At 50.8% G+C, this 88464-nt stretch carries 69 protein-coding genes, 1 tRNA gene and 3 pseudogenes (1 of these 73 cut by a window edge); 25 read left to right on the top strand and 48 right to left on the bottom strand.

All coding sequences use genetic code 11. The features are described from left to right. From pyrD to OQV04_RS01740, 8 genes and pseudogenes are all read right to left on the bottom strand, one after another. On the bottom strand, positions 1-787 hold the 5' portion of the coding sequence (pyrD, locus tag OQV04_RS01705) for a quinone-dependent dihydroorotate dehydrogenase (RefSeq protein ID WP_001312721.1). The gene continues 224 nt to the left of window position 1, outside the view; 787 of the gene's 1011 nt are visible here — the first part of the coding sequence; its start codon is at positions 785-787; the stop codon falls past the left edge of the window. A gap of 110 nt (positions 788-897) precedes the next feature. Further along, positions 898-1635, bottom strand: coding sequence for a fimbrial chaperone (locus OQV04_RS01710; protein ID WP_160438344.1), 738 nt, complete (start codon positions 1633-1635; stop codon positions 898-900). Positions 1636-1648: 13 nt separating this feature from the next. Continuing rightward, complete coding sequence (locus OQV04_RS01715) at positions 1649-2116, bottom strand: fimbrial protein (RefSeq protein ID WP_099145295.1); 468 nt, start codon at positions 2114-2116, stop codon at positions 1649-1651. A 7-nt stretch (positions 2117-2123) separates the two neighbouring features. Then, the gene (locus OQV04_RS01720; RefSeq protein ID WP_077757361.1) at positions 2124-2666 is read right to left on the bottom strand and encodes a fimbrial protein; all 543 of its coding nucleotides are present in this window, start codon (positions 2664-2666) and stop codon (positions 2124-2126) included. 11 nt (positions 2667-2677) lie between these two features. Then, complete coding sequence (locus tag OQV04_RS01725; RefSeq protein WP_032280654.1) at positions 2678-3748, bottom strand: fimbrial protein; 1071 nt, start codon at positions 3746-3748, stop codon at positions 2678-2680. Then, positions 3739-6337 (bottom strand): annotated as a pseudogene (locus tag OQV04_RS01730) (fimbrial biogenesis usher protein). Before OQV04_RS01730 ends, OQV04_RS01725 begins: the two are co-directional and overlap by 10 nt. Before the next feature lie 24 nt (positions 6338-6361). Further along, a complete protein-coding gene (locus OQV04_RS01735) occupies positions 6362-7063 on the bottom strand; it encodes a fimbrial biogenesis chaperone (protein WP_000845152.1) in 702 nt (233 codons plus the stop codon). 82 nt (positions 7064-7145) lie between these two features. After that, a complete protein-coding gene (locus tag OQV04_RS01740; protein ID WP_000750296.1) occupies positions 7146-7685 on the bottom strand; it encodes a fimbrial protein in 540 nt (179 codons plus the stop codon). Between the two features lie 355 nt (positions 7686-8040). Between OQV04_RS01740 and ssuE the strand changes: the two genes are divergently transcribed. From ssuE to ssuB, 5 genes are read left to right on the top strand one after another with little or no spacing between them, the layout of a single operon-like run. Then, on the top strand, positions 8041-8616 hold the full coding sequence (ssuE, locus tag OQV04_RS01745) for an NADPH-dependent FMN reductase (protein WP_001263920.1): 576 nt from the start codon (positions 8041-8043) through the stop codon (positions 8614-8616). Beyond that, positions 8609-9568 carry an aliphatic sulfonate ABC transporter substrate-binding protein SsuA gene (gene ssuA / locus OQV04_RS01750; protein WP_332641590.1) on the top strand — a complete coding sequence of 320 codons (960 nt, stop codon included), beginning with the start codon at positions 8609-8611 and terminating at the stop codon, positions 9566-9568. The genes ssuE and ssuA overlap by 8 nt, the downstream gene beginning before the upstream one ends. Next, entirely contained in the window at positions 9565-10710 is a 1146-nt protein-coding gene (gene ssuD, locus OQV04_RS01755; RefSeq protein ID WP_032280651.1) for an FMNH2-dependent alkanesulfonate monooxygenase, read from the top strand. Before ssuA ends, ssuD begins: the two co-directional genes overlap by 4 nt. A gap of 11 nt (positions 10711-10721) precedes the next feature. Then, positions 10722-11513 (top strand): aliphatic sulfonate ABC transporter permease SsuC, encoded by a 792-nt coding sequence (ssuC, locus tag OQV04_RS01760; protein WP_000235189.1) that lies wholly within the window; start codon positions 10722-10724, stop codon positions 11511-11513. Then, positions 11510-12277, top strand: coding sequence for an aliphatic sulfonates ABC transporter ATP-binding protein (gene ssuB, locus OQV04_RS01765; RefSeq protein ID WP_001090506.1), 768 nt, complete (start codon positions 11510-11512; stop codon positions 12275-12277). Before ssuC ends, ssuB begins: the two co-directional genes overlap by 4 nt. A 42-nt stretch (positions 12278-12319) precedes the next feature. On the opposite strand, the gene pepN is transcribed toward ssuB, so the two are convergent. Beyond that, a complete protein-coding gene (gene pepN, locus OQV04_RS01770; RefSeq protein WP_023307830.1) occupies positions 12320-14932 on the bottom strand; it encodes an aminopeptidase N in 2613 nt (870 codons plus the stop codon). 265 nt (positions 14933-15197) lie between these two features. On the opposite strand from pepN, the gene pncB reads away from it, so the two are divergent. The 4 genes from pncB (at position 15198) to aspC (ending at position 21034) form a co-directional block, all read left to right on the top strand. After that, complete coding sequence (gene pncB, locus OQV04_RS01775) at positions 15198-16400, top strand: nicotinate phosphoribosyltransferase (RefSeq protein WP_032280650.1); 1203 nt, start codon at positions 15198-15200, stop codon at positions 16398-16400. Between the two features lie 168 nt (positions 16401-16568). Then, positions 16569-17969, top strand: a complete 1401-nt coding sequence (gene asnS, locus OQV04_RS01780) for an asparagine--tRNA ligase (RefSeq protein WP_000117881.1) — start codon at positions 16569-16571, stop codon at positions 17967-17969. A gap of 601 nt (positions 17970-18570) precedes the next feature. Beyond that, the gene (gene ompF, locus OQV04_RS01785) at positions 18571-19659 is read left to right on the top strand and encodes a porin OmpF (RefSeq protein ID WP_000977914.1); all 1089 of its coding nucleotides are present in this window, start codon (positions 18571-18573) and stop codon (positions 19657-19659) included. Positions 19660-19843: 184 nt separating this feature from the next. Further along, complete coding sequence (gene aspC, locus OQV04_RS01790; protein ID WP_032280649.1) at positions 19844-21034, top strand: aspartate transaminase; 1191 nt, start codon at positions 19844-19846, stop codon at positions 21032-21034. 49 nt (positions 21035-21083) lie between these two features. Here aspC and gloC read toward each other — a convergent pair whose 3' ends face one another. From gloC to cmoM, 7 genes are all read right to left on the bottom strand, one after another. Continuing rightward, the gene (gloC, locus tag OQV04_RS01795; RefSeq protein WP_001109487.1) at positions 21084-21731 is read right to left on the bottom strand and encodes a hydroxyacylglutathione hydrolase GloC; all 648 of its coding nucleotides are present in this window, start codon (positions 21729-21731) and stop codon (positions 21084-21086) included. Positions 21732-21754: 23 nt separating this feature from the next. Beyond that, positions 21755-22306, bottom strand: a complete 552-nt coding sequence (locus OQV04_RS01800; RefSeq protein WP_032280656.1) for a YcbK family protein — start codon at positions 22304-22306, stop codon at positions 21755-21757. Between the two features lie 180 nt (positions 22307-22486). Further along, positions 22487-24334: a L,D-transpeptidase gene (gene ldtD / locus OQV04_RS01805; RefSeq protein WP_032280648.1), complete on the bottom strand. Its 1848-nt coding sequence runs from the start codon at positions 24332-24334 to the stop codon at positions 22487-22489. A 260-nt stretch (positions 24335-24594) separates the two neighbouring features. Further along, positions 24595-29055, bottom strand: a complete 4461-nt coding sequence (gene mukB / locus OQV04_RS01810) for a chromosome partition protein MukB (protein ID WP_247806600.1) — start codon at positions 29053-29055, stop codon at positions 24595-24597. Beyond that, positions 29055-29759: a chromosome partition protein MukE gene (gene mukE, locus OQV04_RS01815; protein ID WP_001295347.1), complete on the bottom strand. Its 705-nt coding sequence runs from the start codon at positions 29757-29759 to the stop codon at positions 29055-29057. Before mukE ends, mukB begins: the two co-directional genes overlap by 1 nt. Next, the gene (gene mukF / locus OQV04_RS01820) at positions 29740-31062 is read right to left on the bottom strand and encodes a chromosome partition protein MukF (RefSeq protein ID WP_001288853.1); all 1323 of its coding nucleotides are present in this window, start codon (positions 31060-31062) and stop codon (positions 29740-29742) included. Before mukF ends, mukE begins: the two co-directional genes overlap by 20 nt. Further along, complete coding sequence (cmoM, locus tag OQV04_RS01825) at positions 31059-31844, bottom strand: tRNA uridine 5-oxyacetic acid(34) methyltransferase CmoM (RefSeq protein WP_032280646.1); 786 nt, start codon at positions 31842-31844, stop codon at positions 31059-31061. Before cmoM ends, mukF begins: the two co-directional genes overlap by 4 nt. A 135-nt stretch (positions 31845-31979) precedes the next feature. Between cmoM and elyC the strand changes: the two genes are divergently transcribed. Then, positions 31980-32759 carry an envelope biogenesis factor ElyC gene (elyC, locus tag OQV04_RS01830; protein WP_000899599.1) on the top strand — a complete coding sequence of 260 codons (780 nt, stop codon included), beginning with the start codon at positions 31980-31982 and terminating at the stop codon, positions 32757-32759. Here the strand turns inward: elyC and OQV04_RS01835 are convergent. The 15 genes from OQV04_RS01835 to OQV04_RS01900 form a co-directional block, all read right to left on the bottom strand. Beyond that, positions 32736-33629, bottom strand: a complete 894-nt coding sequence (locus OQV04_RS01835; RefSeq protein ID WP_032280644.1) for a YcbJ family phosphotransferase — start codon at positions 33627-33629, stop codon at positions 32736-32738. The two genes, elyC and OQV04_RS01835, sit on opposite strands and share 24 nt — an antisense overlap. 153 nt (positions 33630-33782) lie before the next feature. Continuing rightward, the gene (gene kdsB, locus OQV04_RS01840; RefSeq protein WP_032280642.1) at positions 33783-34529 is read right to left on the bottom strand and encodes a 3-deoxy-manno-octulosonate cytidylyltransferase; all 747 of its coding nucleotides are present in this window, start codon (positions 34527-34529) and stop codon (positions 33783-33785) included. Further along, the gene (gene ycaR, locus OQV04_RS01845; RefSeq protein ID WP_000350058.1) at positions 34526-34708 is read right to left on the bottom strand and encodes a protein YcaR; all 183 of its coding nucleotides are present in this window, start codon (positions 34706-34708) and stop codon (positions 34526-34528) included. Before ycaR ends, kdsB begins: the two co-directional genes overlap by 4 nt. 51 nt (positions 34709-34759) lie before the next feature. Next, complete coding sequence (ycaQ, locus tag OQV04_RS01850; RefSeq protein ID WP_000056535.1) at positions 34760-35992, bottom strand: crosslink repair DNA glycosylase YcaQ; 1233 nt, start codon at positions 35990-35992, stop codon at positions 34760-34762. 36 nt (positions 35993-36028) lie between these two features. After that, positions 36029-37015: a tetraacyldisaccharide 4'-kinase gene (lpxK, locus tag OQV04_RS01855; protein WP_000570541.1), complete on the bottom strand. Its 987-nt coding sequence runs from the start codon at positions 37013-37015 to the stop codon at positions 36029-36031. Then, complete coding sequence (msbA, locus tag OQV04_RS01860; RefSeq protein ID WP_000551270.1) at positions 37012-38760, bottom strand: lipid A ABC transporter ATP-binding protein/permease MsbA; 1749 nt, start codon at positions 38758-38760, stop codon at positions 37012-37014. The genes lpxK and msbA overlap by 4 nt, the downstream gene beginning before the upstream one ends. A 36-nt stretch (positions 38761-38796) precedes the next feature. Then, positions 38797-40545: a ComEC family protein gene (locus OQV04_RS01865; RefSeq protein WP_404855056.1), complete on the bottom strand. Its 1749-nt coding sequence runs from the start codon at positions 40543-40545 to the stop codon at positions 38797-38799. Then, on the bottom strand, positions 40433-41047 hold the full coding sequence (locus OQV04_RS24985) for a hypothetical protein (protein WP_375156536.1): 615 nt from the start codon (positions 41045-41047) through the stop codon (positions 40433-40435). Before OQV04_RS24985 ends, OQV04_RS01865 begins: the two co-directional genes overlap by 113 nt. A 206-nt stretch (positions 41048-41253) precedes the next feature. Then, a complete protein-coding gene (gene ihfB, locus OQV04_RS01870) occupies positions 41254-41538 on the bottom strand; it encodes an integration host factor subunit beta (protein WP_000167336.1) in 285 nt (94 codons plus the stop codon). 159 nt (positions 41539-41697) lie between these two features. After that, positions 41698-43371 (bottom strand): 30S ribosomal protein S1, encoded by a 1674-nt coding sequence (rpsA, locus tag OQV04_RS01875; RefSeq protein ID WP_000140327.1) that lies wholly within the window; start codon positions 43369-43371, stop codon positions 41698-41700. 110 nt (positions 43372-43481) lie between these two features. Continuing rightward, the gene (cmk, locus tag OQV04_RS01880) at positions 43482-44165 is read right to left on the bottom strand and encodes a (d)CMP kinase (protein WP_000125016.1); all 684 of its coding nucleotides are present in this window, start codon (positions 44163-44165) and stop codon (positions 43482-43484) included. A gap of 172 nt (positions 44166-44337) precedes the next feature. After that, entirely contained in the window at positions 44338-45102 is a 765-nt protein-coding gene (gene ycaL, locus OQV04_RS01885) for a metallopeptidase YcaL (RefSeq protein WP_001295345.1), read from the bottom strand. A 168-nt stretch (positions 45103-45270) separates the two neighbouring features. Further along, positions 45271-46554, bottom strand: coding sequence for a 3-phosphoshikimate 1-carboxyvinyltransferase (gene aroA / locus OQV04_RS01890; protein ID WP_032280641.1), 1284 nt, complete (start codon positions 46552-46554; stop codon positions 45271-45273). Positions 46555-46624: 70 nt separating this feature from the next. Next, on the bottom strand, positions 46625-47713 hold the full coding sequence (gene serC, locus OQV04_RS01895) for a 3-phosphoserine/phosphohydroxythreonine transaminase (RefSeq protein WP_000057149.1): 1089 nt from the start codon (positions 47711-47713) through the stop codon (positions 46625-46627). Positions 47714-47911: 198 nt separating this feature from the next. Next, positions 47912-48604: a DUF421 domain-containing protein gene (locus tag OQV04_RS01900; RefSeq protein WP_000642852.1), complete on the bottom strand. Its 693-nt coding sequence runs from the start codon at positions 48602-48604 to the stop codon at positions 47912-47914. Between the two features lie 129 nt (positions 48605-48733). Here OQV04_RS01900 and ycaO point away from each other — a divergent pair, with 129 nt between their 5' ends. The 5 genes and pseudogenes from ycaO to OQV04_RS01925 form a co-directional block, all read left to right on the top strand. Next, on the top strand, positions 48734-50494 hold the full coding sequence (gene ycaO, locus OQV04_RS01905) for a 30S ribosomal protein S12 methylthiotransferase accessory factor YcaO (protein ID WP_032280640.1): 1761 nt from the start codon (positions 48734-48736) through the stop codon (positions 50492-50494). A 405-nt stretch (positions 50495-50899) separates the two neighbouring features. Next, positions 50900-51757, top strand: a complete 858-nt coding sequence (gene focA, locus OQV04_RS01910) for a formate transporter FocA (protein WP_000642546.1) — start codon at positions 50900-50902, stop codon at positions 51755-51757. Between the two features lie 54 nt (positions 51758-51811). Continuing rightward, positions 51812-54094, top strand: coding sequence for a formate C-acetyltransferase (gene pflB, locus OQV04_RS01915; RefSeq protein WP_001292812.1), 2283 nt, complete (start codon positions 51812-51814; stop codon positions 54092-54094). A gap of 191 nt (positions 54095-54285) precedes the next feature. After that, a complete protein-coding gene (gene pflA, locus OQV04_RS01920; RefSeq protein WP_000111043.1) occupies positions 54286-55026 on the top strand; it encodes a pyruvate formate lyase 1-activating protein in 741 nt (246 codons plus the stop codon). 98 nt (positions 55027-55124) lie between these two features. Beyond that, positions 55125-55235: pseudogene (locus tag OQV04_RS01925) on the top strand (hypothetical protein); the annotation flags it as partial. On the opposite strand, the gene OQV04_RS01930 reads toward OQV04_RS01925, so the two are convergent. Then, on the bottom strand, positions 55236-56666 hold the full coding sequence (locus OQV04_RS01930) for an APC family permease (RefSeq protein ID WP_000918506.1): 1431 nt from the start codon (positions 56664-56666) through the stop codon (positions 55236-55238). 209 nt (positions 56667-56875) lie between these two features. Then, positions 56876-58024: an MFS transporter gene (locus OQV04_RS01935; RefSeq protein ID WP_032280639.1), complete on the bottom strand. Its 1149-nt coding sequence runs from the start codon at positions 58022-58024 to the stop codon at positions 56876-56878. A 314-nt stretch (positions 58025-58338) separates the two neighbouring features. Between OQV04_RS01935 and ycaC the strand changes: the two genes are divergently transcribed. After that, positions 58339-58965: an isochorismate family cysteine hydrolase YcaC gene (gene ycaC, locus OQV04_RS01940; protein WP_000165876.1), complete on the top strand. Its 627-nt coding sequence runs from the start codon at positions 58339-58341 to the stop codon at positions 58963-58965. A gap of 35 nt (positions 58966-59000) precedes the next feature. Here ycaC and dmsC read toward each other — a convergent pair whose 3' ends face one another. From dmsC to lrp, 8 genes are all read right to left on the bottom strand, one after another. Then, the gene (gene dmsC, locus OQV04_RS01945) at positions 59001-59864 is read right to left on the bottom strand and encodes a dimethyl sulfoxide reductase anchor subunit DmsC (RefSeq protein WP_021574547.1); all 864 of its coding nucleotides are present in this window, start codon (positions 59862-59864) and stop codon (positions 59001-59003) included. A gap of 1 nt (position 59865) precedes the next feature. After that, a complete protein-coding gene (gene dmsB / locus OQV04_RS01950; protein ID WP_000213098.1) occupies positions 59866-60483 on the bottom strand; it encodes a dimethylsulfoxide reductase iron-sulfur subunit DmsB in 618 nt (205 codons plus the stop codon). Between the two features lie 10 nt (positions 60484-60493). Beyond that, positions 60494-62938 (bottom strand): dimethylsulfoxide reductase subunit A, encoded by a 2445-nt coding sequence (gene dmsA / locus OQV04_RS01955; protein WP_000850303.1) that lies wholly within the window; start codon positions 62936-62938, stop codon positions 60494-60496. 238 nt (positions 62939-63176) lie between these two features. Continuing rightward, positions 63177-64469, bottom strand: a complete 1293-nt coding sequence (serS, locus tag OQV04_RS01960; protein WP_000886683.1) for a serine--tRNA ligase — start codon at positions 64467-64469, stop codon at positions 63177-63179. Positions 64470-64559: 90 nt separating this feature from the next. Next, entirely contained in the window at positions 64560-65903 is a 1344-nt protein-coding gene (gene rarA, locus OQV04_RS01965; protein ID WP_000067755.1) for a replication-associated recombination protein RarA, read from the bottom strand. Between the two features lie 10 nt (positions 65904-65913). Next, positions 65914-66525, bottom strand: a complete 612-nt coding sequence (gene lolA / locus OQV04_RS01970; RefSeq protein WP_001295343.1) for an outer membrane lipoprotein chaperone LolA — start codon at positions 66523-66525, stop codon at positions 65914-65916. A 154-nt stretch (positions 66526-66679) separates the two neighbouring features. Next, positions 66680-70786 (bottom strand): DNA translocase FtsK, encoded by a 4107-nt coding sequence (gene ftsK / locus OQV04_RS01975; RefSeq protein WP_332641591.1) that lies wholly within the window; start codon positions 70784-70786, stop codon positions 66680-66682. Positions 70787-70920: 134 nt separating this feature from the next. After that, on the bottom strand, positions 70921-71415 hold the full coding sequence (gene lrp / locus OQV04_RS01980) for a leucine-responsive transcriptional regulator Lrp (protein WP_000228473.1): 495 nt from the start codon (positions 71413-71415) through the stop codon (positions 70921-70923). Positions 71416-71959: 544 nt separating this feature from the next. Between lrp and trxB the strand changes: the two genes are divergently transcribed. The 6 genes from trxB (at position 71960) to OQV04_RS02010 (ending at position 78126) form a co-directional block, all read left to right on the top strand. Next, positions 71960-72925, top strand: a complete 966-nt coding sequence (gene trxB / locus OQV04_RS01985; RefSeq protein WP_032280635.1) for a thioredoxin-disulfide reductase — start codon at positions 71960-71962, stop codon at positions 72923-72925. Between the two features lie 122 nt (positions 72926-73047). After that, on the top strand, positions 73048-74814 hold the full coding sequence (gene cydD / locus OQV04_RS01990) for a heme ABC transporter permease/ATP-binding protein CydD (RefSeq protein ID WP_032280634.1): 1767 nt from the start codon (positions 73048-73050) through the stop codon (positions 74812-74814). Next, positions 74815-76536: a heme ABC transporter ATP-binding protein/permease CydC gene (gene cydC, locus OQV04_RS01995; RefSeq protein ID WP_032280633.1), complete on the top strand. Its 1722-nt coding sequence runs from the start codon at positions 74815-74817 to the stop codon at positions 76534-76536. Between the two features lie 41 nt (positions 76537-76577). Beyond that, positions 76578-77282: a leucyl/phenylalanyl-tRNA--protein transferase gene (gene aat, locus OQV04_RS02000; protein ID WP_032280632.1), complete on the top strand. Its 705-nt coding sequence runs from the start codon at positions 76578-76580 to the stop codon at positions 77280-77282. Between the two features lie 284 nt (positions 77283-77566). After that, positions 77567-77785, top strand: coding sequence for a translation initiation factor IF-1 (gene infA, locus OQV04_RS02005; protein ID WP_001040187.1), 219 nt, complete (start codon positions 77567-77569; stop codon positions 77783-77785). A gap of 253 nt (positions 77786-78038) precedes the next feature. Then, a tRNA-Ser gene (locus OQV04_RS02010) sits at positions 78039-78126 on the top strand. A 343-nt stretch (positions 78127-78469) separates the two neighbouring features. On the opposite strand, the gene clpA is transcribed toward OQV04_RS02010, so the two are convergent. From clpA to yljB, 3 genes are all read right to left on the bottom strand, one after another. Then, positions 78470-80746, bottom strand: coding sequence for an ATP-dependent Clp protease ATP-binding subunit ClpA (gene clpA, locus OQV04_RS02015; protein WP_000934041.1), 2277 nt, complete (start codon positions 80744-80746; stop codon positions 78470-78472). A 30-nt stretch (positions 80747-80776) separates the two neighbouring features. After that, positions 80777-81097 carry an ATP-dependent Clp protease adapter ClpS gene (gene clpS, locus OQV04_RS02020; RefSeq protein WP_000520781.1) on the bottom strand — a complete coding sequence of 107 codons (321 nt, stop codon included), beginning with the start codon at positions 81095-81097 and terminating at the stop codon, positions 80777-80779. Positions 81098-81195: 98 nt separating this feature from the next. Beyond that, positions 81196-81270, bottom strand: a complete 75-nt coding sequence (yljB, locus tag OQV04_RS02025; RefSeq protein WP_001406719.1) for a protein YljB — start codon at positions 81268-81270, stop codon at positions 81196-81198. 149 nt (positions 81271-81419) lie between these two features. On the opposite strand from yljB, the gene cspD reads away from it, so the two are divergent. After that, positions 81420-81644: a cold shock-like protein CspD gene (gene cspD / locus OQV04_RS02030; protein ID WP_000410785.1), complete on the top strand. Its 225-nt coding sequence runs from the start codon at positions 81420-81422 to the stop codon at positions 81642-81644. 72 nt (positions 81645-81716) lie between these two features. Here the strand turns inward: cspD and macB are convergent, their stop codons facing one another. Both macB and macA read right to left on the bottom strand, forming a co-directional pair. Then, positions 81717-83663, bottom strand: a complete 1947-nt coding sequence (gene macB, locus OQV04_RS02035; RefSeq protein ID WP_032280630.1) for a macrolide ABC transporter ATP-binding protein/permease MacB — start codon at positions 83661-83663, stop codon at positions 81717-81719. Further along, positions 83660-84775 carry a macrolide transporter subunit MacA gene (gene macA / locus OQV04_RS02040; protein WP_000746460.1) on the bottom strand — a complete coding sequence of 372 codons (1116 nt, stop codon included), beginning with the start codon at positions 84773-84775 and terminating at the stop codon, positions 83660-83662. The genes macB and macA overlap by 4 nt, the downstream gene beginning before the upstream one ends. 150 nt (positions 84776-84925) lie before the next feature. Between macA and OQV04_RS02045 the strand changes: the two genes are divergently transcribed. Next, complete coding sequence (locus OQV04_RS02045; protein ID WP_001355621.1) at positions 84926-85882, top strand: VirK/YbjX family protein; 957 nt, start codon at positions 84926-84928, stop codon at positions 85880-85882. Here OQV04_RS02045 and OQV04_RS02050 read toward each other — a convergent pair. Beyond that, positions 85879-87537, bottom strand: coding sequence for an ATP-dependent endonuclease (locus OQV04_RS02050; RefSeq protein WP_000599806.1), 1659 nt, complete (start codon positions 87535-87537; stop codon positions 85879-85881). The genes OQV04_RS02045 and OQV04_RS02050 overlap by 4 nt on opposite strands. Positions 87538-87962: 425 nt before the next feature. On the opposite strand from OQV04_RS02050, the pseudogene OQV04_RS02055 reads away from it, so the two are divergent. Further along, positions 87963-88325, top strand: a pseudogene (locus OQV04_RS02055) (aquaporin); the annotation flags it as partial. A gap of 13 nt (positions 88326-88338) precedes the next feature. Here OQV04_RS02055 and OQV04_RS02060 read toward each other — a convergent pair. Beyond that, a partial coding sequence (locus OQV04_RS02060) for an IS1 family transposase (protein WP_005119525.1) occupies positions 88339-88464 on the bottom strand: 126 nt, incomplete at its 5' end.

Raw genomic sequence — 88464 nt, forward strand, 5'->3', positions numbered from 1 at the left:
TTTGATCGCAATTTTTCATTCCCTGAACCAGAGAACGATCGAGTGTGGTATTGGTTGCAATAACGCCATCAATATTATGGCGAACTAAACTATCGGCAACCTGGATCAATTCTTCTTCAGAAAGATCCGGCGCGATCTTCACTGCGATCGGCACATATTTATGGTGCATCGCTTGCAAATCATTTTGCTTATTTTTAATCGCAGTTAAGAGATCATCCAGCGCTTCACCATATTGCAGTGTGCGTAATCCTGGGGTATTCGGCGATGAAATATTGATGGCGATATATCCCGCATAGGCATAGATTTTTTCCATACAAATCAGATAGTCATCTTTGCCATGCTCCACTGGCGTATCTTTATTTTTGCCGATGTTAATACCCAGGACGCCGTCATAATGGGCCTTTTTTACGTTCTCTACGAGATTATCAACGCCAAGATTATTAAAGCCCATACGGTTGATCAAACCTTCGGCATCTACCAGACGAAAGAGACGCGGCTTGTCATTACCTGGCTGTGGACGTGGCGTGACGGTACCGATCTCGATCGATCCAAATCCCATCGCGCCTAACGCATCAATGCACTCCCCGTCTTTGTCAAGACCGGCTGCCAGACCAAGCGGATTTTTAAACGTCAGGCCCATGCAGTTAACAGGTTTTGCAGGCACTTTCTGCCGCACCAGTGCTTCAAACGGTGTTCCGGTAATGCGGCGTAATTGCTGAAAAGTAAACTCATGAGCGCGCTCTGGATCGAGCTGGAAAAGGGCTTTACGAACGAAGGGGTAGTACATGAACTCTCCTGGATTCCCGGTGTGCAAACCGGGGGCGTATTATGTGCGAGTTCGGACCAAAAGGGAATTGACCTGCGGCAAAAAAAACGCAAACGTTTTCCGAACCTGTTTCAGGGCAGATTTTGCTCCTTCTTTGCACTCAACCCGCCGTAATCATTTATCGCCCGCCAGGCAACATGACACGGTGCTATTGCCTGACACCAGCTTGTCTGACGCTGGCTTTTAGGCGGCACAACTCCCACATTACTTAACGCTTTACCATTTACGCTCACCTGAATCAGGTTAATGTAATAAGGCGTTGGGTTAGTGAGTTGTACACCCTGCGACTTCCGTGTCCAGCGTAATTGTTGATAAGCTTCCAGCGGGTCGCCCGGCAAACCTTCGGGTCGCCAGAACAGTTTAAATACCGAGCGCATCGCCACTTTTACGCTCTGATTTTCAACTTTGCCGGATGGCACGCTGGCAATGCTTAACTCAAAGAGCGTTTCGCGATCCACAGGCAAGATGTCGCTTTCCGTTCTCAGCAAGCGCAACGTGCCTGTCGTACCGGGCTTCAGGAGAATAAGTGGCGGAGCGGCCAGTAATGGTGCTGGCACTGTCGACGCTTCACCTCCGGCCCAACGCGTTGGGCGGTTGATTTTACTGTTAATAAGCCAGGATTCCTGACTGGTATTAGTCAGTAAAATAGATATCGATTCTCTGTCTGCCGGAAAGATAAATCGCGTTCCGCCGACCACCACTCCTGCCTGCAATTCACCCGCCACCAGCAGCGATAAAACGGCGAAAATCAAGAGCGACAATCTGTTCCACGTATTAGTCATAATGAAGTACAAATGTCGCGCTGGCATTCACTTTACCAGACTACACATCGCTATTGACAGGTCGCAATTGCGCATAAAAAGTTAATGGCACCTTACCGCTATGTAGGCTGTAGTCTTTACTCGCCTGGTTAAGCGGAATCAATATCTTCGCATCATCCAGAATCGCAATTGCCAGCCCGCTGGCTGCATCCGTACCACTTTCAATGGACAACATTTCGCTCTGCACTCCGTCGGGGGTTCCTGAAAAGGTGACGTCAACCGTGCTGACATCTGTTCCGCAATCCTGCAAATTAATGATGAAAGATTTCTCCGGGCCATAATTCCCATGAGAAAAACGTGTCAGCGAGACATCGCCTAACTGCACATTGATTTGCTTGCTATCCTGTGCCAGCACGCATGTATTATGGCGAAACGATCCGCTAATGTTGACCGTGCCATCATGGGCAAATAGCTCACAGCCCCCCGTTAATCCCAGTAAGAACAGAATCCAGATTATCCGTTTCAACATCACTCCTTCACTGGTAAACCAGATCAAAATAGAGAACCGCCGTCGCATTACCGCCCGTTGCTCCCGCCTTTGTGGACTTATAACGAAGTTGATATTTGAGTGTGTTATCCCCGGCTTTTAAGGGCGTAAGAGGCTGGACCTGATTGAGCGGGATTTCTTGCTGACTTTGCGCATCAAGAATTTGCACGGCAATCCCTGTTGCCATACCACCGCTTCCGCCTGTGTCAGTTAGTTTGAGCAGTGTCGGTGCAAGGGTGTCAGCCTCGCCGCTAAAAAGGACGTCCGCGCCAGTAATACTAGCGGCACAACCGGTGATATCGATATTCAAATCAGCAGCAGTGCTTACGGTATTCGCGGCCTGAAAATCACTGATATTAAAATCGCCAATATGAATATTTTGTAATGCACTTTTGGTGGCGACATCACAGCCCTGATCGACCACATTCTCATAAATATGCATACTAACTTGTTCAGGCCCAGCCATCCCGACATGGATGTTAAGAATGCTAAAGAACAAGATAACGCACTGAAATATCGTTTTTTTCTTCATACGTTCACGCGTTAATCAAAATTTATTCTCACCGTTGCCGTGGCTTCAAATCGTCCGGTTTCTGGTGGTACACCTGTCGTGCTGACTGGATAGACATTCATTCGCGCGATACTGTCTGCATCATCAGGAATAGAGAGCGGTAATGTTCCACCAGCAGGGGAAATAATGTTGTTCTGGCTATCGGTCACCACCACGCCCACGCCTGGACGTGACGTCTTAATCGCCTGGGGATAGCTGGGGTCTGTGGTTGCCGTCAAACTCAGGTTGACGTTAACTAACCCCGCGTTTCCCGTGTTACACCTGACCGGAATTGCAAGTTCTGCCGTTCTGGCCCCAAGAGGCTTATGCCCTACAACACGAAAGTTAGCCGCAAATACGTCGCCCAGATCGACCTCGATTGTTTCTCCGGCATTGACGGAACATGAGCCAAGTGAATTGATAGTACCAGACAGGTAATACACTAAAACCGGTGTACCTGTAGTCGTGCAGGAATCACCTGCGGGTATGTTGTAGCATTCAAATAATCGCGCCAGCGCCATAGGAGGAATGACGACCGAACCAACGAACGGCTGCAATATTTTCAGGGAAAAGCTACCGCTATTACCGCTAGCCCCCTGGCCGCCTAAACGTTGACCGCCGGGGTCACAAATATGCCATCGGGTATCCCCCCCTGTGCCCACGTTTTCGAAAGGAACCGCTGTAGGAGAACTGCCTTTAACCTGCAATAAAACTTTGGCGGCAAGATAGTCATTAATTTTGTACCAGTTGTCGCCTAAATAGACTAACGGTGAATCCGCGGCGAATGCCCATCGGCCACTTCTGACATTGTCTTTATCGCAATCACAGGAAACATAATAATCATTCGATTCGTTCCACTGATAAAATTTGTCTTTTACTACCCCAGTCGTATTTTCTTCTTCCTCCAGGGTTTTAACGCCAAAATTGACGCCAATATACGGATTCCCCTGAGTGGTATGACACTGCCCGCTATAAGCAGCGGTTTGAGCGCACCATAGCAATAAGACGGCGGCAAAAAATAGTCGTAGTAATGACACGCATTTTTCTCCAAAGATTATCTGCATATGGCATCCATTCGCGTAATCGCAGAATTAATTTGTTGTTCGGTAAGCTCGTAACTGATATGACAAATTTGATCGGGAGCTTCGCCCCAGCGTACGGTTATTGTTCCCTTCGCCGGTAAACCCGCCATATAGAGCGAGCCATCATCATCAATTATGCCGCTATTAGCCTGTACGCCGTCCAGCGTCGCTATCGCGCCAAAACGCAGCGGTATACCCTGCTTTGTTGTTTTCATTAATACCCTTGCTCCCGCATGGGCATTGAACTCCGCCAGAACCAACGCCCCTTTGGTGGGAACCACGTTGACTACTGCATTTTCAAGATCCACGTTACGTTTTAACGACGCCGCATCAAGTGCGATTCGATTTTCACGATAAGAAGTGGCATAAGGAACAACGGTATATCCGCGCCAGTCAGTTTTCAGCCCGGTGCTGTTCGCCACACGAGTATTCTCTGCGCCTGGTGCTGCAATCAGCACGTTAGTTTCCCCCAGCGATTGCCCCAGGGTAATGCCCTGTGAATGGGCAACTAAACTGCCTGAAAGAGCGTAGTTCAGTTGTTGTTGACTGCCGTTATCGCTGTAGTTGTAGCCCACTCGGGCATCTGCAAACGCCCCTTTGTAGTCCATGCTGGCGCTACCATTAACCGTTTTCCCCTCGCTGTTATATCCCTGTTGCACGCTGTAGCTCAGGTTGCCATCATCGAGTAGTGTCTCCGTTAAACCCAAGTTTTGTGTAATGTGCCCTTCGTTATCGATACTGGTGTTAGAGGTCATCCAGGCGTAATTTTTTTTCCTGGTATAGCTATCATTACTTCTGGGGAGCAACAGATTGAGCGGCAGGGAAAAATCTAGTGCAAACACCTGATCAGCATCAGGTTGACCACGGGACTTACTGTAGTTCCAGGAGATCCCCAGCGAGAGATCTTTAATTTGCGTGTTATAGCCAAACTGTAATAGCCGATCCTGTTGATCGGTATGCCAGTAAGTTTGCTGGCTACCACTTAAATAAAACGAACCGTACTCGCCTAATTGCTGGGAGATACTGACCTGCAGTTTGCCACGTTTGGTGTAAAACAAATTGTAATAACGCGACCACATCGGCGTATCTTCATCATCACCGTCATTAAATTCGTAGCCATCCATATGTTTATACATAGTGTCGGAAAGGGTGTAGAAACCCGACGTCGAATAGCGATAGCCCATCAATTGAAAATTAGTGCCCAATTGGTTGAGCGTTTTGGCATACAGAAAACGATATGACTGACCTTTATGTTCGCTTTGGTCTGCCAGCGTACTCTTCGCCTGGGTCACATCGAACGAAATTGCTCCGAAATCGCCGAGGTTAAATCCCAGACCAAACATGGCGGCACGGTAATATTCAGCATATTGTCCACCACCATACCAGGTCGTTCCCCACGGTCCGCCCCACTGCAACGTGGCCTGGGCAAATTTGCTCTCCTGCTGTTCATTACTATTGGTTCTGTATTTCGCCAGTGTCACCGCGTATTTGATTCGCCCCTGACGCTGGAGTAATGGCACGCTGGAAAAGGGTACGCTGTAGCTATTGACGCTGCCGTCCGCTTCTTTGATTTCAACTAACAAATCACCGCTCGACGACGTGGAATAGAGATCACTAATTTCAAAAGCACCAGGCGATACATAAGTTTGATAAATGGTGTAACCATTTTGCTTAATCGTTATCTGGGCATTGCTTTTGGCGATACCACGCACCACAGGCGCAAACCCTTTCAGGCTGTCTGGCAGCATGTTGTCATCTGACGCCAGCTGCACACCACGAAAGCTGACACTATCGAAAAAATCGCCTGCAGTATAATCATCACCTACGGTCAGTTCGCCTTTCAGAGGAATAACCGCCCGTTGCAAATAGCTGCTGAGATTCTTCCATTCTGCGGTTTGGCCACTACTACGACTCCATGTTGAATTGTTGCGCAATCTCCATGGGCCTAAATTAACGCCACTGTTTAAATTCAGAAAATAACTGTCGCCAGAATCACTGTCTGCGCTGCTATGAATACTGTTAGCCCCGCTAAATGAATATCCCAGTAATAGCGCGTTGATCCCTTCATCCCAACGTTCAGGGGGGACATAACCACGAGCATTACTTTTGATGGTGGATTTGCCCCTATATTTCCAGACGGAGTTTATTCACATTAAAAGTTACGCTGGCATCCGGAATAATCTCCGCCAATAGCGCACACGCTTGTTTGTCCAGTTGTTTAAAAGCCGGAAATGCATCAGTATTCACGCCCATTGCATCCAGGCTTTCAGTCGTCAAACAGGCGGCAATCCCCTTCTCTGGCGTTATCTCAACAAAATTGACGTTGCGCGTATCTACAATTGTCTGATTCAGAACAATATCGACACGATAAACCCCTGGCGTTATTTTTTGTCCTTTTTCGAAACGAGACAAATCGGCCACCATTGAGGGATCATCTTTGAAAAAGGCTGGATCGAACCAGGTTTCAGCTTGTGCATTGAACGCTGCCGACACAAACACCACCAGCCCACCAATAAACGATGGCACGCCACCAGAGCTTAACAGGCTGTGTTGTCGGTGAGTTCTATACATCTCGCTCTCTTAACTGAAGACGAATTACGATTTACAGTTGAGTTGCGGCGTTTCCGCCCCGTAGTCATTGATGGTTCGATACGTTACGCTGCTATTTTTGGCACCCTTTGGCAGAGAGAATTGGTATTTATCAAAGGGGGAAATCATTTGATTTTTAACTACCTTTCCACCTATTTTCAGGTCTGTCAGGGTAATGAAATAAGGTGTTGGGTTACTGACCGTAACCATGTCAGCTGACGAAGTGCAACGCAGTTTCGCCGGAGCCTCGCCTAAGGGATACGCTAAACCTTTTGGTCGCCAGAAAAGTTTGATGACGCTTTGTGTGGCAATCTTCAGGGTATTGCCTTCTTCCCGCTTCGTTGTTGAAGGGACTGCCCGTACGCTAGTGAAGAAAAGAGTTTCTCTGTCTTTCGCCAACGGCGCACCAATGTACATAATGCGTAACAGATTCTCATTAGCCGGATTCAGCACAAATAGCGGTGGTGTAATAATAAAGTCTGCTGATTTTTTATTATCTGGGGTCATCACCCATGACTGAATCAGATAAGGAACATCCGGACTGGTGTTACGTACACCCAGTGAAATTTGCTCTTCACCTTCTGAATAAACAAGACGTGTTGCTGCAAGTCCAATCCCGCCTTTACCTGCCGCCCATGCGGATGAGCAGCTGAGTAATATTGCCGTTAAACTTACGGTCACAATTCCCTTTGTTATGCAAGTTTTCATAAATAGTCACTCTTAAAAAATATGAATATCCCCTCCAGAACACTGGAGGGGTACTAATTAACAAAACAATTAATGAGTTCTATTAATAATAGTTAATATGGAAATTTGTTACCGCATTCACATTACCTGAAGTCGCTTTCCCCGTAGCGATATAATCAACTTTAAAAGTCAACGTCTGATCTCCATCCTGCAACAAAATGTTCCCGGTTTCTGTGTCTGGCGTGATGGCCGTTGTACCATCATTCATATACATTTGCAGGGCCACGTTTGTAGCAGCATCAGATGAGGCCTGGTTAGCAAACGCTGTAATCTGAGTAGTATCCGCAGTGCCATTAAAGGTGAACGTTGCATTTTTTGTTACGGTAGTATCACAATCTTTTAATTCAATTGGCACATCAGTTTGCACGCCAGAAACCTGACCATTGGTTTGCAACTTCGTGGCACTAACATCTGGCAAAGTCACCACGGAATCTTTCGTCGCAGCGACCAGGGTACAAGCTGGAGCAATAACTTTACCATTAAATGTTACTGAACCATCCGTGATAGCATTATCATCAGCTGCCATAACACTGGACGTTGCACATACCACAGTTATAAACGCCGTCAATACACTTTTTTTCATCGTTATCATCCTGATCTCTTCGTAAATATGATAATGCCTTTAAATGACATTAGACTTAATAATAACAATAATTGTCCGCCATTTAAATCAAGCATACTAAATCCAATAAGTGACAAATCTTTAATTTATAGATTTCATGAATATTTAAATATTACCTGAACGAGTAATTCATTGATTCAACATCTAATGACTATCCAATAAATAAATATGCGTGATATATAAAGCCCTTTCTTTAGTTTATTTTCAGAAAAAGATACACAAAATTTATATTTGGCATTTTCTTGTCTCTCCGACAGACTGAGCGAATTGTTATCAATGTTAACAAAACAAGAACAATTGGTTATAAGGAGAGAGTATGCGTGTCATCACCCTGGCGGGTAGTCCTCGCTTTCCTTCTCGCTCCAGCTCCTTGCTGGAATATGCGCGGGAAAAACTAAATGGCCTGGATGTAGAGGTTTATCACTGGAATCTGCAAAACTTCGCCGCGGAAGATCTGCTTTATGCTCGTTTCGATAGTCCGGCACTCAATACCTTCACCGAACAGTTGCAACAGGCTGACGGGCTGATTGTCGCCACGCCTGTGTATAAAGCCGCCTATTCCGGTGCGCTGAAAACCCTGCTCGACCTGCTGCCAGAACGTGCGTTGCAAGGCAAAGTGGTGCTACCGCTGGCGACGGGCGGTACGGTGGCCCATCTGCTGGCGGTCGATTATGCCCTTAAGCCAGTTTTAAGTGCGCTGAAAGCCCAGGAGATCCTGCACGGCGTGTTTGCCGATGACTCACAAGTAATTGATTACCATCACAAACCCCAGTTCACGCCGAATTTACAAACCCGTCTTGATACCGCGCTAGAAACTTTCTGGCAGGCATTGCACCGCCGCGATGTTCAGGTTCCTGATCTTCATTCTCTGCGAGGTAATGCCCATGCGTAAGATCATTAAACTGGCGCTAGCGGGTTTACTTAGCGTCTCTACACTCGCGGTTGCCGCAGAGTCTTCGCCAGAGGCGTTAAGGATTGGCTATCAGAAAAGCAACATCAGTTCGGTGCTGGCGAAAAATTACCAAATGCTGGAAAAACGCTATCCGCAAACAAAAATCTCGTGGGTGGAGTTCCCCGCTGGCCCGCAAATGCTTGAGGCGTTAAACGTTGGCAGTATTGATCTCGGCAGTACCGGGGATATTCCGCCAATCTTTGCCCAGGCTGCCGGGGCTGATTTGGTATATGTGGGCGTCGAGCCGCCAAAGCCAAAAGCCGAGGTGATTCTGGTGGCAGAAAACAGCCCGATCAAAACCGTAGCCGATCTTAAAGGCCACAAAGTTGCGTTCCAGAAAGGTTCCAGTTCACACAATCTTTTACTGCGCGCACTACGCCAGGCCGGACTTAAGTTTACTGACATCCAGCCTACTTATCTGACGCCAGCTGATGCCCGCGCCGCGTTCCAGCAAGGTAACGTTGACGCCTGGGCTATCTGGGATCCCTACTACTCCGCTGCATTATTACAGGGCGGCGTGCGGGTGTTGAAAGACGGCACCGATCTCAATCAAACCGGAGCGTTTTATCTGGCAGCTCGCCCCTATGCAGAAAAAAACGGCGCTTTTATTCAGTGTGTACTGGCAACCTTTAGTGAGGCCGATGCGTTAACCCGCAGCCAGCGCGAGCAAAGCATCGCTTTACTGGCAAAAACGATGGGCTTACCGGCACCGGTGATTGCCTCTTACTTAGATCATCGCCCACCTACCACCATCAAACCGGTTAACGCCGAGGTTGCCGCCTTACAGCAGCAAACGGCAGATCTGTTTTATGAAAACCGTCTGGTGCCGAAAAAAGTCGATATTCGCCAACGCATCTGGCAGCCCACTCAACTGGAAGGAAAACAATTATGAGTCTGAATATGTTCTGGTTTTTACCGACCCATGGTGACGGGCATTATCTGGGAACGGAAGAAGGTTCACGCCCGGTTGATCACGGTTATCTGCAACAAATTGCGCAAGCGGCGGATCGTCTTGGCTATACCGGTGTGCTGATCCCAACGGGGCGCTCCTGCGAAGATGCGTGGCTGGTTGCCGCATCGATGATCCCGGTGACGCAGAGGCTGAAGTTTCTTGTCGCCCTGCGTCCCAGCGTAACCTCACCTACCGTTGCCGCCCGCCAGGCCGCCACGCTTGACCGTCTCTCAAATGGACGTGCGTTGTTTAACCTGGTCACAGGCAGCGATCCACAAGAACTGGCAGGCGACGGCGTGTTCCTTGATCATAGTGAGCGCTACGAAGCCTCGGCGGAATTTACCCAGGTCTGGCGGCGCTTATTGCTGGGGGAAACCGTCGATTTCAACGGTAAACATATTCATGTGCGGGGAGCCAAACTGCTCTTCCCGCCGATTCAACAGCCGTATCCTCCGCTTTACTTTGGCGGATCGTCAGACGTCGCCCAGGAGCTGGCGGCAGAACAAGTTGATCTCTACCTCACCTGGGGCGAACCGCCAGAACTGGTTAAAGAGAAAATCGAACAAGTGCGGGCGAAAGCTGCCGCGCATGGACGCAAAATTCGTTTCGGCATTCGTCTGCATGTGATTGTTCGTGAAACTAACGACGAAGCGTGGCAGGCCGCCGAGCGGTTAATCTCGCATCTTGATGATGAGACTATCGCCAAAGCACAAGCCGCATTCGCCCGCACGGATTCCGTGGGGCAACAGCGAATGGCAGCGCTACATAACGGCAAGCGCGACAATCTGGAGATCAGCCCCAATTTATGGGCGGGCGTTGGCTTAGTGCGCGGCGGTGCCGGGACGGCGCTGGTGGGCGATGGTCCTACGGTCGCTGCGCGAATCAACGAATATGCCGCGCTTGGCATCGACAGCTTTATGCTTTCGGGCTATCCGCATCTGGAAGAAGCGTATCGGGTCGGCGAGTTGCTGTTCCCACATCTGGATGTCGCCATTCCGGAAATTCCCCAGCCGCAGCCGCTGAATCCGCAAGGCGAAGCGGTGGCGAATGATTTTATCCCTCGCAGAGTCGCGCAAAGCTAAGGAAGAAGATAATGGCAACGCCAGTGAAGAAGTGGTTATTGCGCGTTGCCCCCTGGTTTTTACCGGTGGGCATCGTGGCGGTGTGGCAACTGGCCTCCTCGGTTGGCTGGTTGTCGACGCGTATTTTGCCCTCACCGGAAGGGGTGGTGATGGCGTTCTGGACGCTCTCAGCCAGCGGCGAATTGTGGCAGCATCTGGCGATCAGCTCCTGGCGGGCGCTGATTGGCTTTTCAATTGGCGGATCGCTGGGGTTGATTTTGGGACTGATTAGCGGGCTGTCACGCTGGGGTGAGCGACTGCTGGATACCTCAATTCAGATGTTGCGCAACGTGCCGCATCTGGCGCTGATCCCGCTGGTGATTTTGTGGTTTGGCATTGATGAATCCGCAAAAATCTTTCTGGTGGCGCTCGGTACGCTATTCCCCATTTATATCAACACCTGGCATGGCATCCGTAATATCGATCGCGGGTTGGTGGAAATGGCGCGTAGCTATGGATTATCCGGCATACCGCTGTTTATCCATGTGATCCTGCCTGGTGCCCTGCCCTCAATTATGGTCGGCGTGCGTTTTGCGTTGGGCCTGATGTGGCTGACGCTGATTGTTGCCGAAACCATTTCTGCCAATTCAGGCATTGGTTATCTGGCGATGAATGCGCGGGAGTTTTTGCAAACGGACGTGGTGGTGGTCGCCATTATTCTTTACGCCCTGCTCGGCAAACTGGCTGACGTCAGCGCGCAGCTGTTAGAGCGCCTCTGGTTGCGCTGGAACCCGGCTTATCATTTGAAGGAGGCCACGGTATGAATACTGCTCGTCTGAACCAGGGCACGCCATTGTTGCTCAATGCAGTAAGCAAACATTACGCGGAAAATATCGTCCTGAACCAACTGGATTTACATATTCCGGCAGGTCAGTTTGTGGCGGTGGTGGGCCGCAGCGGTGGTGGCAAAAGTACCCTGCTGCGCCTGCTGGCAGGTCTGGAAACGCCAACCGCTGGCGATGTGTTAGCGGGCACCACACCGCTGGCTGAAATTCAGGAAGACACGCGAATGATGTTTCAGGATGCGCGTCTGCTACCGTGGAAATCGGTGATTGATAACGTTGGGTTAGGCCTTAAAGGCCAGTGGCGCGATGCCGCGCGTCGGGCGTTGGCTGCGGTAGGACTGGAGAATCGCGCCGGGGAATGGCCTGCCGCACTTTCAGGCGGGCAGAAACAGCGAGTGGCGCTGGCAAGAGCGTTGATTCATCGACCGGGTTTATTGTTGCTTGATGAACCGCTCGGGGCGCTGGATGCCTTAACGCGACTCGAGATGCAGGATTTGATTGTGTCACTTTGGCAGGAGCACGGCTTTACCGTACTGTTGGTGACGCATGATGTGAGCGAAGCGGTAGCAATGGCTGACCGGGTGTTATTAATTGAAGAGGGAAAAATTGGTCTGGATTTGACAGTGGATATCCCTCGTCCGCGTCGATTAGGGTCGGTGCGATTAGCGGAGCTGGAAGCGGAAGTGTTGCAACGGGTAATGCAGCGTGGTGAGTCTGAAACTCGCCTGAGAAAACAGGGGTAAAATCCCCGAATGGCGGCGCTATTGCCGCCATTCGGTTATTTATTAAGCCAGTGCTTTGGTGATCTTCTCGTACAGATCGCCAGAGAGATTTTCCAGCCCTTTCAACTGTTCCAGCGCCGCGCGCATTTTCTCCTGACGTTTGGCATCATAACGTTTCAGGCGAATCAGCGGCTCAATCAGGCGCGAAGCTACCTGCGGGTTACGGCTGTTCAGGTCGGTAAGCATTTCCACCAGGAACTGGTAACCGCTCCCATCTTCGGCATGGAACGCTGCCGGGTTGCTGCCCGCAAACGCACCAATCAACGAACGAATACGGTTCGGGTTGCTCATGGTAAATGAGCGATGCTGCAACAGGCCGCGCACCGTCTCCAGCACATTCGCCGCCGGGCTGGTGGCTTGCAGGATAAACCATTTATCCATGACCAGACCATCCTGATGCCACTTGTCGTCGTACTCCTGCATCAGCGCGTCACGGCATGGCAGCTGTGCGGCAACCGCCGCAGAAAGCGCTGCCAGCGCATCGGTCATATTGTTTGCTTCATGGTATTGCTTGCTCACCAGCACGTCAGCCAGATGCGTTTCACCAAAAGCAAGGAAGCGCAGGCAGGCATTACGCAGAGTGCGTTTTGCAATATCTTCATGCTCAACACGGTACTCGCTCTGGTAATTCGCGTTGTAAATAGCCAGCAGCTCATCCGCCAGTTCAGTCGCCAGAGTACGAGTGAGTGCTTCGCGTACTTCGGCAATAGCAATCGGGTCGATGATATCGAACAGTTCAGCCATTTCATTGACAGAAGGCAGCGTCAGGATTTCTGCCGCCAGCGCCGGATCAATCTTCTCATCGAGCAGCACCGCGCGGAAAGCGTCAGCCACATGTACCGGCAGAGACAGCGGCTGCCCTTGCTGATGACGGGCGACGTTCAGCTTGATGTAGGTTGCCAGCAAACTTTGCGCCGCATCCCAACGGGAGAAATCATTACGCGCATGACGCATCAGGAAGGTCAGTTGCTGATCGCTCCACTTATATTCCAGTTTCACTGGCGCAGAGAATTCGCACAGCAGCGCAGGCACCGGCTGGAAGTAGACATTATCAAAAACAAAGGTCTGTTCCGCCTGGGTGACGTTCAGCACGGAATTCACCGGATGACCGCCTTTCTGCAACGGGATCACTTTGCCTTCGTTGTCATACAATTCGATGGCAAACGGAATATGCAGCGGCTGTTTTTCTGCCTGATCCGGCGTGGCTGGCGTGCGCTGGCTGATGGTCAGGGTGTACTGCTCGGTTTCCGGATTGTAGTCGTCTTTGACGGTCACAACCGGCGTACCGGACTGGCTGTACCAACGGCGGAAATGGGAGAGATCGACATTCGACGCATCTTCCATCGCCTGCACAAAATCGTCACAGGTCGCTGCGCTACCATCATGACGCTCGAAATAGAGCTGCATCCCTTTCTGGAAATTTTCTTCGCCAAGCAGGGTGTGGATCATGCGAATCACCTCCGCGCCCTTCTCGTAAACAGTCAGGGTGTAGAAGTTGTTCATCTCAATGACCATGTCCGGGCGGATTGGGTGCGCCATCGGGCTGGCGTCTTCCGCAAACTGCAATCCGCGCATGGTGCGCACATTATTGATACGGTTTACCGCGCGGGAACCGAGGTCAGAGCTGAATTCCTGATCGCGGAAGACGGTTAAACCTTCTTTCAGGCTGAGCTGGAACCAGTCGCGGCAGGTCACTCGGTTACCGGTCCAGTTATGGAAATATTCATGGCCGATAACGCGTTCAATATCGAGGTAATCTTTGTCGGTGGCGGTATCGGTGCGGGCCAGCACATATTTGGAGTTAAAGATATTCAGCCCCTTATTCTCCATTGCGCCCATATTGAAGAAATCCACCGCGACGATCATATAGATGTCGAGGTCATACTCCAGGCCGAAGCGTTCTTCATCCCATTTCATTGAGTTTTTCAGCGAGGTCATCGCCCACGGCGCGCGATCAAGGTTGCCGCGATCGACGTACAGCTCCAGTGCTACTTCGCGACCAGAACGCGTGGTAAAGGTGTCGCGCAGTACATCAAAGTCGCCTGCCACCAGCGCAAACAGGTAGCACGGTTTCGGGAACGGGTCCTGCCACTGTACCCAATGACGTCCGTTTTCCAGTTCGCCTTGCGCAACGCGGTTACCGTTGGAAAGCAGGAAAGGATATTTGGTTTTATCGGCAATAATTTTGGTGGTAAAACGCGCCAGCACGTCCGGGCGGTCGAGATAATACGTAATATGGCGGAAACCTTCGGCTTCACACTGGGTGCAAAGCGCATCGCCTGACTGATAAAGCCCTTCCAGCGCCGTATTCGCCGCCGGGCTTATTTCATTAATGATCTTAAGCGTAAAACGCTCCGGCAAATTACTGATGACCAGTGCGCCCTCTTCTTCTTTCCAGGCGGTCCACGGCTCATCATTAATATGAACAGAAACCAGTTTGAGGTCTTCGCCGTTGAGACGAAGCGGAGCATCTGATGCACCATGACGGACAGCCTGGCTGACCGCGGTAACGACCGTCTTTTGCGCGTCGAGGTCAAAGGTCAAGTCAATATCAGTAATCTGGTAATCCGGCGCACGATAATCGTGACGGTATTTGGCTTGTGGCTGTTGAGTCATAAATAACCTTTAGCATCTTTTATAGAGTCTGGTGTTCAGTCTATTCCTGTTGCGTAAATCGCGCTATGCAGAATCTTCATCTTTTCAGGTACAAACGCCTTTATTGCTACATTTTTATAACATACACCGCGTAATGCCATCGACCAGAAAGGTGGCATATGGTGTGATCGGGGTTCAATAAATTGCGAAACAAGGTATACTCCAGCAGTTCCTGAAGATGTTTATTGTACTAAACGCTCCTGTACGAGGACGCTACTGCGCACCTATGACACAATTCGCTTCTCCTGTTCTGCACTCGTTGCTGGATACAGATGCTTATAAGTTGCATATGCAGCAAGCCGTGTTTCATCACTATTACGATGTGCATGTCGCGGCGGAGTTTCGTTGCCGAGGTGACGATCTGCTGGGTATTTATGCCGATGCTATTCGTGAACAGGTTCAGGCGATGCAGCACCTGCGCCTGCAGGATGATGAATATCAGTGGCTTTCTGCCCTGCCTTTCTTTAAGGCCGACTATCTTAACTGGCTACGCGAGTTCCGCTTTAACCCGGAACAAGTCACCGTGTCCAACGATAATGGCAAGCTGGATATTCGTTTAAGCGGCCCGTGGCGTGAAGTCATCCTCTGGGAAGTTCCTTTGCTGGCGGTTATCAGTGAAATGGTACATCGCTATCGCTCACCGCAGGCCGACGTTGCGCAAGCCCTCGACACGCTGGAAAGCAAATTAGTCGACTTCTCGGCGTTAACCGCCGGTCTTGATATGTCGCGCTTCCATCTGATGGATTTTGGCACCCGTCGCCGTTTTTCTCGCGAAGTACAAGAAGCCATCGTTAAGCGTCTGCAACAGGAATCCTGGTTCGTGGGCACCAGCAACTACGATCTGGCGCGTCGGCTTTCCCTCACGCCGATGGGAACACAGGCACACGAATGGTTCCAGGCACATCAGCAAATCAGCCCGGATCTAGCCAACAGCCAGCGAGCTGCACTTGCTGCTTGGCTGGAAGAGTATCCCGACCAACTTGGCATTGCATTAACCGACTGCATCACTATGGATGCTTTCCTGCGTGATTTCGGTGTCGAGTTCGCAAGTCGGTATCAGGGCCTGCGTCATGACTCTGGCGACCCGGTTGAATGGGGTGAAAAAGCCATTGCACATTATGAAAAGCTGGGAATTGATCCACAGAGTAAAACGCTGGTTTTCTCTGACAATCTGGATTTACGCAAAGCGGTTGAGCTATACCGCCACTTCTCTTCCCGCGTGCAATTAAGTTTTGGTATTGGGACTCGCCTGACCTGCGATATCCCCCAGGTAAAACCCCTGAATATTGTGATTAAGTTGGTAGAGTGTAACGGTAAACCGGTGGCGAAACTTTCTGACAGCCCTGGCAAAACTATCTGCCACGATAAAGCGTTTGTTCGGGCGCTGCGCAAAGCGTTCGACCTTCCGCATATTAAAAAAGCCAGTTAATATCATCAGGGAGCTAATCGGCTCCTTTTTTTACCTTTAATTCCGAAATCTTTCGCTGCATTTGCGAATTCTGCTTGTCTGATTGCAGATGCCAGGTAACATAGGTATCCCCCCCATTTACGGGTGGACAAGTGTTTATTTTTTCCGACTATTAACAGAGAGAATATTATGAGCGTTGTGCCTGTAGCCGACGTACTCCAGGGCCGCGTAGCCGTTGACAGCGAAGTCACCGTACGCGGATGGGTACGTACCCGCCGAGATTCAAAAGCTGGCATCTCCTTCCTCGCCGTTTATGACGGTTCCTGCTTTGATCCTGTACAGGCTGTCATCAATAATTCTCTGCCCAATTACAATGAAGACGTCCTGCGTCTGACCACCGGTTGCTCGGTCATTGTGACGGGTAAAGTCGTGGCGTCGCCGGGCCAGGGGCAACAATTTGAAATTCAGGCCAGCAAGGTTGAAGTTGCTGGTTGGGTTGAAGATCCAGACACTTACCCGATGGCGGCAAAACGCCACAGCATTGAGTATCTGCGTGAAGTCGCTCACCTGCGTCCGCGCACAAACCTGATTGGTGCCGTCGCGCGCGTTCGCCATACGCTGGCGCAGGCGCTGCATCGCTTCTTTAACGAGCAGGGATTCTTCTGGGTTTCAACGCCACTGATTACTGCGTCTGATACCGAAGGTGCTGGCGAAATGTTCCGCGTTTCTACGCTGGATCTGGAAAACCTGCCGCGTAACGATCAGGGTAAAGTGGATTTCGACAAAGACTTCTTTGGTAAAGAGTCTTTCCTGACCGTATCTGGTCAGTTGAACGGTGAAACCTACGCTTGCGCATTGTCCAAAATTTATACCTTCGGCCCGACTTTCCGTGCAGAAAACTCCAACACCAGCCGTCACCTGGCGGAGTTCTGGATGCTGGAGCCGGAAGTGGCGTTTGCTAACCTGAACGATATCGCGGGTCTGGCTGAAGCCATGCTGAAATATGTCTTCAAAGCGGTTCTCGAAGAACGCGCTGACGACATGAAATTCTTCGCTGAACGCGTAGATAAAGATGCCGTTTCACGTCTGGAACGCTTCATTGAGGCCGATTTCGCGCAGGTGGATTACACCGACGCAGTGACCATTCTCGAAAACTGCGGCAGGAAGTTTGAAAACCCGGTTTACTGGGGCGTCGATCTCTCTTCTGAGCATGAGCGTTATCTGGCGGAAGAACACTTTAAAGCACCGGTAGTGGTTAAAAACTATCCGAAAGATATTAAAGCGTTCTATATGCGCCTCAACGAAGACGGTAAAACCGTTGCGGCTATGGACGTTCTGGCTCCGGGCATCGGTGAGATCATTGGTGGCTCCCAGCGTGAAGAACGTCTGGACGTGCTGGACGAGCGTATGCTGGAAATGGGCCTGAATAAAGAAGATTACTGGTGGTATCGCGATCTGCGTCGCTACGGTACTGTTCCGCATTCAGGTTTCGGTCTTGGTTTTGAACGCCTGATTGCTTACGTAACTGGTGTGCAAAACGTGCGTGATGTGATTCCGTTCCCACGTACTCCGCGTAACGCCAGCTTCTAATTTAGCGTCTATAAGAGCCAGCACCCGCTGGCTCTTTTTTATCCTTTCTGTCAAGTTATCTGTTTGTTAAGTCAATCAATCTATTTGCAACCCCGCCATAACGATCATCCTGTTACGGAATATTACATTGCAACATTTACGCACAAAAAATAACCCGCATTCTTATTGCGGATTAGTTTTTTCTTAGCTGATAGCACAATTTTCATACTATTTTTTGGCATTCTGGATGTCTGAAAGAGGATTTTGTGCCAGGTCGATAAAGTTTCCATCAGAAACAAAATTTCCGTTTAGTTAATTTAAATATAAGGAAATCATATAAATAGATAAAAATTGCTGTAAATATCATCACGCCTCTATGGAAATATGACGGTGTTCACAAAGTTCCTTAATTTTTACTTTTAGTTACATATTTTTTCTTTTTGAAACTAAATCTTTATCTTTGTAGCACTTTCACGGTAGCGAAACGTTAGTTTGAATGGAAAGATGCCTGCAGACACATAAAGACACCAAACTCTCATCAATAGTTCCGTAAATTTTTATTGACAGAAATTATTGACGGCAGTGGCAGGTGTCATAAAAAAAACCATGAGGGTAATAAATAATGATGAAGCGCAATATTCTGGCAGTGATCGTCCCTGCTCTGTTAGTAGCAGGTACTGCAAACGCTGCAGAAATCTATAACAAAGATGGCAACAAAGTAGATCTGTACGGTAAAGCTGTCGGTCTGCATTATTTCTCCAAGGGTAACGGTGAAAACAGTTACGGTGGCAATGGCGACATGACCTATGCCCGTCTTGGTTTTAAAGGGGAAACTCAAATCAATTCCGATCTGACCGGTTATGGTCAGTGGGAATATAACTTCCAGGGTAACAACTCTGAAGGCGCTGACGCTCAAACTGGTAACAAAACGCGTCTGGCATTCGCGGGTCTTAAATACGCTGACGTTGGTTCTTTCGATTACGGCCGTAACTACGGTGTGGTTTATGATGCACTGGGTTACACCGATATGCTGCCAGAATTTGGTGGTGATACTGCATACAGCGATGACTTCTTCGTTGGTCGTGTTGGCGGCGTTGCTACCTATCGTAACTCCAACTTCTTTGGTCTGGTTGATGGCCTGAACTTCGCTGTTCAGTACCTGGGTAAAAACGAGCGTGACACTGCACGCCGCTCTAACGGCGACGGTGTTGGCGGTTCTATCAGCTACGAATACGAAGGCTTTGGTATCGTTGGTGCTTATGGTGCAGCTGACCGTACCAACCTGCAAGAAGCTCAACTTCTTGGCAACGGTAAAAAAGCTGAACAGTGGGCTACTGGTCTGAAGTATGACGCGAACAACATCTACCTGGCAGCGAACTACGGTGAAACCCGTAACGCTACGCCGATCACTAATAAATTTACAAACATCAGCGGCTTCGCCAACAAAACGCAAGACGTTCTGTTAGTTGCGCAATACCAGTTCGATTTCGGTCTGCGTCCGTCCATCGCTTACACCAAATCTAAAGCGAAAGACGTAGAAGGTATCGGTGATGTTGATCTGGTGAACTACTTTGAAGTGGGCGCAACCTACTACTTCAACAAAAACATGTCCACCTATGTTGACTACATCATCAACCAGATCGATTCTGACAACAAACTGGGCGTAGGTTCTGACGACACCGTTGCTGTGGGTATCGTTTACCAGTTCTAATAGCACACCTCTTTGTTAAATGCCGAAAAAACAGGACGTTGGTCCTGTTTTTTTTATGCCTTCCAGAGCAATCTCACGTCTTGCAAAAACAGCCTGCGTTTTCATCAGTAATAGTTGGAATTTTGTAAATCTCCCGTTACCCTGATAGCGGACTTCCCTTCTGTAACCATAATGGAACCTCGTCATGTTTGAGAACATTACCGCCGCTCCTGCCGACCCGATTCTGGGCCTGGCCGATCTGTTTCGTGCCGATGAACGTCCCGGCAAAATTAACCTCGGGATTGGTGTCTATAAAGATGAGACGGGCAAAACCCCGGTACTGACCAGCGTGAAAAAGGCTGAACAGTATCTGCTCGAAAATGAAACCACCAAAAATTACCTCGGCATTGACGGCATCCCTGAATTTGGTCGCTGCACTCAGGAACTGCTATTTGGTAAAGGTAGCGCCCTGATCAATGACAAACGTGCTCGCACGGCACAGACTCCGGGGGGCACTGGCGCACTACGCGTAGCTGCCGATTTCCTGGCAAAAAATACCAGCGTTAAGCGTGTGTGGGTGAGCAACCCAAGCTGGCCGAACCATAAGAGCGTCTTTAACTCTGCAGGTCTGGAAGTTCGTGAATACGCTTATTATGACGCGGAAAATCACACCCTTGACTTCGATGCACTGATTAACAGTCTGAACGAAGCTCAGGCTGGCGATGTAGTGCTGTTCCATGGCTGCTGCCATAACCCAACCGGTATCGACCCTACGCTGGAACAATGGCAGACACTGGCACAACTCTCCGTTGAGAAAGGCTGGTTACCGCTGTTTGACTTCGCTTACCAAGGGTTTGCCCGTGGTCTGGAAGAAGATGCTGAAGGACTGCGCGCTTTCGCGGCTATGCATAAAGAGCTGATTGTTGCCAGTTCCTACTCTAAAAACTTTGGCCTGTACAACGAGCGTGTTGGCGCTTGTACTCTGGTTGCTGCCGACAGTGAAACCGTTGATCGCGCATTCAGCCAAATGAAAGCGGCGATTCGCGCTAACTACTCTAACCCACCAGCACACGGCGCTTCTGTTGTTGCCACCATCCTGAGCAACGATGCGTTACGTGCGATTTGGGAACAAGAGCTGACTGATATGCGCCAGCGTATTCAGCGTATGCGTCAGTTGTTCGTCAATACGCTGCAGGAAAAAGGCGCAAACCGCGACTTCAGCTTTATCATCAAACAGAACGGCATGTTCTCCTTCAGTGGCCTGACAAAAGAACAAGTGCTGCGTCTGCGCGGAGAGTTTGGCGTGTATGCTGTTGCTTCTGGTCGCGTAAACGTGGCCGGGATGACACCAGATAATATGGCTCCGCTGTGCGAAGCGATTGTGGCAGTGCTGTAAGCGTTAAAAACAATGAAGCCCGCTGAAAAGCGGGCTTTTTTATGCGCCTTTACCAGACGGGCATTTCGTCTTGCAGGAAGGGATTATGCAGGCGCTCATAACCAAGTGTGGATAATGGTCCGTGACCCGGAATAAATGTCACGTCATCCCCCAGTGGCAGCAACTTATCTTTGATTGAAGAAATCAGTTGATTATGATCGCCACGCGGGAAGTCACTGCGCCCTACTCCGCCTTTGAAAATAACATCGCCAGAAATCAGCAGCTTTGCCCGATCATCAAAAAACACGACATGACCCGGCGTATGCCCAGGGCAATGTAACACCTGTAAAGTCACATTCCCTATGCTGATGGTATCGCCTTCGTTCAGCCAACGATCTGGCGTCAGCGGCTGGCACTCTTCCAGACCAAACATACGACTTTGCGCAGGCAAGCCTTGCAGCCAGAACTCATCTTCTTTTTCCGGACCAAAAACCGGCACGCCGTAATGTTGCGCCAGTTCCGCCGCTGCGCCAACGTGGTCCAGATGACCATGCGTCAGCAGGATCTGCATCAGTGTCAGGCCGCTGTCATCAACTTCCTGTTTGATTTTTTCCGCATCGCCGCCAGGATCGACCAGTGCGGCCAGGCGGGTTTGTTCACACCAGATCAATGAACAGTTCTGGGAGAATGCGGTGACCGGAATAATACGATAGTTCATACTGCCCCTGTTTCGTTAAGCAATTACCACCAGTGCCGTGCTGGCCCGGTATCAATATGCACAAAGTTACTACGTGGGTAATATCCTACACCACCTGCGCGCATAGATAACGCGGCTTTGCGAATATTGCTTAACGCGATACCTTCAATATGGAAATCCATCGCCTGGCCTTTAGTGTGATAGCTTTTCTTCGCTACTCCACGGCTGCGGGCGCGTAGTTCATTGTTGGTATCAATGGAACGATAACCGGAAATGAGTTGCACCGGTTTGCGCGTGCCTAACAACCCTTGCAGGCGATACAACTGGTCGAATAATCCTGGGTCGATGGACTTTATTTTGTTCGCGCGGTAATCGCGGAAAAAATGGTTAAGTTTTGCCAATTCTTCCTGAATATAGCCTCTGCCATCGAAAAACTCCGCTTTGATTGACTCTCCGGTATGAAGATTATTGAGTGTCAAAATGCGCGGGCGTGGGGTAGAGAGTGTTGCAAACGCAGGGGTCGGCAGGATGGCGGCACCGAGTGCAACGCCACCAAGCGCCAGCAATTTGCGGCGATTAGCGTCGAATTTGTCCATGATAATCAAGTCTACAGGTCAATGTTATCGTTTATATGCACTTCTGGCGCACAAGAGGCACCTTAACCGCCCGTAAAGCAGACGTCAAGATGACTCAACCCCAGCAGTGACGGGGGCTGCAGAGAATTGCCCCCAATCATGCTAATTATTACGACAACTGATTTCCCCGAACTACTTCATTTACCTGATTAATTGTTCCGCTTTCGATACGATTTGCGAGCTGGATCGCGCAGGCAGATCATAATTGTAAATATCTGTACGATACTGGGTACGACCATCTGCACCAACAAAGGCCGTCAGGTAGTAGAGATTCACCGGAATCGACTGCCGAATATTGACGTAACGTGTATCACCCTGCTTCAGCGCATCAGAAATACGTTTGTCATTCCAGCCTGCATCCTGCAACAGCATATTCGCCAGATCGGAAGCTTTATTCACTCGTACACAGCCTGAGCTCAATGCGCGTGTATCACGCTTGAACAGATTGTGGTTCGGCGTGTCATGCAAATAAATGGCCTCTGAACTCGGCATATTGAATTTATAGCGCCCCAGCGAGTTCCGTGGGCCTGGAGCCTGCTGGAAGCGAAACGGTAAATTCGAGGCCGTGATTGTAGACCAGTCAACCTGCCATGGGTCAATCGCTTCTCTGCTGTTCCAGCCGCGCATCACCGTATAGCCATGGCTTTCGAGATATCCCGGATCGTTGCGCACTTTCGGCAGAATATCTTTGCGTGCCAGAGTTGATGGTACGTTCCACGGCGGGTTTACCACTACGTTGTTAAGGGCACTGCTCATCATCGGCGTTTTGCGATCGGGGCGACCGACAATGACTCGCGAATCCAGCACCTGATTGCCGTTCTGATAGTAGACCAGCGAATAGGCCGGAATGTTAACCATGATCCCGGTAGAAAGCTCTGTTGGCAGCAAGCGCAATCGCTGGATGTTGAGTGCCAACACGCCAGCACGCTGGGCGGGCGTTACGTTTAACCAGTCCCGCGTTGCCGGGCCAATAGCACCATCTGCCCCCAATCCTTGCCATGCCTGAAAACGTTTAACGGCTTCCACCAGTTCATTATCGTAGGCGGCACGAACGGCAGGCGCAGGTTTACTACGAGACGTCGTTTGCTTGTCCATCGGCTTAGTTTCTGCTGTTTCAACAGTAACAGCGGATGGGCTGACTACCGCGTCAGTTGGCGTGTCATCGCCAGGTAGAGTAATTTTCGGCCCCCCGTCCAACATGCCTGTGCGTTGCAATATTTCACGCAACGCCGGTACGTCGTTACTCCACTGCCCTGGGCGCAACGTTGCTTTGCCGGTCAGTTGGGGCCACGGTTTGGTGTCACTGAGTAAGGCTAGTAACGATTCATGCATCGCCGCATATTGCGGATGCTGCGGTGCCAGTCCTGCAACAAACGTAGGCAATTGACCTTTATCCAGCGCTAGCTGCCATTGGTTAATCACCGAAAGCGGCGGCGTTGCAAGCGCATAAGGTTTACTGCTATATAGCCAGCGAGTGCCTTTGACCGGAATATTTGCAATGAAATGGAGATAGCCCATCATCGCATCAGAGAGCACCACGTCACGTGCCATCCCGTTAACACCAGGATCGGTCAGTAACTCTACCCATTTATTAAACTGCGGCTGGAAACCAGCAATCGCCACCTCTGCCAGCTGTTGCTGGAAGGCTTTAACAGCATCACGGTTTTCCCACATGGGTTGCATATCGCGTGCGGCATACAACAGTTGAAGCTGGTTAAGATAAACCGGCTTGTAACCTGCGGGTAATTGAGATTCGATTTGCGTGCGGGCTTTTTCTGCCGCACCTTCAGGCAATGGCTGGATCCCCGCCATTATTGCCGTGGCTTGCGCCTGCGGCAGTGCCTCGCCCTGTTCACTGACAGCCACCGGGCTGTCGCCAGGGATTACTTCAGGCTCATCGGCCTGCGCATTGAACAGTGGAGCGAATGTTACGGCCAGGCACAAACTGATTGCCGACAGCCGACGACCACACATCATATTAAGCAACATCCCTTGCCCCCTGTTTTTATCATACTCTGAATAGCCAGGCTGTTATTTTACGACTTGCCTGTACAACGCCAATACTCACGAAAGTATGACGAGCAAGCCTGTTACTCATCAGGCTTATCTTCAGTATATAAACGCCGATACGTTTTTACATAACCTAATGTAAAGAAGTTTAAAGAAAAGCGCGCCGTAATGTGCCACTTTTTTAGTGCAGAAACGGAGTTTTCGGAAAAAGAAAAGGCGGCATTGCTGCCGCCTTAATTTTAACTCGCCTGAGAAGGCGCTTCGTCACTTCCTGAAAGCGTTTCAGGGAGTTGCGGCGCAAATCCTCGCAGGCCGACGACGTGAACGTGTTCGGTATTCTGGAAGACTTTACGCACCAGTTTATAGGTGGTGCCTTTCTCCGGGCTGATATTTTCCGGCGCTGCGATGATGAGCTGCATTTGCAAACGTTCACACAATTCAAACAGCGTGGCAATAGAACGAGCATCCAGTCGCGCTGCTTCATCGAGGAACAGCAGGCGGCAAGGAGAGAGATCTTTACCGCGCAGGCGGCGAGATTCATCTTCCCAGCTTTGTACCACCATCACCAGAATCGACATACCGGTACCAATCGCCTCACCGGTCGACAATGCACCAGACTCTGCGCGCAACCAGCCATCGGAACCACGGTTAACCTCAACTTCCATTTCCAGATAGTTGCGGTAATCCAGCAGTTCTTCGCCAATGGTCTGCGGCGTGCGCTGCCCCATATCAATCTGCGGATTAAGACGCTGATACAATTTCGCCAGCGCTTCCGAGAAGGTCAGACGGTTGCTGTTAAACAGATCCTGATGCTGCTCGTGCTGTTCAGAGAGCACATCCAGCAGCATGGCGTGCGTTTCACGCACGTTCACGTTGAGACGCACGCTGTTCACCTGACCAAACGATACGTTCTGCAACCCCTGGTTGAGCATACGGATACGGTTCTGCTCGCGCTGAATGGTTTTACGAATGATGTTCGCCACGCTGCGGGAACTGATCGCCAGTTTCTGTTCACGGGAGGTTAATTCTTCGGTCAGACGGCTAAGTTCGATCTCCATCTGTTCGATAGCTTCCACCGGATCATCGGTACGAATAATATCCTGACGAATACGTTCACGCAGATGCTGATAAACCGCCACGAAGAACTGAATTTTACGCTCCGGACGTTTCGGATCTTCCGACATGCGCAGCACGTCGCGCAGATGTTCGTTATCCGCCACCGCCAGACGCAGCGCACCTAACGCCTTATCCGACATGGAACGCAAATCATCAGCGGAGAGATAAGCCAGCTCACGACGGTGTAAGCGGCGTTCAACGCCGTTATCTTTCACCATGCGCATGACTGCACACCAGCCCGCTTTCGCGGTCACTACCTGCTCGCGCATCTCAAAGTAATCACGCTCCAGCTTGCGCAGTTTGCGGGTCAGGTTGTCCATCTCCGCTTCGCAGAAGGTGAGCGCTTTTTCCAGTTGATTGCGGCGCGAACGGTTATTGCTCAGTTGTGCATGCAGCTCGTCACGGCGAATACGTGCCCGCTCTTCTGCCCCGCTATCAGCACGCACGCCGATATCCTGCAATTCACGTTGCAGATCGTTGAGTAGCTCTTTTTTGGTGTCGTAAGAACTTTTCAGCGAAGCCAGCACCTGGTTGTACTGACTCAACTGCGCTGCGTGACCGCGCAACGCTTCGCGAGCGCGGGTACGCTCCGCTTCCGCCTGTTCCAGACGTTCACGCAGTTTTTCGTTGAGATCGTTGTTACCGCTAAGCATTTCTGTCGAGTCAGAATAGCTAAAGTGCGCACGACGCTGCACCACTTCCGTCAGGGCAAACGCCTGCTGACGGCCATCGCGCTGCATCTGCTGAGAGTACGCGTAATCTTCTTTTAACTGTTCGAACTGTTCCGGGTCGCTCTGCAATACCGAAACGATCGGTTCCAGTTTCGCCAGTTGATTGCCAAACTGCTGAACAAAACGCGCGGCTTCCTGGGCTTCATCCAGACGTTCGCGGATTTCATCGACGCGATCCGCCAGGCTGTCATCAGCCAACAGGTTGAGACGCGGCAGAATGCGGTTCAGCGCCGTAACGCCTTCTTTCGCCTGCTCAAACTGAATACGCTGCTGCTGGTTATCATTTTCATGATTACTCAACGCCCGCTCCAGTTCGACGCGACGGCTGTTCAGTTGACGGATTTCTGCTTCCGGGTCAGACTCAAACGCCACCGCCAGATGACTGCCGATAAAGCGGCTGAACGCCTGATGCAGACGCTGGGTTTTCTGTACATCAAAGGAGAGCGTGGCGAAGCGTTCGGAAAGCACTTCACGCTCGGCATGGAGGCTTTCAATACGGCTTTCACGCGCAGCACGACCAAACAGCGGCACTTCCGGGAAACGTGAATAACGCCACTGACGATCGGCGATTTTCACCACTACCGCTTTTTCCAGCTCATCAACGCTGAACACGCTGTCATCGAATGACTGCGGATCCCCTTCGATCAAATAGAGATCTTCCGGGCAATCGGTCAAGCCCTCCAGGTGTTCAGTTACCTGTGACAGATCTGGCACCACGATGGCGTGGCGTGACGGGCCATACAGCGCTGAGAAGTACGGCGCATCTTCCAGGCTAACGTCATCATAAATTTCTGACAGCAGCACGCCGCCAAAACGCTCCGCCAGCGCATTCAGACGCTGGTCTTCAGAGCCGCCAGGCTGGCTTAAACGTTCGATCTCTTCATCGACAGCGTTTTTGCGCGCGCCCACTTCATCGCGTTCAACAATGGCTTCGCGCTCACGCTCCAGCAGCTGTTGCAGGAATTCGGTGACGTCCTGGCTGGAGGTGAACTCTTCGCCGCACTGTTCGCTCAACTGGTTGAGACTGTTTTGCGCTGCCAGCCAAACCGGCGCACGCTGCATCAAACTCTGAATGCGAGACTGCAGCTGTTCCTGTTCCTGCCGCAGTGCCATCCGCTCTTCACGGGCGTTAGATACGCTATCGGAAAGAGAGGCAATGCGTGCTTCCAGCTCCTGATGCAGAGCTTCCAGTTCATCAATATCAAAATTCTTGCCCTGACGTTTGCAGAAATCTGCCAGCAGACGCTCAGCTTCTTGCTGCTCGCGCAGACGCTGTTCCAGTTCACTTAAGCGCATCCGCAACGGCTGAACCTGCTCTGCCAGGTGACGCTGATCGACCCCTTCGCGCAATAGTTCGCGAGCGACATCCCACGCCTCGTTACGCGCCAGCGGGCCGTTGATTGCCACCACCAGCTGATAAGCCTGCTCAAACTGGCTGTGCGCGGTTTGCGCCATGCTCATTTTCTGCTCAAGAGTGAGCATTTTTTCAGTCGCTTCCAGCTCTTTCGCCTGGAAGGTTTCCAGCCATTCGGCGGCGCTGTCGGCGGTTAAGTCCGGCAGATGACACAATTCTTTGGCGCGATTAAGCGCAGCAATCGCCTGGTTATACTGGATCGCGCGCGTTTGCTGGACGTCCAGCGCCTGCTGGTAGTCAGCAAGCTGGCTTTTCAGCTCGTCCACTTCCAGTTCGGCAGCTTCCGCACGAACCTCGTTCTCTTCCTGGCGTTCGATGGCTTCTGCCACCACTTCGTTTTGCTCTTCCAGACGGATCTGCAGCTCATCGAGATCCGCTTCGTAACGTTCGATCTTCTCCTGCTGACGCAGTGCGGTTTGCACCAGGTTCAGGTGATCGCTGGCCGCCTGATAATCCGCTTCCAGATCGCCTTCGGCACCGTTGTGCTCTGCCAGCTCACGCGCCATATCGACGTGTTTGTACTGCTCAGCCGCCAGTTGCTGACGCGAAGTGTGTAGCTCGCGACGAAACTCCAGGGCTTTGTCGAGATGGACACGGCGCTCGTTGGCGTGACGCATGTAGTCCGCCGCCACGTAGTTGGTGGCTTCGCTAATCAGATGCTTAAACAGGTCGCGGTCCGACTGGGTGACACGAATCGCTTCCAGCGTCATGCGGTTTTCACGCAGCGCCGCTTCCATGTCCTGGAACGCTTTACGCACGCCGCTGTTTTCCGGCAACAGGTAGTCGCGCAGAGAACGGGTAATGGCACTGGAGATCCCGCCATACAGCGAAGCTTCGATCAGACGATAGAATTTGCTACGGTCAGATGCGGAGCGCAGACGACGCGCGATGATGCCCAGATCGAACATCAGCGAGTGGTAATCGGTAATGGAGTTGAACTGTTTAAACTGCACGCCTTCCATTGCCTCGAGCTTGTCTTTCAGCTCGTTAAGCGGCAGCACGCGCGCCTGGCGTTCGTTCAGAGTTTCGGTCACCAGCTGTGTCGGCTGCACCGACATCGGCAGTCCCTGAATGGCAAATGGTTTGATATCCACTTTACGATCGCGTCCGGCAACCTGTTGCAGACGCACACCGACCACCACGCGCTGGTGGCGCGAGTTAATGGTGTCGAGCATCGAATAACAGACACCCGCTTTCAGCTTACCGTGCAGACCTTTATCGCGCGAACCGCTGGTGGCCCCGGCTTCCGTAGTGTTACGGAAATGCAGCAGGGTCAGGTCGGGGATCAGCGCCGTAACGAACGCCGCCATGGTGGTGGATTTACCCGCCCCGTTACCGCCAGAAAGCGTCGTGACCAGCTCGTCAAGGTCAAAAGTTCGGGCAAAAAAGCCGTTCCAGTTAATCAGCGTCAGTGAGCGAAATTTACCGCGTTCAATCATTATTCTTCCTCTCCGCTATCTGGCTGATTCTCTTCGGTTTCATCGTTGAGTTGCAGATGATTTTCAATCGGCATTGCTTCGCCATCACGAATCAGGCGACGCTGTGCTTCACGGGGATCGTCGCCAGCACGCACATCGGCTCCGAAGCGGAACACCGATTCGGTAATGCGAAACTTGCTGCTGTCGTGGCCCATAAACCACACCATGCCTAAACGACGCAGACGGTTGAGCGAAGAACGTACTTTTTCCTGCAACTTCTGACGGTCAACGTCTGAACCGGTTGAACGGTTGTTCACCAGTTTCAGCAGTTTCGCTTCATCGGCCAGGGTGAGCAGTTCGTCGTACAGTTCCTGTTGAGTAAAAATCCCCTCATTCGCCAGCCGTTCCGGGCTGAGATAGAGATAACAGAGGATTTTCCCGACCATCATATCCAGTTCCGACAAGACGGAACGAGGGATCAGCGTGGTGGAACGTGGACGTAAATAGAAGAACCCTTCCGGTGCACGAATAAGCTCAACGTTATAACGCGCGTAAAACTCTTCCAGATATTCCTGAAAATCCATCAGGAATGCATGATTATCCAGTTCGTCGAGGCCAATATGGCGGCCTGAACGTAAGGCGCTGTCCAGCGCCGGAAATAACGGATTCGCCAGCGCCTGCGCCAGCTTAACCGGCATCACTTGTTCAATATTTGTCGATGACATGCGCCTGTACCTTGGCTCCGTAATCATTAATCGGCTGCCATTTCGCTGGCAGTCCGGTGAAATCTGCTTGCGCTACGCCAAGACGTACCGCCTGATCAATAACAATGCGCGCAACGTCAAAGTGACGTGCACGCGGATACTGTGACAGATATTCGCGTACCACCAGACCAAGATCCAGCGGCACTTGTCTGGTTTTGTACACAGCAAGTTGTTCTTCGATGATCGCCGCCAGCTGTTCGCGGATCTCGTTAAACTCTTCGTATTCCAAATCTGGCGGAAGTTCCCCAGTCACTTCTTCATCGCGCAGTGCCATCTCTTCGTCACGCATATCCAGCAGACGATCGGCATTGGCATAAGTTAGCGCCCACGGCTCATCAAAATAGGTTTGTACCGACTGACGTAACCGCTGAGCAAAGACGCGGTTTTTATCCATATCGATCGCGGTACGAATAAATTTGTGTACGTGGCGGTCGTAGCCAATCCACAAGTCGATGGATTGCTGGCCCCAACTGATAATACGGTCGAGTTTGCTCTGCAGATCGAACACCAGACGATCGACAAAATGCAGATCGTCATGAGTCATCGTCGCATCCTGAATGCGCAACAGATTAGCCTGCAATTTGTCGCCTGCCGCTTCCAGTGTATCCTGCAATTCACGCAGCGTTCCGGAAGTTTCCGAAAGCAACAATTCACAGCTGGAAATCGCCGCCCGCCAGTCTTTGTTCAGCAACTGGGCGATATCGTCCTTCACCTGCTGCTGCTGTTCGTCCATCAGACGTTGCGTCAGGTCGATACTGTCGAAAATTTCTGCTACCGAATATTTCAGTGGCGCATAGACATTACGGTGCCAGTGAAATTCATCACCGCCCTCTTCGGCGGCATCTGCTGCGCGTTTGAGCTCACCCGCCACAATCGACAACTGCATAGAAAGGCGCAGCGTAGAAAACTCGCGCTGACGGATGTAATAGTCAGTAATGCCGATGCCGAGCGGCGTCAGACGGTAAATTGCGTTCCCTTCTGCCTGCTCGCTGGTAAAGCGGTTCAGCAGACGTTGACGCACCATGTCGTTGATCGCGTTATTGGCGCGCACGCCGATGGTTTCGCTGGTTTGCTCAAACGCATCACTCACATGGCGGAATGCATCCACCAGCTCGCCTTCACTCATCTCACCATCCAGACGCTCGCCGTTCAGCGTGGCAACCGCCAGCAGAAAAGAGAGTCGGTCTACCGGCAGCGAGATGGAGAAGTCATTTTTTCTGGCCCAGGCAACCAGTTCGGGGACTGTCTGGGAAAATTCACTCATACTTTATCCTTGCTCTGCCGTTTGCGCGCGGTGACATGAATATAACGCCCCAGGGTAATATACGGTTCCTGACGGCAATAACGCGTTTCTAATTCAAGTAATGCTTCATAGCAGTCGCGCTGCTGGTGCTTCTCGCGCAGATAATCATGAAACACGCGAACGCCTGTCTTACCCATAATTTGCCAACCAGCTTCTTCCAGCCACAGATAAACCTGCGCCGGGTCGCGTGGATAATCTGGCGAAAGCGTCCGTTTTTTCTTTTTCGGCATTCCCGCCTGCACGTAATCAAAATTCCCGGCGACCATGTTATGCATCAACAAACCATGCGCATTGTAGAACATTAACGACAACACGCCGCCTGGACGCAACACTGACCACAGGGTCTGCAATACGCTGCGGGGATCAGCCACCCACTCGAGCACCGCATGGAACAATATCAGATCAACGGGCGTTTCCAAATGCGAAGCAACATCCTGAGCGGCGCAATGTATAAATTGCATGTTGTCGCTCACACCTTTTGCTTCTGCCGCCTGTTTTGCGCGGTCGATCATCTGCGCAGAAAGATCGCATAAAATGACCTGATGCCCGCGCTCGGCCATTTTGATTGCGGTCTGCCCTTCTCCACCGCCCGCATCCAGCACACGCAGTTTTTGCGGACCCATTTCCGCCAGCACGCGATCGAGATCCTGCCACAGAATAGCCTGTCGAAGCTGCCCTTTGGTGGTGCCGTAAATGTTACGGGAAAACTTTTCCGCAATATCATCAAAATTGCGATCCTGCATTGCTTTCTCCACCGGTTGGCTAAGACGTTTTCTGATAAAGACGCTATTTTGTCACAGCCACGGCGAGAATGAACCCGTCTGGTGTAATATCGCTGGCGATCCCTTGCTATATGGTTAAAAAAGGAACCAGAAAGGATGCTTTTTACACTGAAAAAAGTGATTGGCAATATGTTGCTGCCACTTCCGCTGATGTTGTTAATTATTGGCGCTGGCCTGGCGCTGCTGTGGTTTAGCCGTTTTCAAAAAACCGGGAAGATTTTTATTAGCATTGGGTGGCTGGCACTCTTGTTATTGAGTTTGCAACCGGTAGCCGACCGCCTGCTGCGTCCCATCGAAAGCACCTATCCGACATGGAATAATTCGCAAAAAGTGGACTATATCGTGGTGCTCGGAGGTGGTTATACCTGGAACCCGCAGTGGGCACCGAGCTCTAATTTAATCAATAACAGTCTGCCACGCCTGAATGAGGGTATCCGTTTATGGCGCGAAAATCCGGGTTCAAAACTGATCTTCACGGGAGGCGTAGCAAAAACCAATACGGTGAGTACAGCGGAAGTAGGTGCCAGAGTTGCGCAATCGCTGGGCGTACCGCGCGAGCAAATTATCACCCTGGATTTGCCAAAAGATACCGAAGAAGAAGCTGCGGCAGTGAAACAGGCGATTGGTGACGCCCCTTTCCTGCTGGTGACCTCCGCATCACATCTGCCGCGGGCGATGATCTTTTTTCAGCAGGAAGGGTTAAATCCGCTACCAGCCCCGGCGAATCAGTTGGCCATCGACTCGCCGCTTAATCCGTGGGAACGGGCAATCCCTTCTCCGGTCTGGCTGATGCATAGCGATCGTGTTGGCTATGAAACGCTTGGCCGCATCTGGCAGTGGCTGAAAGGTCCGTCAGGCGAGCCACGGCAAGAGTGATTTTGATGCCAGATCGAAGTTGCGCCGACTAAATCGTCCGGTATTAACCAGTTGCGCGACTTCATCCCATAACACATACAACCAACGCCGCCAGATGAACGACTCCGCCACTGGCGCGCGTTGCAGGTAACTCCAGAGCAAATCTTCCGCCAGAGAATTATCCATTAGTCGGAACAGTTCGTATTCTCGCGGTGCCCAAAGCATTAGTCCCGGCCCGACCATCGCCAGTAACTGATCGCTGCGCGAATCTTTCAGCATGCTGCGTAAACAGAAGTTACCGTGAATCAGCACACAATTGTCGTTAAAACCTTCAAATAATGCCGGGAGACATTCGCGAGTGCGAAACAGGATCCGCTTATCCTGCATCGTCAGACCGGTGTTATTGAACTGATTGAGCGTGGTCCATAGCACTTCAACATGTTGCCGGTACCATGAGGGCCAGAAATTTTCCTGAGTATTGTCGACCGCGCCGACGCAACCGCGACTGTCCTGACGGTGCCAGGCCAGTAAGGCTTCAACGATTTGGTCTTTGAGCTGTTCCCAGCGTTCTGGTGTTCGGGCTGGTGCCTCCACCGAAACACCACGCATCCGCTCCAGTAGCAGGACATCAGGGCCGGGGTGTTCTTCATACGTCATCACACCATAAATAGTCGGCATACGGACAGTCCCACTTCTTGCCAGCATGGTGGTTTTCCATGCCAGTTGTCGGGCTTTTCCGGGCGTACTAAAGCTTCTTGCCATTAACGGCATTGGGTTTCCCTGGCTGTCATACAAAGCCCACAACGCCGTATCCGCTTTTTCATTGACGCACTCAATACGACTGAGTTTTTCGCCCAGTAAATGGCTTAATTCGGCACGCAGCTGTTCCATTCAGATTACCCTCATAAAAGCTACTGCTTTCATAATGAGCGCCAATATAAAAGATGTCACCTGAATGAGATCAATTGTTGAAAAGAAAAATTGAGGAAAATCGTAACGGTACGACACTCCTCCCAAAATTGGCTGGAGTGTCGTGAAGTGAAATTAGCGCATTTCAGCGCGAACGCGCTCGAGATCTTCAGGGGTATCCACACCTGTGCCAGGAACTTCATGCGCGACAGCAACATGGATTTTTTCGCCGTACCACAGAACACGAAGCTGCTCTAACATTTCGATGTGTTCTAACGGGCTTGGCTGCCAGGTGACGTAACGACGGATAAAGCCTGCACGGTAGCCATAAATACCAAGGTGACGCAGGAAGTTATCGCCAACGGTTTCAAGGCCTTTTGCAAAACGATCACGATCCCACGGAATGGTAGCGCGTGAGAAGTACAGTGCATACCCTTCAGCGTCGAGAACCACTTTCACCGCATTCGGGTTAAACGCTTCTTCCGCATTGTGGATTGGCACCGCCAGAGTCGCCATACCCACCTGACGCTGAGCGAGGTTATCAGCAACCTGACGAATGATTGTCGCAGGGATCATCGGTTCATCACCCTGCACATTAACGATCACCGTGTCGTCGCTGAACGCGGATTTTTCGACAACTTCCGCCAAGCGTTCTGTCCCTGACTGGTGATCGGCGCGCGTCATACATACTTCACCGCCAGCGGCTTCAACGGCGCGGGCGACATCCTCATGATCGGTTGCCACGATGATGCGATCGGCACCTGATTCGCGAGCACGTTCAAGAACATGAACAATCATGGGTTTGCCATTAATATCAACCAATGGTTTACCGGGCAGACGCGTTGACGCGTAGCGCGCGGGAATAATGACCACAAAACTCATGATTTACTCTCATCAGCAGTCAGCACGCGGGCTTCCGTTTCCAGCAACACTGGAATGCCATCACGCAGCGGGAAAGCGAGGTTGTCCAGTTTGCAAATAAGTTCTTGTTTTTCCTGGTTATACCAAAGTTTTCCGTTGCAAACCGGGCAGGCAATGATTTCAAGCAGACGATGATCCATAGTTCCTCCAGATGGATCGGGTTATGAATGCATAAATCTTATCATAATCATTTATGCGACGGGGTCTATTTCCCAGCCGGTGCGGCAATCCGTAAAGAGACCTTGCGGGCAGTGTCCTAATGTCACCCGCGTTGCCTGCTGCCAGTTAGCGAAATCAGTAATCGCCTGACGTAACCCTTTTTGCAGCGTTGTCGTTGGTTTAATACCTTCCTGTAACCACAGAGAGATAACTTCAAGGATGCCTGTCTGGCGATGCATTTTGGCATCCATTCGCCCAACTAATTGCCCACGATGTAATAACGGCAGAACAAAATAGCCATACTGGCGTTTCGGCGCTGGGGTATAGCACTCCAGCCGGTAGCTAAAATCAAAAAGCTGCTCTGCGCGTTTGCGATCCCAGACAACAGGATCAAAAGGCGAAAGTACCGCGCTGTGCGTTGCAGTGAGCTTTCCGGCCAGCGCTCGCTCGAGTAGCGGCAGCAAATCAGCATGCAGCCAAAGATTGCCCAATTTTTCAACATGCACAGCAATGATTTGCTGCTGTTCAGCCCTCGCTTCACGCCACGCCGCCAGTGCCGGACGTTTCAGCCGATAGTAATCTGCCAGCCACTGTTCGCGGAATATTCCCAGGCTACGCGCACTGTTATCCAGCATGATGATTTCTGCTTCTGTTTGCGAAACGAGATCGCGCTCATCATCCCAGTCAGGCATGACACGGTGGGTTAAATCATAAACGCGCTGGAAGTTGCGCCGTTCAATCACCATCACCTTTCCGGCAGTAAATAAACCTTCCAGATGCCGTTTATGCGGCTTCCATTCCCACCAGCCGCTTGCACCTTTACGAGGATGCTCAAAATCGGCTGAACGTACCGGCCCCTTATCATGAATATGCTGAATTAACTGTGCAATTTCCGCCTCATGTTCCTGCATCCAGGCGTCTTTGTATTTCCAGCCCATTTTTTCAGGTGCCAGCATGCGGTGGCGAATAAGACGAAAGTCGCTGCGTGGCATAAAGCAGGCTTCATGCGCCCAGTATTCCATTAATTCGCCACGCGCCAGAGACTCATCCAGCCACTGGGCAGGATAATTTCCCAGACGACTGAAAAGCACCAGATATGGGCTACGGGCAACAATATTGATGGTATCGATTTGCAGCAAGGACATGCGGGAGATCGTTGCCGGAATATCCTCCAACGACGCTCGACGGCGGGGTTTGTTTAACAGGCCTTGTGCGGCAAGGTGAAGATTACGCGCATCAGCAAGGGAGAGGTGCGGCAGCGACATTCATGACTCCATCAATCGAACGCTGCCGCGGCGTAACTAGTTGCCAGAAGCCAGCGAGGTTAGTTGCGCAAGCAGTTTCGCTGGTTCATCACCTGAAAGCTGTGCGTCAACGGGCAAATACCACCAATTTTCTTCTGCAAAGGCCCGGCATTTCACCGCATCTTTTTCAGTCATTACCAGCGTTTGCCCGGTGCTTACCAACGCGCTGACATCCGCATGGTTCAAAGACTGATGATCGGCCAGCGGTACACATTTTTCCGGTTGTACGCCGCACATCTTCAGCGTGGCAAAAAAGCGCGGCGGATGCCCAATCCCTGCCATCGCCACCACATGTTCAAGCTGAGCAACGTCACAACGCGTACCGGTACGTAAATTCACCGCCTGACCCGGCAGCAGATGCATGGGGATTTCACCGCTGCGGGGGACACCGCCGTTGACGATTACCGCATCAACTGACTTTAAGCGCCCCGCTCGCTCACGCATTGGCCCCGCCGGCAACCACCAGCCATTGCCAAAGCGACGCACACCATCAATAACGACAATTTCCACATCACGCGCCAGACGGTAATGCTGTAAACCGTCGTCGGTTACGATGATCTGCACATCAGGGTGTTGCGCCAGAATGGCTTTTACCGCATCAGAACGAACGGGAGAAACCGCAACAGGCGCATCAGTGCGTTGATAAATCAACACAGGTTCATCACCCGCCTGTGCTGTGGTGGTATCTGCCGACAATAACAGCGGATAAGATTCAGCCTTACCACCATATCCCCGCGATACGACCCCCACGCGAATACCGCGCTGTTGCAACTGTTCCACCAGCCAGACAACGACCGGGGTTTTTCCGTTGCCGCCTGCGGTGAGATTACCAACCACGACAACCGGTACGGGGGCACGCCAGGCGCGCTTCAGTTTTAGTTTATAGCAAAGACGGATCGCGCCACTCACCAGGCCATACAACCAGGAGAGTGGCAGCAATAGCCGCCACAAAGGGGATTCACCAGACCAGATTTTTTCGATCATTGGCCAAACTGCATTTTGTGAAGTTGCGCGTAAACGCCGCGGTGCTCAAGCAAATCGTTATGCGTACCGCGTTCCACAATGACACCATCCTCGACGACCACGATTTCGTCTGCCTTTTCAATGGTAGACAAGCGGTGGGCAATCACCAGAGAGGTACGGTTTTTCTGCAACTCATCCAGTGCCGCCTGAATCGCACGTTCGGATTCGGTATCCAGAGCCGAGGTAGCTTCATCCAGAATCAGAATCGGGCTATCACGCAGCAAGGCTCGAGCGATAGCAATACGCTGACGCTGACCGCCAGAGAGCAGCACGCCGTTTTCACCAATCACTGTATCGAGACCGTTATCCATCTTATTGATGAAGTCCATGGCGTAGGCCATACGCGCCGCTTCTTCAATTTGCTCACGGCTGTACTGTTCAGTCCGTGCGTAAGCAATGTTGTTAGCAACCGTATCGTTAAACAGATGGACATTCTGCGACACCAGAGCAACCTGGTTACGTAACGACGCCAAGGTATACTCGCGCAGATCGTGACCATCCATCAGGATTTCGCCTTCATCAATATCGTAAAAACGCGTGATCAGGCTGGCGATGGTTGATTTACCTGAACCAGAGCGTCCAACCAGAGCAACCGTCTTCCCTGCCGGAATTTTCAGGTTGATGTTACGCAAGGCGGGTACGTCACGTCCCGGATAAGTAAAGGTGACATTGCGGAATTCCACGTCGCCAGTCGCACGCTCGATCACGCGCTTACCTTCGTCTTTCTCCTGCTCACTGTCCAGAATGGTAAACAGCGTCTGACAAGCCGCCATACCGCGCTGGAACTGGGCGTTAACGTTAGTCAGCGATTTCAGCGGACGCATCAGTGCAATCATTGAAGAGAAAACAACGGTAATCGTACCGGCAGTCAGGCTATCCATGACACTTGGGAAGCTCGCCGCATACAGAACAAACGCCAGCGCCAAAGAGGCGATCAGCTGAATGATCGGATCAGAGATGGAAGAGGCTGAAACCATTTTCATCCCCTGAAGACGCATTCGGTTGCTGACTTTATCGAAGCGTTTCGTTTCCACTTCCTGACCACCGAAAATCAATACTTCTTTATGGCCTTTCAGCATTTGTTCAGCGCTGGTGGTCACCTGCCCCATGGTGTTCTGCATGTTTTTACTGATGTTGCGAAAACGCTTCGATACTACGCGAATCGCAATCGAAACAATCGGTGCCAGCACAATCAAAATGATCGACAATTGCCAACTGTAATAGAACATCATGATGAACAGGCCGATGATCGACGCACCTTCACGCACAACAGTAATCAGTGCGCCAGAAGAGGAAGAAGCAACCTGTTCGGAATCGTAGGTGATACGTGACAACAGCGTACCCGTTGACTGTTTGTCAAAGAATGAAACCGGCATTCCCATCATGTGACCAAACAGGCGGCGACGCATGGTCATTACCACCTTTCCTGATACCCAGGAGATACAGTAGCTGGAGACATAGCTGGTGATACCACGCAAAATCATCAGCCCGATCACCACCAGCGGCATCCACACCAGCACGGAGCGATCTGTTTTACCAAAGCCATCATCAAGAAGTGGCTTAAGGAGCGATAACATGAAGGTATCGCTGGCTGCGTTGAGGATTAACGCTACGCCCGCCACGATCAGACCCGCTTTAAAAGGCGCAATGGTTGGCCACAGTCGGCGGAATGTCTGCCACGTAGAGAGATCTTTGTCGTTATGCATTCAAAAAACCAGCATTTGTTGAAATAGCCGCATATTCTACCCGTTATCCACTGGCACGCCAAACCACTGATGATACCAACGAGGTAAAATTTGCTCCCTGAGGCTGCTAATCCGCCAGCCTTGCGCTGAAAAATCGACCGTTACTTGCCCCTGATGAGGAGTATCAAGCCACGTATAACCTTGCTGTTGATAGCGATGCTTAACTTTGTTAGAGGGCAGTCGCCATGCGTTATAGCGCGATGCCGATGCGAATGCCACTTTTCCATTCACTCGCTGAATTAATGGCAACGATGATGAGGTATTACTGCCATGGTGAGGTACCTGAAGCAATGTTGCCTGCACTTGCTGCCAGTAACGGCTTAGCATCTTTTGTTCAGCTGGGGCTTCAATATCACCGGTTAGAAGAATGCTATTCGTCCCGTCATCAACCTTAACCACACAGGAATGGTTATTTCCTTTATCGTTGCTACCTTGTAAAGGCCAGTGCGCACTGAAACGCAATCCTTGCCATTGCCACGCTTCGCCACGCACACAGGGCTGATGATGTTCCCAGTTTAACGGACTTCTGATCCATAACATCGGCCATGTGTGCAATATTGAATCCAGCCCTCCCCGGTGATCCAGATGTTCATGGCTCAGAATAACACCTTCCGGTTCAAGATTATGCCAGTGGAGCCAGGGGATAATCAGTTGTTGCCCACTATCCCCTTCGGGCCAGGCCAGTCCCGTGTCATAGAGAATCGCTTTGCCGTTTCTGGCTATCACCATTGCCAGCCCTTGCCCGACATCAAGCATGTACACTTGCCACTCGTCAGGTCGAGGTTTTTGCCACAGCGGCCAGCACATCAGCAAGCCTACAGCCACACACATTGCTGGCAACGTTCGCCAGGCGTTTAATCGCCATACCACCAGTAAGAACCATGGGGAAAATGATAGCCATTGCCAACGTTCAGCAATGTTGATCCACCCTTCTGGCAAACTCTTTAACCCCCAGAAAAGTAAAGCCAAAGACCGGTCGGCAAGAAACCATAACCCTTGCTCCAGGATTAACGGCCCGCTTAAATGCACAACCATCGCGGCGAGGATCAACGGAACCGTGATAAATGTCACCAAGGGAATTGCTAATAGATTTGCAATAAACGAGGTCAGACTAATGCCATGAAATATGACGATTTGCACGGGCATAAGCAGAAGTGTGATTCCCAGTTGCAAATGAATGAGGGAAACAACTGCACGCAATACCGGCGGCAGTTGCCACTCAGGACAGGGAAACCACTGATACCAAAATATCAATGCCGCGACCGCAGCGGCAGAGAGCCATAAACTTTGCGAGAGAATGGCAACAGGATCCATCAGCAAAATTGCCGCCAGACAACATATCCATACATCCCAGCCACTCCACTGTCGCCCACTTAACTTAAGCATTCCCCACGTAGCAAGCGCCACAACGGTACGCAATGCAGGAGGTTGCATTCCCGTCAGCCAGGCATAAAAAGCAGCACAGCAGATTCCGCCAATTAATGGCATTTGCCAGTGGATCCAGCGCCCAGGCAGAAAAATTTGTCCACTGCGAATGAGTCCGGCAGCCAGCAACGCCGCAAAAGCGATGTGCAATCCCGATATCGCCATTAAATGCGCCGTTCCAGTATCACGCATGATATTTTTGATTTCTTTAGGGACGGATAACCGTTCCCCCATACCTAAACCAAGACATATAGGGTTGCAGCGTTGTTTGTAGTGACGCCAGATACTGTGCACGCAGGCTACAATTCGGTTCAATGACACTTGCCCGCAGAAAACGGCCGGTGAGCGGCTGATGCTGGGCAATGGCATAACGCTGGCTATCAAAGCCGCCATCATTAAGTTGACCATGAACGGCACGAACTTTGAGTTTCATTGACCATTGTTGTCCAGCACAAACCGCTTGCGGAAGATATTCGCCATACAGCACGAGGCCTGGCGCAGGGAATATACGTCGACCTTGTAGATGAGTAATTTGACCGTAATGAGTGGTCATACCGTCAGTAGCAGTGATCTCAACAATTGCATCCTGCGTCGCGCCAGTTAAGGTTTCTCCTGCCCACAAAATTTGCTTTGCTGCTAATATGCCCCAAACGAAAAACAGCAACGTCAGCGCGATATAACGGACGGTTTTAAAAGGGATAAATACCAGTACGCAGGCGAAGACGGTCAGAGACGCAAGGGTTAATGTCCCAGGCAATTGGGGCAAAATCAGCAACGGAAAAATTCCGCAAATTATGCATACGCCGACTGTCGTTATTTTCATGCACCCCTCCCTGTTTATGGAAAGTGTGCAACTTTGTTGAGCGGTTGTCTGGTGGGAATTTTGCGTTCCCCGAGGCACATTCAGAAGAATTTAACGAGAGGGTGAAAACTGCTCAAAACTCTGCGAGGCAGCTTCCAGTTCCAGATTAGAGAAATGAAAAAAGCACCCGACAGGTGCTTTTCTCGCGTTCAAGTTTGAGTAAAAACTTAACCGTAAATATTGGCGCGATCGCGCAGTTCTTTACCAGGTTTAAAGTGAGGAACGTATTTTCCTTCCAGTTCTACTTTATCGCCAGTCTTCGGATTACGTCCGGTACGTGGTGCGCGGTAGTGCAAAGAGAAACTGCCGAAACCGCGGATTTCAATACGCTCGCCCTGCGCAAGAGTCGAGGCCATATGCTCCAGCATCTCTTTTACTGCATCTTCAACCGTCTTGGCGGGAATGTGCGATTGCTGGGTGGCAAGTCTTTCTATCAATTCTGACTTGGTCATGATTCCTCCGGTTCCTTAAGGGCAAATTAAGCGGCTGCTGTTGCTGCATTGATTAAGGGCGGCCGTAGCCGCCCTTAGTGCTTGATTACAGGACGAAACCTGCAATCTGTCAAGTAAACTCAACAAACTTCGGAATAAAAATCCCGAAGAGTCAGAGAATTACTCGCCTTTAGCTGCTTTGAAAGCTTCAGCCATTGCGTTGTTGGAGAAGTTTGCATCTTCCTGTTTGTTAACAGTTGCGATTGCATCTTTCTCGTCAGCTTCGTCTTTCGCACGAACAGACAGGCTGATTGCGCGATTTTTACGATCAACGCCGGTGAATTTAGCTTCAACTTCGTCGCCAACGCTCAGAACCAGGGTAGCGTCTTCAACGCGGTCACGGGATGCTTCAGAAGCACGCAGGTAACCTTCAACGCCGTCAGCCAGTTCTACGGTTGCGCCTTTAGCGTCAACTGCAGTTACTTTACCGGTTACGATAGCGCCTTTCTTGTTCAGAGCAACCCAGTTGTTGAACGGATCTTCTGCGAGCTGTTTAACGCCCAGGGAGATACGTTCACGTTCTGCGTCAACCTGCAGAACAACTGCAGCGATTTCGTCACCTTTTTTGTATTCACGAACTGCTTCTTCGCCTGCAACGTTCCAGGAGATGTCAGACAGGTGAACCAGGCCGTCGATGCCACCGTCCAGGCCGATGAAGATACCGAAGTCAGTGATAGACTTGATTTTACCTTCAACACGGTCGCCCTTGTTGTGGGTTTCCGCGAACTGCTGCCACGGGTTAGCTTTGCACTGTTTCAGACCCAGGGAGATACGACGACGTTCTTCGTCGATATCCAGAACCATAACTTCCACTACATCGCCAACGTTAACAACTTTGGACGGGTGGATGTTTTTGTTGGTCCAATCCATTTCGGAAACGTGTACCAGGCCTTCAACGCCTTCTTCGATTTCAACGAAGCAGCCGTAGTCGGTCAGGTTGGTCACGCGACCAGTCAGTTTGGTACCTTCCGGATAACGTTTAGCGATAGCTACCCACGGATCTTCGCCCAGCTGTTTCAGGCCCAGGGATACACGGGTACGTTCGCGGTCGAACTTCAGCACTTTAACAGTGATTTCGTCGCCCACGTTGACGATTTCGCTCGGATGCTTAACGCGTTTCCAGGCCATGTCAGTGATGTGCAGCAGGCCGTCAACGCCGCCCAGATCAACGAATGCACCGTAGTCAGTGAGGTTCTTAACGATACCTTTAACTTCCATGCCTTCCTGCAGGTTTTCCAGCAGCTGATCGCGCTCTGCGCTGTTTTCGGATTCGATAACGGCACGACGAGAAACAACAACGTTGTTGCGCTTCTGATCCAGCTTGATTACTTTAAATTCAAGCTCTTTGCCTTCCAGGTGCAGAGTGTCACGCACCGGACGAACGTCTACCAGAGAACCTGGCAGGAACGCACGAATACCGTTCAGCTCAACAGTGAAGCCGCCCTTAACTTTGCCGTTGATAACACCGGTAACAGTTTCAGCATCTTCGTAAGCTTTTTCCAGCGTGATCCAGGCTTCGTGACGTTTAGCTTTCTCACGGGACAGCAGAGTTTCACCGAAGCCGTCTTCTACTGCGTCCAGAGCAACGTCAACTTCGTCACCTACCTGGATTTCCAGCTCGCCCTGGGCGTTTTTGAACTGCTCAGCCGGGATGGCGGACTCAGATTTCAGACCAGCGTCAACCAGTACTACATCTTTGTCGATAGCAACAACAACGCCACGAACGATAGAACCCGGGCGGGTTTCGATTTCTTTTAAGGACTCTTCAAAGAGTTGAGCAAAAGATTCAGTCATGTTTAATCTTCAGGTTTATATTTAACGTCCACCTGGCTCCATGCCGGATGGGGTTGTTTAACATACCCGCTGTCATTCCATTGCAACGGGGGTACTGCAAATTCGGTCGCTTATGCGAGAGCCAATTTCTGGCGCGCGTATTGTAGCGCTTTTTCAATCACTTGCTCAATGCTTAAGGTGGTGGAATCCAACACTAAAGCATCGGCTGCCGGAACCAGTGGCGCTACCGCTCGGTTACGATCGCGGTCGTCGCGTTCTTTGATCTCGGCCAAAAGGCGCTCAAAGTTAACACTAAAGCCCTTCTCCTGCAACTGTAGCATGCGGCGATGCGCACGTTCTTCCGAGGAGGCGTCAAGGAAAATTTTCACTGGCGCATCAGGGAATACCACCGTTCCCATGTCGCGGCCATCGGCAATCAGGCCTGGTAATTCGCGAAACGCGCGTTGGCGACGCAATAATGCTTCACGAACGCGTGGGAATGCCGCGACTTGTGAAGCAGCATTCGCCACTTCCTGAGTACGAATTTCGCCGCTGACATCTTCCCCTTCGAGGATCACTTCCAGATTGCCATTGGTCGACACAAAACGTACATCCAGATGGGATGCCAGCGGCACCAGCGCATCTTCCGAAGCAACATCAACATGGTGATGTAATGCCGCTAGTGCCAGTACGCGATAAATTGCACCCGAGTCCAGCAGATGCCATTGCAACGCTTCCGCCATAGCCTTACACAAGGTGCCTTTCCCTGCACCGCTTGGGCCATCAATGGTAATAACCGGGGCAATTGCCGTCATCTTTATCTCCTTAAAACAGGCGTACCGTTAACATAACCGCGCGCATTATACGCGCCGACGCCACAAATCGTTAACGTTGTGTGCAAAAACCAGTTTTGTCTGTATTCAGATGGGGATTTATTGCGCAATTATAGCGGGCTGGCAGAAGACCAGCCCGAAAGATGACAATGATTTACTTACCAGAGGCGATACGATCACGGATGTGTTGCGCACGCTCTGTTGATGGTGGGTGAGAGTCAAACATGGACTGGGTGCGACCGCCATCCAGGCTAGCCAGTTTTTCAAAGCTGCCAACCAGCCCCTGGGTGCTGATGCCACGTTTCTTCAACAGATCAAAGGAGAAATCATCTGCTTCGGACTCTTTATCACGGGAGTATTTCGCATTGATAGCGCCTTCTGCGATATCACCTAATTGTGAGCGGGAAAGCTGGGAAGCCACACCGCTGGTAGCTGAAATGGCATCGCGTGCGGCAACGATCGCATAAGAAGCTTTCATTTCAGCCAGCGAGTGACCCAACGCGACGTGGCCCAGTTCATGGCCCAGAACACCTTCAATTTCGTTGTCATTCATCATGTCCATCAGGCCACTGTAGACACGAACACAGCCGTTCGCCATCGCCCATGCGTTGACGTCGCTGGTCATATAAACCTTATAGTTGACCGGCGTGCCATTAATATTGTTACCCAATGCTTTGGCGATTTTTGCCAGACGTTTACCGTACTTGCTGGATTTACTTGCGACTTGATTGCCACTGTCCATTTCGGCACAGCCCTGATTGGCAATCGCTTTTGCATCGGCATCGCTTAACGTTGCTGCTTTATAGGCATTTAAACCGGAGCTGATAGCCATATTGGTATCAATACCGTGGGTATTTTGACACCCTGTCAGTAATGCTGCAGAGGTCGCAATCGCCAGCAGTAATTTAGTATTCTTCATGTGAATCATCCGTTGATTAATCATATATAAATATTATGTATCAACAACTTACATTGACAAGCGACGCTACTATTAATCAAAATGACTCACAAGGTCCGAAAAAAAACGCCGGCAATGTGCCGGCGTTTTGATAAAGAAAGATTTGGCTATTTATTGGACGTTATTCATTCAGGCTGCCTGGCTAATCCGCGCCAGCTGCTCGAAATAATCCGGAAATGTTTTGGCCGTACATTTGGGATCAAGAATCGTCACTGGTGTATCTGACAACGCCACCAGCGAGAAACACATCGCCATCCGGTGATCATTGTATGTCGCGATCTCGGCAAAGTTCAGTTTTTCCGGTGGAGTGATACGAATGTAATCGTGCCCCTCTTCTACTTCCGCACCGACTTTACGCAGTTCTGTTGCCATCGCAAACAGGCGATCGGTTTCTTTAACACGCCAGTTATAGATATTGCGCAGCGTGGTGGTGCCTTTTGCAAATAACGCCGCCGTGGCAATGGTCATCGCCGCATCAGGAATATGGTTCATATCCATATCAATAGCGTTCAGTTCACCACGCGTGCAGGAAATATAATCATCGCCCCAGCAAATGGTCGCGCCCATTTTTTCCAGCACATCAGCAAAGCGAATATCACCCTGCATACTGTTACGTCCAATACCGGTCACTTTTACAGTGCCGCCTTTGATTGCTGCTGCTGCCAGAAAGTAAGAAGCCGAAGATGCATCGCCTTCGACCAAATAAGTACCCGGAGACTGATAAGACTGCCCGCCTTTTACGACAAATTGTTGATAGTGCTGATTTTCAATTTCAACACCAAACGTCTTCATCAGATTGAGTGTGATGTCGATATAAGGTTTAGAAACCAGATCGCCTTTAATACGAATCACCGTATCTTCCGGCGCAAGAGGCGCAGTCATTAACAGTGCGGTGAGGAATTGGCTGGAAACGGAGCCATCAACGTCAACGTTGCCGCCAGTAAAGCCGCCCTGTAAACGCAACGGCGGATAATTTTCTTGTTCCAGGTAAATGATCTTCGCCCCGCCCAGGCGCAGCGCATCCACCAGATGACCAATCGGGCGCTCTTTCATACGCGGCTCACCGGTCAGCACAATATCATTGCTACCCAGACAAAGAGCTGCCGCCAGCGGGCGCATTGCCGTTCCGGCGTTTCCGAGGAACAACTCCAGGGCACCTTCTGCGTGTAATGGACCGCCGTTACCGATAATTTCGCAACGCGTACGATCGGCTGAAAGCGTATAGCTTACCCCTAACGCTGCTAATGCATTCAGCATATGGCGCACGTCATCGCTATCCAGCAGATTGGTTAATACTGTTTTGCCGTGTGCTAATGCCGCCAGCAATAAAGCGCGGTTAGAAACGCTCTTGGAACCGGGCAGATTAATAGTGCCATCGACACGAGCGATGGGTTGTAACGTCAGGGATTCCATGAACTCAACTCTCTACAACAGAAATAAAAACCCCACAGGCTGGCTGTGGGGATTAAGCAAAATTTCGGCATTAGCCGTGACGGCGTTCGAACTCAACCATGAAGTCTGTCAGCGCTTTAACGCCTTCCAGCGGCATGGCGTTATAAATGGACGCGCGCATTCCGCCGACCACACGGTGACCTTTCAGTGCATGAAGGCCTGCAGCAAAAGACTCTTCAAGGAACAATTTGTCAAGCGCACTGTCTGCCAACTGGAATGGTACGTTCATCCGCGAACGGTTAGCTTTCGCCACGTCATTGCGGTAGAAATCGCTGTTATCAATTACCCCATACAGCAGTTCTGCTTTTTGCTGATTGATTTTATCCATTTCAGCTACACCGCCGTTCGCTTTCAGCCATTTAAAGACCAGACCAGACAGATACCAGGCAAATGTCGGCGGCGTGTTAAACATGGAGCCGTTATCGTTGAGGATGGAATAATCCAGAATCGACGGACACGCGATATTCGCTTTGCCCAGCAAATCTTCACGAACGATGACGATTGTCAGGCCTGCCGGGCCGATATTTTTCTGCGCGCCAGCGTAAATCACGCCATAACGGCTAACGTCAATCGGACGGGAAAGAATGGTTGAAGAGAAGTCGGCGGCGACCACCACATCTTTGCCGAAGTCTGGCGTTTCGTCGATGGCGATACCGTCGATGGTTTCATTCGGGCAGTAATGCATATAAGCAGCATTATCAGAGAGTTGCCATTCTCGCATTGGCTTAACCGCGCGCAGACCATCAACAGTCACTTTGGCGTCAAAGACATTAGGCGTGCAGTATTTTTTCGCTTCTTTGATGGCACTTGCCGCCCAGTAACCGGCATCAACATAATCTGCGGTGGTTTTATCACCGAGAATATTCAGCGGAACAGCAGCAAACTGACCGCGACCGCCGCCATGGCAGAACAATACCTTGTAGTTGGAGGGGACATTAAGAAGATCGCGAAAATCCTTCTCGGCTTCCTCTGCAACCTGAATGAACTCTTTGCCACGGTGACTCACTTCCATCACCGACGTACCAAGACCGTTCCAGTCACGCAGTTCCTGTTGAGCCTGTTTAAGCACCTCTGCCGGTAGCATTGCCGGACCAGAACTAAAATTGAAGATTTGAGCCATTTCCCCTCACCACGTTGCGTTGCCATTAACCCCCAGTCAATCGATTGCGACCGCGGGTAATATGTTATTCCTGTGGCTATCGGTTTTATCATTCAGTGACACGCATCGCAATGGGTAAAACCGTTGAGGGCAAAAATGCGGCACGCGTCACACAACAGAATCTCTCGGATTATTACCAAAAAACCGATATTTTTGCTGTCAGGTCACCCGTTTAGCCCGACTTGCCTTCGTCCATTCTGGATTTGCACAGCGCGGACATAATTGTTTTTCCCCCGCGTTCATATGAATGATTTCACTACAACGGATGCAGGCATAGTCCGCCGACTCCGGCACCACTTTGTAACGCTGAGTACAATCACTGGGTAAAATAAGTAAACCCGGTTTCACCTTGTCATCTTCAAAGAAATAGACACTGATTTGCCCGTTGGTTTCGAGAATCGCCAGACGTACTTGCCCCAGCTGCTCTACACCGCGCAATCGTAGCTCCATAAAGAACTCAAATTCCGTCATGTTGGAGTTATTGAGTTTCGACCAGGCCAGCTCGCCATCTTCAATAATGACAACCGGCTTACCTTCCAGAAGATCTTCCAGTTTTTCACTGTGTGCCATCAACCACATTACCAGGCGGTATAACAACGCCAGAGTGATAAAGACGATAAGTACCGGGACCATCGGCACATCATCATAAAACGCCACATCTCCCGCCGCTGACCCCAGCGTCAGAATGATTAACACTTCAAACAGCGACATCTGCCGCACTCCGCGTCTTCCGGTCATTTTGAGGAACAAAAAAACCAGTACAAAGGTATACAGACTACGTAGTGCAACTTCGCCAAGGAAATCAAAAGGCACTTTATCAAATGCCATACGGTGGAGATCGAACGCCTTCATTTTTATGCTCTTAACGTGGTTTATCCGCTAAAAGCATAGTCAACAGTTCATCGGCATGGCGGCGGTGATAGCGCCTTTGAGATAAAACCCGTATTATTGCGCGCTTTCCGTACGACTAAAGTGATTTTCATGACGCAAACATTTATCCCCGGCAAAGATGCCGCTCTGGAAGATTCCATCGCTCGCTTCCAGCAAAAACTTTCAGACCTCGGCTTTCAGATTGAAGAGGCCTCCTGGCTGAATCCCGTGCCTAACGTCTGGTCTGTACATATTCGCGACAAAGAGTGCGCACTGTGTTTTACCAACGGTAAAGGCGCAACCAAGAAAGCGGCGCAGGCTTCTGCACTCGGTGAATATTTCGAGCGTCTCTCAACCAACTACTTTTTTGCTGATTTCTGGCTGGGCGAAACCATCGCCAACGGTCCATTTGTGCATTATCCCAACGAAAAATGGTTCCCACTGACCGAAAATGACGATGTGCCAGAAGGGCTGCTCGATGACCGTCTGCGCGCATTTTACGATCCGGAGAATGAATTGACCGGCAGTATGCTGATTGACCTACAATCCGGTAACGAAGATCGTGGTATTTGCGGTCTGCCGTTTACGCGCCAGTCCGACAATCAGACCGTTTATATTCCGATGAATATCATTGGTAACCTGTACGTTTCTAACGGTATGTCCGCTGGCAATACCCGCAACGAAGCACGCGTTCAGGGGTTGTCCGAAGTTTTCGAACGCTACGTGAAAAACCGCATTATTGCTGAAAGCATCAGCTTGCCGGAAATCCCGGCAGACGTGCTGGCGCGTTACCCAGCGGTGGTTGAAGCGATCGAAACACTGGAAGCGGAAGGTTTCCCGATCTTCGCTTATGACGGTTCGCTTGGCGGCCAGTATCCGGTGATTTGCGTGGTACTGTTTAATCCTGCTAACGGCACCTGCTTTGCCTCTTTCGGTGCGCATCCTGATTTTGGCGTAGCACTGGAACGTACCGTGACCGAGCTGCTGCAAGGTCGTGGCCTGAAAGATTTGGATGTGTTTACTCCGCCAACCTTCGATGATGAAGAAGTCGCTGAACATACCAACCTCGAAACGCACTTTATCGATTCCAGCGGTTTAATCTCCTGGGACCTGTTCAAGCAGGATGCCGATTATCCGTTTGTGGACTGGAATTTCTCCGGCACCACGGAAGAAGAGTTTGCCACGCTGATGGCTATCTTCAACAAAGAAGATAAAGAAGTTTATATTGCCGATTACGAGCATCTGGGCGTTTATGCTTGCCGTATTATCGTGCCTGGCATGTCCGATATTTATCCGGCTGAAGATCTGTGGCTCGCGAATAACAGTATGGGCAGCCATTTACGTGAAACGATTCTTTCGCTACCAGGCAGCGAGTGGGAAAAAGAAGATTACCTGAACCTCATCGAGCAACTGGATGAAGAAGGTTTTGATGACTTTACCCGCGTGCGTGAGCTGTTGGGTCTGGCGACCGGGTCGGATAACGGTTGGTACACCCTGCGTATCGGTGAATTAAAAGCCATGCTGGCGCTGGCTGGTGGCGATCTGGAACAGGCTCTGGTCTGGACCGAATGGACGATGGAGTTTAACTCATCGGTATTCAGCCCGGAACGCGCCAACTATTATCGCTGCCTGCAAACGTTGTTATTACTGGCACAGGAAGAAGATCGCCAGCCGCTGCAATATCTGAATGCGTTTGTTCGCATGTACGGCGCAGATGCCGTGGAAGCCGCCAGTGCGGCAATGAGCGGCGAAGCGGCGTTTTATGGCTTGCAACCAGTAGATAGCGATCTGCACGCGTTTGCTGCACATCAGTCGCTGTTGAAGGCCTACGAAAAGCTGCAGCGCGCCAAAGCAGCATTCTGGGCAAAATAAAATCAAATAGCCTACGCAATGTAGGCTTAATGATTCGTCTGAGTTATATTACGGGGCGTTTTTTTAATGCCCCGCTTTACATATATTTGCATTAATAAAATAATTGTAATTATAAGGTTAAATATCGGTAATTTGTATTTAATAAATACGATCGATATTGTTACTTTATTCGCCTGGTGCTCCCTTTTAATTAACTGTTTTAGCGGAGGATGCGGAAAAAATTCAACTCATTTGTTAATTTTTAAAATTTATTTTTATTTGGATAATCAAATATTTACTCCGTATTTGCATAAAAACCATGCGAGTTACGGGCCTATAAGCCAGGCGAGATATGATCTATATCAATTTCTCATCTATAATGCTTTGTTAGTATCTCGTCGCCGACTTAATAAAGAGAGAGTTAGTGTGAAAGCTGACAACCCTTTTGATCTTTTACTTCCTGCTGCAATGGCCAAAGTGGCCGAAGAGGCGGGTGTCTATAAAGCAACGAAACATCCGCTTAAGACTTTCTATCTGGCGATTACCGCCGGTGTTTTCATCTCAATCGCATTCGTCTTCTATATCACAGCAACTACTGGCACAGGCACAATGCCCTTCGGCATGGCAAAACTGGTTGGCGGCATTTGCTTCTCTCTGGGGCTGATTCTTTGTGTTGTCTGCGGAGCCGATCTCTTTACTTCCACAGTGTTGATTGTTGTTGCTAAGGCGAGTGGGCGCATCACCTGGGGTCAGTTGGCTAAAAACTGGCTAAATGTCTATTTTGGCAACTTGGTCGGCGCACTGCTGTTTGTACTTTTAATGTGGCTTTCCGGCGAGTATATGACCGCAAATGGTCAATGGGGACTAAACGTCCTACAAACCGCCGACCACAAAGTGCACCATACTTTTATTGAGGCCGTCTGCCTTGGTATCCTGGCAAACCTGATGGTATGTCTGGCAGTATGGATGAGTTATTCTGGCCGCAGCCTGATGGACAAAGCGTTTATCATGGTGCTGCCGGTCGCGATGTTTGTTGCCAGCGGTTTTGAGCACAGTATCGCAAACATGTTTATGATCCCGATGGGTATTGTAATCCGCGACTTCGCATCTCCGGAATTCTGGACCGCTGTCGGTTCTGCACCGGAAAATTTTTCTCACCTGACCGTGATGAACTTCATCACTGATAACCTGATTCCGGTTACGATCGGTAATATTATCGGCGGTGGTTTGTTGGTTGGGTTGACATACTGGGTCATTTACCTGCGTGAAAACGATCACCATTAATGGTTGTCGAAGTACGCAGTAAATAAAAAATCCACTTAAGAAGGTAGGTGTTACATGTCCGAGCTTAATGAAAAGTTAGCCACAGCCTGGGAAGGTTTTACCAAAGGTGACTGGCAGAATGAAGTAAACGTCCGTGACTTCATTCAGAAAAACTACACTCCGTACGAGGGTGACGAGTCCTTCCTGGCTGGCGCTACTGAAGCGACCACCACCCTGTGGGACAAAGTAATGGAAGGCGTTAAACTGGAAAACCGCACTCACGCGCCAGTTGACTTTGACACCGCTGTTGCTTCCACCATCACCTCTCACGACGCTGGCTACATCAACAAAGCGTTGGAAAAAGTTGTTGGTCTGCAGACTGAAGCTCCGCTGAAACGTGCTCTTATCCCGTTCGGTGGTATCAAAATGATCGAAGGTTCCTGCAAAGCGTACAACCGCGAACTGGACCCGATGATCAAAAAAATCTTCACTGAATACCGTAAAACTCACAACCAGGGCGTGTTCGACGTTTACACTCCGGACATCCTGCGTTGCCGTAAATCCGGTGTTCTGACCGGTCTGCCAGATGCTTATGGCCGTGGCCGTATCATCGGTGACTACCGTCGCGTTGCGCTGTACGGTATCGACTACCTGATGAAAGACAAATACGCTCAGTTCACCTCTCTGCAGGCTGATCTGGAAAACGGCGTAAACCTGGAACAGACTATCCGTCTGCGCGAAGAAATCGCTGAACAGCACCGCGCTCTGGGTCAGATGAAAGAAATGGCTGCGAAATACGGCTACGACATCTCTGGTCCGGCTACCAACGCTCAGGAAGCTATCCAGTGGACTTACTTCGGCTACCTGGCTGCTGTTAAGTCTCAGAACGGTGCTGCAATGTCCTTCGGTCGTACCTCCACCTTCCTGGATGTGTACATCGAACGTGACCTGAAAGCTGGCAAGATCACCGAACAAGAAGCGCAGGAAATGGTTGACCACCTGGTCATGAAACTGCGTATGGTTCGCTTCCTGCGTACTCCGGAATACGATGAACTGTTCTCTGGCGACCCGATCTGGGCAACCGAATCTATCGGTGGTATGGGCCTCGACGGTCGTACCCTGGTTACCAAAAATAGCTTCCGTTTCCTGAACACCCTGTACACCATGGGTCCGTCTCCGGAACCGAACATGACCATTCTGTGGTCTGAAAAACTGCCGCTGAACTTCAAGAAATTCGCCGCTAAAGTGTCCATCGACACCTCTTCTCTGCAGTATGAGAACGATGACCTGATGCGTCCGGACTTCAACAACGATGACTACGCTATCGCTTGCTGCGTAAGCCCGATGATCGTTGGTAAACAAATGCAGTTCTTCGGTGCGCGTGCAAACCTGGCGAAAACCATGCTGTACGCAATCAACGGCGGCGTTGACGAAAAACTGAAAATGCAGGTTGGTCCGAAGTCTGAACCGATCAAAGGCGATCTCCTGAACTACGATGAAGTGATGGAGCGCATGGATCACTTCATGGACTGGCTGGCTAAACAGTACATCACTGCACTGAACATCATTCACTACATGCACGACAAGTACAGCTACGAAGCCTCTCTGATGGCGCTGCACGACCGTGACGTTATCCGCACCATGGCGTGTGGTATCGCTGGTCTGTCCGTTGCTGCTGACTCCCTGTCTGCAATCAAATATGCGAAAGTTAAACCGATTCGTGACGAAGACGGTCTGGCTATCGACTTCGAAATCGAAGGCGAATACCCGCAGTTTGGTAACAACGATCCGCGTGTAGATGACCTGGCTGTTGACCTGGTAGAACGTTTCATGAAGAAAATTCAGAAACTGCACACCTACCGTGACGCTATCCCGACTCAGTCTGTTCTGACCATCACGTCTAACGTTGTGTATGGTAAGAAAACTGGTAACACCCCAGACGGTCGTCGTGCTGGCGCGCCGTTCGGACCGGGTGCTAACCCGATGCACGGTCGTGACCAGAAAGGTGCTGTAGCGTCTCTGACTTCCGTTGCTAAACTGCCGTTTGCTTACGCTAAAGATGGTATCTCCTACACCTTCTCTATCGTTCCGAACGCACTGGGTAAAGACGACGAAGTTCGTAAGACCAACCTGGCAGGTCTGATGGATGGTTACTTCCACCACGAAGCATCCATCGAAGGTGGTCAGCACCTGAACGTTAACGTGATGAACCGTGAAATGCTGCTTGACGCGATGGAAAACCCGGAAAAATATCCGCAGCTGACCATCCGTGTATCTGGCTACGCAGTACGTTTCAACTCGCTGACTAAAGAACAGCAGCAGGACGTTATTACTCGTACCTTCACTCAATCTATGTAATTAGATTTGACTGAAATCGTACAGTAAAAAGCGTACAATAAAGGCTCCACGAAAGTGGGGCCTTTTTTAGCACGAGAGCCTTTTTTGTCAGCTATCTATACTTTAAGGTGACTGCCAAAACAGACTCGACGTAGCCTTCGAGCTGCGCACCAACACGGCCTCAGATGGGCCACATCTGGAGAAACACCGCAATGTCAGTTATTGGTCGCATTCACTCCTTTGAATCCTGTGGAACCGTAGACGGCCCGGGTATTCGCTTTATCACCTTTTTCCAGGGCTGCCTGATGCGCTGCCTGTATTGTCATAACCGCGACACCTGGGACACGCATGGCGGTAAAGAAGTTACCGTTGAAGATTTGATGAAGGAAGTGGTGACCTATCGCCACTTTATGAACGCTTCCGGCGGCGGCGTTACCGCATCCGGCGGTGAAGCAATCCTGCAAGCTGAGTTTGTTCGTGACTGGTTCCGCGCCTGTAAAAAAGAAGGCATTCATACCTGTCTGGATACCAACGGTTTTGTTCGTCGTTACGATCCGGTGATTGATGAACTGCTGGAAGTAACCGACCTGGTAATGCTCGATCTCAAACAGATGAACGACGAGATCCACCAAAATCTGGTTGGAGTTTCCAACCACCGCACGCTGGAGTTCGCTAAATATCTGGCGAACAAAAATGTGAAGGTGTGGATCCGCTACGTTGTTGTCCCAGGCTGGTCTGACGATGACGATTCAGCGCATCGCCTCGGTGAATTTACCCGTGATATGGGTAACGTTGAGAAAATCGAACTTCTCCCCTACCACGAACTGGGCAAACACAAATGGGTGGCGATGGGTGAAGAATACAAACTCGATGGTGTTAAACCACCGAAGAAAGAAACCATGGAACGCGTGAAAGGCATTCTTGAGCAGTACGGTCATAAGGTAATGTTCTAATTTCCCCGTAAAGCGGCAACTTTATTGAGTTGCCGCTTTTTTATTCCGCGCTGCATAAATAATTCAGAGCTCTATTTCTAACGCCCTTACAGCACAGCTTCCAAATGTATTACCCAAACCGCCAGTATATGTCCTGCGGCTTGCGCGCATTTCTCGATTATGTAAAAACGGGTCAGATCTGCCAGAGTCAGCGTCACCGACCACAATAATTATTTACTATTCGCTTTACGCGCCAGCAGCGGGAATATCAGTCCTAATCCTACCAGCACAAACGGCGTTGCAACATTCAGCGCCAACTGGAAGGTCCACTCTGCAGTGAAGGCTTCCATTTTCGGGAAGATCCCCGTCAAACAGGCAAAGGCGGTAAAGGCAAAACACCAAATCCCGACGGTCATTGCCAGAGGCTTATTACGAATAAAGACATATTCTGGTTTATATTTCTGCGCCAGGCGAACGACTGCAATAAATGCAACAAATACCCATAAATAACGCAGCGGCATCACTACCGAGTTAAGATTCAACAGCCATTTATAGAGATTGTTCATATCACCGATGCCGAGAGTCGGCAGCATAATCAGAATTGCCACCAGCACCAGGGTCAGAAAATAGCCATTAACGGGCGTACCAGAAGCGTTGGTACGACATAAACTGGCTGGAATATATTTGCTGTCAGCATCACCTAATAGCACTTTAAGCGGGGCATCAATCGAGAATACCAGCGCAGCTACTTGTCCCAGGGTATTCGCAATGGCGTAAATCACCATTAAAGTATTACCCATGTTGTAATACTCGCCCAGCTTCTGAAAAGCGTAATATTGACCGTTAGTCATTAAGTCATCCGGGATATTACGCGAGTCAAACATCATCCCCATCGCCAGTGAGCCCAGAATGGCACAAACCGCAACCATCACCGCCAGGCATAGCATCCCTTTTGGAAATTCTTTTCCTGGGTTGCGCGTTTGATTAACGTAAGGAGAAATCTTCTCTGCTCCGCCAACCGCGAAAACCAGCATTGAAATAGTGGTAATGTAGGTAAAGTCGATATGAGGAATGAACGTTTCCCAGGTAATGTTTGTGGTCGCAATATGCACTTCAGTAATCGCAGGCGCGGTTACCGCCATCGCCACATACAGGAGCGACATAACAAACATCGCAATCCCTGCCACAGAACCGACGATTTTCAGCGATTTCATACCGCGTGAAGCAACCCACATAAAGAAGATAAACAGCACCAGCGTTAACCCCTGTAACGCTACGACTGAATATTCTTTGATTAGCGAACCGTCGCCTTTCATCGCCCAACCGAGCGCAATCAGTATTGCCTGGGGTTTTTGTGCCAGATAGGGAATATGCACCACCCAGTAGGTCCACGCGGCGAGGTAAGCCAGTCCGGGTCCCATCGTGTGTTTAATCCAGGTACTGACCCCGCCCTTCCCATCTTTGAAGGTCGAGCCTAACTGTCCAACAATTAGCGCATAAGGTGTGAAATAGAGCGCAAAGATAAACACCCATGAAAAAACAACCACCAGCCCCTGGTTGGCATAGTTATTAACAACGTTGCCAAAACCCCAGACAGTGATAAAAGACATCAGCGCAATGTTGTACCATCGCAGCTGTTTTTCCTGAACATTCCCAGCCATAGACAAATCCTTCGCCAAAATTAAAGGGGCATCTGTAAAACGAGGGATTATGCGCGGCAAATAAGAAGTGCGGAAATAGCGAAATGCAAAATTATAACCTGCTGCACATTTTATTTTTAAACGAATAAAATTTGGAAAAAAGCAAGTCAGATAGAAGAAACAAAAAAGCAGAGTGTGAAACAGTAAGTTCACACTCTGCTTGAATTCATTTACACGTGAGCAACGGGTTTCGGCGTATGACCGGCGTTGCGAAGCAGCATCAGCAAATAGATAAACGATACGCTGGCGATCATGATAAACAATAAATTATCGGAGAAATTCTGCATTAGCATAGCGGTAAATGACGGGCCAAGCAGACTTCCCACGGTATAGCTCAACAGTAAGGCCTGGTTCATCGCCACCAGTTGATGATGTTCAACTTTCTCACAAGCCCAGGCCATCGCCACCGGATATAGCGTAAAGCCAGCGGCACCGAGGATGAATAACGCTGGGGCCATCGCCGCCTGGCTAAGCATCGCGATACTGCCGAGAATGACGACAAAGACCTGAACACGCAACACCAGCAGTCGACCAAACTTATCCGCCAGACGTCCAATCGGCCATTGTCCGAGGATACCCGCACTGACCAGTACCGCCATCCAGAAACCAATGCTGGCATTGCTCACCCCTTTGTGATTGAGGTACAACGGCATCAGGCCATATAGAGATCCCAGAACGATTCCTGAGATAATGCAGCCATTCACGCCAAGCCGCGCCTGACGGAGTTTTAGCATTGACGTAATTGACGTCGAATCATGGTTTTCAGCCTGCTGATTCAGGACACGCGTAAACAACAGCGGTAAGATCCCTGCCAACGTCAAACCTGTAACCCACGGCAATACGCTCATCAGCTCGGTTGAGACTTTGCTGACCAGTAACTGGCCTAAAAACGTTCCCACGTAATAAACCATCATATACGCAGCAAGCAAACGCCCACGGTTACGTGACGTCCCACTGCACATCAGCGCGCTCTCAACGACTACCCAAATCATGGCACAGCCGACGCCCGCGACAAAACGCCACGCCAACCAGCTCCAGAAACCAATCATCAGGCCAAGGCCGGCACAGCCAGCGGCAAAAATGAAGGAGGCCAGATAATAGCTGCGGTTAAAGCCAATGCATTTAATGACATACCCTGTCAGCAATGTACCGACAAGGTTGCCGGTAAAATAGGATGAGCTGACAACGCCTACCTGCCATGTGGACATGTGTTCCTGGGCGAGCCAAAGCGGCACGAGTGTATTTAACACCGCGATCGCCAGAGTCAACAAAAGCAGGCCAGACAGCAAAAGCATGACAGGCCGGGTATACGTGGACATGAATTAAAACCGTGAGGAAGTTCAAATTTCATGCGCATCATGCCACCGCCAAAAACATTGTCAATGGGTGAAAATACGCGCATATCGCAACGGCGGTATTATCGATTTATATTACTCATTCATAACGCTAATACTGAAGAGATGATTAATCTCATCTGATTGTTTTTATTGATCTAACACAAATTTCATACGCTTCGTTCAGTCGAAAAATTTCATGGTCACAGCAAACTCATATTTCCCGTCTAAGCTTTCAGAGCAATGCATCGCGTCTGACCGATTTCAGACGTACCACTGACTCTCGAAAGGAGAAGAGGATGACCAAACCGTATGTTCGTCTTGATAAAAATGATGCTGCCGTTTTGCTTGTTGATCACCAGGCTGGTTTACTTTCCCTTGTACGGGATATCGAACCCGATAAGTTTAAAAATAACGTGCTGGCGCTGGGTGACCTGGCTAAGTATTTCAACTTACCAACTATTCTTACCACCAGTTTTGAAACCGGTCCTAACGGCCCATTAGTTCCAGAACTGAAAGCACAATTCCCCGATGCACCTTACATTGCTCGCCCGGGCAATATTAACGCCTGGGATAACGAAGATTTTGTAAAAGCAGTCAAAGCGACAGGTAAAAAACAGTTAATTATTGCCGGTGTGGTAACCGAAGTTTGCGTGGCATTCCCGGCGCTTTCAGCCATTGAAGAAGGGTTTGATGTCTTTGTTGTGACTGACGCGTCAGGGACCTTTAATGAAATTACCCGGCATTCGGCATGGGATCGCATGTCGCAAGCAGGTGCGCAATTGATGACATGGTTCGGCGTGGCTTGCGAGCTGCACCGTGACTGGCGTAATGATATTGAAGGACTGGCGACGTTGTTCTCTAACCACATTCCTGATTATCGTAATTTGATGACCAGTTATGACACGTTAACGAAGCAGAAATAAAAGAGAACCGGGGCCGAAACCCCGGTTGTTACTGATTAGCTTGCGACGGCCATCCCCACGGTCATATGCAAACCATAGAATACGCCGCGACCGATTAATTCCCCTGCCAGAAGCAGAATGAATGAGACGGATAGTAGCGGAACCGCAGGCTGATAACCTTTTAGCTGTGGTGCAATCCACAAGCACAGGGCAACGGCCAAAAGCACGATCCGCCAGGACATCAGCGCACCATAGTCCGGCACCAGCGCTGCAGCCTGCTGCACAGAACTATGAATAGTCGCCAGCTCTGCGCCCTGCATCACTGACATCACGCCACTCACTACCAGTGCAAGTACAGAAATGGCTGGCAGCAGACGCATCGCCCAGCCATCGACGCCAGCCAGACTCAGCAACAGGTAACCCAGTAACGGGCCGCCCATAAACATTGTCAGGAAGAAGCCCATCGGCGTCCAGATGCTGTACCAGGTCGGAACGGTATCAATGCTGTTATAGACACGCACCATCATCCAGACAAAGACTACGCCAAGAACCATCGTCACTACCAGCCACAGCGTACGCAATGCCGGTGACAGCTTTTTCAGCATTGCCAGCAACCAGCCGATGCCGCCTACAGCAAAAAAGATCGAACCGCTGGCGATTTCGTTACTGAGTGCTGAAGCCCCTACCCGGTTGAGCGAGTTAAAGGCGCGCATCGGTGAACCAAGATGGAGCATAGAGGCGATAAAGCCAATGCCCATCAGCACCCATAAGCCAAACATGCAGGCGATAACACGCTGCTGGGTTTCTGCTCGCAGGTCGCCTTTGAGCAGCGCCAAAGCCAGAACGATAAAACCACCCGCCACACATTGCCCGAAGACCGTGAAGATCATCAGCGGCCATTCATGCCATCCACTTCCCATCTCACACCTCCTTCGGGTTTGCCAGATAGCCAGTGGTATCCCCGGTCGGGCGGCTATTGGCATTGGGTTTGATCACAATATTCGGTTTGGTAAAGTGAGCTCGCGGCAACGGCGCAACGGCCGCCAGATCGCCATGTTTTTTACGCAGCTCGTCGATAGGGCCGAAATCCAGCGCCCGCAGCGGACAAGATTCAACACAGATCGGCTTTTTACCCTCCGCAACACGGTCATAACAACCATCGCATTTGGTCATATGGCCTTTCGTTTCGTTATATTGCGGTGCGCCATACGGGCAAGCCATATGGCAGTAGCGGCAGCCAATGCACACATCTTCATCGACCACAACAAAACCATCTTCACGTTTATGCATCGCACCGCTCGGGCAGACTTTAGTACAAGCCGGATCTTCGCAGTGGTTGCACGAAATCGACAGATAGTAGGCAAACACGTTCTGGTGCCAGACACCGTTATCTTCCTGCCAGTCGCCACCAGCATATTCATAAATGCGGCGGAAGCTGACTTCTGGCGTCAAATCTTTGTAGTCTTTACAAGCCAGCTCGCAGGTTTTGCAACCGGTGCAACGGCTGGAATCAATAAAAAATCCATACTGGGTTGTCATCGGTTACTCCTTACACCTTTTCAACCTGAACAAGGTTTGTATGTGACGGATTCCCCTTAGCGAGAGGAGACGGACGTTGAGTGGTCAGTACGTTAATACAACCACCCTTATCGACACGTTTTGCATCCGGGTCATACCAGGCACCTTCACCCAGTGCGACCACACCCGGCATCATTCGTGGCGTCACTTTCGCCTCAATATGAACCTCACCACGATCGTTAAAGATCCTGACTTTATCGCCGTTGTGGATACCGCGTTTTTGGGCATCAAGCGGGTTGATCCACATTTCCTGACGGCAAGCCGCTTTCAGCACATCAACGTTGCCGTAAGTTGAGTGAACGCGAGATTTATAGTGGAAACCTGTAAGCTGCAGCGGATACTGTTTGTTCAGCGGATCCTGATAACTTTCAAAGCCCGGCGTGTAGATCGGCAGTGGATCGATCACATCGCCTTCTGGCAATTCCCAAGTAGCGGCAATGTCAGCCAGCGCCTGCGAATAAATCTCAATTTTACCCGATGGCGTGGTCAGTGGATTTGCCTGCGGATCTTCACGGAAGGCTTTATAAGCAACGTGATGCCCTTGTGGGTCGCGCTTTTTAAAGATCCCCTGCTTGCGGAACTCTTCAAACGTTGGCAGTTCAGGAATCGCTTCCCGCGACTGGGCATACAGATGCCGCATCCACTCTTCCTGTGTACGACCTTCAGTAAACTGTTGCTCAACGCCAAGACGTTTTGCCAGTTCGCTGGTCATCTCATAGATGGTCTTACATTCAAAGCGCGGTTTAATCACCTGATCGTTGAAAATCACGTAAGACATATTCCCGCAGGATGCATCCAGCGCAAAGTCCATCTGTTCGGAAGCGGTGCAGTCAGGCAGCAGGATGTCAGCATATTTCGCCGATGAAGTCATGTGGCAGTCGATAACCACAATCAGCTCGCACTTCTTATCATCCTGGAGGATTTCATGGGTACGGTTGATTTCAGAATGCTGGTTAATCAGGCAGTTACCGGCATAGTTCCAGATCATTTTGATCGGCACATCCAGCTTATCTTTCCCGCGCACACCATCACGTAGCGCCGTCATTTCCGGGCCACGTTCAATGGCATCGGTCCACATAAACATCGAAATGCTGGTCTGGATCGGGTTTTCCAAGGTCGGCATACGGACAAACGGTAAACTGTATGAACCTTCACGCGCGCCGCTGTTCCCTCCATTAATACCAACGTTACCGGTCAGAATCGCCAGCATCGAGATAGCACGGGTTGCGATTTCACCGTTAGCGTGACGCTGCGGGCCCCATCCCTGGCTGATAAACGCCGGTTTGGTACTGCCGATTTCACGAGCCAGTTTGATGATTTTGTCTGCCGGAACACCGGTGATTTGCGAGGCCCATTCCGGTGTTTTAGCCACGCCATCTGGCCCTTCACCCAGAATATAAGCTTTATAGTGGCCATTTTTCGGCGCACTGGCTGGCAGGGTTTTCTCATCGTAGCCAACGCAATATTTATCGAGGAATGCCTGATCCACCAGGTTTTCAGTGATCATGACGTACGCCAGACCGTTAACCAGTGCGGCATCTGTTCCCGGACGAATAGGGATCCACTCATCTTCGCGCCCGGCACCGGTGTCGGTATAGCGCGGATCGATGATGATCATGCGGGCATTAGATTTCTGGCGTGCCTGTTCAAGATAGTAAGTCACCCCACCGCCACTCATTCGCGTTTCGCCAGGGTTATTACCAAACAGCACTACCAGCTTACTGTTTTCGATATCCGACGGGCTGTTGCCATCTGCCCAGCCGCCGTAGGTATAGTTCAGACCTTCCGCAATTTGCGCGGAGGAGTAGTCGCCGTAATGGTTCAGATAGCCGCCGCAGCAGTTCATCAGCCGCGCGACCAGGGTATTTCCCGGCGGCCAGGAGCGGGTCATGGTGCCACCCAGCGTACCGGTGCCATAGTTCAGATAGATGGATTCGTTGCCGTACTCTTTGATCAGGCGCTGCATATTGGTCGCGATGATGTCGTAGGCTTCTTCCCAGCTAATGCGCTCGAATTTGCCTTCACCGCGCGCCCCGACTCGTTTCATCGGATATTTCAGGCGGTCCGGATTGTAGACACGGCGACGCATGGAACGCCCACGCAGGCAGGCGCGAACCTGGTGCAGGCCGTCGTAATTGTCATCGCCGGTATTGTCCGTTTCGACATATTTGATTTCACCGTCCACGACGTGCATACGTAGCGGGCAGCGACTACCACAGTTAACTGTACAGGCGCTCCAGATAACCTTTTCGTCTGATTTTGTTGGAATGGCGCTATCGACAGCGTGCGCAATCCGACTAAAAGGTAATGTTAATGCGCTGCTGGCCATTGCCAGGCCGCCGATCGCTGTCGTTTTTACCAAACCACGGCGACTCACCTCAGCAGCCAATACCGCATCAGGGATTTTCGTTTTCATAATGGCTCACTCAAGCTTGCTCACGATTGATTCCAGTAACAAACCGTATTGTGTAATTATTTCTATAGCAGTTCGCTATATAGGCTTGTATACATCGAATAATTTGAAAATCAAAGAGATAGGTAGATTTTCACTCGAAAGTAGTATTACGTGTAAGTGAGGAGTAATTATTGTTCGGTATCAAAGGGAGACAAAAAAAGCGCCCGCAGGCGCTTTTTAGATTCAGAAAAATTGGGTATTAGCCAATATATTCCAGTCCGTTCATATACGGACGCAGAACTTCTGGTACTTCAATACGACCATCAGCCTGCTGATAGTTTTCCATAACCGCAACCAGCGTACGACCAACAGCCAGACCAGAACCGTTCAGGGTATGAACCAGACGGGTTTTCTTGTCCGACTTGCTGCGACAACGTGCCTGCATACGACGTGCCTGGAAATCCCAAACGTTGGAGCAGGAAGAGATCTCACGGTAGGTGTTCTGTGCCGGGATCCATACTTCCAGGTCGTAAGTTTTGCAAGCGCCAAAGCCCATGTCGCCAGTGCAAAGGATGATTTTACGGTACGGCAGGCCCAGCAACTGCAGGACTTTTTCTGCATGACCAGTCATCTCTTCCAGCGCCGCCATTGAGTCTTCCGGGCGCACGATCTGCACCATTTCAACTTTGTCGAACTGGTGCATACGGATCAGACCACGGGTGTCACGACCATATGAACCGGCTTCAGAACGGAAGCATGGGGTGTGGGCGGTCATCTTAATTGGCAGATCATCTTCATCGATGATTTCACCGCGCACCAGGTTAGTCAGCGGAACTTCTGCCGTTGGGATCAGCGCATAGTTACTGGTGTCTGCTTCTTCTTCCAGCGGACGAGTATGGAACAGATCGCCAGCAAATTTCGGCAGCTGACCCGTACCGTACAGCGTGTCCTGGTTAACCAGGTACGGAACATAGTTCTCACTGTAGCCATGCTGTTCGGTATGCAGATCCAGCATAAACTGCGACAGTGCGCGGTGCATGCGAGCAATCTGCCCTTTCATTACCACAAAGCGGGAACCAGTCAGCTTAACTGCAGCTGCAAAGTCGAGGCCAGAGTGCATTTCACCCAGCGTCACGTGGTCACGAACTTCAAAGTCAAACTCACGCGGGGTACCCCAGCGGCTGACTTCAACGTTGTCATTTTCGTCTTTACCTACCGGCACTTCATCTGCAGGCAGGTTAGGGATGGTCAGCGCGATATCGCGAATTTCAGCCTGTAAAGCATCCAGCTCGGCTTTTGCTGCATCCAGCTCTTCGCCCAGTTTGTTCACTTCCAGACGTAAAGGCTCGATATCTTCCCCGCGCGCTTTCGCCTGGCCAATGGATTTCGAGCGGGAGTTACGCTCCGCTTGCAGGTTTTCCGTTTTGACCTGCAATACTTTACGACGCTCTTCAAGAGCGCCCAGCTTATCTACATCCAGCTTAAAGCCCCGGCGTGCCAGTTTTTCAGCGACTGCGTCTGGCTCATTACGCAGCAGATTGGGATCGAGCATGCTTATCCTGTGCTTATCGAATTAAATGGGAGATGTGGCCACAGCCTGCGACCACAGGGATACAGTAACAACATTACCGCAACGATAACATTAACGGTAGCGTTTTATGGGGCTATTTTGATCCTGTTCAGCCAGCCAGGCGAGCTTTTCGCCAATCTTGCCTTCAAGGCCCCTGTTTGTCGGGAAATAATAGCGTGTTTGTGCTATTTCCGGCGGGAAGTAAACCTCACCGGCAGCATAAGCGTTTGCTTCATCATGAGCGTAACGATATTCCTGCCCGTAGCCCATTTCCTTCATTAATTTCGTCGGCGCATTACGCAAATGAACCGGCACGTCATAATCCGGGCGTTCGCGAGCATCGGCCAGCGCGGCTTTAAACGCAGTGTAGACAGCGTTGCTTTTTGGCGCGCAGGCCAGGTAAACAATCGCCTGAGCAATGGCGCGTTCACCTTCCGCCGGGCCAACGCGAGTAAAGCAATCCCAGGCCGCAATTGCCACCTGCATCGCCCGTGGATCGGCATTACCGACGTCTTCAGACGCAATCGCCAGACAGCGACGCGCGACATATAACGGATCGCCACCAGCGGTAATAATTCGCGCATACCAGTACAGCGCCGCATCGGGTGCGCTACCACGTACCGACTTATGCAGTGCGGAAATCAGATCGTAAAAGCGATCGCCTTTGTTATCAAAGCGGGCGCTACGTTCACCGGCGATTTCGGTCAGTAATTCAGGCTTCAGGACCCGCTTACCGCTATCATCGACTTCGGCCATATCCGCCATCATTTCCAGCGTATTTAACGCCCGGCGCGCGTCGCCATTCACCAGTTCTGCAATGGCACGTCGTGTTTCATCTGGCAGAACAATATCCTGACCACCATAGCCACGGGTTTTGTCTTCCATCGCCTGAGTTAGTACTTGCTCAATATCCTCTGTACTCAGGGATTTCAACAGATAAACACGGGCACGGGAAAGCAGTGCCGAATTAAGCTCAAACGACGGGTTTTCAGTGGTTGCGCCAATAAAAGTGATGGTGCCGTCTTCAATATGTGGCAGAAATGCATCCTGCTGGCTTTTGTTGAAACGGTGAACTTCGTCAACAAAAAGAATAGTGCGGCGACCTGCATTGCGGTTTTGCCGGGCGCGCTCGATCGCCTCGCGAATCTCTTTCACGCCAGAGGTGACGGCAGAAATACGTTCCACATCAGCGTTCGCATAGCGGGCAATCACTTCAGCGAGGGTTGTTTTGCCGGTACCCGGTGGCCCCCAGAGGATCATAGAATGTAAATGCCCGGCTTCGATAGCGCGCGGCAACGGCTTCCCCGCAGCCAGCAAATGTTGCTGACCGATATACTGTGCTAAATTTTCTGGCCGCATACGCGCGGCCAGAGGTTGAAAAGTATTATCCGAAAAATCGAGCGACAGATTGCTCACTCAGGTGCCTCTACTTACGTTGATCATCTACCGTGACGCCTTGCGGCGGGGTGAAGGTAAATTTCGCTGCATCCACAGCCCCATTTTGCTGGGATTTCAGTTGATAACTGCTGCGCTGATCGTCCTGCTCCACCGCGCTAAACTGATGGATTGTGCCATCACGTCCCACGTTAATGGTGAACTGCTTCAGATTGCCATTGCTGGCTTTCGGCGTCAGGACAAAGTCATCGCCATTCTGTTTGATATTGTACTGCTGCCAGTCGCTGGACTGGTTGCGGGCAATCAGCATAAACGGCGTATTACCGGTGGCATCTTTCAGCCAGGTTGCCGTAGCTTGCTCAACGAACGGGTTATAGAACCACAGTGTTTTACCGTCAGAAACCAGAATGCTTTCATCAGGTTGTGTCATATGCCAGTTGAATAAGTTTGGACGTTTCACCCACAGATCGCCCTGACCTTCCTGCACCGCCGCGCCGCTACCGTCAGTCACTTTTTGTGTGAAGCTGGCGTGGAAGCTGCTGACTTTATCCAGGCGGCTTTTCAGATCGCTTGCGGCATCAGCCCAAACGCTGCTTGCTACTAAGCTTGAGAGTAATGCACAGGTGATGGCAATTTTTTTCATCATTATTCCTCAAATTACGTCACTCCCGATCGGGAGTTCCCTCTACTCTCTATTCCAGGCTAATAATCAGCTTGAGGAAAGAAGAAAATACTGAATTTTCAGTTGATAGAGTGCCGGATGCGACGCTACCGCGCCTTATCCGGCAATGCATTAATTAGTCAAACGGCGGTGGGGCCAGCACTTCACGATTACCGTTGTGCCCCTGTTCGCTGACAATTCCCTGCGCTTCCATCTGTTCGATAATACGCGCTGCACGGTTATAACCAATGCGGAACTGACGCTGTACGCCAGAAATTGACGCTTTGCGTTTTTCAGTGACAAACTGCACCGCCTGATCGAACAACGGATCCAGTTCTTCAGCGCCATCGAAACCACCCGCACCACCTTCGCTTTCGCTGTCGGAGGTGATGCCATCAACATACTGTGGGCGACCACGCGCTTTCCAGTCCTGCACCACGGCATGAACTTCCTGATCGCGAACAAAAGCACCATGGACACGTACCGGCAACGTGGAGTTCGGCCCAGAGTAGAGCATATCCCCCATACCCAGCAGTGATTCCGCGCCAGCCTGATCAAGAATGGTACGTGAGTCAATCTTACTGGATACGGTAAAGGCGATACGGGTCGGAATATTCGCTTTAATCAGACCAGTAATAACATCAACCGATGGACGCTGAGTTGCCAGTACGAGGTGGATACCCGCGGCACGGGCTTTTTGCGCCAGACGTGCTATCAGCTCTTCCACTTTTTTACCTACCGTCATCATCAGGTCGGCAAATTCGTCAACCAACACCACAATGTATGGTTCTTTTTTCAGCACCGGATGCTGGGCATCCATACTGTCACCCGGCTTCCAGTACGGGTCTGGAATCGGACGCATCATGCGATCGGCTTCAGCAATTTTTTCGTTATAACCCGCCAGATTACGCACACCCAGCGCAGACATCAGTTTATACCGACGCTCCATCTCGTTAACACACCAGCGCAGCGCGTTGGCGGCATCTTTCATATCAGTAACGACTTCCGTTAACAGGTGCGGAATGCCTTCATACACCGAAAGCTCCAGCATTTTCGGGTCGATCATGATGAAACGCACATCTTCTGGCTGTGCTTTATAAAGCATGCTCAGGATCATCGCGTTCACACCGACAGATTTACCGGAACCGGTAGTCCCCGCAACCAACAAGTGCGGCATTTTCGCCAGATCGGCAACCACCGGCTCACCGGCGATATCTTTACCCAGCACCACGGTTAATGGCGATGGATTATCGCGGAATTTGGCGTTATCCAATACTTCGCGCAGATAAACGGTTTGTCGTTTTTTATTCGGTAACTCCAGACCTACATAGGGTTTGCCAGGAATAACTTCAACGACACGCACCGCCACCGTCGAAAGTGAACGGGCAAGGTCCCGTGACAAGTTAGAAATGCGCGCCGCTTTTACGCCCGGTGCCAGGTTAAGTTCAAAGCGAGTGATAACCGGCCCCGGAGAGTAATTGACGACATCGGCTTTAATACGGAAATCAGCCAGACGCGCTTCCACCAGGCGAGCCATTTGTTCAAGCGCAAAGGTATCTACCGGCTCCACTTCGCTCGGCGGCGGTGTCAGCAAATCCAGAGAAGGCAGCGGCGTCGTCGGTTTATGCAACGGACGGCTGTCGCCATTACGCATCAACAGCGGATGAAGCAGAGTATCCTGCGGCTGTGGCGCAACTGGCTGTTGCGGCTGCTGATATTGCTGCTGTGGTGCAGCCGATTGTTGTGGCTGCTGATACTGCGGCTGCGGCGCAACTGGCTGTTGCGGCTGCTGATATTGCGGCTGCGGTGCAACCGGTTGTTGCGGCTGCTGATATTGCTGCTGCGGTGCAACCGGTTGTTGCGGCTGCTGATATTGCTGCTGTGGCGCAACCGGCTGTTGTGGCTGCTGATACTGCTGCTGCGGTGCAACCGGTTGTTGCGGCTGCTGTACAGGTTCAACAATTGGCGTAAACAACGGTTCGTGTGGACCATCATCCAGCAACGCTTTCATTGGCGAAAATTCAAAATCATCCAGCGAGAACGGATTCGCCCCAGCCGGTTGTTCGCCGGAATAACGTTGTTGTTGAGTTTGCGCAAACTGACGAGCCAGTTCAGCCTCTGCCGCAGCATCTGCATCTTCTGCGTTTACGGGCACATCATGTTGATACTGTTCGCCATAGCGTTGCTGCTGTGTCTGGGCGAACTGACGTGCCAGTTCATCCTGCTGCATCGCATCGATTTCATCATCGTTGTACTGATCGCCAGAATCGTACTGATTGCGCTGGGCTTCACGGGCTTTTTCTTCCGCCGCACGCTGTGAGGGCAGTTTAATACCGTAAGACGCCAATTCACGACGAGTTGGCACGCGGATACGTTTCGGTCGTGGCAACTGCGGGCCAATCCCCTCTTTGACCTGCGGACGCGGTCCACCGCTATTTGCCAGACTGAAGACTGGCGCGGCAACGGTTGCGGCAGCCCCCGTCGCCAGTGTCGCTTTTTTCACGCCAGATGCCAGCGGAGAAACAGCGGCAGCGGCTTCTACTGGAGGTACTGCTGCAACAGAAGGTGCTTTCAGCGAAGATTTGATCGGTTCTGGTTCTTTAACCGGTTCTGGAATCGGTTGATACCAGGCCGCAAGTTGTTCACGTTCACGGGCTCGCTTCTCTTCCACTTCTTCAAAGTAGTAAAGCGGCGGACGCGCGGGTTTTGTCTCTTCTACAACGGGTTCAGGCTCCACAACAGGCTGCTGTTCAACAGGTTGCGGCTGTTGGTACAACGGCTCCTGAGCGGCTGGCTGCTGATAAGTTTGCTCAGTCTGGTATGTAGACTGTGGAGCAAAAGTGGATTGCTGCTCTTCGGCTTGCCAGGCGTTACCTGCCACCGGTTGTTCTGGCGCAGGGGCATAATACGGCTGTTGCGCAGGCTGTTCCGGCGCAGTTGCGTAATACGGTTGCTGAACAGGTTGTTCCGCCGCAGGAGCGTAGTAAGGTTGTTGCGCAGGTTGTTCAGCTGCAGGTGCATAATACGGCTGCTGCGGCTGTACTGGTTGTTGCAGCGGCTCATTATATTGCACTGCAGGCTGCGCATATTGTGACTGCTGTGGGTAACCTTCCGGTGCAGGAGCAATAACCGGCTCTCCCGTTTGTGGACCCGGTACAGGCTGCCAGGCTACTGTAGGTTGCGCAGGTGGAACATCAACAGAGGCAACAGGTGGCGTCTGAGTCACAGGTTCAACCGGTGCAGCCCAGCTTTGCGTCGCCGTGGTAGCAGCAGCTGCTACAGCGACAGGTTCGGTAATTGGCGCACCGTTTAATAATGGATCGTATTCGTCATATTCTGGCTGCGTTGCACGATTGCCCGAAAATAGGACGTCGTCCGGGTCGGCAGCCATACCGCGTGCAGTGTAGGTAATCTCTTCGTCATCATCCATCCGCTTACCGGAGAACAACGCAGCGTCTGTTTGCCGCCCCATCGGATTAATGAATTTTTCCGCCAACCGTTTACGACGCGCTAGCGCGCCGCGAAGAATACGGGCACGGCGTGATTCATGCTGTTTGCCGTGATTTTCATCTTCATACTCTTCGTCGTCTTCATACTCATCTTCATCGACCCAGGTATCATCGCGACGGGTACGATTACTGGCGAAGGTGAGAATGTTTAAAATCCAGCCGCCGAGTTTTTCAGCAATGGTCACCCATGACCAACCGGTGAACAACGTCAGGCCCGCTGCCCAAACGCAGAGCAGCGCAATAGTTCCCCCGCTACTGTGTAGCAGTGGTTGTAGCGTAGTGCTTAGTAAGCTGCCAATGACGCCACCGGAGGCAAAATACCAGATATCGTCAGCGTTGATTGCCGCCAGACCACAGGAGGTAAGGATGAGCGCCAAAACGCCAATGATGCGTAGCGAAACGGCAAAATAATCAATGTATTCGTCGCTGGACTGATGACGCCAGGCAAACCAACAACCGCCGACAATAATGACGGGAATGGTGTAAGCCATCACGCCAAAAATAAAGAACAGCGTATCTGCCAACCACGCACCGGGCATCCCACCTAAATTATGGATAGGTTCATGCCAGGCCGTTTGCGACCAGCTGGGGTCCGAAGGGTTAAAGCTTAGTAAGGCAGCCATCAACCAGACGGCAAACAGGACAATAAGGATCAGCAACGCCTCCAGAAGGCGGCGGCCGCTACTTAACTTTGTCAATGTGACTTCTTTGTCTTCAGTGTATTCCTGGCTCAAGAAAGGCTCTCCAGGTTACAGGCTTTTCCTGCCCGATGCTAAAACGGACAACAGTACCAGGTTACCCCAGTACTGTTGCTGTATGGATTAACAGGAGTGTAATCAAAATACGCCGATTTTGCACCTGTTCCGTGTTAGCGCGTCTTAATAACCAGACGATTACTCTGCTTGACTTCTTCCATAACAACGTATGTCCGTGTGTCATTGACGCCAGGCAGACGCAGCAGGGTTTCCCCCAGCAACTTACGGTAAGCTGACATATCCGGCACGCGTGTTTTCAACAGGTAGTCGAAATCACCGGATACTAAATGACACTCCTGAATTTCTTCAAGTTTTTGTACAGCGGTATTGAATTGTTCAAACACATCCGGTGCGCCACGATTCAGAGTAATCTCAACGAATACCAGAAGTGATGCATCCAGATAATGGGGGTTCAGCAGCGCCGTATAGCCCTGAATAAACCCTTGTCTTTCCAGCCGACGCACACGCTCAAGGCACGGCGTTGGGGAAAGTCCCACACGTTTAGAAAGCTCGACGTTAGAAATACGCCCATCCTTTTGCAACTCATTAAGAATGTTACGATCGATACGGTCGAGATCTTTGCCAGGGCGCTTCTTGCTATCTACCATTATTATTGTCTCTCTGTATTCCTTCCCTACTCCTGTCTGACCCTGAAACATCACTGTTCAGAGTCGCTACCCGTCACGATAGACCGAAATCATGAAGATTCACGGCGCGCAATGCCTGGGTCTACGGTGAGAAGACCGTTGCCTTGTGGCAGCTATCGACATCACGAATGGCGTCTGTCCACGCCATACGTAGATTTCACTAGCACGGTAAACATGGTATTTACATGCATGGTTATGCGCATATAAGAATACTGTTTTTTTTCTTCCTCGAATGTTTTCGCAAAACACCAGGGGATTGTCAAAGCAAAACATCGATTTTTAGTACAACATGCCAGATATTCATTACCAGGGGCGTTTATTCATCATTTAATCGGCTTATAAAGCGGGAAATTTAAGTAGCAGAGGTGATAATGACGGGAGAATTTGACCTGCTTATCGATGCTGCCGATTGCACAAATTGTTAACAAAATCGTCATACTCTTTTTTTACGTCTGTAAATTCCCTACAATCCTGCCCATTGTCTGCCAACAACTATGGGGATCTCATGGGCACGACCAAACACAGTAAACTGCTTATCCTGGGTTCAGGCCCGGCGGGATACACCGCTGCTGTCTACGCGGCGCGCGCCAACCTGCAACCTGTGCTGATTACCGGCATGGAAAAAGGCGGCCAACTGACCACCACCACGGAAGTGGAAAACTGGCCTGGCGATCCAAACGATCTGACCGGTCCGTTATTAATGGAGCGCATGCACGAACATGCCACCAAGTTTAAAACTGAGATCATTTTTGATCATATCAACAAGGTGGATCTGCAAAACCGTCCGTTCCGTCTGAATGGCGATAACGGCGAATACACTTGCGACGCGCTGATTATTGCCACCGGAGCTTCTGCACGCTATCTCGGCCTGCCCTCTGAAGAAGCCTTTAAAGGCCGTGGAGTTTCTGCTTGTGCAACCTGCGACGGTTTCTTCTATCGCAACCAGAAAGTTGCGGTCATCGGCGGCGGCAATACCGCGGTTGAAGAGGCGCTGTATCTGTCTAACATCGCTTCGGAAGTGCATCTGATTCACCGCCGTGACGGTTTCCGCGCGGAAAAAATCCTCATTAAGCGTCTGATGGATAAAGTGGAGAACGGCAACATCATTCTGCACACCAACCGTACGCTGGAAGAAGTGACCGGCGATCAAATGGGTGTCACTGGCGTTCGTCTGCGCGATACGCAAAACAGCGATAACATCGAGTCACTCGACGTTGCCGGTCTGTTTGTTGCTATCGGTCACAGCCCGAATACTGCCATTTTCGAAGGGCAGCTGGAACTGGAAAACGGCTACATCAAAGTGCAGTCGGGTATTCATGGTAATGCCACCCAGACCAGCATTCCTGGCGTCTTTGCCGCAGGCGACGTGATGGATCACATTTATCGCCAGGCCATTACATCTGCTGGTACAGGCTGCATGGCAGCACTTGATGCGGAACGCTACCTCGATGGTTTAGCTGACGCAAAATAATTTTACAAATCAGTAACAAAAGTAAAGAAGGCGACACCATGCGACTATGGGTCGCCTTTATTTTTTCCCCGTTGTAACATTGCTCTGCAAATAATTCTGATAACTCACCTGCTAAGCGTGCAATGAATAAATCTCGTCAAAAAGAGTTAACCCGCTGGTTAAAACAGCAAAGCGTCATCTCCCAACGTTGGCTGAATATTTCTCGTCTGCTGGGCTTTGTGAGCGGCATATTGATCATTGCCCAGGCATGGTTCATGGCGCGAATTCTGCAACATATGATTATGGAGAATATTCCCCGTGAAGCCCTGCTGCTTCCCTTTACGTTACTGGTTCTGACCTTTGTACTGCGCGCATGGGTGGTCTGGTTACGCGAACGGGTGGGTTATCACGCCGGGCAGCATATCCGCTTTGCCATCCGCCGTCAGGTTCTCGACCGTCTGCAACAAGCAGGGCCAGCGTGGATTCAGGGTAAACCTGCGGGGAGCTGGGCGACGCTGGTACTCGAGCAAATTGACGATATGCATGATTACTATGCACGCTACCTGCCGCAAATGGCGCTGGCAGTGTCGGTGCCGTTGCTGATTGTGGTGGCGATCTTCCCCTCTAACTGGGCTGCGGCGCTCATTCTGCTGGGCACTGCACCGTTAATTCCGTTGTTTATGGCGCTGGTTGGGATGGGGGCTGCCGATGCTAACCGACGTAACTTTCTCGCTCTTGCTCGCTTAAGTGGGCATTTCCTCGATCGCCTGCGCGGCATGGAAACATTGCGTATTTTTGGTCGTGGTGAAGCTGAAATTGAAAGTATTCGTTCTGCTTCGGAAGATTTCCGCCAACGGACAATGGAAGTGCTACGGCTGGCGTTTTTATCCTCCGGCATTCTCGAATTTTTTACCTCGCTGTCAATTGCTCTGGTGGCGGTCTACTTTGGTTTTTCCTATCTCGGCGAGCTGGATTTTGGTCACTACGATACCGGTGTGACGCTGGCTGCGGGTTTTCTGGCCCTGATCCTTGCGCCAGAGTTTTTCCAGCCATTGCGCGATCTCGGTACGTTTTATCATGCTAAAGCCCAGGCTGTTGGTGCAGCTGACAGTCTGAAAACGTTTATGGAAACCCCGCTCGCCCATCCGCAGCGCGGTGAGGCGGAATTAGCATCGACCGATCCGGTGACCATTGAGGCCGAGGATCTGTTTATCACGTCGCCGGAAGGTAAAACGCTGGCCGGACCGCTGAACTTTACTTTGCCAGCAGGCCAACGTGCAGTGTTGGTTGGTCGCAGCGGTTCAGGTAAAAGCTCACTGCTGAACGCGCTTTCTGGTTTTCTCTCATATCAGGGATCATTACGAATCAACGGGATAGAATTACGCGATTTATCACCAGAATCATGGCGTAAACATCTCTCCTGGGTTGGGCAAAACCCACAATTACCGGCAGCAGCATTACGGGATAACGTACTACTGGCGCGACCTGATGCCAGCGAACAAGAATTACAAGCAGCGCTGGATAACGCCTGGGTCAGCGAGTTTCTACCGCTCCTGCCACAAGGCGTTGATACGCCTGTTGGCGACCAGGCTGCCCGCCTTTCCGTGGGGCAGGCGCAGCGCGTGGCGGTGGCCCGTGCGTTACTAAATCCCTGTTCGCTATTACTGTTGGATGAACCCGCTGCCAGCCTTGATGCTCACAGTGAACAGCGCGTAATGGAGGCGCTGAATGCCGCCTCTCTGCGCCAGACAACGTTAATGGTCACCCACCAGTTAGAAGATCTTGCTGACTGGGATGTCATTTGGGTTATGCAGGATGGCCGGATTATTGAGCAAGGACGTTACGCGGAATTAAGTGTGGCTGGTGGCCCATTCGCCACATTACTGGCCCATCGTCAGGAGGAGATTTAAATGCGCGCTTTGCTACCCTATCTGGCACTGTATAAACGTCATAAATGGATGTTAAGTCTTGGTATTGTGCTGGCAATTGCGACGCTGCTCGCCAGTATCGGTCTGTTGACACTTTCCGGCTGGTTCCTCTCGGCCTCAGCGGTTGCGGGGGTTGCCGGACTGTACAGCTTCAACTATATGCTACCCGCTGCGGGCGTGCGTGGTGCCGCAATCACCCGTACTGCCGGGCGTTATTTTGAACGTCTGGTAAGTCACGACGCGACTTTCCGCGTGTTGCAGCATCTGCGCATTTACACCTTCAGCAAATTGTTGCCCCTCTCCCCTGCCGGACTGGCGCGCTATCGTCAGGGCGAATTGCTCAACCGCGTGGTGGCGGATGTTGATACGCTCGATCATCTTTACCTGCGCGTTATCTCGCCGCTGGTGGGCGCTTTTGTGGTGATTATGGTGGTGACAATCGGGTTAAGTTTCCTTGATTTCACCCTCGCCTTTACGCTGGGCGGCATTATGTTACTGACGCTTTTCCTGATGCCACCGCTGTTTTATCGTGCGGGAAAAAGCACCGGGCAAAATCTGACTCATCTTCGCGGACAGTATCGCCAACAACTGACGGCCTGGCTGCAAGGGCAAGCTGAGCTGACCATTTTTGGTGCCAGCGATCGTTATCGCACGCAACTAGAGAATACAGAAATTCAATGGCTGGAAGCGCAACGCCGTCAATCTGAACTGACCGCATTGTCGCAAGCGATAATGCTGCTCATTGGCGCGTTAGCGGTGATCCTGATGCTGTGGATGGCGTCTGGCGGCGTTGGCGGCAATGCTCAACCCGGCGCGTTAATTGCCCTGTTTGTCTTTTGCGCGTTAGCCGCGTTTGAAGCACTGGCACCAGTAACGGGTGCATTTCAGCATCTGGGGCAAGTCATTGCCTCTGCCGTTCGGATCACTGATTTAACGGATCAAAAACCGGAGGTCACCTTCCCTGATACCCAAACTCGTGTTGCCGATCGCGTTTCGCTGACGTTACGGGATGTTCAGTTCACTTATCCGGAGCAATCTCAACAGGCACTTAAAGGGATTTCTCTTCAGGTAAACGCCGGGGAACATATAGCGATTCTCGGGCGAACCGGATGCGGCAAATCAACACTGTTACAACTGCTGACCCGCGCATGGGACCCGCAACAGGGCGAGATTTTGCTTAACGATAGCCCCATAGCAAGCCTGAATGAAGCGGCTCTACGACAGACCATCAGCGTTGTTCCTCAGCGAGTGCATCTGTTTAGCGCCACGCTGCGTGATAATCTGTTACTCGCCTCGCCTGGCAGTAGTGATGAGGCTCTGTCGGAGATCTTGCGTCGCGTTGGTCTGGAGAAGCTGCTCGAGGATGCAGGTCTCAACAGTTGGTTAGGTGAAGGCGGACGCCAGCTCTCCGGTGGTGAACTGCGCCGCCTGGCTATCGCCCGTGCGCTGTTACATGATGCGCCACTGGTGTTGCTGGATGAACCTACAGAAGGCTTAGATGCCACAACCGAAAGTCAGATCCTTGAATTGCTTGCAGAAATGATGCATGAGAAAACGGTGTTAATGGTCACCCATCGACTTCGCGGACTCTCTCGTTTCCAGCAAATAATAGTGATGGACAACGGGCAAATTATTGAGCAAGGTACTCACGCAGAACTGCTTGCCAGACAGGGGCGTTATTACCAGTTCAAGCAGGGTTTGTAAGCTATTATTGAACGATCCGACTTGCGTGGAGTTTTGCGGTCATGCGCCTGGTTCAGCTTTCTCGCCATTCAATAGCCTTCCCTTCCCCGGAAGGCGCATTACGTGAGCCTAACGGCCTGCTGGCACTTGGGGGCGATCTTAGCCCTGCGCGCCTGTTAATGGCTTACCAGCGTGGTATTTTTCCGTGGTTTTCTCCAGGCGACCCCATCCTCTGGTGGTCGCCCGATCCTCGCGCGGTGCTATGGCCAGAATCACTGCATATCAGCCGTAGTATGAAGCGATTTCATAAACGCTCGCCCTATCGTGTCACGATGAATTACGCTTTTGGTCAGGTCATTGAAGGCTGTGCCAGCGATCGCGAAGAAGGAACCTGGATCACGCGTGGCGTGGTCGAAGCCTACCATCGCATTCACGAACTCGGTCATGCCCACTCCATTGAAGTCTGGCGTGAAGATGAGCTTGTCGGCGGTATGTACGGCGTGGCCCAGGGAACGCTATTTTGTGGCGAGTCCATGTTCAGCCGGATGGAAAATGCGTCTAAAACGGCGCTTCTGGTATTCTGTGAGGAATTTATCGGTCATGGCGGTAAGCTTATCGACTGCCAGGTCCTTAACGATCACACAGCATCGCTTGGTGCCTGCGAAATTCCCCGCCGGGATTACCTTAATTATCTCAATCAAATGCGCCTCGGACGATTGCCGAATAATTTCTGGGTACCACGATGCTTGTTTTCACCACAAGAATGAATGTTTTCGGCACATTTCTCCCCAGAGTGTTATAATTGCGGTCGCAGAGTTGGTTACGCTCATTACCCCGCTGCCGATAAGGAATTTTTCGCGTCAGGTAACGCCCATCGTTTATCTCACCGCTCCCTTATACGTTGCGCTTTTGGTGCGGCTTAGCCGTGTGTTTTCGGAGTAATGTGCCGAACCTGTTTGTTGCGATTTAGCGCGCAAATCTTTACTTATTTACAGAACTTCGGCATTATCTTGCCGGTTCAAATTACGGTAGTGATACCCCAGAGGATTAGATGGCCAAAGAAGACAATATTGAAATGCAAGGTACCGTTCTTGAAACGTTGCCTAATACCATGTTCCGCGTAGAGTTAGAAAACGGTCACGTGGTTACTGCACACATCTCCGGTAAAATGCGCAAAAACTACATCCGCATCCTGACGGGCGACAAAGTGACTGTTGAACTGACCCCGTACGACCTGAGCAAAGGCCGCATTGTCTTCCGTAGTCGCTGATTGTTTTACCGCCTGATGGGCGAAGAGAAAGAACGAGTAAAAGGTCGGTTTAACCGGCCTTTTTATTTTGTGATATGTATGAAGTACTTTGGAAGTATAAGTCCATAACTTGTCTCGATGTAGATATACTGCACAAGTTGTTTACAGTATGAGCAAACAATAATTATCATTAAAATTCTTCTTGACCGTTTTACTCCAACTCCCTATAGTAGCGCCCCGTTGCCACCCATGAGGTTTGGCAGCAAAACAATTTGGTGAGGTGTCCGAGTGGCTGAAGGAGCACGCCTGGAAAGTGTGTATACGGCAACGTATCGGGGGTTCGAATCCCCCCCTCACCGCCATATTTAAAGAAGAGCTCGTACGAAAGTGCGAGCTTTTTTTTCGCATTTTATCTACCTGTACAGCAGTGAACGGTATAAAAATCGAGTTTTTCTTTCGGTTGACTTTCTAAGCTGCCTGTACGGCAGTGAATTCAAATACTACACGTTTAGCCCGTTGTTAATAAAGCAAAACCATCCCATTCTCCCGCAGCACCCTTTTTTATCCTTACCTTCCAGCAGCACTAATTATCAACAAGTTACCATCATCATCAAAAAAAGGGTCTGAACCTCCTCCACCCCATAAATAAAAAGTCCGTAACCTCTTTCGAGATTACGGACTTCACCAACCTACCTGACAATCAGATTAATGCGCTGCTTCCGCCTTGTGCTTTTGTGCACTCTGGAATCCGTAAGTCAGCTCATTTTTCTCTTTATCCAGCGCGACGGTGACCTGACCGCCGTCCACCAGCGAACCAAACAGCAGTTCGTTGGCAAGCGGTTTTTTCAGGTTGTCCTGGATGACACGCGCCATCGGACGTGCGCCCATTGCCCGGTCGTAACCTTTCTCGGCCAGCCAGTTACGCGCTTCCTGGCTCACTTCCAGAGAAACACCTTTCTGATCCAGCTGAACCTGCAACTCGACGATGAATTTATCCACCACCTGATGGATCACGTCAGTTGACAGATGATCGAACCAGATAATGTTGTCGAGACGGTTACGGAATTCCGGTGTAAAGATCTTCTTGATCTCTTCCATCGCATCGGTGCTGTTATCCTGGTGGATAAGACCAATGGATTTGCGCTCAGTTTCCCGTACCCCGGCGTTAGTGGTCATCACCAGCACCACGTTACGGAAGTCCGCTTTGCGTCCGTTGTTATCGGTCAGCGTACCGTTGTCCATCACCTGCAACAGAATATTGAACACGTCCGGATGCGCTTTCTCGATTTCGTCCAGCAGCAGCACCGCATGTGGATGCTTGATGACCGCATCAGTCAGCAAACCGCCCTGATCAAAACCAACGTATCCCGGAGGCGCACCAATCAGACGGCTGACGGTATGGCGTTCCATATACTCGGACATATCAAAGCGCAGAAGCTCAATGCCCAAAGCTTTCGAAAGCTGTACCGTCACCTCTGTTTTCCCGACCCCGGTAGGACCGGCAAACAGGAACGAACCGACCGGTTTATGTTCGTGACCTAAACCTGCACGCGCCATCTTAATGGCTTCAGTCAGCGCCTCAATGGCTTTATCCTGACCGAAGACCAGCATTTTCAGGCGATCGCCGAGGTTTTTCAGGGTATCACGATCACTCTGAGAAACACTCTTCTCTGGAATGCGTGCAATACGGGCCACCACGGACTCAATATCCGCCACATTAACGGTTTTCTTGCGTTTGCTTACCGGCATCAGGCGTGCGCGAGCGCCCGCTTCGTCGATAACATCAATGGCTTTATCCGGCAGATGACGATCGTTAATGTATTTCACCGCCAGCTCTACCGCCGCACGCACCGCTTTTGCGGTATAACGCACGTCGTGGTGTGCTTCATACTTCGGTTTCAGGCCATTGATGATTTGAACAGTTTCTTCGATCGACGGTTCAGTAATATCAATTTTCTGGAAGCGACGCGCCAGAGCACGGTCTTTCTCGAAAATGTTGCTGAACTCCTGATAGGTTGTCGAACCAATTACACGAATTTTACCGCTGGAGAGCAACGGTTTGATTAGGTTAGCCGCATCGACCTGACCACCAGACGCTGCCCCCGCACCGATAATGGTGTGGATCTCATCAATAAACAGGATGCTGTTAGTGTCCTGCTCCAGCTGCTTGAGCAACGCTTTAAAACGTTTTTCAAAGTCGCCGCGATATTTTGTGCCCGCTAACAGAGAACCGATATCGAGTGAGTAAATTGTACAGTCAGCCATCACTTCCGGCACATCGCCCTGAACAATTCGCCAGGCAAGACCTTCCGCAATCGCAGTTTTACCAACACCAGATTCCCCCACCAGCAGCGGGTTGTTTTTACGGCGACGGCAGAGAACCTGAATAGCACGCTCAAGCTCCTTCTCACGACCAATCAGTGGGTCGATTCCGCCCACGCGCGCAAGCTGATTCAGGTTCGTCGTGAAATTCTCCATACGTTCCTCCCCACCAGCTTGTTCTTCGCTGTTTGGCTGGCTGCCAGGATCAGAAGACTGTGTCGGCTCGTCTTTACGCGTGCCATGAGAGATAAAGTTCACCACATCGAGACGGCTGACTTCATGTTTACGCAACAGATATGCCGCCTGCGACTCCTGTTCGCTAAAGATAGCGACCAGAACGTTTGCACCGGTAACCTCATTGCGACCGGAGGACTGGACATGGAAGACCGCACGTTGCAGTACACGCTGAAAACTCAGCGTCGGCTGTGTGTCGCGCTCCTCTTCACTGGCAGGCAGAACGGGTGTGGTTTGTTCAATAAAGGCTTCCAGTTCCTGACGGAGCGCAACCAAATCCACAGAACACGCTTCCAGCGCCTCCCGGGCAGATGGGTTACTGAGCAGCGCCAGTAACAAGTGCTCGACGGTCATAAACTCATGACGGTGCTCGCGCGCTCTGGCGAAAGCCATATTTAAACTGAGTTCCAGTTCTTGATTGAGCATAGGCACCTCCCCCAATTTTTATGCCTGCATTCAGGCTTTTTCTAGCGTACACAGCAATGGATGCTCATTCTCCCTCGCGTACTTGTTCACCATCGCCACTTTGGTTTCTGCAACCTCGGCGGTAAAGACTCCGCAAATGGCCTTCCCCTGGTAGTGAACAGCGAGCATCAATTGCGTTGCACGTTCTACATCATAAGAAAAGAATTTTTGTAACACGTCAATAACAAACTCCATCGGAGTGTAATCATCATTGACTAATATCACTTTATACATAGATGGCGGTTTTAGCGCGTCGCGAACTTTTTCTTCCGCCAGTTGATCAAAGTCCAGCCAGTCGTTCGTTTTACCCATTGTCAGTTATCATCTTCGGTTACGGTTATCGGCAGAACGCCCTGCCGCTGACAAGAGCTTATTTGCCTGACCAATCTACTCCACATGATAGATAACTATCATCTATCGTTGGCATCAGCGACATCTGTCACATTCCTGTCAATAGCGTTAACTGCTTCAAATTTTTGATTCATACCTGCCCCTTGTCCCCTGTCAAATGCTTGACGGCTCGCCCTAATTCTCTAAATTGTATTTCTAGAGTTGGCGAGGTTTTGAACAGCCCCCTCTCTGACCCCGGTTTATTCCATCTTACTTGTATAAGATTTGCGAAGGATGTCGAAGCATGGAAAAGGGTACTGTTAAGTGGTTCAACAATGCCAAAGGGTTTGGTTTCATCTGCCCTGAAGGCGGCGGCGAAGATATTTTCGCTCATTATTCCACCATTCAGATGGATGGTTACAGAACGCTAAAAGCTGGACAATCCGTTCAGTTTGATGTCCACCAGGGGCCAAAAGGCAATCACGCCAGTGTTATTGTGCCCGTCGAAGTAGAAGCGGCAGTCGCATAGCTCTTCTGTCTCATTGTGTACATCCTAAAGGCAAAATGCCAGCCCGATCGGCTGGCATTTTTATCTCAAAAATTACTCTCGTGCCAGAGCATCTACTGGATCCAGTCGTGCCGCATTTCGTGCGGGTAACCAGCCAAATAAAATCCCGGTGGCCGTCGAGCAGAGAAACGCCAGCAGCAGTGCCAACGGTGAAAAACCAATCTCCCAGCCGGGTAAGAAAAGCTGCAAGGTGAAAGCAATTAACAGTGACAGTGTTATTCCCAACGCGCCACCAACCAGGCAAACCAGTACGGCTTCGATCAGGAACTGTTGCAAAACATCGCTTGCTCGCGCACCTACAGCCATGCGAATGCCAATTTCCCGCGTCCGCTCGGTCACTGACACCAGCATAATATTCATTACACCAATACCGCCCACTACCAGCGAAATCACCGCCACCAGCGTCAGAAACAGTTGTAAAGTACGTGTGGTCTTTTCAACGGTTTTCAAGACGCCGTCCATGTTCCAGGTAAAGAAATCCTTCTTACCGTGGCGCAGTGAAAGTAAACGCGTGAGTTGCTGTTCCGCCTCGGCGCTGTCAAATCCTTCTTTCACCCTGACAGTAATGGAGTTCAGCCACGACTGGCCCATAACTCGCCCGGACATCGTGCTGTAAGGTAGCCAGACACGCAGCACTTTACTGCTACCAAACATCGACTGTTTTTCTTCCGCCACACCAATGACTCTGGCGGGCATATTGCCGACCAGAATCACCTCGCCAACCACATCTGCTTTATGGGGGAAAAGCTGGCGGCGAGTATTACTGTCGAGAACCACGACCTGCGCACGACCGTTCAGCTGTTCCTGATTAAAGGTGTTTCCTTCACTGAAGGTCATGCCATAGACATTAAAATAATCGCCGCTCACGCCATTGGCACTGGCAGCAACATCAATATTGTTATAACGCAGGCGCAGGTTTTGCGAGACGGCAGGTGTGGCTGAGGCGACCCACGGTTGTTTTTGGATGGCGATTAAGTCGTCGTACTTCAGCGCCTGCTGATATTGCGGATCGCCATCGCCAAAATCTTTCCCGGGGTAGACGTCAATAGTATTCGTACCAATAGAACGAATATCCGCCAACACCATTTGTTTGGCGGCGTCGCCCACCACGACAATGGAAACCACCGACGCAATACCGATTATAATCCCCAGCATGGTCAGTAAAGTACGCATTTTATTCGCTGCCAGCGCCCGCCATGCCATCGTCAGCGCCTCGTTAAAACCGCTGACAAACTGCCGCCAGCCAGACACCGTGTTGACAACAGGTTCCGTCCCGCCAGCAACATTCACTTTTTCAATGGCGGGAGGATTGCGCACAATTTCGCCGTCGCGAATTTCGATCACCCGCTCGGCCTGAGCAGCGACCTGCGGATCGTGGGTGACGATAATCACCGTATGTCCGCGATCGCGCAGCTGATGCAGGATCGCCATCACCTCTTCGCCAGAATGGCTGTCCAGTGCGCCGGTTGGTTCATCGGCAAGAATTACCTGACCGCCGTTCATCAATGCCCGCGCGATGCTAACGCGCTGTTGCTGACCACCCGAAAGCTGTGCCGGATAATACTCTGTACGGTCTTCCAGCCCCAGTCGTTGCAGCAACTCCTGGGCGCGAAGCAGCCGCTGTTTCCGCTCAAGACCAGCATAGACGGCGGGTACTTCAACGTTCTGCTCGGCGGTTAAATGCGAAAGCAAATGGTAACGCTGGAAAATAAAGCCGAAATGCTCGCGGCGTAGTTGCGCCAGCGCATCGGCGTCCAGTGTGGCAACATCCTGACCGGCGACGCGATAGGTGCCGCTGGTGGCCTTATCCAGACAGCCGAGAATATTCATCAGGGTTGATTTACCGGAACCCGAAGCGCCAACAATCGCTACCATCTCACCGGCATAAATATCGAGGGTGATGCCCTTCAGCACCTCAACCTGCTCATCACCGGCAGGATAGCTGCGACGAATATCCTTTAATTCGAGCAAGGGTGTCATTGTGCAGCTCCTGGTTTGGCCTCACCAATCACCACTTCATCGCCCGCTTCCAGCCCTTTGACAATCTCAACATCGGTATCGTTACGTGCGCCAATCGTCACTTCACGCTCGCGTGTTTCACCATTACGCAACAATTTGACTTTATAACGATTATCGCCAACCGGATCGCCTAACGCCGACAGAGGGATCGTCAGCACATTTTTCACATCGGTGAGCTGAATATGCACTTGCGCAGTCATATCCAGCCGCAGCAAACCATTGGGGTTGGGGACTTCAAAACGGGCGTAATAGAAAATAGCGTCGTTAACCTTTTCCGGCGTCGGTAGTACATCCTTGATTTGCCCCTCGTAGCGCGTCAGTGGATCGCCAAGTACCGTAAACCAGGCTTTTTGCCCCGGCTTCAGGTGGATTACATCCGCTTCAGAAACCTGCGCTTTTACCAGCATGGTGCTCATATCTGCCAGCGTCAGAATGTTCGGTGCTTGTTGTGCGGCAATCACCGTCTGGCCTTGCAGAGTGGTGATTTGCGTGACTTCCCCGGCCATCGGGGCAACGATGCGAGTGTAATCGAGATTGGTTTTAGCCGTATCGAGAGAAGCCTGATTGCGCTTGATTTGCGCGTCAATGGTGCCAATTTGCGCCTGTTTCACAGCCATCTCCGTCGCGGCGGTGTCGAGATCCTGCTGTGAAACCGCCTGCGTTTGTGCCAGACGTTGCTGACGGGAATACGTCACCCGCGCCAGTTTCAGCTCCGCTTCCGCCTGCTGCCGCTGCGCGCGTAGCTCCATCAGCGTTGCTTCGACCTCCTTGATCTGGTTTTCAGCCTGTTCAGGATCAATGACCCCTAAAAGCTGGTCTTTTTTTACTTTATCGCCAATCGCCACCGACAGTGTTTTCAACTGACCGCTGACCTGCGCGCCCACATCAACCTTACGCAGCGCGTCCAGCTTTCCGGTCGCCAGCACGCTTTGCTGTAAATCACCGGGGCGCACAATCAGTGTCTGATAAGTCGGCACGGGTGCGTTAAGAATTCTCCATAACGTAATCAGTCCGGCGATGACTATCACCAGCGCAATAACGTAACGCTTCTTCACGGTTTTCCGCTTTTTCATAAATATTCTGAATACTCCATATGCCAATCCGGGTCATTAACTTCAACGAAATATCAACAAAACCCTAAAATTTACGTTAGTAATCACACTATTGATGTTTGGTTAAGATACGCAATGGTGAAATCGACGTCATGTATAACCATTGATTTCATGAATATGTCGCAGCTAACTGAACGGACCTTTACGCCATCTGAATCTCTCAGCAGCCTGTCACTTTTTCTTAGTCTGGCACGTGGACAGTGTCGGCCGGGTAAATTCTGGCATCGCCGTAGTTTTCGCCAGAAATTTTTGCTGCGCTCGTTGATTATGCCGCGTTTAAGCGTTGAGTGGATGAACGAACTTTCCCACTGGCCTAATCTCAATGTATTGTTAACGCGCCAGCCGCGACTGCCTGTACGTCTGCATCGCCCTTACCTTGCGGCGAATCTTAGCCGTAAGCAATTGCTGGAGGCGTTACGTTACCATTATGCGTTACTCCGCGGGTGTATGTCGGCGGAAGAATTCAGCTTATATTTGAATACCCCCGGGCTGCAACTGGCGAAGTTGGAAGGCAAAAACGGCGAGCAGTTCACGCTTGAGCTGACCATGATGATCTCAATGGATAAAGAAGGTGACAGCACAATCCTGTTCCGCAACAGCGAAGGTATTCCTCTGGCAGAAATCACGTTTACCCTGTGTGAATATCAGGGGAAAAGAACGATGTTTATTGGTGGACTGCAAGGCGCAAAATGGGAAATTCCACATCAGGAAATCCAGAATGCGACGAAAGCCTGCCACGGGCTATTTCCCAAACGCCTCGTGATGGAAGCGGCCTGTCTGTTTGCCCAACGTTTGCAGGTAGAGCAGATTATTGCCGTCAGCAATGAAACGCATATTTACCGCAGCCTGCGTTATCGCGATAAAGAAGGCAAGATCCATGCCGATTACAACGCTTTCTGGGAATCGGTTGGCGGCGTATGTGATGCTGAACGCCATTACCGCCTTCCAGCACAGATAGCACGAAAAGAGATTGCCGAAATCGCCAGTAAAAAACGGGCTGAATACCGTCGGCGCTATGAGATGCTCGACGCTATTCAGCCACAAATGGCCACGATGTTTCGCGGTTAATCCGCGCGACCGCGCGCCAGCCACAGCACGCGTGAGAACATTTTTTTCAGCAGCGTCGGTACGGAGTCCACACCACGACGTCCGGCCTCCATTGCCACTTCAATGGCAAGATCGGGTTTGGAAGAGCGATGGATCGCTTTCGAGATAATTTTGCGCAGATTCATCGGTACATTTTCCGGGATTTGCGCCACGCGGTGGAACACATCGGAAAATCCCTGGCGATACATAAAATGTTCCATATCCAGCGCCGGTAACGCCGTTAAATGTTCTCGTTCGGCTTCCCGATCATTATTCAACAGGCTGCGTACCGTAGCGGCATATTTCTTCCCTGCTTCATCGCCATCGACCAGTACATGCCATTCAATCCCCATTCGCCGGGCAAATTTAACCAGTGGCTTTAGCCCGGACTGGGCAAACTCAATGACCTTGATCCCTTCGGCATCAAAATGATGTCCGCACTGACGCGCCAGTTCATTGATAACCCAGGTTTCCGTTTCCCCTTCCACCAGCAACCAGCAGCGAGCAAACAGCGATGACGGACGATTAAAACGAATGTGAAAAGAGATGCGGCGGCTGTCTTCGGTGCTCAAGCCACTTGGCCCCAGACGCCAGGCGGCAACACGAGAAGATTCACGCACCAGGCGGCAAACATGTTCCACTGGAGTTAACGAAAGCAGCTCGCCAGAGTTGGTGGTAGCAATACGTTGTAAAGGCAAAAGATTCAACAGATGCCAGGCAACTGAAAGCATAATGGGGTGTAAACGGGTTTCTGGATCTTCGATCAGCAACAATGGACGGGCGTCTTTATCCAGTCGCAATGTGCCTTTTGCCTGCAATAAAGTAGCAAACAGGCCGAGCAAAATAACCCGATACGAGCGCCCTCCAGGTCGGTCAATCATCCGGTTGATGATATCCAGATAGCGCCAGCTTCGTTGCTCATTGCTGGCTCGCCGCCGCATTAAACGATATCGCGCCTGTCCGGCCCCCTGCTCAGAGAAATAATGCTCAAGCAGCTGTACCATTGCGGAAAGTCCCTGACGAATCTGTCCATCAGAGAGATTTTGCGGATGTGAGGACAACTCACGGGCGAGGAAATCGAGCTGGCGCGCGGTGACTTCCACATTGGGGACATTTGGCACCGTGCCGTTACGAATACGGCGCATAAAACGGGCATCACGCAAGCGCAGCACCGGCATTAAACGCACCAGATGGCGTGCCTGATCGTTAATATCCTCAACATCAATCGGATGTCCGTCTTTATCGAGAAAACTGCGCAGTGTCATCACGCTGCCGTCTTCCGCACTCTCCCCTTCCAGACGATAAAAAATACGGTGATAGCCATCGGTGCATGGCGTCCAGCACGCTTCCAGCGGCCGATAACGGCGTACCCGATGTCGGCCTGGCAGCGATTCGCGGAAGGTCAAAATAATATGCAGATGATGTTCTCGCCCGTTGATATCTCCCGGCGGGAACCAGAAATCGTCGCGCTCAAAATGGTAGAGATCTGATTCTGGCGATAGCAGCAGGGTTAAGGCGTCCAGCAAGCTGGATTTACCCCACGCGTTCTCCCCAATCAGGACGTTGTTTTGTTCCAGCATCAACGACAAACGGTTGATACCGCGAAAACCCACAATTTCAACGCGCTCAAGAATCATATCCCCTCCAGAAATATGTGACTTATCCTTTACGCTGGCAGTATAACGGGAAAGGCCTTGCTAATACGTGATGACATCACATTTAAGCATGGCAAATGTCTGAAAAATGAGCGAATAATCGCGTTATACTCCCTCTTGCTGATAAGTCTGCAAAAACAACAAAATCAAATAATTAGCATGATAAATTATTTTTTATTACGCCTAAAGGATTAAATCTTTTGCTTGCACTACACTGTCAATCAGACAAATGACTATATGGGGCAACCCGCTGTTGCCCTAAATCAAATTTACTGGATTTATTTATCTGGTGAATGACTCGCCTTCGTTTTTAAAATAGCCGCGCATTATTTCCGTCGTCACTTTTTTACGACGACCCTATAAAACGACCATATTTTTCACAGGGTCAATTTTTAATTGAGGTGGATATGTTCAGAAAATTAGCAGCTGAATGTTTTGGTACTTTCTGGCTTGTTTTTGGTGGCTGTGGTAGTGCTGTACTGGCCGCAGGCTTCCCGGAATTAGGCATTGGTTTTGCCGGCGTGGCGCTGGCATTCGGTTTGACCGTTCTGACGATGGCCTTCGCTGTTGGTCATATTTCTGGTGGTCATTTTAACCCGGCGGTCACTATTGGTTTATGGGCTGGCGGACGTTTTCCGGCAAAAGAAGTCGTTGGCTACGTAATTGCCCAGGTTGTCGGCGGTATTGTTGCAGCGGCGCTGCTGTATTTAATTGCCAGTGGTAAAACGGGTTTTGACGCGGCAGCCAGCGGTTTTGCTTCTAACGGTTGGTAATGACTCCAACTTATTGATAGTGTTTTATGTTCAGATAATGCCCGATGACTTTGTCATGCAGCTCCACCGATTTTGAGAACGACAGCGACTTCCGTCCCAGCCGTGCCAGGTGCTGCCTCAGATTCAGGTTATGCCG

The organism is Escherichia sp. Lx600-2, assembly GCF_036662595.1.
Classification (GTDB): Bacteria; Pseudomonadota; Gammaproteobacteria; order Enterobacterales; family Enterobacteriaceae; genus Escherichia; species Escherichia coli.

Coding starts and splice junctions, on each gene's coding strand:
- OQV04_RS01710 (WP_160438344.1), bottom strand. CDS start 1,635: ATGCCAGCGCGACATTTGTACTTCATTATGACTAATACGTGGAACAGA.
- OQV04_RS01715 (WP_099145295.1), bottom strand. CDS start 2,116: ATGTTGAAACGGATAATCTGGATTCTGTTCTTACTGGGATTAACGGGG.
- OQV04_RS01720 (WP_077757361.1), bottom strand. CDS start 2,666: ATGAAGAAAAAAACGATATTTCAGTGCGTTATCTTGTTCTTTAGCATT.
- OQV04_RS01725 (WP_032280654.1), bottom strand. CDS start 3,748: ATGCAGATAATCTTTGGAGAAAAATGCGTGTCATTACTACGACTATTT.
- OQV04_RS01735 (WP_000845152.1), bottom strand. CDS start 7,063: ATGAAAACTTGCATAACAAAGGGAATTGTGACCGTAAGTTTAACGGCA.
- OQV04_RS01740 (WP_000750296.1), bottom strand. CDS start 7,685: ATGAAAAAAAGTGTATTGACGGCGTTTATAACTGTGGTATGTGCAACG.
- ssuE (WP_001263920.1), top strand. CDS start 8,041: ATGCGTGTCATCACCCTGGCGGGTAGTCCTCGCTTTCCTTCTCGCTCC.
- ssuA (WP_332641590.1), top strand. CDS start 8,609: ATGCGTAAGATCATTAAACTGGCGCTAGCGGGTTTACTTAGCGTCTCT.
- ssuD (WP_032280651.1), top strand. CDS start 9,565: ATGAGTCTGAATATGTTCTGGTTTTTACCGACCCATGGTGACGGGCAT.
- ssuC (WP_000235189.1), top strand. CDS start 10,722: ATGGCAACGCCAGTGAAGAAGTGGTTATTGCGCGTTGCCCCCTGGTTT.
- ssuB (WP_001090506.1), top strand. CDS start 11,510: ATGAATACTGCTCGTCTGAACCAGGGCACGCCATTGTTGCTCAATGCA.
- pepN (WP_023307830.1), bottom strand. CDS start 14,932: ATGACTCAACAGCCACAAGCCAAATACCGTCACGATTATCGTGCGCCG.
- pncB (WP_032280650.1), top strand. CDS start 15,198: ATGACACAATTCGCTTCTCCTGTTCTGCACTCGTTGCTGGATACAGAT.
- asnS (WP_000117881.1), top strand. CDS start 16,569: ATGAGCGTTGTGCCTGTAGCCGACGTACTCCAGGGCCGCGTAGCCGTT.
- ompF (WP_000977914.1), top strand. CDS start 18,571: ATGATGAAGCGCAATATTCTGGCAGTGATCGTCCCTGCTCTGTTAGTA.
- aspC (WP_032280649.1), top strand. CDS start 19,844: ATGTTTGAGAACATTACCGCCGCTCCTGCCGACCCGATTCTGGGCCTG.
- gloC (WP_001109487.1), bottom strand. CDS start 21,731: ATGAACTATCGTATTATTCCGGTCACCGCATTCTCCCAGAACTGTTCA.
- OQV04_RS01800 (WP_032280656.1), bottom strand. CDS start 22,306: ATGGACAAATTCGACGCTAATCGCCGCAAATTGCTGGCGCTTGGTGGC.
- ldtD (WP_032280648.1), bottom strand. CDS start 24,334: ATGTTGCTTAATATGATGTGTGGTCGTCGGCTGTCGGCAATCAGTTTG.
- mukB (WP_247806600.1), bottom strand. CDS start 29,055: ATGATTGAACGCGGTAAATTTCGCTCACTGACGCTGATTAACTGGAAC.
- mukE (WP_001295347.1), bottom strand. CDS start 29,759: ATGTCATCGACAAATATTGAACAAGTGATGCCGGTTAAGCTGGCGCAG.
- mukF (WP_001288853.1), bottom strand. CDS start 31,062: ATGAGTGAATTTTCCCAGACAGTCCCCGAACTGGTTGCCTGGGCCAGA.
- cmoM (WP_032280646.1), bottom strand. CDS start 31,844: ATGCAGGATCGCAATTTTGATGATATTGCGGAAAAGTTTTCCCGTAAC.
- elyC (WP_000899599.1), top strand. CDS start 31,980: ATGCTTTTTACACTGAAAAAAGTGATTGGCAATATGTTGCTGCCACTT.
- OQV04_RS01835 (WP_032280644.1), bottom strand. CDS start 33,629: ATGGAACAGCTGCGTGCCGAATTAAGCCATTTACTGGGCGAAAAACTC.
- kdsB (WP_032280642.1), bottom strand. CDS start 34,529: ATGAGTTTTGTGGTCATTATTCCCGCGCGCTACGCGTCAACGCGTCTG.
- ycaR (WP_000350058.1), bottom strand. CDS start 34,708: ATGGATCATCGTCTGCTTGAAATCATTGCCTGCCCGGTTTGCAACGGA.
- ycaQ (WP_000056535.1), bottom strand. CDS start 35,992: ATGTCGCTGCCGCACCTCTCCCTTGCTGATGCGCGTAATCTTCACCTT.
- lpxK (WP_000570541.1), bottom strand. CDS start 37,015: ATGATCGAAAAAATCTGGTCTGGTGAATCCCCTTTGTGGCGGCTATTG.
- msbA (WP_000551270.1), bottom strand. CDS start 38,760: ATGCATAACGACAAAGATCTCTCTACGTGGCAGACATTCCGCCGACTG.
- OQV04_RS24985 (WP_375156536.1), bottom strand. CDS start 41,047: ATGAAAATAACGACAGTCGGCGTATGCATAATTTGCGGAATTTTTCCG.
- ihfB (WP_000167336.1), bottom strand. CDS start 41,538: ATGACCAAGTCAGAATTGATAGAAAGACTTGCCACCCAGCAATCGCAC.
- rpsA (WP_000140327.1), bottom strand. CDS start 43,371: ATGACTGAATCTTTTGCTCAACTCTTTGAAGAGTCCTTAAAAGAAATC.
- cmk (WP_000125016.1), bottom strand. CDS start 44,165: ATGACGGCAATTGCCCCGGTTATTACCATTGATGGCCCAAGCGGTGCA.
- ycaL (WP_001295345.1), bottom strand. CDS start 45,102: ATGAAGAATACTAAATTACTGCTGGCGATTGCGACCTCTGCAGCATTA.
- aroA (WP_032280641.1), bottom strand. CDS start 46,554: ATGGAATCCCTGACGTTACAACCCATCGCTCGTGTCGATGGCACTATT.
- serC (WP_000057149.1), bottom strand. CDS start 47,713: ATGGCTCAAATCTTCAATTTTAGTTCTGGTCCGGCAATGCTACCGGCA.
- OQV04_RS01900 (WP_000642852.1), bottom strand. CDS start 48,604: ATGAAGGCGTTCGATCTCCACCGTATGGCATTTGATAAAGTGCCTTTT.
- ycaO (WP_032280640.1), top strand. CDS start 48,734: ATGACGCAAACATTTATCCCCGGCAAAGATGCCGCTCTGGAAGATTCC.
- pflB (WP_001292812.1), top strand. CDS start 51,812: ATGTCCGAGCTTAATGAAAAGTTAGCCACAGCCTGGGAAGGTTTTACC.
- pflA (WP_000111043.1), top strand. CDS start 54,286: ATGTCAGTTATTGGTCGCATTCACTCCTTTGAATCCTGTGGAACCGTA.
- OQV04_RS01930 (WP_000918506.1), bottom strand. CDS start 56,666: ATGGCTGGGAATGTTCAGGAAAAACAGCTGCGATGGTACAACATTGCG.
- OQV04_RS01935 (WP_032280639.1), bottom strand. CDS start 58,024: ATGTCCACGTATACCCGGCCTGTCATGCTTTTGCTGTCTGGCCTGCTT.
- ycaC (WP_000165876.1), top strand. CDS start 58,339: ATGACCAAACCGTATGTTCGTCTTGATAAAAATGATGCTGCCGTTTTG.
- dmsC (WP_021574547.1), bottom strand. CDS start 59,864: ATGGGAAGTGGATGGCATGAATGGCCGCTGATGATCTTCACGGTCTTC.
- dmsB (WP_000213098.1), bottom strand. CDS start 60,483: ATGACAACCCAGTATGGATTTTTTATTGATTCCAGCCGTTGCACCGGT.
- dmsA (WP_000850303.1), bottom strand. CDS start 62,938: ATGAAAACGAAAATCCCTGATGCGGTATTGGCTGCTGAGGTGAGTCGC.
- serS (WP_000886683.1), bottom strand. CDS start 64,469: ATGCTCGATCCCAATCTGCTGCGTAATGAGCCAGACGCAGTCGCTGAA.
- lolA (WP_001295343.1), bottom strand. CDS start 66,525: ATGAAAAAAATTGCCATCACCTGTGCATTACTCTCAAGCTTAGTAGCA.
- lrp (WP_000228473.1), bottom strand. CDS start 71,415: ATGGTAGATAGCAAGAAGCGCCCTGGCAAAGATCTCGACCGTATCGAT.
- trxB (WP_032280635.1), top strand. CDS start 71,960: ATGGGCACGACCAAACACAGTAAACTGCTTATCCTGGGTTCAGGCCCG.
- cydD (WP_032280634.1), top strand. CDS start 73,048: ATGAATAAATCTCGTCAAAAAGAGTTAACCCGCTGGTTAAAACAGCAA.
- cydC (WP_032280633.1), top strand. CDS start 74,815: ATGCGCGCTTTGCTACCCTATCTGGCACTGTATAAACGTCATAAATGG.
- aat (WP_032280632.1), top strand. CDS start 76,578: ATGCGCCTGGTTCAGCTTTCTCGCCATTCAATAGCCTTCCCTTCCCCG.
- infA (WP_001040187.1), top strand. CDS start 77,567: ATGGCCAAAGAAGACAATATTGAAATGCAAGGTACCGTTCTTGAAACG.
- clpA (WP_000934041.1), bottom strand. CDS start 80,746: ATGCTCAATCAAGAACTGGAACTCAGTTTAAATATGGCTTTCGCCAGA.
- clpS (WP_000520781.1), bottom strand. CDS start 81,097: ATGGGTAAAACGAACGACTGGCTGGACTTTGATCAACTGGCGGAAGAA.
- cspD (WP_000410785.1), top strand. CDS start 81,420: ATGGAAAAGGGTACTGTTAAGTGGTTCAACAATGCCAAAGGGTTTGGT.
- macB (WP_032280630.1), bottom strand. CDS start 83,663: ATGACACCCTTGCTCGAATTAAAGGATATTCGTCGCAGCTATCCTGCC.
- macA (WP_000746460.1), bottom strand. CDS start 84,775: ATGAAAAAGCGGAAAACCGTGAAGAAGCGTTACGTTATTGCGCTGGTG.
- OQV04_RS02045 (WP_001355621.1), top strand. CDS start 84,926: ATGAATATGTCGCAGCTAACTGAACGGACCTTTACGCCATCTGAATCT.
- OQV04_RS02050 (WP_000599806.1), bottom strand. CDS start 87,537: ATGATTCTTGAGCGCGTTGAAATTGTGGGTTTTCGCGGTATCAACCGT.